General features: G+C 56.6%; 88 protein-coding genes (2 of these 88 running past the window's edge). 41 read left to right on the top strand and 47 right to left on the bottom strand.

What is annotated here, in order from left to right; genetic code table 11:
* Both VHE34_RS13860 and VHE34_RS13855 read right to left on the bottom strand, forming a co-directional pair.
* A protein-coding gene (locus VHE34_RS13860) for an OmpA family protein (RefSeq protein ID WP_325588861.1) crosses the window boundary here: on the bottom strand, positions 1-903 show its 5' portion. It extends 348 nt beyond the left edge of the window; 903 of the gene's 1,251 nt are visible here — the first part of the coding sequence; its start codon is at positions 901-903; its stop codon lies beyond the left edge, outside the window.
* Between the two features lie 13 nt (positions 904-916).
* Entirely contained in the window at positions 917-5,668 is a 4,752-nt protein-coding gene (locus VHE34_RS13855; RefSeq protein ID WP_325588859.1) for a beta strand repeat-containing protein, read from the bottom strand.
* Between the two features lie 420 nt (positions 5,669-6,088).
* On the opposite strand from VHE34_RS13855, the gene VHE34_RS13850 reads away from it, so the two are divergent.
* Positions 6,089-6,844 carry a metallophosphoesterase family protein gene (locus tag VHE34_RS13850; protein WP_325588857.1) on the top strand — a complete coding sequence of 252 codons (756 nt, stop codon included), beginning with the start codon at positions 6,089-6,091 and terminating at the stop codon, positions 6,842-6,844.
* Between the two features lie 2 nt (positions 6,845-6,846).
* Here the strand turns inward: VHE34_RS13850 and VHE34_RS13845 are convergent, their stop codons facing one another.
* The 7 genes from VHE34_RS13845 to VHE34_RS13815 all read right to left on the bottom strand — a co-directional run bounded on the left by VHE34_RS13845 (position 6,847) and on the right by VHE34_RS13815 (position 15,857).
* On the bottom strand, positions 6,847-7,641 hold the full coding sequence (locus tag VHE34_RS13845; protein ID WP_325588855.1) for an SMI1/KNR4 family protein: 795 nt from the start codon (positions 7,639-7,641) through the stop codon (positions 6,847-6,849).
* 91 nt (positions 7,642-7,732) lie between these two features.
* Positions 7,733-9,184, bottom strand: coding sequence for a bifunctional 2-methylcitrate dehydratase/aconitate hydratase (locus tag VHE34_RS13840; protein ID WP_325588853.1), 1,452 nt, complete (start codon positions 9,182-9,184; stop codon positions 7,733-7,735).
* 6 nt (positions 9,185-9,190) lie between these two features.
* Positions 9,191-10,342, bottom strand: a complete 1,152-nt coding sequence (gene prpC / locus VHE34_RS13835; RefSeq protein ID WP_325588851.1) for a bifunctional 2-methylcitrate synthase/citrate synthase — start codon at positions 10,340-10,342, stop codon at positions 9,191-9,193.
* A gap of 6 nt (positions 10,343-10,348) precedes the next feature.
* The gene (prpB, locus tag VHE34_RS13830; protein WP_325588850.1) at positions 10,349-11,239 is read right to left on the bottom strand and encodes a methylisocitrate lyase; all 891 of its coding nucleotides are present in this window, start codon (positions 11,237-11,239) and stop codon (positions 10,349-10,351) included.
* A gap of 17 nt (positions 11,240-11,256) precedes the next feature.
* Positions 11,257-11,412: a serine hydrolase gene (locus tag VHE34_RS31140; RefSeq protein WP_414709898.1), complete on the bottom strand. Its 156-nt coding sequence runs from the start codon at positions 11,410-11,412 to the stop codon at positions 11,257-11,259.
* 102 nt (positions 11,413-11,514) lie between these two features.
* A complete protein-coding gene (locus VHE34_RS13820; RefSeq protein WP_325588847.1) occupies positions 11,515-13,077 on the bottom strand; it encodes an LA_3751/LA_3752 family putative glycosyltransferase in 1,563 nt (520 codons plus the stop codon).
* A 17-nt stretch (positions 13,078-13,094) separates the two neighbouring features.
* The gene (locus tag VHE34_RS13815; protein WP_325588846.1) at positions 13,095-15,857 is read right to left on the bottom strand and encodes a trehalase family glycosidase; all 2,763 of its coding nucleotides are present in this window, start codon (positions 15,855-15,857) and stop codon (positions 13,095-13,097) included.
* Positions 15,858-15,893: 36 nt separating this feature from the next.
* Here VHE34_RS13815 and VHE34_RS13810 point away from each other — a divergent pair, with 36 nt between their 5' ends.
* Entirely contained in the window at positions 15,894-16,787 is an 894-nt protein-coding gene (locus VHE34_RS13810; RefSeq protein ID WP_325588845.1) for a dienelactone hydrolase family protein, read from the top strand.
* 191 nt (positions 16,788-16,978) lie between these two features.
* On the top strand, positions 16,979-17,638 hold the full coding sequence (locus tag VHE34_RS13805) for an epimerase (RefSeq protein WP_325588843.1): 660 nt from the start codon (positions 16,979-16,981) through the stop codon (positions 17,636-17,638).
* Here the strand turns inward: VHE34_RS13805 and VHE34_RS13800 are convergent.
* The 5 genes from VHE34_RS13800 to VHE34_RS13780 all read right to left on the bottom strand — a co-directional run bounded on the left by VHE34_RS13800 (position 17,619) and on the right by VHE34_RS13780 (position 21,275).
* Positions 17,619-18,140 carry a DinB family protein gene (locus VHE34_RS13800; protein ID WP_325588841.1) on the bottom strand — a complete coding sequence of 174 codons (522 nt, stop codon included), beginning with the start codon at positions 18,138-18,140 and terminating at the stop codon, positions 17,619-17,621. The two genes, VHE34_RS13805 and VHE34_RS13800, sit on opposite strands and share 20 nt — an antisense overlap.
* On the bottom strand, positions 18,130-18,792 hold the full coding sequence (locus tag VHE34_RS13795; protein ID WP_325588839.1) for a DUF1349 domain-containing protein: 663 nt from the start codon (positions 18,790-18,792) through the stop codon (positions 18,130-18,132). Before VHE34_RS13795 ends, VHE34_RS13800 begins: the two co-directional genes overlap by 11 nt.
* A 364-nt stretch (positions 18,793-19,156) precedes the next feature.
* Positions 19,157-19,933 carry an alpha/beta fold hydrolase gene (locus tag VHE34_RS13790; protein ID WP_325588837.1) on the bottom strand — a complete coding sequence of 259 codons (777 nt, stop codon included), beginning with the start codon at positions 19,931-19,933 and terminating at the stop codon, positions 19,157-19,159.
* Positions 19,934-19,947: 14 nt separating this feature from the next.
* Positions 19,948-20,922, bottom strand: a complete 975-nt coding sequence (locus VHE34_RS13785) for an SRPBCC family protein (RefSeq protein ID WP_325588835.1) — start codon at positions 20,920-20,922, stop codon at positions 19,948-19,950.
* A gap of 38 nt (positions 20,923-20,960) precedes the next feature.
* The gene (locus VHE34_RS13780; protein ID WP_325588833.1) at positions 20,961-21,275 is read right to left on the bottom strand and encodes a metalloregulator ArsR/SmtB family transcription factor; all 315 of its coding nucleotides are present in this window, start codon (positions 21,273-21,275) and stop codon (positions 20,961-20,963) included.
* Between the two features lie 221 nt (positions 21,276-21,496).
* On the opposite strand from VHE34_RS13780, the gene VHE34_RS13775 reads away from it, so the two are divergent.
* Positions 21,497-21,664 carry a hypothetical protein gene (locus tag VHE34_RS13775; RefSeq protein WP_325588831.1) on the top strand — a complete coding sequence of 56 codons (168 nt, stop codon included), beginning with the start codon at positions 21,497-21,499 and terminating at the stop codon, positions 21,662-21,664.
* Between the two features lie 55 nt (positions 21,665-21,719).
* Positions 21,720-22,022 (top strand): GldL-related protein, encoded by a 303-nt coding sequence (locus VHE34_RS13770; protein WP_325588829.1) that lies wholly within the window; start codon positions 21,720-21,722, stop codon positions 22,020-22,022.
* A 10-nt stretch (positions 22,023-22,032) separates the two neighbouring features.
* Here the strand turns inward: VHE34_RS13770 and VHE34_RS13765 are convergent, their stop codons facing one another.
* Positions 22,033-22,425, bottom strand: a complete 393-nt coding sequence (locus tag VHE34_RS13765) for a hypothetical protein (protein WP_325588827.1) — start codon at positions 22,423-22,425, stop codon at positions 22,033-22,035.
* A 68-nt stretch (positions 22,426-22,493) separates the two neighbouring features.
* Here VHE34_RS13765 and VHE34_RS13760 point away from each other — a divergent pair, with 68 nt between their 5' ends.
* Complete coding sequence (locus tag VHE34_RS13760) at positions 22,494-23,324, top strand: N-acetylmuramoyl-L-alanine amidase (RefSeq protein WP_325588825.1); 831 nt, start codon at positions 22,494-22,496, stop codon at positions 23,322-23,324.
* Positions 23,325-23,423: 99 nt separating this feature from the next.
* Here VHE34_RS13760 and VHE34_RS13755 read toward each other — a convergent pair whose 3' ends face one another.
* Both VHE34_RS13755 and VHE34_RS13750 read right to left on the bottom strand, forming a co-directional pair.
* A complete protein-coding gene (locus tag VHE34_RS13755) occupies positions 23,424-24,278 on the bottom strand; it encodes a prolyl oligopeptidase family serine peptidase (protein WP_325588823.1) in 855 nt (284 codons plus the stop codon).
* A 228-nt stretch (positions 24,279-24,506) separates the two neighbouring features.
* Positions 24,507-25,484: a GlxA family transcriptional regulator gene (locus tag VHE34_RS13750; protein ID WP_325588821.1), complete on the bottom strand. Its 978-nt coding sequence runs from the start codon at positions 25,482-25,484 to the stop codon at positions 24,507-24,509.
* A 144-nt stretch (positions 25,485-25,628) separates the two neighbouring features.
* Here VHE34_RS13750 and VHE34_RS13745 point away from each other — a divergent pair, with 144 nt between their 5' ends.
* A complete protein-coding gene (locus tag VHE34_RS13745; protein ID WP_325588819.1) occupies positions 25,629-25,949 on the top strand; it encodes a hypothetical protein in 321 nt (106 codons plus the stop codon).
* Positions 25,950-26,014: 65 nt separating this feature from the next.
* Here the strand turns inward: VHE34_RS13745 and VHE34_RS13740 are convergent, their stop codons facing one another.
* Both VHE34_RS13740 and VHE34_RS13735 read right to left on the bottom strand, forming a co-directional pair.
* Positions 26,015-27,286 (bottom strand): amidohydrolase/deacetylase family metallohydrolase, encoded by a 1,272-nt coding sequence (locus VHE34_RS13740; RefSeq protein ID WP_325588817.1) that lies wholly within the window; start codon positions 27,284-27,286, stop codon positions 26,015-26,017.
* The gene (locus VHE34_RS13735; protein ID WP_325588815.1) at positions 27,279-27,770 is read right to left on the bottom strand and encodes a RidA family protein; all 492 of its coding nucleotides are present in this window, start codon (positions 27,768-27,770) and stop codon (positions 27,279-27,281) included. Before VHE34_RS13735 ends, VHE34_RS13740 begins: the two co-directional genes overlap by 8 nt.
* Positions 27,771-27,890: 120 nt before the next feature.
* On the opposite strand from VHE34_RS13735, the gene VHE34_RS13730 reads away from it, so the two are divergent.
* Both VHE34_RS13730 and VHE34_RS13725 read left to right on the top strand, forming a co-directional pair.
* Positions 27,891-29,435: a M81 family metallopeptidase gene (locus VHE34_RS13730; protein WP_325588813.1), complete on the top strand. Its 1,545-nt coding sequence runs from the start codon at positions 27,891-27,893 to the stop codon at positions 29,433-29,435.
* A gap of 114 nt (positions 29,436-29,549) precedes the next feature.
* Positions 29,550-32,822 carry an AsmA family protein gene (locus tag VHE34_RS13725; protein ID WP_325588811.1) on the top strand — a complete coding sequence of 1,091 codons (3,273 nt, stop codon included), beginning with the start codon at positions 29,550-29,552 and terminating at the stop codon, positions 32,820-32,822.
* Here the strand turns inward: VHE34_RS13725 and VHE34_RS13720 are convergent.
* Genes VHE34_RS13720 through VHE34_RS13705 form a run of 4 tightly spaced genes read right to left on the bottom strand, consistent with a single transcriptional unit; the run spans position 32,809 to position 34,925 of the window.
* Complete coding sequence (locus tag VHE34_RS13720; RefSeq protein WP_325588809.1) at positions 32,809-33,474, bottom strand: hypothetical protein; 666 nt, start codon at positions 33,472-33,474, stop codon at positions 32,809-32,811. The genes VHE34_RS13725 and VHE34_RS13720 overlap by 14 nt on opposite strands.
* On the bottom strand, positions 33,461-33,994 hold the full coding sequence (locus tag VHE34_RS13715; protein ID WP_325588807.1) for a sigma-70 family RNA polymerase sigma factor: 534 nt from the start codon (positions 33,992-33,994) through the stop codon (positions 33,461-33,463). The genes VHE34_RS13720 and VHE34_RS13715 overlap by 14 nt, the downstream gene beginning before the upstream one ends.
* A gap of 55 nt (positions 33,995-34,049) precedes the next feature.
* The gene (locus VHE34_RS13710) at positions 34,050-34,583 is read right to left on the bottom strand and encodes a hypothetical protein (protein WP_325588805.1); all 534 of its coding nucleotides are present in this window, start codon (positions 34,581-34,583) and stop codon (positions 34,050-34,052) included.
* Entirely contained in the window at positions 34,584-34,925 is a 342-nt protein-coding gene (locus VHE34_RS13705) for a PadR family transcriptional regulator (RefSeq protein ID WP_325588803.1), read from the bottom strand. It abuts the gene before it with no gap.
* 156 nt (positions 34,926-35,081) lie between these two features.
* Here VHE34_RS13705 and VHE34_RS13700 point away from each other — a divergent pair, with 156 nt between their 5' ends.
* Positions 35,082-35,639 (top strand): TonB family protein, encoded by a 558-nt coding sequence (locus tag VHE34_RS13700; RefSeq protein WP_325588801.1) that lies wholly within the window; start codon positions 35,082-35,084, stop codon positions 35,637-35,639.
* Here the strand turns inward: VHE34_RS13700 and VHE34_RS13695 are convergent.
* The 3 genes from VHE34_RS13695 to VHE34_RS13685 are packed head-to-tail and all read right to left on the bottom strand — an operon-like array spanning position 35,636 to position 37,896.
* Positions 35,636-36,730 (bottom strand): Gfo/Idh/MocA family oxidoreductase, encoded by a 1,095-nt coding sequence (locus tag VHE34_RS13695; RefSeq protein ID WP_325588799.1) that lies wholly within the window; start codon positions 36,728-36,730, stop codon positions 35,636-35,638. The two genes, VHE34_RS13700 and VHE34_RS13695, sit on opposite strands and share 4 nt — an antisense overlap.
* A gap of 34 nt (positions 36,731-36,764) precedes the next feature.
* Positions 36,765-37,529 carry an oxygenase MpaB family protein gene (locus VHE34_RS13690; RefSeq protein WP_325588797.1) on the bottom strand — a complete coding sequence of 255 codons (765 nt, stop codon included), beginning with the start codon at positions 37,527-37,529 and terminating at the stop codon, positions 36,765-36,767.
* On the bottom strand, positions 37,507-37,896 hold the full coding sequence (locus tag VHE34_RS13685) for a DUF2809 domain-containing protein (RefSeq protein WP_325588795.1): 390 nt from the start codon (positions 37,894-37,896) through the stop codon (positions 37,507-37,509). Before VHE34_RS13685 ends, VHE34_RS13690 begins: the two co-directional genes overlap by 23 nt.
* A gap of 100 nt (positions 37,897-37,996) precedes the next feature.
* Between VHE34_RS13685 and VHE34_RS13680 the strand changes: the two genes are divergently transcribed.
* The 6 genes from VHE34_RS13680 to VHE34_RS13655 all read left to right on the top strand — a co-directional run bounded on the left by VHE34_RS13680 (position 37,997) and on the right by VHE34_RS13655 (position 48,611).
* Entirely contained in the window at positions 37,997-38,893 is an 897-nt protein-coding gene (locus VHE34_RS13680) for a PfkB family carbohydrate kinase (RefSeq protein ID WP_325588793.1), read from the top strand.
* Positions 38,894-38,916: 23 nt separating this feature from the next.
* On the top strand, positions 38,917-39,300 hold the full coding sequence (paaI, locus tag VHE34_RS13675; protein ID WP_325588791.1) for a hydroxyphenylacetyl-CoA thioesterase PaaI: 384 nt from the start codon (positions 38,917-38,919) through the stop codon (positions 39,298-39,300).
* 157 nt (positions 39,301-39,457) lie between these two features.
* Positions 39,458-40,816 (top strand): TolC family protein, encoded by a 1,359-nt coding sequence (locus tag VHE34_RS13670; RefSeq protein WP_325588789.1) that lies wholly within the window; start codon positions 39,458-39,460, stop codon positions 40,814-40,816.
* Positions 40,817-40,847: 31 nt separating this feature from the next.
* Positions 40,848-42,020: an efflux RND transporter periplasmic adaptor subunit gene (locus tag VHE34_RS13665; protein WP_325588787.1), complete on the top strand. Its 1,173-nt coding sequence runs from the start codon at positions 40,848-40,850 to the stop codon at positions 42,018-42,020.
* Positions 42,021-42,039: 19 nt separating this feature from the next.
* A complete protein-coding gene (locus VHE34_RS13660) occupies positions 42,040-45,300 on the top strand; it encodes an efflux RND transporter permease subunit (RefSeq protein WP_325588785.1) in 3,261 nt (1,086 codons plus the stop codon).
* 2 nt (positions 45,301-45,302) lie between these two features.
* Entirely contained in the window at positions 45,303-48,611 is a 3,309-nt protein-coding gene (locus VHE34_RS13655; RefSeq protein ID WP_325588783.1) for an efflux RND transporter permease subunit, read from the top strand.
* A gap of 96 nt (positions 48,612-48,707) precedes the next feature.
* Here VHE34_RS13655 and VHE34_RS13650 read toward each other — a convergent pair whose 3' ends face one another.
* Both VHE34_RS13650 and VHE34_RS13645 read right to left on the bottom strand, forming a co-directional pair.
* Positions 48,708-51,101: an ABC transporter permease gene (locus VHE34_RS13650; protein ID WP_325588781.1), complete on the bottom strand. Its 2,394-nt coding sequence runs from the start codon at positions 51,099-51,101 to the stop codon at positions 48,708-48,710.
* Positions 51,102-51,245: 144 nt separating this feature from the next.
* Complete coding sequence (locus tag VHE34_RS13645) at positions 51,246-52,013, bottom strand: NAD(P)-binding domain-containing protein (protein ID WP_325588779.1); 768 nt, start codon at positions 52,011-52,013, stop codon at positions 51,246-51,248.
* A 15-nt stretch (positions 52,014-52,028) separates the two neighbouring features.
* Between VHE34_RS13645 and VHE34_RS13640 the strand changes: the two genes are divergently transcribed.
* The 5 genes from VHE34_RS13640 (at position 52,029) to VHE34_RS13620 (ending at position 61,326) form a co-directional block, all read left to right on the top strand.
* Positions 52,029-52,154, top strand: a complete 126-nt coding sequence (locus VHE34_RS13640; protein ID WP_325588777.1) for a hypothetical protein — start codon at positions 52,029-52,031, stop codon at positions 52,152-52,154.
* A gap of 63 nt (positions 52,155-52,217) precedes the next feature.
* Positions 52,218-54,923, top strand: a complete 2,706-nt coding sequence (locus VHE34_RS13635; protein ID WP_325588775.1) for a glycoside hydrolase family 127 protein — start codon at positions 52,218-52,220, stop codon at positions 54,921-54,923.
* Positions 54,924-55,039: 116 nt separating this feature from the next.
* Positions 55,040-56,821, top strand: a complete 1,782-nt coding sequence (locus VHE34_RS13630) for a DUF885 family protein (RefSeq protein WP_325588773.1) — start codon at positions 55,040-55,042, stop codon at positions 56,819-56,821.
* A 44-nt stretch (positions 56,822-56,865) separates the two neighbouring features.
* Entirely contained in the window at positions 56,866-59,901 is a 3,036-nt protein-coding gene (locus VHE34_RS13625; protein WP_325588771.1) for a SusC/RagA family TonB-linked outer membrane protein, read from the top strand.
* A 6-nt stretch (positions 59,902-59,907) separates the two neighbouring features.
* Positions 59,908-61,326: a SusD/RagB family nutrient-binding outer membrane lipoprotein gene (locus VHE34_RS13620; protein WP_325588768.1), complete on the top strand. Its 1,419-nt coding sequence runs from the start codon at positions 59,908-59,910 to the stop codon at positions 61,324-61,326.
* Between the two features lie 3 nt (positions 61,327-61,329).
* On the opposite strand, the gene VHE34_RS13615 is transcribed toward VHE34_RS13620, so the two are convergent.
* The 3 genes from VHE34_RS13615 to dusB all read right to left on the bottom strand — a co-directional run bounded on the left by VHE34_RS13615 (position 61,330) and on the right by dusB (position 65,271).
* On the bottom strand, positions 61,330-62,742 hold the full coding sequence (locus tag VHE34_RS13615; protein ID WP_325588766.1) for a glycoside hydrolase family 30 protein: 1,413 nt from the start codon (positions 62,740-62,742) through the stop codon (positions 61,330-61,332).
* Entirely contained in the window at positions 62,742-64,172 is a 1,431-nt protein-coding gene (locus VHE34_RS13610; RefSeq protein ID WP_325588764.1) for a glycoside hydrolase family 30 protein, read from the bottom strand. Before VHE34_RS13610 ends, VHE34_RS13615 begins: the two co-directional genes overlap by 1 nt.
* A gap of 61 nt (positions 64,173-64,233) precedes the next feature.
* Positions 64,234-65,271, bottom strand: a complete 1,038-nt coding sequence (gene dusB, locus VHE34_RS13605) for a tRNA dihydrouridine synthase DusB (RefSeq protein WP_325588762.1) — start codon at positions 65,269-65,271, stop codon at positions 64,234-64,236.
* A 176-nt stretch (positions 65,272-65,447) separates the two neighbouring features.
* Here dusB and VHE34_RS13600 point away from each other — a divergent pair, with 176 nt between their 5' ends.
* Together VHE34_RS13600 and VHE34_RS13595 are read left to right on the top strand one after the other, a co-directional pair.
* Positions 65,448-65,933 carry a hypothetical protein gene (locus VHE34_RS13600; protein ID WP_325588760.1) on the top strand — a complete coding sequence of 162 codons (486 nt, stop codon included), beginning with the start codon at positions 65,448-65,450 and terminating at the stop codon, positions 65,931-65,933.
* Positions 65,934-65,993: 60 nt separating this feature from the next.
* The gene (locus VHE34_RS13595) at positions 65,994-66,467 is read left to right on the top strand and encodes a hypothetical protein (RefSeq protein ID WP_325588758.1); all 474 of its coding nucleotides are present in this window, start codon (positions 65,994-65,996) and stop codon (positions 66,465-66,467) included.
* Between the two features lie 287 nt (positions 66,468-66,754).
* Here the strand turns inward: VHE34_RS13595 and VHE34_RS13590 are convergent, their stop codons facing one another.
* Both VHE34_RS13590 and VHE34_RS13585 read right to left on the bottom strand, forming a co-directional pair.
* Positions 66,755-69,037: a GH92 family glycosyl hydrolase gene (locus VHE34_RS13590; protein WP_325588756.1), complete on the bottom strand. Its 2,283-nt coding sequence runs from the start codon at positions 69,035-69,037 to the stop codon at positions 66,755-66,757.
* The gene (locus VHE34_RS13585; protein ID WP_325588754.1) at positions 69,034-70,998 is read right to left on the bottom strand and encodes a glutaminase domain-containing protein; all 1,965 of its coding nucleotides are present in this window, start codon (positions 70,996-70,998) and stop codon (positions 69,034-69,036) included. The genes VHE34_RS13590 and VHE34_RS13585 overlap by 4 nt, the downstream gene beginning before the upstream one ends.
* A 112-nt stretch (positions 70,999-71,110) precedes the next feature.
* On the opposite strand from VHE34_RS13585, the gene VHE34_RS13580 reads away from it, so the two are divergent.
* The 11 genes from VHE34_RS13580 to preA are packed head-to-tail and all read left to right on the top strand — an operon-like array spanning position 71,111 to position 86,089.
* The gene (locus VHE34_RS13580) at positions 71,111-72,886 is read left to right on the top strand and encodes an ABC transporter ATP-binding protein (RefSeq protein WP_325588752.1); all 1,776 of its coding nucleotides are present in this window, start codon (positions 71,111-71,113) and stop codon (positions 72,884-72,886) included.
* Positions 72,822-74,723 (top strand): ABC transporter ATP-binding protein, encoded by a 1,902-nt coding sequence (locus VHE34_RS13575; protein WP_325588750.1) that lies wholly within the window; start codon positions 72,822-72,824, stop codon positions 74,721-74,723. The genes VHE34_RS13580 and VHE34_RS13575 overlap by 65 nt, the downstream gene beginning before the upstream one ends.
* Before the next feature lie 45 nt (positions 74,724-74,768).
* Positions 74,769-75,755: a YncE family protein gene (locus VHE34_RS13570; protein WP_325588748.1), complete on the top strand. Its 987-nt coding sequence runs from the start codon at positions 74,769-74,771 to the stop codon at positions 75,753-75,755.
* A 29-nt stretch (positions 75,756-75,784) separates the two neighbouring features.
* Positions 75,785-77,263, top strand: a complete 1,479-nt coding sequence (locus VHE34_RS13565; protein ID WP_325588746.1) for a CoA-acylating methylmalonate-semialdehyde dehydrogenase — start codon at positions 75,785-75,787, stop codon at positions 77,261-77,263.
* Positions 77,264-77,275: 12 nt separating this feature from the next.
* The gene (locus VHE34_RS13560) at positions 77,276-78,631 is read left to right on the top strand and encodes an aminotransferase class III-fold pyridoxal phosphate-dependent enzyme (protein WP_325588744.1); all 1,356 of its coding nucleotides are present in this window, start codon (positions 77,276-77,278) and stop codon (positions 78,629-78,631) included.
* Between the two features lies 1 nt (position 78,632).
* The gene (locus VHE34_RS13555) at positions 78,633-79,811 is read left to right on the top strand and encodes a P1 family peptidase (RefSeq protein ID WP_325588742.1); all 1,179 of its coding nucleotides are present in this window, start codon (positions 78,633-78,635) and stop codon (positions 79,809-79,811) included.
* A complete protein-coding gene (locus VHE34_RS13550; RefSeq protein ID WP_325588740.1) occupies positions 79,808-81,274 on the top strand; it encodes an NCS1 family nucleobase:cation symporter-1 in 1,467 nt (488 codons plus the stop codon). Before VHE34_RS13555 ends, VHE34_RS13550 begins: the two co-directional genes overlap by 4 nt.
* Entirely contained in the window at positions 81,258-82,661 is a 1,404-nt protein-coding gene (gene hydA, locus VHE34_RS13545) for a dihydropyrimidinase (RefSeq protein WP_325588738.1), read from the top strand. The genes VHE34_RS13550 and hydA overlap by 17 nt, the downstream gene beginning before the upstream one ends.
* Positions 82,625-83,491: a nitrilase-related carbon-nitrogen hydrolase gene (locus tag VHE34_RS13540; RefSeq protein WP_325588736.1), complete on the top strand. Its 867-nt coding sequence runs from the start codon at positions 82,625-82,627 to the stop codon at positions 83,489-83,491. The genes hydA and VHE34_RS13540 overlap by 37 nt, the downstream gene beginning before the upstream one ends.
* Complete coding sequence (locus VHE34_RS13535; RefSeq protein WP_325588734.1) at positions 83,488-84,828, top strand: NAD(P)-dependent oxidoreductase; 1,341 nt, start codon at positions 83,488-83,490, stop codon at positions 84,826-84,828. Before VHE34_RS13540 ends, VHE34_RS13535 begins: the two co-directional genes overlap by 4 nt.
* Positions 84,821-86,089 (top strand): NAD-dependent dihydropyrimidine dehydrogenase subunit PreA, encoded by a 1,269-nt coding sequence (preA, locus tag VHE34_RS13530; protein ID WP_325588732.1) that lies wholly within the window; start codon positions 84,821-84,823, stop codon positions 86,087-86,089. The genes VHE34_RS13535 and preA overlap by 8 nt, the downstream gene beginning before the upstream one ends.
* Before the next feature lie 8 nt (positions 86,090-86,097).
* Here preA and VHE34_RS13525 read toward each other — a convergent pair whose 3' ends face one another.
* From VHE34_RS13525 to VHE34_RS13490, 8 genes are all read right to left on the bottom strand, one after another.
* On the bottom strand, positions 86,098-87,258 hold the full coding sequence (locus VHE34_RS13525) for an aldose epimerase family protein (protein ID WP_325588730.1): 1,161 nt from the start codon (positions 87,256-87,258) through the stop codon (positions 86,098-86,100).
* A gap of 15 nt (positions 87,259-87,273) precedes the next feature.
* On the bottom strand, positions 87,274-88,428 hold the full coding sequence (gene galK / locus VHE34_RS13520) for a galactokinase (protein WP_325588728.1): 1,155 nt from the start codon (positions 88,426-88,428) through the stop codon (positions 87,274-87,276).
* Positions 88,429-88,467: 39 nt separating this feature from the next.
* Positions 88,468-91,788, bottom strand: a complete 3,321-nt coding sequence (locus tag VHE34_RS13515; protein ID WP_325588726.1) for a VCBS repeat-containing protein — start codon at positions 91,786-91,788, stop codon at positions 88,468-88,470.
* A gap of 4 nt (positions 91,789-91,792) precedes the next feature.
* The gene (locus VHE34_RS13510) at positions 91,793-93,679 is read right to left on the bottom strand and encodes a RagB/SusD family nutrient uptake outer membrane protein (RefSeq protein ID WP_325588724.1); all 1,887 of its coding nucleotides are present in this window, start codon (positions 93,677-93,679) and stop codon (positions 91,793-91,795) included.
* Positions 93,680-93,691: 12 nt separating this feature from the next.
* Positions 93,692-97,222, bottom strand: coding sequence for a SusC/RagA family TonB-linked outer membrane protein (locus tag VHE34_RS13505; RefSeq protein WP_325588722.1), 3,531 nt, complete (start codon positions 97,220-97,222; stop codon positions 93,692-93,694).
* A gap of 149 nt (positions 97,223-97,371) precedes the next feature.
* Positions 97,372-98,427: a FecR family protein gene (locus VHE34_RS13500; RefSeq protein ID WP_325588720.1), complete on the bottom strand. Its 1,056-nt coding sequence runs from the start codon at positions 98,425-98,427 to the stop codon at positions 97,372-97,374.
* A gap of 65 nt (positions 98,428-98,492) precedes the next feature.
* On the bottom strand, positions 98,493-99,086 hold the full coding sequence (locus tag VHE34_RS13495) for an RNA polymerase sigma-70 factor (protein WP_325588718.1): 594 nt from the start codon (positions 99,084-99,086) through the stop codon (positions 98,493-98,495).
* Between the two features lie 77 nt (positions 99,087-99,163).
* Complete coding sequence (locus VHE34_RS13490; protein WP_325588716.1) at positions 99,164-100,198, bottom strand: dipeptide epimerase; 1,035 nt, start codon at positions 100,196-100,198, stop codon at positions 99,164-99,166.
* 205 nt (positions 100,199-100,403) lie between these two features.
* On the opposite strand from VHE34_RS13490, the gene VHE34_RS13485 reads away from it, so the two are divergent.
* A complete protein-coding gene (locus VHE34_RS13485) occupies positions 100,404-101,072 on the top strand; it encodes a T9SS type A sorting domain-containing protein (RefSeq protein WP_325588714.1) in 669 nt (222 codons plus the stop codon).
* 96 nt (positions 101,073-101,168) lie between these two features.
* On the opposite strand, the gene VHE34_RS13480 is transcribed toward VHE34_RS13485, so the two are convergent.
* Complete coding sequence (locus VHE34_RS13480; protein WP_325588712.1) at positions 101,169-103,880, bottom strand: 4-alpha-glucanotransferase; 2,712 nt, start codon at positions 103,878-103,880, stop codon at positions 101,169-101,171.
* 77 nt (positions 103,881-103,957) lie between these two features.
* On the opposite strand from VHE34_RS13480, the gene VHE34_RS13475 reads away from it, so the two are divergent.
* Together VHE34_RS13475 and VHE34_RS13470 are read left to right on the top strand one after the other, a co-directional pair.
* A complete protein-coding gene (locus VHE34_RS13475) occupies positions 103,958-104,110 on the top strand; it encodes a hypothetical protein (protein ID WP_325588710.1) in 153 nt (50 codons plus the stop codon).
* Positions 104,111-104,119: 9 nt separating this feature from the next.
* Positions 104,120-105,898: a MutS-related protein gene (locus VHE34_RS13470; RefSeq protein ID WP_325588708.1), complete on the top strand. Its 1,779-nt coding sequence runs from the start codon at positions 104,120-104,122 to the stop codon at positions 105,896-105,898.
* 52 nt (positions 105,899-105,950) lie between these two features.
* On the opposite strand, the gene VHE34_RS13465 is transcribed toward VHE34_RS13470, so the two are convergent.
* The 3 genes from VHE34_RS13465 to VHE34_RS13455 form a co-directional block, all read right to left on the bottom strand.
* Entirely contained in the window at positions 105,951-106,166 is a 216-nt protein-coding gene (locus VHE34_RS13465; protein ID WP_325588706.1) for a hypothetical protein, read from the bottom strand.
* Between the two features lie 212 nt (positions 106,167-106,378).
* Complete coding sequence (gene dnaK / locus VHE34_RS13460) at positions 106,379-108,292, bottom strand: molecular chaperone DnaK (RefSeq protein ID WP_325588704.1); 1,914 nt, start codon at positions 108,290-108,292, stop codon at positions 106,379-106,381.
* A gap of 85 nt (positions 108,293-108,377) precedes the next feature.
* Entirely contained in the window at positions 108,378-109,751 is a 1,374-nt protein-coding gene (locus VHE34_RS13455; RefSeq protein ID WP_325588702.1) for an HAD-IB family phosphatase, read from the bottom strand.
* Positions 109,752-109,860: 109 nt separating this feature from the next.
* Here VHE34_RS13455 and VHE34_RS13450 point away from each other — a divergent pair, with 109 nt between their 5' ends.
* Both VHE34_RS13450 and VHE34_RS13445 read left to right on the top strand, forming a co-directional pair.
* Positions 109,861-110,319 (top strand): AraC family transcriptional regulator, encoded by a 459-nt coding sequence (locus VHE34_RS13450; RefSeq protein WP_325588700.1) that lies wholly within the window; start codon positions 109,861-109,863, stop codon positions 110,317-110,319.
* Between the two features lie 21 nt (positions 110,320-110,340).
* Positions 110,341-110,754, top strand: coding sequence for a VOC family protein (locus VHE34_RS13445; protein ID WP_325588698.1), 414 nt, complete (start codon positions 110,341-110,343; stop codon positions 110,752-110,754).
* Positions 110,755-110,761: 7 nt separating this feature from the next.
* Here the strand turns inward: VHE34_RS13445 and VHE34_RS13440 are convergent, their stop codons facing one another.
* Complete coding sequence (locus tag VHE34_RS13440) at positions 110,762-111,253, bottom strand: GtrA family protein (protein WP_325588696.1); 492 nt, start codon at positions 111,251-111,253, stop codon at positions 110,762-110,764.
* Positions 111,254-111,327: 74 nt separating this feature from the next.
* Here VHE34_RS13440 and argS point away from each other — a divergent pair, with 74 nt between their 5' ends.
* Positions 111,328-113,100 (top strand): arginine--tRNA ligase, encoded by a 1,773-nt coding sequence (gene argS, locus VHE34_RS13435; RefSeq protein ID WP_325588694.1) that lies wholly within the window; start codon positions 111,328-111,330, stop codon positions 113,098-113,100.
* 1 nt (position 113,101) lies between these two features.
* Here argS and glgB read toward each other — a convergent pair whose 3' ends face one another.
* The gene (gene glgB / locus VHE34_RS13430; protein WP_325588692.1) at positions 113,102-115,039 is read right to left on the bottom strand and encodes a 1,4-alpha-glucan branching protein GlgB; all 1,938 of its coding nucleotides are present in this window, start codon (positions 115,037-115,039) and stop codon (positions 113,102-113,104) included.
* A 90-nt stretch (positions 115,040-115,129) separates the two neighbouring features.
* Between glgB and VHE34_RS13425 the strand changes: the two genes are divergently transcribed.
* Positions 115,130-115,343 carry the start of a TonB-dependent receptor gene (locus VHE34_RS13425; RefSeq protein WP_325588690.1) on the top strand. The gene runs 2,579 nt beyond the window's last position, so 214 of the gene's 2,793 nt are visible here — the first part of the coding sequence; its start codon is at positions 115,130-115,132; its stop codon lies beyond the right edge, outside the window.

The following is a 115,343-nucleotide window of genomic DNA, read 5'->3' as shown; positions in this document are numbered from 1 at the left end:
AAGCGTGTCCAATACCGGCGCCACGGCCCCGGGCGCAGTCTTGCTCCCGCCGGCCGGGCGTTTGCCACCTAGCCCAAAGCTTAGTCTCACCTGCAGTCCGAAGGAGAGCAGGCTCGCGGTGCCGGTAGTGCCGCTATTCAGCACGCTGCCGGCTTGTGCACTATTCACGCCGTTAGAATTGTAGCCTACCAAGGGGAGACGGCTGCTGCTCTTTTTGACCACGCCGGTCAGGCCATAGTCGGCATATATGCCCACATAGAGCCTCGATTGGGGAGCCAGGCTAAAGCTTACCCCCGTGGCCGCGCTCAGGGCCGCCGACGGTTTCAGCTGGGTGCCGGTGGTCGTGGCCTTCCAGCCGTTGATCGTCCCAAAGCCATGTTGCGGAAGGTTCGAGACCTCTATATTGTAATCGGGATAGTACCCTGAAAGGACCAGCTGTCCCGCGGATGCCTGGGTGCTGCTGCCGAACGGAACAAATACCTTCCCGCCGGCATCGAGGTACCATTGTAAAAGGGGGTCCTGCGTATGATATTGCAACAGCAGCGGTACGCTGACCGCATAAAACCGCTGCATCTCCTGGTACCCCGTGGCCTTTACATTGTATTGAAAAGCCGAACCCGCATCGTCTACCTGGTAGGTCGAAGAAATGACCCCATTCTGTAAAGTGGCTTTTGTCCGGTAGATGCCGCCGGCGACACCGGTCAGCAGGTCCAGGGTGCCACCCAGCCGGATGCTGTAGCCCAGGCCCAGCGACCCGCCCGGCTGCGGCTGTATCTTTCCGTTGGGAAGGGTATAGTGAATCCCCTGCAATCCGCCGTCCAGCTGAATATTCAGCGCCTGGGCCGCAGCCGGGCGCGGCGCCGAAAGCGCAATAAGGAACACACCGATGAGGATTCTTGTCATGGAGAACATATAGTTATTGCTGAACGACGAGCACATTGACACTTGCCTTTTGTCCGCTGGCCAGCAGCAGGTTGATGATATAGGTACCGGTCTCTGACGGCATGGCCACCTGCAGGGTAGGTGTAACGGCGGTGACTTGTGTCCGCACCCTTCCGTTGAGATCGACGATCGTCAGAACGGCGCCCTGCAAGGCCGTGGAGGTGTAGTTGCTGGTGACCGTGACCATCGCGCCGGTGTTAGCGGGGTTGGGATAGACCTTGATGCCGCCGGGTATCGGTGCGCCGGCAGTAATGGACAGTACGCAACTTTGCACCCGCTGGCTGTCCTTATTGGTCGCGATGACATAATACTGCCCGTTCAACGGCGAGGTCTCGCTGTAATACGGGCTGGTGGCGCCTGGAACGGCATCGCCGTCCTTATACCATTGCCAGCCGACATAGTCGCCGCCGCTGTTATCGAAGAAGATGGCATCGTTCCAACGTTGCCGGATCAGCGATGCGGCCTGGTAGTACACCGTATCGTTAACGGGCGTGGCTGCGGTATGGTTGGCGTCCCCGGGTTGCGTGGCGGTTACGATCGTGCTACCCGGTTTGAGCAAGGTCAGTAGACTGCCCGATAAGGAGGCGATCGCCGGATCGGCCACCGAATACGTTACCGGCAGACCGCTGCTGGCCACGGCGGTGAGCTGCACCTGCGTCTGGTCACTGCATCCTACGATTAGGCTCTGCCCCCAGATGATCTGCTGCGTGGCTATAGTGATGATCAGATTATTGGCCGTGAAGTCGAGCGTATAATTCCCGCCCGCGCTCAGGCTGCCGGTGTTGATGGCGTAGGTGCCCACATTCTCACCCGGCGTCCGGCTCAGGCTGCCGGTGAAGACACTCGTGTTGTCGCCATTCAGGAGCCCGGTGACGGTATAGGTGAATAGGGGGTCCGGCTGGCCGAATGGTTTGGTCTGCGGCAATGCGGTGATATGCAACGCGGCGGGGCCGATGGTAAGGGTGCCTGGATTGTATACAAAGTCGTAGTTGGAGCTGGCGCCGCCTGAGGCCGTGATCGGATAAGCGCCCGCCGGCGAGGTGGCGGTGGCCGTCGTGACCAGCGTCGGCACGGCCGACAGATCGCCGGGCTTATCCCCGTTGGCAAACCCAATATAGGATGCCGTCAGGGCGGGCAGGTTCCCCCCATACACCATCGACGCCGGGTTGGGCGTCACCGTCAGGGTAGCCTTGCCGATCGTCATCGTGCCGGGATTATAGGCGATGGTATAGTTCGGATCGACCGCGCCGGAGGCCGTGATGGGATAGGTGCCCACCGGCGAGGAGACGGCCGCCGGGGTCGTCAGCGTAGGCGGGGTGGTCAGCCGCGAGGCGTTGTCGCCGTTGACAAAGCCGCTGTATAATACGGTCAGGGCGGGCACCGCCCCTCCATAGGTCATGGTCTGGTTGGCCGCGGTGATGGTCAGCGGCGCCGGGCTGATCGTATAGGTGCCGTTGACATAGGCGATGGCATAGTTGTCGCTCGAGGCGCCGGAGGGGATCAACGCATAAGTGCCTACGGGCGCGCCCGTCACCGCCGTATTGGTCACGGTCGGCTGGGTGGTGAGGTTGGCGGGTCCGTCGCCGTTGACAAAGCCACTATAGGTTACCGTTAGCAGGCTGCCGGGCGCCAGCGGAGCGCCATAGACGCTGCCGGCGGGGTTGGCGGTTATCGTCAGCAAGGCCTTCCCGACAGCCAGGATACCGGTGACATATACAAAGGTATAGTTGGAAGACACTGCGCCTGAGACGGAGATCGGGTACGCCCCTGCCGGCGAAGAAGCGCTGGCCGGAACCGAGAGGGAAGGTTGTTGGGCGAGGTTGCCGGGACCATCCCCGTTGACGAATCCTGAGTAACTTATCGTCAGCGTTGGCAGCGGCCCGCCCAATGGCATCGTCTTATTATCTGCCGTCACCGTCAGCGTCGCCTTGCCGATCGTCAGCGTGCCGGGCGTATAGCTGATGGTATAGTTGGGGTCCCTCGCACCGGAGGCCGTGATCGGATAGCCGCCCACCGGCGAGGAGGAACTGGCCGAAGTGGCGACGACAGGCGGCGTGGTCAGGCTGGCCGGGTTGTCACCGTTTACAAAACCGCTGTAGGTAACGGCAAGGGGAGGCACGGTACCGCCGTAGATCATGCTCTGGCTGATCGTCGCAATGTTCAGGGACGCCGGACTGATGGTGTAGGTGCCGTTCACATAATTGATCGTATAGTTGCTGCTGGAAGCACCGGAAGGCGTCAGCGTATAGGCGCCGGCTGGGGCGCCGGAGAAGGCGGTATTGGTGACCGTTGGCAGCGAGCTCAGGCTGCCCGGACCATCGCCGTTGACAAATCCACTATAGCTGACCGTAAGCGAGCTGCCTGCAGCCAGCGGAGCGCCATATACGCTGCCGGCGGGATTGGCGGTTATTGTGAGCACCGCCCTTCCGATGGTCAGGGTGCCGTTGACATAGTTGAAGGTATAGTTTGTCGCCGAGCCGCCCGCCGGGGTGATTGGATAAGTGCCTGCAGGCGAGGTAGCCGTCGCCGTCGTGGAGGCCGTGGCGGGGCTCGTCAGTTTGGTCGCATTGTCGCCGTTGACGAAACCGGCGTAGCTCACCGTGAGGGCCGGCAGCGGTCCACCCAGGGTCATGGATTTATCGTCCGCGGTTACCGTCAGCGTGGCCTTGCCAATGGTTATCGTGCCTTGCGTATAGGTGATGGTATAGTTCGGGTCTACCGCGCCGGAGATGGAAATGGGATACGTTCCCGCCGCCGTGGCGGAGTTCACCGCCGTGGTTATATTAGGTGGGGTGGTGAGCCTGGTGGCGTCGTCCCCGTTGACAAACCCGCTGTAGGAGGCTGTAAGGGTGGGTACAGTACCGCCATACGTCATGGTCTGATTGTTGGCGGTGATGCTGAGAGGCGCCTTGCTGACCGTATAGACACCGTTAACATACTTGAAGTCGTAGTTATTGCTCGAGGCGCCGGAAGGAGTCAGCACATAATTGCCTGCGGGAGATCCGGCAACGGCTGTATTGGAGACCGTCGGCTGCGTGGTCAGGCTGCCGGAGCCGTCGCCGTTGACAAAGCCGCTATAGCTGACCGTAAGCGAGCCATTGGGCACCAGGGGATCGCCATAGATGCTGCCGGCAGGGTTGGCCGTGATGGTCAGGGTCGCCTTGCCAATCGACAGGGTCCCGTTGACATAATTGAAGGTATAGTTGTTGCTGACCGCGCCTCCGGGCGTAATTGGGTAAGTATTGACCGGGGAAGCGGAGGTGGCGCTCGTTGTGGCGGTGGCGGGTGTCGACAGTTTGGTGGCGTCGTCCCCATTGACGAAGCCGCTATAGCTGACGGTCAACGGCGTAGGCACGGTCCCGCCGTAGGTCATGCTCTGGTTGTTCGCAGTGACGGTCAGCGTCGCCGGGGTGATCTTATACTGACCGGTCACATAGGTGAAGTTATAGTTGTTGCTCGATGCGCCGGAAGGGGTCAGGATATAGTTGCCCGCCGGGGAGCCGGCAACGGCCGAATTGGCGACCGTCGGCAGGGCGTCCAGGCTGCCGGGACCGTCGCCGTTGACAAATCCGCTATAGTTCACCGTAAGTGAGCCGTTGGACACCAGCGCGGCGCCATACACGCTGCTGGCGGGATTGGCTGTGATCGTCAGGTTCGCTTTCCCTATAGACAGGGTCCCATTGACGTAATTAAAGGTATAGTTGTTGTCTACCGCGCCCCCGGGTGTTATCGGGTAGCTGTTGACCGGGGAAGCGGAGGTGGCGCTCGTCGTGGCGGTAGCGGGCGTTGACATCTTGGATACATCGTCCCCGTTGACAAATCCGCTATAGCTTACCGTCAACGGCGTAGGCACCGCCCCGCCGTAGGTCATGGTTGCATTGTTGGCTGTGATGGTCAGGGTCACCTGATCGATCGTCAATGTGCCTTGGGTAAAGCTGATGTTATAGTTTGGGTCCGTCGCGCCCGAAGGCGTGATGGGATACTGTGCCACCGGCGAAGCCGCCGTGGCGGTGGTGCTGAACGAAACCGGCGTCGACAGCTTGGACGCATCATCCCCGTTGACAAAACCGGCGTAGTTGGCAGTAAAAGTGGGCAGTTGCGCACCATAGGCCTTGTGGACGCTGACGGCCGCGACGGTCAGGGGCACCTGATCGATCGTCAATGTCCCTGTGCCGTAAGAAATGGCATAGTTGGCGGATGCAGCGCCGGACGCTGTAATGTTATATGGTCCGACGGGCGATGCCGCCGTCGCCGTCGTATTGGCCGTAGGGGGACTGGTCAGATTATCGGGCCCTTCTCCACTCACGAACCCAATATACTCGAATGTAAAGGCAGGCATAGCGGCGCCGTAGGCTTTGTGGACGCTGACGGGCGTGATCGTCAGCGGCGCCGGGCTGACGGTCACGCTGTAATCCTGCGTTCCTGTATTCAGTGTCGAGGCGTCCAGCACCGAAACCGTAAAAGGATACGATCCGGGAGCAGTCGGAGTCCCGGCCAGCGTCCCATCGGCCGAAAGGGTGATCCCCTGTGGTAGTACGCCCGCGGAAAGGCTGAACAAAAAGGGCCCGGTGCCTCCACCGGAGGCCGATAGCGTCTGAGTGGGATAGACTGACCGGTACGTTCCGTCCGGAACGGTACCGGGTGAAATAGTCAGGGTTCCCTGGCCATAAAGCAGGTTGCCGATGATCGACAACAGGGTCAGAATGAGAAGGGCCTTCTTGGGCATAAGCGAACAGAGCGTTTTGGACTATTGAAAGGGGGTGCGGCGGAAAAGTCCAAAGGATACTAGAGAAGGAACCTTAAAGGTAGACAATACTGGCTAACTATGCCAGTCCGATTGCAATGGAATCAAAAAATACCACTTATAGGTATGATTTATAACACTATAGGCCTTTTTTTGGCCCCAGCAATCCAGAAGGCTGTACCGCAATAGGCCAGCGCCAGGAACAGCGAGGTTACCTCTACCCCGCCGTCCCCAAGACCCGCCGCCACCGCCTTGGGAATGTGAAGTATAAGGATCCAGGTGAATATCATGGTCCCCAAAAGTGTCGCGAACAACCGGACCCTGATCTTTAGGAGGATCGCCAACCCCGCGACCATAAATTTGGCTCATATTGGAAATTTGAAAATAGTATTAAATTGAACCATGAGAATCGCCCTGCTCGCCGACATCCACGGAAACACGATCGCCCTTGACGCAGTATTGACAGACATCCAAAACCGGGGCGGCGTCGACGGGTATTGGATCATGGGCGACTTCGTAGCGCTGGGCCCGGACCCCGTAGGTGTCCTCGAACGCATAAGCAAACTCAAGGACCTGAGAGTCATCCGGGGGAATACCGATCGCTATGTCGTTTCCGGCGACCGGCCTTCCCCAACACTGCAGGCCACCGCTGCAGACCCCAGCCTCCTTCCCGCACTCGTCGAAGTGGCCAACACCTTTGCCTGGACTCAGGGCATGATCACGGCCGCCGGTTATTGGCAATGGCTGAAAGATCTACCTTTGGAATTCACCCTCACCCTGCCCGACGGCACGCCCTTTCTCGGTGTCCACGCCTCCCCGGGTATGGACGATGGCTCGGGAATTTCCCCGGAAATGGCGGACGATGCCATCGAAAAATTGGTCGGCGCCACCAATGCGAAACTGATCGTCATGGGTCACACCCACCTGCCGCTGAACAACCGTTGGCGCGGGATCCATCTGGTCAATCCCGGAGCGGTAAGCCTGACCCTTACCCCGGACAAACAAGCGCACTACGCCCTGCTATCAGCAACGGCAAACGGATATGCTATCGAACACCACCAGGTCGGTTACAACCGGCAGGCGGTTATCCATCAATTGGGCCAGCTCCACCATCCCGGTCGCGCGTACCTCATCCGTCATCTCAGCGATCATTCCTGAGATCAACCCCAGAACTTCCACCACGGCCGGTCTCCCTTCGCCGCCGGCAAGCCGTTCTTTACCGCCGGCAAACCGTTCTTCGCCGTCCGCATCGCCTTCTTGCCCTTCGTCTCAAAACCCCAGATCAGCTGATCCGCATGCCGGACGGCATTATCAATAAGGGACCCATATTTTCCCCAGGCAAAACCCGTCTGGATCGGGGAGTTCCGCAGATCCACAATAACAAAATGATCAGGAAGTCCCGCTGCAAACTCCCGCAGCACCAGATCTGAAGAACTCCGCGCAGCGGCAATTTCCACATAGCCGTCGTCCTGGTTATAGACGCGCATCATCGTCCGCTCGCGGAAAAGCGAAAGCGTCGATTGCTCCGGTTTCTTGCCCAATTCATCGATCTGCTGGAGAAATTCCACCAGGTCCTCGGATTGTTTGATGACCACTGCCGGGTCGTGGCATGCGAAGAAAACAGACCCCCACCCCCCCATCGGGTTGATATCCACGATCCAAAAATTGCCGGCTCCGTCGCCCGCAAGTTGGACGGAGGCCGGGAAGATATTTTCAAATCCAAATTGATCGACCCCGTCAAAGCTGATCTCGCCGAGCCCCGCAAAGGAGAACCCGGATGAAAATTGCAATAACTCCCGTATCTCAGCCGGGATATGCGACGCAGGCAATCGCGCCGCCAGATGTTCGATCTGGTAGTCCGGCAAGCCTTCCTTCAGGATGATCCCAAACTCCCGCCCATCCGCGGTGACATAACGCTCGTCTTTAATCAATTTCAATTGTTCCAGTGCAGTCATGAAATTGGTTTTGCGCGCATGAAATACAAGGTATACTATATCCGCATGATTGCGCCGACGGCACCGTCACGACCATCGCCGGCACCGGTGGCTAGATCACCAGCCGATCCACGAACTCATGCACAGGCGTGCCCGCGAGCCGCCCATAATCCAGCGTATGCTCCAGCACCACACGCTGCTGTTTCTCCGGGAAGACCCTCGCCAGGTTGATCTTATATTTCTTGATCAGCTCGGGAATGCCTTCCTCCCGGCGCCGCTTATGCCCAATGGGATACTCCACCACCACTTCCTTCAACTTCGTTCCATCGGTCAGCTCCACCGTCAAGGCGTTGGCGATGCTTCGTTTTTCCGGATCGTGATAGTCCTTCGTAAACTGGACATCCTCCACACACTCCATCTTATCCCGAAGCACATCGATCCGCGGATCGGCCGCCACCCTATCCTCATAGTCCGCCGCCGTCAGCCGGCCAAAGATCAGCGGAACGGCGATCATATATTGGATGCAGTGATCCCGATCCGCCGGGTTGTTCAACGGCCCCTTCTTATCGATGATCCGGATCGCGGCTTCGTGCGTGCGGATCGTAATTTTCTTTATATCGTCAGTCGTCTTTCCGGCCGCCCTGAGCTGCCCATGCAAGGTCATCGCCGCTTCCACCGCCGTCTGGGAGTGAAATTCGGCAGGAAACGATATCTTGAACAACACATTCTCCATCACATACGATCCATAGTCCCGCTGGAATTTAAAGGCGTTGCCCTTGAAGGAGACGTCATAGAATCCCCAGGTCCTGGCGGTCAATACCGAAGGATAACCCATCTCTCCCGTCTGAGCGATCAGTGCGAGCCGGACCGCCCGGGAGGTGGCATCGCCCGCCGCCCAGGATTTCCGGCTGCCGGTGTTCGGCGCATGGCGATAGGTGCGTAAAGATTGGCCGTCGACGAAGGCCAGCGAGATGGCATTGATCAGCTCATCCCGCGTAAGTCCTAAAAGCCGCCCCACGACAGCCGTGGATGCGACCTTTACCAGGATGACATGGTCCAATCCCACTTTATTAAAAGAGTTCTCCAGCGCCAGCACTCCCTGGATCTCATGCGCCCGGATCATCGCATCCAGCACCGCCTTCATCGTCAGGGCCGGCTTACCCATCGCAACGGCCGTCCGCGAGAGCCAATCGGCAGTCGCCAGGATTCCGCCCAGGTTATCCGACGGATGCCCCCATTCGGCGGCCAGCCAGGTATCGTTGAAATCCAGCCAGCGGATGATCGCCCCGATATTGAACGCCGCCTGGATAGGGTCAAGCTGGAATTGAGTTCCCGGCACTTTTGCGCCGTTCGGGACAACGGTACCGCGTACGACCGGCCCCAGCAGCTTCGTACAGGCCGGATAGGTCAGCGCCTCGAACCCGCAGCCGAGCGTATCCAGCAGACAATAGTGTGCAGTGGTCCAGGCAAGTTCGTTCCTGATCTCATAGTTGAGGACATAGTCCGCAATATCCACCAGTACTTTATCGGGTTGCGGACGTTCGTTCGAAATGTGTGACGACATTATAGTTTATTTGCGTTGATCGATCGTGATGAATTCCTTGTTGTCCGGACCTATATAGTTCGCGCTCGGCCGGATGATCTTGCCGTCCTGCCGTTGTTCGATGACGTGTGCGCTCCAACCCGTCACGCGTGAGATGACGAACAGGGGCGTGAACATCAGCGTCGGCACACCCATCAAATGATAGGAGACTGCGGAGAACCAATCCAGGTTCGGGAACATCTTCTTCTCATTCCACATCACCGTCTCCAGCCGCGCCGCGATGTCGAACAGCAGCATATCTCCCGCTTCTTCCGAAAGTTCCTTCGCCACCTTCTTGATCACCGCATTCCGCGGATCGGAGATTGTATACACCGGGTGGCCGAACCCGATGATCACTTCCTTATTGGCCAGGCGCTGCCGGATATCCGCTTCGGCCTCGTCCGCCGAGTTATAGCGGCTCTGGATATCGAAGGCGACCTCGTTGGCGCCGCCATGCTTCGGTCCCCGCAACGCGCCGATCGCCCCGGTGACAGCCGAATAGATGTCCGAACCCGTTCCGGCGATGACCCGCCCGGTAAAGGTCGAGGCGTTGAACTCGTGTTCGGCGTAAAGATTCAAAGAGATCTGCATGGCTTTTACCCAGGACGCAGAGGGTTTCTGACCATGAAGGAGATGGAGGAAGTGTCCGCCGATCGAGTCGTCATCCGTCTCCACCTCTATCTCGCGGCCATTATGCGAGTAATGATACCAGTATAACAGCGCGGAACCAAAGGACGCCATCAGCTTATCGGCGATATCCCTTGCACCCGCCGCACTATGATCGTCTTTCTCGGGCTGCACCGTTCCCATGACCGAGGCCGCCGTCCGCAGCAAATCCATCGGGTGGGCCGTCGAAGGGATACTCTTCAGGACATTCTTCACCGCCTGGGGAAGGCCGCGATAGGACTTTAACTTGCTTTTATAGGCCTTCAGTTGCGACTGAGTGGGCAGTTGACCGTAGATAAGCAGGTAGGCCGTCTCCTCGAACTGCGCCTTTTCCGCGAGGTCGAGGATATCATAGCCCCGGTAATGCAGATCGTTCCCGCTTTTACCAACACTGCAAAGGGCCGTATTGCCTGCCGCGACGCCGGACAACGCTACGCTTTTCTTCGGTTTGAAAACACCTTCGTTTGTTGACATCTTTACTTATTTTTTAAACAGGTTATCCAATTTTTGTTCGTAAGCATAGTAGCCGATGCTCTCATACAACTCCTCCCGCGTTTGCATCGTGTCCAGCACATTCTTCTGCGTACCGTCGGTACGGATATGCGTGTACACATTCTGCGCGGCCTTGTTCGCGGCCCGGAAGGCGGACAGCGGGTACAGCGCGAGTCCGACACCCGCATCGCGCAATTCATCCACCGTATACATTTTGATCATCCCGAATTCCGTGATGTTGGCCAGCACGGGGATCCCCGTGGCGTCCACAAATTTTTGGTACAGGTTCAGTTCGGGAACGGCCTCGGCAAAGATGAAGTCGGCGCCGGCCTCCTTATATGCAACGGCCCGTTCGAGGGTCTTCTCCAGGCCTTCACTGGCAAAAGCGTCCGTACGGGCGCCGATCACAAAATTCTCATCGGTGCGGGCGTCGGCCGCCGCCTTCAGGCGATCCACCATCTCTTCCCGGCTGACCACTTCTTTTCCCGGCCGGTGACCGCAGCGTTTGGCGCCTACCTGGTCCTCGATATGCAGGGCGGCTGCGCCGGCCTTTATCAGCGACCGGACAGTGCGGGCCACGTTGAAGGCCGAGGGGCCGAAACCCGTGTCCACATCCACGAGCAGGGGCAGGTTGCAAACATTGGTGATGCGTTGAATGTCGACCAGTACGTCTTCCAGTGTGGTGATGCCCAGGTCGGGAATACCCAGCGAACCCGCGGCCACTCCGCCGCCCGAGAGATAGATCGCGTTAAATCCGGCCTGTTGCGCGAGCAAGGCGTGGTTGGCATTGATGGCTCCGACGATCTGCAAAGGTTTCTCCTTCTTCATGGCCTCCCGGAACAGGGCCCCGGGAGATCGCAAGCTTTCGATCTTATTCATTTTTATATTATTGCGCGCTAAAAGTAATTCATCAGCATCATATTCTGAAAAATATGGAAAAACCCCGGGGTAAGGCGGCTGGAATGGCTTTGGGCATTAAGCTTACCTTGTTCCACCAACTGCATGACAAGCGTGGAAGTGAACGTTTTGGTCAGGGAGGCTATTCGGAACACCGTTTGGGCCGTCGCCGGGATCTGCTTTTCCAGGTCGGCAAAACCAAGCCCTTCTCCTGACCACGGGAACCGCCAATTGGGCAAAAGCCGATCGAACCGGCGCTATTTCAACGCATACGTGTTCGACACCATCTCCTCTTTCAGGTTTTTCGCCTTCTTCGGATCCATCGTCCAATATTGCCGGGTCGAAGAATCCCTCAGCATCGGCGGCAACGAAGGCTTACGCGGATCGAAAATATAGGTGAACTGCCGCACGCCGTGATTCTTTAGCTGCGGCAGCAGGCGCCGAAGACTGTCATCCCCTGACTCAAAGAAGAAATAGTCCTTGTCGAAAAGCCAGGCCAGATCATACATTAAATAGGGGTTGGAAACGATCACCACATTTCCTTCACCGCGGTCCAGCTTTTGATATATCGGCCGGACCCTCGCATTATACCGCCACCGCAAGTTCTTATAGGCGCCATGCGTATTGTGAAAGAACGAATTCCACCCCCCCACCGCAATATACAGCGTGATCCACCAGGGAATCGTCCACCGGCCGAGGATATTCCATTGATTGATGACCAGTATCAGCAATACTACCGTCACCGGAACGATCGCCAGGAAATACCGCGGCCCCCATTGCACCACCCCGTCATTGGGTAACATGAAAGGAGTGATCAGGGAGAACAGCACAACAATCCCCGTAAGCAGCAGCGGCCGCAAATTGTTTTCGGGATCCTTTTTCCAGGTCCGCACCAGTCGCCAGAGGATCGGAGCAAGCAAAGCGATAAAGGAAAAGTTACGGCCCGAAAGGTAGTTGATACGGATAAGATTTTGGAATCCTTTGGAAAGGCTCATCCGGGTGTCCGCGTTCTTATCAAGCAGCAGTTGCTTTCCGTGAATACCGAGGATCCATCCATACTCGAGCTGGTTAAAGATCAGCCAGGAGATGGCAACCAGTCCAACCGCGGCGATAAAGGCCGGGTATACCCGTTTCCGCTCGCGAAGGAAAAGAATTCCCGCGGCAACGCAATACAGAAAATCCATCACGGCCGCCTCGGGGCGCAACCAGATGGCTAACCCGCTTACCGCTCCCAGCGCAATCCCGCCGATGATCTTCGACGGTGGACGTACTATCAGCGAGACTCCCGAAAACAAAAGGGTAGCAGCCGGAAGATGTTCCCAGAACATCGTGCCGTAGAGGATGAGGGGGGAGCAGAATACAAGCAAAAAGATACCCAGTGCAATGGCGACCGGCTTTATCCCGGAAACTTTTAACAGCCAGGCCGTCCATCCAAGCAGGACGAATGTGCATAGCAGCGGAAGCAGGTACAGACCGGCGCTGCCCATTTTGGAATAGAACCACGCGCTGACGATCTGGAAAAGGGGCGGATAGACGATCATGTATCCGTTCAGCGTGTGATAGAAGAAAGGCGGTACCAGCGGGGAATAACCGGCCTGCCAAAGCGAAAAGACCCAGTGCGGCTGGGCCAGGTGCAGGTACTTGAAACCGTAACCCGCGGCAATTTGCTTTACCTCCAGCGATTTGAGCGCCTGATCTCCGGCAAAGAATATGCCCTCATGGACGCAGGACGCAAGAAAGGCGATATACAATGTGGAAAGGATCAGGATCGCATAGACAACGGAGTAATTCCCATTTAGTTTTCGGATCAACGCTTGCATACACACATTTTTTGGGACTATTCGACACGCAGTCGCAAGTCACAAAAGGCATGCAAATAATAAGCCTCCAGCCGGAACCGAAGCTGTCCTTCCCCGTTGCTCTTGATCTTTTTTAACAATTTTCCATTTTGAAACAGCGAGTACTCCACACCAGGCTCCAGACCGCGGGCAATATATTCTACGGGCCCTGCGGCGGCCTGCTCCCACTCGCGCTCTTCTTTTTTCCACGCACCGATCTCCAGCTTCAAAGAGTCCTTCGAGATGGCCTGCAATTCCGGTGTCGCCTCCGTCCCGGCAAAAAATTGCAGCGTATCGCCCGTATGAAACGATCCAAAAGCCGTAGCAGCCGTGATCGAAGTAGTCCGGTCCGCAACCGTGTAACGTCCCATATCCAGCCGGACCTTCAGTTTCCGGCCTCTGAATCCGTAGTTCAGCTCCGTGCCCGCCAGCTCGGGGGTGATATGAGGCTCGAGATAAAATCGGTTATACATGGGGTTGATGCCATAGATGGCCTGGTATAACCCCACGACCGAGAGACTATTCCCCGAAAGGATATCATCCCCTCTCCCATCCTGCTTCTGCCGGCCATATCGCTGGAAGGCCAGGCCATCCTTGCCGTATTGATCCAGCACTTTGCGGATATAGCGGATCGCAACCTCGGGCCGGTAGTCCGCATACGCTTTGGCTGCTACGGAGCCCCAGCTGAGGAAAATATCTCCGTTCTCATAATTCGGGAACGGCCACTGCCAGTCATTGCCTTCACCCGGAGCATAGGAAGTCATACAGATCGGCCAGAAGAAGAGGTTCTCCCGTTGCATTTGCGTTTCGATGGTATCGAGGATATGATGGCTTCGCGCGGCATCGTCGCAGATGCCATAAGCGATCGCCATAAAGTTCACCGGCGTCACCATATTCCGACCATGCGCGGACCCATCCTTGTCGAGCCAATGCACATAGCAACGGTTCTCCTCGTCCCAGAATCCGCCTTCCCGCGTCGGCTTGTTGAAGCTTGCCCGGAGCTTTGCCGCAGCGGCCTCGTAGAAGCCGGCCTTTGCGGAATTGTTCAATTGCCGTTCGATAGCAGACCATTTGATCAGCGCATGATACAATTTTGCATTGACAAAGGCATTTTCATACGATGCCCAGATGATATCGATCCAATCGCTGCCTCTTTTTGAATGTTCGTTGTCCGTCATCATTTCCACCAGTCCGTCCCTATCGTCATCCCTTGCCAGGATCCAGTCGAGCGCCTTCTCGCACCCGCGCTGATGGGTCCTTACCCAGCCCAGGTCACCGGTGAGGTCATACAGCTCGCTGACATCGGTCACGAAATCAGGGTTGGAGTCCAGCAGAAATCCCCACTGGGCCTCATAGAATCCCTCCGGCGTATTTTGTCCCGACATCATATCTTCATCGGTATACGCCCAGCGGGCAATGACACGGCCATCGGGCCGGATGGCATGGTCCCGGTAAAAATCGAGACAGCTCTGGTATCCTTTCAGATAATGCGGATCATCGATTCCCAGCCCCAGCTGCGCAATGTACTGCTCGTGCAGACAGATCGGCCCGTAAGGCGTATGCCAGCTGTTGCCGCCGAAATGCAGCGAATCGATGACCCCGATCCTCGCGATGGTATTGAGGACGGCGCTGACCCGTGATCCGTCGATCCCTGCAAAATGGCCGCGACCATAGCGCTCATTCACACCGAAATAACCGAAAACGATCGTTTCCATGCTCTTGCCCGCGGGTTGATCGAAGGAGGCCCATACATCCGTCTTGCCCCGGATAAATCTTCTGCGGTTTGTACCGCTGTCATATCGGGGAAGCATAGGTACATCGGAGACGGTCACCCCAAATGCCAGGCGATCGTCATTGGTCCGGGTATATCGCATGGCCACCTGCTTGCCCGGCGCCTCCACGGTTACGTCTAATCCGTTACCCGTCTTGCCGTTCCAGAAGGAGGACAGCCGGGTGTGGACGCCATAGGTGCAAAGTTTCTCGTTGAACAGGTAGAACCAGGCCAGACCGCCGTAGCCCTGGTAGGCCCCGTCCCAGGTATCCAATCCATTGAACTGGAGGACCGGTGTTGACGATCCGTCGATCTTTGTCGCCGCAGGAAGCCTTCTTTCTATTTTCCAGCGGATGGCGGCGCCGGAGGTGATGAACACCCAACGCTCGCGGATCGGCGCCCGTCGATCCCCATACCGGATGCCGTCCACGATCACCGAGTCGGTTCGCCGGGCAACCGACGGCGACGCGAGCAGGTGAAGCGAGGAATAGGTATTGCCGCCCACGGTCACCGAAGTATATCCGCCGCCGGCCGCGTCCAGCACCTCTTGCCCGTTGACGGTCATTGACCGGATGCAGGCCCGATCGCCGGTTTCCAGCATCAGGGTGAGGTGCGCGTTACAGATCGTGATAGTCCGCGGAGGGTTGGGGTTGGCAAATAGCAGCAGCGGGAACAAGAACAGGAACAGCAGGAGCCGGATCCCTTTGATCAGCACGATCCGCTCGACGGACGCCTCTTTCAGATGCAGCGCCGCTGCCCTCTCCGGGTCTTTCCCAAAATTCGCGAAATCCTCCTCCGTCGGGAAGCTTACCAAATGGATCTCATACGGAGGCTCTGCCTCGCCCTCGATAAAGGCGGAAGCATCGGGCCGCACCCGCAGCAGTAAACGCCCGTTATACCGGGCGATCAGGGGGAGCGCTACCGACTCGAAGGCGTCGAATTCCGCTTCTTTTCCCGGCTCTATATAAATTAACTGAGTGAGGTGGATCATGATCAATATTACATAACTTTAGTTAAAACACTTCACATGAGCACACCCCCAATAAAGAAAGAGGACATCAGGCAGGAGGTCTTCGATCTCTACGACGCTTATGCCCATAGCCGTCTCAGCCGGCGCGACTTCATGGAACGACTCTCGCTTTACGCCGTTGGCGGTGTCACCGTCGGGGCATTGATGAGCTTCCTGATGCCCGATTATAAAAATACGGTGCAGATAAAGGCGGATGATCCCCGGCTGGTAACGGAGATGATCACCTACTCATCGCCCAAAGGCGCCGGGACCATGAAGGCTCAGCTCTCCAAGCCGGCCGATGCAAAAGGCAAACTCGGCGGGGTCGTCGTCGTTCATGAGAACCGCGGCCTGAACCCCTACATCGAAGACGTCGGCCGCCGGCTTGCCGTCGCCGGCTTCATCTCCATCGCGCCCGACGCGCTGACGCCACTCGGCGGCTACCCGGGCGATGATGACAAGGGCCGGGAGATGCAGAGCAAAAGGAACAGGGATGAAATGCTCGAAGACTTCATCGCCGCCTTTGAATACCTGAAAAAGCACCCGGATTGCAATGGAAAGGTGGGGGTTGTCGGCTTTTGTTTCGGCGGCGGTATCGTCAATCTGATGGCCGAGCGTTGCCCCGACCTCGCCGCAGGCGTGCCGTTCTACGGTTCTCAGCCACCGCTGGAACAGGTTCCCCAGATCAAGGCTCCGCTGCTGCTGCATTATGCAGGCCTGGATACCCGGATCACCGACGGCTGGCCGGCGTACGAGAAAGCGTTAAAAGACAACAACAAGGAATACACGGCCTATATCTATCCCAACGTGAACCATGGGTTTCACAACGATACGACCCCGCGTTATGATAAGGCGGCAGCCGAGCTGGCCTGGCAGCGGACGATCGATTTCTTTAAACAGAAGCTGGCCTGAGCACTTAATACGCGTGGACCCAATCGTTCCGACGCTGTTGACCGTACATGCAAAGAAATTACCTAAATAGTTATTGCGAGTCAGAAGGTAATACGGCCAGGTTATCGCCGGCGCCTGCTCCATATACGACCGCATTCTTATTTTTCAGCAGCATATCGTTTTTTTAGCAATATACCCATACATTCGGGGACATGAAAATAAAGGCAATCATCACCGGCGCGACCGGAATGGTCGGAGAAGGCGTCCTGCTGGAATGCCTGGAAAATCCCCAGGTGGAAGAAGTGCTGGTGATCAATCGCAAACCGCTCGGGCGATCGCATCCGAAACTAAAGGAGATCGTCCACGAAGACTTTTTGAATCTTGAGCCCATCGCAGCGCAACTGGTGGGATACAATGCCTGTTTCTTTTGCCTGGGAATCTCTTCCGTCGGCATCGGCAAGGACGAATACAAACACATCACCTATGACCTGACCCTGCACGTAGGCCAGATCCTGGCCCGGCAAAACCCGGCAATGACGTTCTGTTATGTTACCGGCAGCGGGACGGACAGCAGCGAAAAGGGCCGCATTGCCTGGGCCCGCGTAAAGGGCGCCACAGAGAACGCACTGTTAAAGCTCTTCCCCAACGGCTATATGTTTCGGCCGGGGATAATGAAGGCGATGCCCGGGCAGCGGAATCTAAAGGTCTGGTACCGCCGGCTCGCCTGGCTCTACCCCATCGTCCACGCAATCTGGCCATCCGGCTCCTGCACTCTCCGGGAGGTCGGCCAGGCGATGATCAACGTGACGCTCAAAGGGTATCCCAAGCATATTATGGAAGTGAAAGATATCGTTACCGCGGCAAAGTCTTAATCACCTCATCGATCCGTGCCTTCTGCCGCAGATGATGGCGCATATGCATCTCCGCAAACTGCAACCATTCTCCCGCGCTGAAATACAGCAGACCCGGATGCCTTGTCTTCCCAACACCGTGCGCCTCATTCCCAAACAGCGCGTTCACCGCCGTCTTAATGGCTTCCAAACGCCGCCGCAGCTGCTCTTTGGATTCCGGCTGGGGAATAAACACATTCGTCGCCGGCCCCTGGATGAGAACATCCGGAAAGGAATTGTCCGCAAACATCCGCTTCGCGTCGGCATGCATGGCCTTGTCGCCGTTCTCCCGCGTTGCCAGCGCCTCCCCCATCTGTCCGACGAACCATTCCGTATCGTCGAGGATATGCCGGTACACCTGCCCCAACGACCAACTCCCCTCCTGCGGCAGCTGCCGCAGCATCTCAAGGGAGTAATCGTCCACCGCATCGATCCACAGCTGGATCGTTTGATTGAATTGTGCTAACCGCTGCTTATTCTCCAAGGTAGGGATCGCCGATCTTTTTTGTGGAATAATGAATGTCCGAGAACGTCACCCGGCAATTTTTACCCGTCGGCGACTGCGCCAGGAACCCCAGCTTCAACGGGCCATTGCTGTCGAAGACCAGGTGCCGGACGAGATACCAGCTCTTTCCTTCTGCTGAAAAGTAAAGCGTGATCACATTTCCCGCCTTGGCGATCTTGTAGTAAATGCTATTGGCGGCGGACGCCGCGGAATTGCAGTCGTCCGAGATGCCCCTGGTGACTACGCTCACCACTCTGTGCTGCCCCGTATAGTCTTTTTCAAAACAGAATTTGATCCAGTTCAGGCTGTCCGCCTTCAACACGATCGCGCCGCCGTCCCATTTGCTGGCAAAGGCGTGATGGATCGCCGCCGTCAGCACGAAATTGCTGTCGGCGATAAATAGCAGTTTGGGGGCATTGTCGGTGTTGTACGTCACGTTGGGGTCGCGGAACATATCCGTTTTCTCCCCCGACTCGATCACCAGCCGGGCGCCGGAGGCCTCGAAATCCACGGGGATATTCTCCCAATACAGTGGCCGCGGCAGGGCTGCGAGGTGCACTGGTTGTTGCGCCTGTGCCCACAAACCAGCTAGTTGAAATGCGAGAACGGCCGGGTAAAAGAGGAACCTCATTGGACCATATTGAATAATTAAAGAATGGACAAGAATCGAGCCTTTGGGAATCAACTGTTGCCGGATATCTCAGACAAGAGTTCTTTAGCGGGAATATTTTTAACCTCGCCATTTATGGAGATGACCAGAGAGCGACCCTGAGCGGCACTCTCTTCAACCAATTTGCGGGAAGCCTTCTTCATTCCAGCAAGGATTCTGCTGAATAATTCTGTTGGCTGTGGCTTGTTAGACTCCATCTTGTTTTGCTTGGTCGTTAATTCGATTCCAAATATACGTATTAGTAATAATATCGTCAATAAACGGGTATATATAGACTTATCAGATTAGATAAACCCCGATAGTAGGGGCGTTTAATGACATTTTCTTATTTTTTCTCACTTGAAAAAAGAAACTCCCCGATCATCGCGCTCACCAATTTCGGCATCGGCCCGTTCTTTTCGGGACTGCAGATCTCTCCAATATAATCCCCATGCCCGCCCGGCAGGATGGCCAGCCGCGCATTCGGCAGCGTACGGAACAGCGCCAGCGCATGTTCCGCAAGGATGACCTCGCTGTCACCATTGATCACCAGCGCGGGCGCCGCAATCCCCCGGACAGCACTATCGGGAATATCGGTAAAAGCCTTCATCCGCGCCACATCGCGGTCGAACATCCGTTGCAGCCCCGCGGGATCGGGGTTGGCTTTCAGGTAGGCTTCGGCCAGCGGTCGCGGCATGTGCTCGAGCCGCGCATGGTCGAAGCCGTCGAAGAATCCCGGCGGCATCCCGTCCCGCCGGAACGTGGCTGCGATGAGCACCAACTTATGAACCAGTGCAGGATGACGGATCGCGATCTGCAATGCCGTCGTACCGCCATTACTGAAGCCCATTATGTCCGCCTGGGAAATGGCCAGATGCGTAAGCAACGCGGCCACATCGTCGGCGTCCTGCTCGAAGCTCAGAGGCCGGTCGATATCCGGCGTATGCCCATGAGCCTGTAATTCCACGGCAATCACCCGGTGCTCCCGGGCCAGTTCCGGCAGGATCGTCCCCCACGTCGATTCGAGCGTACTTCCGCCGCCATGGATCAACACTAACGGATAGCCGTCGCCGTGGATCTCATAGTAAAGTCGCAGGTTGCCGATAGGCGCATAGTTTCCCATGGCCTAAAATTAGGCTATTTCCTGCCGCCATAGAACCTGTCCCCCACCAGGTTCAGCCGCACGCCAAATTCCAGCCAGGCCTTTGCACCGGCCAATACCCACCCAAAACCTGTTGCCATATCCACTTCCATCTTTTGTATCGTGTCCTCGTCGCCGCTGAAGCCGTCACAGACGATATGGACAAAGGTGAACCCCGTTTCCACCACCTCGAAGTCAAATTCCACCCTCGTCCGCGGGTAGCCCTCGGCCCCCCACTCGATCCAGATCTTTTTGCCGGGTACCAGGTCTTTTACAACCACCCGCGAAGTGACCGCGTACATGTCCCAGATCCACTCCACGGTCTTGCCGTTCTCGAGCCGCCCCGTACTCCGCGTGAACCAGAATTGCGTGGTGATGTCCGGGTTGACAAAGGCCTCATAGACTTCCGCCGCCGGCTTGCGGATGAGCATCCCCGTCTCGGCACGAGGGTTCAGCCGGTTGCCGTAGCGCTCTTCCATCTGCGAGTCCAGGGTCCAGAAATTCGGCGGGGTCCTTCCTTCCAGGTTGGCCTGCAGGATATGAAGGTGCGTATGCCAGCCGCCAAGCACGCTGATCCTCGCTCCCGCGGTGACGGGCAGCTTCCGATGCGTGACGATCATCAGTACGTCGTCGCCGGTCTCTTCCAGCTCGAAAGTGACATAGGTGCCTCCCTCCCAGGTGAACGACAACAGCTTCGGCGGCTCGACCCGCAGGACGGTGCCCGTAAAGGAGTGACCGTTCTCCATGGCCTTGTATTTCTCCGGCGGCGACCCCGCCTCCGGGCTCAACTCGCTGTGCAGGAAATTCAGGGTGACCTTGCCGCCCTTCACCAACTCCATCTCCCCTTTGGCCAGCCATTTCCCGCGTTTTTCCGATTCTGTCAGATAACTCCATACCCGATCGATCGGGCCGCGAAGTATGCGCTCGAACCGAAGCGTGTCCGGCGCGATCATTTTTCCCAGGGATTCCATGATAACTGAATTTGAAGTGTTATTAAAAATAAGCGGTACTAATCCTCATCTTTCAATAAGTTCTGTAAGGTATCCAGGCGGTTGTTCCAGAACAGCCGGTATTGTTCCGCCCATCGCGCCACTTCCTCCAGTGCGCCGAGCCGGGCCTGGCAATGCCGCTCGCGTCCCAGCTTGACGATCTCCACCAGGCCGCATTCCGCCAGGATGCGCATGTGCTTGGACACCGCCGGCTGGCTCATTTGAAAGTTCTCGGCAACGGTGTTCAGCGTAAGGGTCTGGCTCGCTAAGAGCCCGATCATGGCCCGCCGTGTAGGGTCGGCAATGGCCTGGAAAACATCTCTTCTCGCTTTCATACGATGAATTTAAAATACAAAACCGAATGGTTAAGTAAAATTATGCTTAACCATTCGGTTTACCAAATTTTATTTGGCGGCCATTCGGTCAGCCCCACCGGCCGACCGCAAGGCCTCGATCATACACCTATTTAGCCGCCTGCGGCCGCGCATGCCTCGGCTCATAGACCCCGATCGTCCCGCCGCCCGGCAGGGTCAGCGAGGTCAGCAGTTCCCAGCGCATGTCGCGCACCTCGCTGCAGACCACATCCGCCTCTGCCATCTCTTTCACAAACCTGGATATTCCCGCACATCAGGTAGAGCTCATGTTTGCCGTTCTCCGCGGCCGGATGGAAGGCAAGCTCCGCTGGTGGAAGCCCAAAGATCAGCCAGCCGCGAAGAAATTTTAACAATATCGGTTATAAATGCATCTGAATCCTATGTATATTTGAGCAAAATGATCCTATGCTCGACAAGATACTCAACACCGCCTTCTCTTTTGGCGCCGCCATCGTCATCTTCGGCGCCTGGGCCAAGATCGAAACGCTTGAGTTCGGCAATATCGCTCTCACCGCAGGCCTCCTGACCGAAACGCTTATCTTCTGTTGCTACGGCCTGTTGGAATGGCGCCGGAAGCCCGGACGGACCGACGATGTTCCCACGTCGCCCGCGCACAACGGCACACCGGTGTATAAAGAGAATGTGGAGGCCCTGACGGATTCGATCCGCCAGACCGCGCGTCTGCTCAACAAGATTTTCAGAGTATAAAAAGCCGACCCTATTTCTTCGCGGGATCCGGCGCCCGCATCCATTTCGTCGCCGGCAACGCCCCGGCGCGGCCGTCGCAGGGATCGTCGATGAGTGTGAAGACCAATTGCTCGGCGGTTTGCGCGACCTTGTATCTTCCAACCATGCTCGGACAGGCAAACTGTCCGTCAACGTCATCCAGCGAAAGGGTATCGCCCTTGATCTTGCAGACGGAACGAACAACGGCCGCTCCGCTGCGATCCGTCACAAAGGAAGAATCGGTCTTGATATGCAGCACCAGCGTATCATTCACCGGTTCGCCGATATAGGCCTTCCAATTCGTATTGACAAGAGATTGGGCATCCGCCTGCGACAGCAGCGCCGTCGCCGGGAAAAAAAGAATGGTGACAAGTAGGTGTTTCATCCTGTAGGTTTTGGGATAGGAAAATACGGATAATCACTGCGATTTGTTACAATTTTTTACATTTGTTCATGTTCCTTCTCTATCGCATCCGCAAGACCCTGCTGTCCCTGGGCGGCATTCTCGTCCTCGCCGCCTGTACGCCCAACCCTTACAAGGCCGCAAACAAGTCCTACAGGCAACAGGTGAAAGGTTACGCCCGGACCATCCGTCAACGCCCCCTGCCCGCCGGGGTCGACTCTGTCCCGCCCGCCCCTTATTGGGTCGGCACCACTAATTTCAACCTCCGCAAGCCGAACTTCGTCATCATCCACCATACCGCGCAGAACAGCTGCCCACAGACGCTGCAGACCTTCACCGCTCCCCGCACCCAAGTGAGCGCACACTATGTCATCTGCCGCGACGGCACCGTCTACCATATGCTCAATGACTATCTCCGCGCCTGGCAGGCCGGCCTCAGCAAATGGGGAAACATCACCGATGTCAACTCCATCTCCATCGGCATCGAACTGGACAACAATGGCTTCGAACCCTTCCCACCCGAGCAGATCAACAGCCTGGTCCGCCTGCTGACTCGGCTCAAGACAACCTATAATATCCCGGCCGCGAATTTCATCGGCCATGGCGATATCGCCCCCACCCGCAAGAACGACCCCAGCAGTTTCTTTCCCTGGAAGGACCTTTCCGACAAAGGGTTCGGGCTCTGGTACAGCGATACCACCGGGATCTGCGTCCCCGGCGGCTTCAGCACCCTGACCGCCCTCCGCCTCATCGGCTATGATACAAAGGATAGCGCCGCCGCGGCCATGGCCTTCAAACGGCATTTTGAATCGGATACCACCAGGACCTGGGGGATGAACGACGAGAAGGTGCTCTATTCTCTTTATCGCCTTTACCAATAGGGGATCACTCCCTGAAATCGCACAGGATTGTCCGCAAGCGATAACCCGGTTGGTTCGTCTCTTTGCAGAGGGTAAGCAACTCCGCCCGGTTGCCGCAAATTATTTTGTTCCCTCTCTCCGGTGCCGGAACAACCAGACCGGCATCGCATCTCCCGTCAGCAATCCGGGATCGATCATATGGTCCATTCCCGCGATCTCCCAGAATTTGATCCGCCCACCCATCGCCGATAGCTCGTGGTAAAGGAGGGAATCCGTTGCCATGGGATTCTCCCTGTCCCCGTTTCCATGCACCAGCCAGATCGGGATCCGGCTCAGCGCCTCCAGCCGACTAAAATCCGGGATCCCCGAAAGGGCGATCCCTGCCGCAAACAGATCGGGACGCCGGTCGAGTGAATTGATCACGCCGGACCCACCCATCGAAAAGCCGACAACATACACCCGTCTGGGATCCACCGGCAGCGCTTTTATCAGCGAATCCACAAGCTCCAGCGCATCGTCGAGGCAGGGATCGGGTTGCGAGACCAATACTTTCCGATTGCTGTCGGCTGCATAGTTGGAACTCCGCCGGGGAAATTGCGGCGCTACCACAAAAGCGGGAAATCTCTTCCGGATGGAAGGCTGCGCCCAGTATTTTGCCAGCACTCCCAGCTGGCTGGTATTATCCGTGCCGATCGGTGTGCCCGAAGAATGCAGCACGAGCACCAGTGGATACCGCCGCTCCGGCGCAAACGCGGCCGGTGACAACAGCCGGTACGGGAGGGTAAAAGAACCGCCATATGAATGCGGCTCGAAAAACCCATTGTCGACCTGGAGGATGCGTCGCCTTATGGCCAATGCCGAATCATGAGGAAGGGTATCCCGGACGACGTAATGACCGGTATCTTTTAATGCATTCGAACAACCGGTACTTAAAATAATCAAAACACAATAGACCGAAGCGAACCTGGTGATCATACGCGAAACTAGGCAATCCGATGCAACATTCCCCTCCTGCGCCCCGACCTTCACGACAGCGGCCCGACAAAACCGGGCGGCCGGCGCCATGCTCAAGAATTCCCTCCTTATCGCCTGGCGCAACCTGCGTCGGCCCTACCCTGTTGCGTTGACCCCAAACCCGCTGCTGGCGCAACTGCGGTGATAAAAAGTCTGCGGGAGGACTAGCCCCAAGGCTGCGGGCAGTGGCTAGGCGTATTCGCGGTTGTACCGGTTCCGATACTGCAACGGCGAAAGCCCCGTCACCTTCTTGAACGTCATCCGAAAGGCCTTCGGATCCGTATACCCCACGCGATCCATCACCTCATTCACGCCCAACCGCGAAGTCTCGAGGCTCTTCTTCACCGCCTCCATCTTCACCCGCTGGATATATTCCATCACGGTATTGCCCGTCGCTTTTTTGAATCGCCGTTCCAAATTGCGACGCCCCAGGATCAGTCGCTCCGCCAGCTCGTCGACCGTGATCTTGCAATGACAGTTCTTTTCGATATACTCCTGTGCGGCCTGCACAGCCTCATCCTCATGATCCTTCTGGCCGCTGAAGATGATGAACGGTGACTGGCTAACCCGCTGAAAATCCACCTGGAAGCCTTTGGAACAGGTGACCGCCATGTCCCGGCCACAGTATTTTTCCACGAGGTAAAGGATCAGGTTGAGCCAGGAATAGGCGCCCCCGCTGGTGTAGATATTGTTCTCGTCGGTGATGATCTTGTCCTCCACCAGGTTTACCGCGGGAAACATCTGCCGGAACTCGTGCGCGAAATCCCAGTGCGTGGTACAGCTTCGCCCGTTGAGCAGGCCCGTCCCCGCCAGCAGGAAGGCCCCGATACACATCGAAGCCACCGCTGCGCCCCGCCGGTATTGATCCGCCACCCAGTCGAGCAACGGCCGGTTCTCTTCGTTGATGCGCGCCTTATCTCCATGCACCGAAGGGATGAGGATCAGCCCGGTCCGCGTCACGGCCGTAAAGCAAACGTCGGGGTGTATCCGAAAACGTCCGGCCTTCATCTGGACTTCGGTGCTCTGCCCTACCAACTGAACGTCGAACATCGGCTCCTCCCCTGCCTCTGTCAACCAGTCATTCACCCGCAACAGGATCTGGTACGTGCCTTCGATCGTCGTGATACTGCATTCCCCATCGGGGACCAATATGGATACGTGCTTCATAAAATATTACACAATTGACTATCAGCAAGATAATAAAAAAAGGGATAGGGGTAAGTGGGGTATTCGTTAAATAACAGGGCCTGCGACATACTAGATCGATGTCGCCGGCCGTTTTAAGCGCGCAAAAATGTAAAACAATACCTTATGAAAAAGTTCATTCTTCCTGTTCTCGTCTGCTTCGCCGTATCGACCGTTAAGGCCCACGCCGCAGAAGGAGGGATGCCCGCCCGCAAGAGCTCTCCCGTCATTCATAATATCCTCTCCGACAAATTGCCCGCCCGGCTCCAGAAGTCCATCAAAAAAGAATATGGCAACTACTGGATCACAGGGCTGTACAAAGCCGAACTGAACGGACGTACCTCGTATCATATCACCGTCGAGAACCCCGATCAGATCATCCGCCTGAGCGCAACGCCTTCTACCAAGTGGTCGGTCAACCGCGTGACTCCGAAGCTCGACTTCTAAAACTTATCGCGCCGGCCGCGCGCAGCATAGGTTCGCGCCTATCGCGCCGGCCGGACGCATCTAACTCAATGCGTCGCCCCGTTCGCCGTCATCGGCCTGGGCGCCACGATCGGCTGTGCGATCCCGTTGAGGTCGTATACGATCCTCCCGGCCCTGACCGTCATTTCGCAGGCGAACCGCTGCGCTGCTTCGATCCGGTAGCCGGTATAGTCGTAGAGTCCGAACCTGCCTTTTTCCAGGTTGAGGATAGCGATATCGGCGACCGATCCCACGGACAGGTTTCCCAGCTCTTCATGTTTGATCTCCTTCGCGGGATTCGATGTCACTGCCCGGATAACATCGGGCACGGGCATCCCCATCGCCACAAATTTCGACATGCAGTTGAGGATGTCCCGCATCGAATTGTTCATGCTGTGTGCATGGATATCGGTGCTGATCGAATTGGGATAGAAGCCGCTCTTCACGGCAGGGATGGCCTGTGAAAAGGCAAAGCTGATCTCGCCATAGCCCACGTCGAAGACGATTCCTTTCTGCTGCTGCGCCTCGCGCACAAAGGGCTTTACCGCATGCGTCAGCGTATCGACGATGAATTCCCGCGTGTCCAGTTGGCCGAAGCAATGGGTGAAGATGTCCCCGGGGCGCAAATGATCGAAGAAAAGCTCCTTTATCGACAACGGCGGCTTATGACCGCCAAAATCGATCATCACCGGGATATTCGCGATGTTCCCGGCCTTTACGGCCTCGTCTATCGGTGTCCACTCCGGACCGGTATAATGCGCGACCTTGATACCGACGATGAAGTCCTTGTATTGACGGGCCGTGATCCCGGCCATTTTCCCGTCCATCTCCCGCAGATCCTGTTCATACGGGCTCCCGCGCATCCCGGCGCCATTGATGTTCAGGAAGGCCAGCACCCTTGTCCTGACCACATCGATCACTTCCCGCTTGAAGGTCGGAAAATCCTTCCAGCCCGAACAGCCGGCGTCGACAACCGTCGTCACCCCTGTCCGGAAACTGAAGACGTCGGGCGGGATCGCGGCATTGCCGCCGTCATAGGCCCTCGACGGATCGGTACCAAAGAAGACATGGGTATGCAGATCGACAAGCCCCGGCACGACGAGCAGTCCACGGGCGTCCACGACCTGTAGGGCGCCATGCGCATCGATGTCCTTCGCGACCCGGACGATCTTGCCGTCGCTTACCGCGAGATCCATCACCGCGTTGATATTATTTTTGGGATCGATGACCGTTCCTCCCTTAATGACAAGGGTATAGCCCTGCGCCCGTACGGAGGAGACGGCGCAGAGCAGTATGAGCACCCGTAGAAACCTATACATAAGCGATACAATCCATTTCGACCAACGAATTTCCCGGAACCCCGCCCTTGGCAACGGCTACGGTTGTACGCACCGGCGGCTTGGCCCCAAACCTTCCTTTGAATACCTCGTTCATCCCCGCATAATCGGCGATGTCATTCAGGTACACATGCACCTTCAGCACTTTCTCCATCGAAGAGCCTGCTGCGATCAGCTGCTTCTCCAGGCCCTTCAGCACGATCTCGGTGTGCGCCTTGATCTCGAAGGGCTCGACGTGCGCGCCCTGGCCGGCGATAAATACCATTCCATTGAATTTCGTTATCTGCGAGAACAGCGGAACTTCCTGGTCCATAACGACATTTATAGCCTCTTTCTCCGCGGGAGCAGCGGGCTTCGCGGCCGGTGCGGCAGCAACGCTTTCTGCCTTTGCCAACGTGCCGATGCCAAGGGCGCCGCCCATCGCCAACAATAATTTCTTTAGTGCGCTTCTTCTTTGCTTTTCCATAGTTGCAATTAATTTGCATTAAATATAGCCCAATTCTCCAAAACGAGCGTGGGGTTTGCAAAATAATTGCAAAATGGTCCATGATGAATTCCGTTACTTTGTCAACCAAAAACTGTTGCATTGAAAGCCACCTTCCTCTTCCTGCTTGTTCTTTCAGTGGCCACCGAGGCCGCTCCCCTCCCCCGTATCGCCATCTGCGGCCTCGGGATCGAGTCCAGCACGTTTTCCCCCGCTCTGACTGAAGAACCCGCCTTCCACGCTCAATACGGCCCTGCCGTCTTCGATACCTATCCTTTTCTCGCTCCCGACTCCGTCTTGCGTCACAGCGCAATTTGGATACCCACGATCACCGGTCACTCCTTGCCGGGCGGCGCCGTCATGCGCGCGGCGTATGAATCACTCGTAAACAAGACGCTCGACGAGTTAAAAAAGCAGCTCCCCTACGACGGAATCTTCTTCGATATCCACGGCGCGATGAGCGTCGTCGGCCTCGACGATCCCGAAGGAGACTTCATTACCCGCATCCGCAAGCTGGTGGGCACAAAAACGCTGATCTCCACTTCCATGGACCTGCATGGCAACGTCTCCTGGCGGCTTGCACTGAATACCGATCTCATCACCTGCTATCGCATGGCGCCGCACGAAGACGCCATGGAAACCAAACGCCGCGCTGTGACCAACTTGCTCACCCGGCTCGAAACCGGCAAAGGTCGGCCGGCTTACAAGGCCTGGATCCCTATTCCCATCCTTCTTCCCGGGGAGAAGACGAGCACGCGGATAGAACCGGGTAAGTCTATCTATAAAGCCGTGGCGCCTGCCGCCGCGCAGCCGGGCATCGTCGACGCGGCGATCTGGATCGGGTATGCCTGGGCTGACGAACCCCGTAACCATGCGGTCGTGATGGTCACCGGCGACGACAAAGCCACCGTCACCAGGACGGCGGAACATCTGGCGCAGACCTTCTGGAAGGCACGGTCGCAATTCGTCTTCGTCGCGCCTACCGGTACGTTGAAAGAATGCCTCGACAGCGCCGCGAAAAGTCCGCTCCATCCGTTCTTTATCAGTGACTGCGGTGATAACCCCACGGCGGGCGGCGCCGGCGATGTCACCTGGACTCTTCAGCAGATCCTTGCCCGTCCTGAGTTTAAGCCGGCCAACGGTCTGACGCTGATCTATGCCTCCATCCCGGGGCCCGACGTGGTAAAGGCTGCGCTAAAAGCAGGAGTCGGCGCGACTATCGACGCTACCGCGGGCGCCGCAGTCGATCATCGCTATGCACCGCCTGTGAGACTCCATGGCGTCGTCGAATCCATCGTCAAGGGGGATAAGGATGCCGAAATCGAAACGGTCATCCGCGTCGGCAGCGTCCGAGTCATCGTTACGCAAAAACGAAAACCCTATCACAGGGAGGTGGACTTCACGCGGCTCGGCCTCCAGCCGCGTAAGGCGGCGATCGTCGTGGTCAAGATCGGCTACCTCGAGCCGGAGCTCTACGCCATGCGCGCAGCCTGGCTGATGGCCCTCACCCCCGGCGGCGTCGACCAGGACCTCTCCCGGCTGCCCTATAAGCGCATCCAACGGCCCATGTTCCCCCTCGACCCGATAAAAACGGCGCCCGACCTCCACGCGCGGTTGGTTCCGGCCGCGGACGCGCCGGCTAAGTAATCCAAAAGCCAACGGCCTGCCAAAACCATGCGGCTAAAGCGCTGCTAAAATCCATATTTCAAACGGATAATTTATCTTGCGTTCATTCGTTTTTACATCGTATCCAATCTACCTATGACTTCAAAAACGCGCAAACGGATTCTTCGCTGGACCTTAATCCCCATTTTTCTTCTGATCCTGCTGGTAGGGATCGCCGCAGGCATCCTCTATACCCAACAGGAACGGCTTGTCAGGTTAGCCGTCACCGAGCTGAATAAGAAACTTCCCGGCGAGCTGGTCGTCGGCGGCAGCGACCTCTCCCTCGTCCAGAACTTCCCCTACATCTCCATCGGCCTGAAGAACGTCAAGCTACTGCCCACCAAGATCTCGGGCGTGACCCCGATCTACGAGGCCGAGCGGATGTTCGTGGGCTTCAGCATAAAGGATATCCTCAACCAGCAATATCACGTTAAAGTGATCCTGCTCAAGAACGGCCACCTCGACCTCGTGCAGGACAGCACGGGCCAGCTCAATCTCGTCGAAGCCGTCGCCATCGCTCCCGACACCACGGCAAAGGCGGCTCCCGGCTCCCAACCGCTCGACCTCGATATCAAAAAGTTCGTCCTAAAGAACATGCGCATCACCTACCGCGACCCCAAAAGCGGCCAGCGTATCGAAGCCGATATTCCCCGCATCCAGACGGCCCTTCGCGACGACGGCAGCAAGATCGCCGCCGAAAGCAAAGGTAGCTTTGTCCTCGACTTTTTCCGGCCCGGCGACACCACGCTCTTCCGGCACAAACATATCGAGACCGACATCAATCTCTCCTTTGACGAAAAGAAGAAATTCCTGCGCCTGCCGCTCGGCAAATTAAAGCTCGAGGACGCGGCCTTCAATATCACGGGCACCGTCGACCTTCTTCACGACCCGGTCGTCGACCTGCGGATAAAGGGGGACAAACCCGACTTCCGCCAGCTCTTTGCCTTCGCGCCCGCATCCGTTGCCAAAGAGTTGAAACATTTCAAATACGATGGCGAGCTGAGCTTCGACGGCACCGTGAAAGGGGCCATCAAAGCGGGGCAGCAACCACTGATCGCCCTCAACTTCGCCTGTAAGAACGCCTGGCTGCACAATACGGAGGCGAAGAAGAAACTCGACTCGCTTTCCTTCAAGGGATTCTATACGAATGGCGCAGACAGATCGCTAAAGACGTCCGAGCTTCGGCTCATGGACATGAGCGCCCGACCCGAGAAAGGCATCTTCAAGGGCAATTTCGTGATGCGCGATTTCACCGACCCGAAGATCTTCATGCAGATCCGCAGCGAACTGGAACTCGGCTTTATCGGCGCCTTTCTCGGTATCAAAGACCTCGAACGCCTCTCGGGCCACGTCGATCTGAAAATGAATTTTAAGGAGCTGGTCGACCTCACCGACGACAAAACGATGAGCCAACTCACTGAAGGCATCCAGAGTGAGCTGAAGGTGACCAATCTCACCTTCCGCGTGCCCAATTATCCTTATCTCATCGAACACCTCAACCTCCACGCCGCGATGAAGAACGGCTTTGTCGACCTCGACACGCTGAGCTGCAACGTGGGCAATTCCGATCTCCATCTCGAAGGTTCGCTCACCGACCTGCCGGCCCTCTTCCATCACCAGGAGAAGCCCGTGGTGCTCAAGCTCCACGCCAATAGCAACAAGCTGGTCCTGCGGGAGCTGTTCAACGCCGACACGACAAAGAATCGCAAGGCCAGAGAAGAGATCTATGGCTTCAATATCGGGCTCACCCTCGAGACTTCCGTAAAGGAGCTGCAGCATCCCAATCCCCTGCCCAAGGGTAAGTTCAGCATCGCCGGCCTCTCAGCCGCCTTTAAGAACTACCCGCACGCCTTTAAGAATTTCGGCGCCGACCTCACCATCGGGGATACCTCAGTGCTGCTACGCAACTTTGCCGGCAGTATCGACAGCAGCGATATCCAGTTCCGTGGCCGGGTCAACAACTATGCTCTCTGGTTCGGGAAAGTGAAGAAGGGGAAGACCCTGCTGGCCTTCGATCTCAAGTCTCAACGCCTGGCCATGCGCGATCTCCTCGGCCGCAAGAGCCGGCAATTCGTGCCCCAGGACTACCGGCAGGAGGTCGGCTCCAATATCTGGCTGCGGAGTAAGACCGAGCTGCGTTATGATTCGGTCTTCAAATTTGCGAATATCCATATCGCCAATATCTCCGGCATGCTGCAAAAACACCATTACCGGTTGGACAGCGTGAATGGCAACATCAAGTTCGCCGATAATTTCATCAAACTCGACACCTTCAGGGGAAAGATCGGCAACACCGATTTCAATTGCAGCATGCGGCTCTACACCGGGAAAGACACCCTCCGCCGGAAGAAAGAGAACTTCCTCCAGTTCAGCTCCCGGCTGCTGGACGTCGACCAGTTGTCGAACTATGTCGCCACCGCGGGCCAGGATGCACCGGAGACCACCGCAACACCCGACACTGCCGCGGCGCCGATGGCCACGACCGTCGCGGCAAAGTCGACCCCCGCGGCGCATAACGCCGGGTTCAATCTCTTCAGCGTTCCCTTTATCGACTTCAACGCCCGTATCAATATCGGCCGCATCCGGTATCACAGGATCGGCATCAAGAACCTCTCCACCTCGGGTCGAATGCTGGCCACCCAACAGATTTATCTCGACACCTTCTATGCGGAGATGGCCGGTGGGCGGATGACCGCCAACGCGCATTTCGACGGCGCCAATGCCCAAAAGATCACGCTCGACAGCAAGCTCAGCGTGGAGGACATGAATATCGAGAAGCTGATGTTGAAGCTGGATAATTTCGGCGAGGACATCATGATCAACAAGAACATAAAAGGGATCATCAGCGGGCAGATCCGCAGCACGCTCCTGATCCATCCCGATCTGACGCCCATCGTCGATCAGTCCACGGCTCAGATGGACCTGGAGATACTCAATGGGGTCCTCATCAACTTCGCGCCCATGAAGGCCATGGCCTCCTACTTTACGGATAAGAACCTCATGATGGTGCGCTTCGATACCCTCCGCAATACCCTGGCCTTCCGCAACGGCGCCGTGATCATCCCCGATATGAACATCAATTCCTCGCTCGGTTTTATGGAGATCGCCGGCAAACAATCCCTCAACATGCAGATGGAATACTATATCCGCGTCCCCCTCAAGATGGTGACGTCGATCGGGTTCAAAAAGCTGTTCGGGAAGAAACAGGAGGAGGTGGATCCCAGCCAGGTGGATGCCATCGAGTACCGCGACAAGGACAAGCGGGTCCATTTTATCAACCTGAAGATCAGTGGAACGCCCGATGCCTATAAGGTCGGTCTGGGTAAGGCGAAGAGGGATCTGGCCGCGGCCACGGCTAGCGGTACTTGAACTCGTCGATCTCCTTCAGATATTCCATCGCCCGGAGGATCGGGGACCATTCGATCCCGCCGATCAGCCGCCGGAACCATTTCTTGTTCGCATTGGCCAGCGTGATATTCCGGTAGAGCCAGATTGCCACAAGAGTAAGCAACAGTGCGACGGGTACGGAGATGGCCCAGAATCCCACGGCGTTGCCGGTGATCATTCGCTGACTCCAAAACCAGGTTGAAAAGAACGGCGTCTGCAGGAACAGGATGCGCGTGGACCGCAAGGTCGAGGCTTGCAGGGCGGCCAGTTTCTCCTGGGTCTCTACGATGTGGTCGGTATAGTCGATCTGCCGGATAAGCGCTATCTGGCGCAGATAGGCAACGATAGCATAAACGTTGAAAAGGAAAATAATGCCGATCGACCCCGTGAACCACGGGTGTTTCCCATGATCACCCACGGCCAGCAGGCCCAGAAACAGCACCCAGATGACCCCCAGGAACACCGCCCAGCCCTTGAAGACGCCCATCGGCCGCAGCCTCGAGCGGACCTTTTGGGTTTGCAGCCATTCAAAGGTTTGGCGGTGAACAGCCCAGGTCTGCAGGTTCAACACCCGGCTTTCCTCCAGCCTCCGGTCATATTCCTTCCACAGCGTGTTGAGTTCAAGATCGTCCATAAACCAAATTTTTGTCGTTTAGAATGGCTTGTTTCAATTTCTCCTTGATGCGGCTCACCTTTGTGGCCACGTTCGTCTCCGTGATGCCCATGATCTCCGCGATCTCGCGATAGCTCTTTTCTTCGAAATAGAGCAGCATCAGCGCTTTCTCCAGTTCCTTCAGGGCGGCGACATGTTTTTGCAGCAGGATCATCGGCGAGTGTTGGTCCTCCAGGGGGTATTGTCGCGGGTGGGTTCCATCCGCCCCATCAGCCATCTCGCCATGCATGTCCATGAACGGGACCGTGCCGGAGTTTCTCTTTGCCTGTCGCTGCCAGGAGATCGCCACGTTCAACGCCACGCGGTACATCCACGTGGTGAAGGCAAAGGCCGGGTCGTAACGGGGCAGCCCCTTCCAAAGCCGGAGCAGCATTTCCTGGCGCAGGTCCTCCTGATCGGCCCTGCCGTGGCAGAACGATCGGCTGATCTTGAAAAGGATGCCTTTATTGGCTTCTATCTGTTGAAGGAATTGCTCCTGCATATCCGGGATAATGATACGCCGGACAGGGCAAAAAATCACACCCGCGGAACCTTTTTTATACCAACGACGCCTCGAACCGGAACACCCGGATCAGAGATCCGCCCCCGAGCATCACCTTGGAATGACGCGGGATCAGCGGATCGAGCCGTTCGGGCGTAAAATAGATCACTGCGAGACAAAGCAGTGGCCATAAGCAGCCGACCAGGGTCCAGCGGAAGATGACCATGGGTACCACGTCATACGCTGCCGGCAGCCAGTGCAACAACGCGAGCAGAAAATATAGGACATACGGGGCCAAAAGAACCCCAAAGACGAGACGGAAAAATTTGCCGCGGCTCAGCACCAGCCGGGGCCCTTTCACCGAAGACAGAAACAGCGCTTCTTCCTCCAGCTCGTACAATTCCTTCCGGTAGCAGCTTCGAAAAACCCTCGCCAACACCTCTTCGAAGCTCCCACCCTGCTGCAGCCCTTGTTCCACAAGGATGCAGATGTGGTCCAGCAGGTTGTCCTGCAGGTCCTGCAGCCGGATACCATGGTGCCGGATCACCCGCGCAATAAAGTCCACCTGCTCGTCGGTCAGCGTTGCCATTTAGATCGATTTTGGTTTAAGTTCGAGTAACAGCGTCATCGTCTGGATGAAGGACGTCAGCTCGTTGATCTTCTCTTTCGTCCTCACCTTCCCCGCCGGGCTGAGACTATAATATTTTCGCACCCGCTTGCCGATATACTCCACCTCGGTGGTCACCAGCTTGTCCGCTTCCAGCGCGTGTAGCGTTGGATATAGCGCCCCCTCGGTGATCTGGATCTTGTCGCCGGTGATCTCCTTCACTTTCTGCGTGATCTCATAGCCATACATCTTTTTATTGTCGGCCAGCAGCTTCAGCACGATAGTTTTCAGCGTCCCCTTTAATAATTCGGTTGAATAGACCATACCGCTAATATACATAAATATCCGATGTATCCAAAATCAAAGTGTATGAATAGGTCTGGGCAAAAAGCTCCCCAGCGGCGGCAACGCGCTCCTTTGCTTGTGCACTGGCATCTTCTTTGAATCCTTATTGGTATCCGATGACTAAAAAGGGACTTTATGCAAACGAAACAAAAACATCCGTTCTTCGCATTACCGGTGGCGGCAGCCCTCCTGGCGCTCACCTCGGTTGCTTGTAATAGCAACGATTATAGAACAAGCAATCCTTCTCCTTCCGATAGCAGCACGGCGGTAACGAATCCGGCCTCCGGCGCCACCCCCGCAGGTCAGCCCGTTACAACGACGCCCCCAAAAAAGGTCTCGACCAAGAAGGCAACGGCAAAGATCGTGGTGACCGAACCGATGGCCGGCGCCATCGCGCCGGAGTTTCCCGGCGGTCAGCAGGCGTTGGACAACTATGTGAACAATCATATCAAATACCCGCAGGACGCGATAGACAATGACGTCACGGGGATTGTCCGCGTTTCATTCATCGTCGATGAGAATGGGCATATTACAAAGGCAAAGCTGATCAACCCGCAACGCGTAGGAAACGGCCTCGACGAGGAAGCATTACGCGTGGTTAACAATATGCCGGAATGGAAACCCGGAACCCTGCACGGGAAGAAGGTAAAAACACGGTTGGAGTTGCCTATTTCCTTCCAGGTGGAGAGCTAAAGGTGCAGATCCACTTTCTGACCGCTCCTCACGGCTGCGTAGATGGCATCGATGATCTTGAGGTCCTTGACCGCTTCATGTCCATCGACCGCTACCACCGGCTGGTGTCCTTCGAGAAGGATGCCGGCCATCTCGTCCATCTGGACGGTTTGATGCGTGGTCACCGGCTGGTTGATCTCGCCCTTATGCGTCCGTCCGGCGATGGGCCCGTAGCCCGTAGCCGGTAGCAACTCCGCAAACCCCTGGGTGCCGTCGAGGAAAAAGCGATCCAGGTTGTTCAGGCTGTACGTCGACAGGCAGGACGCCGTCGCACCGCCGGGGAAGCCCAGTTGGAACTGGATAGTCTCGTCCACGCCGTCCTTGAATTTTACCGGGTTGGTCTTGGTCTCCTGTGCGGTGACCCAGATGGGGTCTTCCCCGATCATATAGCGGGAACCGTTGATCGAATAGATGCCGATGTCCATCATCGCTCCACCGCCCGATAGCGCCTTGTTCAACCGCCATTGGGTCGGATCTCCGATAATAAACCCCGACAATCCCTGGAAGAAGAGGACCTTACCGAACTCATTGGCCTTGCGCATCCGGATGATCTCCAGCGTATGCGGCTCGAAATGCATCCGGTAGCCCACCAGCAGCTTCACCCCTGCGCTCTGACAGGCATCGACCATCTCCTGTCCTTCTTTGGCGTTAACGGCCATCGGTTTTTCACAAATGACATGCTTCCTGGCCTGGGCGACGCGAATGACCTGGTTGTGATGCAGCCCATTGGGCGTGATGACGTAGACCGCGTCGATATCGGGATTGTCGCGGATGCGGTCGAAATTCTCGTAGTTATAGCAGTTGTTTTCCGGGATGCCGTATTTGGTCTGCCAGGCTTTTATTTTCGACGGCGTGCCGCTGATGACTCCGACCAGTTTCGCCTTGGTACAGGACTTCATGGCCTCCGCCACACGCGTCCCATAGCTGCCGAGGCCCATGATGGCTACGCGGAGGACCGGACCCTCGTATTTCTTTTCGGTGAAGGAGGACAAGGCAGAGAGCGCAAGGACCGAACCGGTCATTTTCTGAAGGAAGTCGCGGCGTGTTTGCATGGCAATGGAGATAATGAATGAATAGTCCACTAATTTAACCCATTTTCCGTTCCAGCCCAAACACCTGTTGCCGGTATCGCGGCGGCAGCAATATCGCCTTGATCCCCTTGTCCATTCGCAGCCACCGGCACAATTTATACACCTGTACCACGGGGTACAGCCAATGGATCGACGGCAGATCGAGGAGTCGCCGCACCCGGCCGGGGACGAGCAGCACCTGCGCATGGATCAGCAAGGCATAGCGGACGGGCCCAAGGCTCTTCCGGTAACGCCGGTAGAGGTCATGAGAGAACGAGCTGACCTCGAGGTTGTCCCGGACGGCCTGCCGCCGCATCCCTTCCCAGGCGGCAAAGTCGCCCGGTATACCGGTCAGCCCCATGCGCCGGCCGACCCGCTGGAACACGTCGAACACCTCTGCCTTCTCCGCGAAGTTGAGGCGTCGCTCCAGCAGCTCGTAGCCGGCGATCGAATAGTGGATCAGCATAAAGAGCACGTCGAGATAAGCGCCGGCCGGGATCCGGGCTCCCCGGTTCGCCTCCACTCCTTTATGTATCGCCGTGATATGGTCGATCGCCCCATTTGCGCGGTCTTCTTCGGCAAAGACGATCTGCTGGGCATAGCCCACCGTGCTGAACAGCCGTCCCAGCGGATCGGCCGGCAGTTTGCCCGTGAAATACAGCCAGTCCACCGACTTGTTCAGCGCGAACTCCGCCGAAGCGCCGGCGAAGATCAGCAGCACCGTGTCGCTGCGCCCCCAGATGGTACGCACGATAGAGTCAGGATGTACGAAGAGTGGCATTTTTATTGGTTAGTCGTTCGAGGATAAGTACTGTACTGATGCCCAGCGCATAACAACCGATATCCACCCAGGTAAAGGTATATCCCATCAGGGTCCGGATAAACGAGGGTTTGGTGAAGCCCAACCGATCGGCGAGATGAAAATACTGCGTCACTTCCACAAAACAGGCAAAAGCAAAGATCCAGAGCGCCAGCGGCCGCACGGGCAGGGCCCAAAAACTTCGAATAAGGGTATACAGGAAGATCACGCAGAGATAGTCCCCGCCGTACGGCCGGATAATTGCATCATGTGTACACTCGGCGATATAAAGCTCCAAGGCCAGGATCAATAGGGTCAGCAAAAAATAAACCCAATGGAATCGTTTCATGGTTAAAAAGTACTTTGAAATACAAAGTAACAAACAAATTTTAATACTGTCAAGCCCAATTTTAATCATCCGGGCCCCAAAAAAGTGGTAATTTCGCACGATGGACAGGAAAGAACTCATCTGCATCGGCCATATCACGCATGACAAGGTCGTTACCCCCCGCTCGGTCGTTCACATGGCCGGCGGCACCGCCTTCTATTTCTCTAATGCCGTATCCCGGCTTGACATCCGCTATAAGCTTATCACCGCGCTCGCGGAAGCGGATATGCCCTCGGTCTTCGAGCTCCGCGAACAAGGCATCGATGTCACCGTTCTGCCCAGCGCCCAAACCGTCTACTTCGAAAATATCTATTCCGGCAACCAGGATCACCGCACCCAGCGGGTCATCGGCCAGGCCGATCCCTTCACCGCCGACCGGCTGACAGACGCCGATGCGATGGTGTTCCACCTCGGCCCCCTGCTCGCCGGCGACATTCCCGTCGACGTCATCCGCACCCTCGCCGCAAAAGGCAAGGTCTCTCTCGACGCCCAGGGCTATCTCCGGGAAGTCAAAGACCAGAATGTGCTGCCGATAGACTGGTGTGATAAGATCGGGGGTCTTCAATACATTCATACCCTCAAGGTCAACGAATACGAAATGGCCGTGCTGACCGGCCAGGACGACATCGAGGAGGGAGCCCGGCTTCTCGCCGGCTGGGGTGTAAAGGAAGTGGTGATCACCCTTGGCAGCATGGGTTCGGTAATTTTCGACGGCCAGGACTTCCACACCATTCCCGCCTATATCCCGACAACCTCCGTGGTCGATGCTACCGGCTGCGGCGATACCTATATGGCCGGCTATCTCTATCAACGCATCAAAGGCGCTTCCATCCAGCAGGCCGGCGAATTCGCGGCCGCCATGGCCACCCTCAAGATCGAAGGCTCCGGACCCTTCACCGGCACCAGGGACGACGTCCTCGCCCTGCTGGCCAGCCGCAAAGACAAGGTATACCGATGAGCCCGGCCGAGATAACGGCCCTGATGATGGAAAAAGACCGCTTTTCCCAGTGGCTTGGACTCGTCGTTGACGAGTCCGGCCCGGGCTACTGCCGCCTCCATTATACGGTCACTGACCAAATGGTCAATGGCTTTAACGTCGCCCACGGCGGCGTCCTTTTCTCCGCCGCCGACTCTGCCTTCGCCTTCGCCTGCAACTCCCATGGAGCCGGTATTACGCTCGCCCTCGATGTCTCCATCTCCTTCACCCGCCCCGCAAACGCCGGCGATGTTCTGACCGTCGAAGCCCGCGAGATCCATCTCGGCAACCGTACCGGCCTTTATGAGATCCGCACCACCAATGCCGCCGGCGAACTGGTCGCCCTCTTCAAAGGCACCGCCTATCGCACATCCGCAGCCGTCAAATAATTGATGGTCAAGTGTTTTTCTTTAATATCATTTTAATTCAACAATCGCGCAAAATGCACAATCTTTGCGCCGTAGCAATCACTCCTCCACTGACCTTGACTCTTCCAGATCGCTAACCCTGGGAAACAATTTCATATTATAAATTTCCTCGATCGATATGTCTAAAAATGCCGACGTTCTTAAGCGCGTCTTTGTCTGTACCGGTTTGTTTTGTTTCCTATCGATTGCTGCTTTTTCACAGCCTGCCAGGGTCGTTGCCGATTCGGCGCTTACGCTGAACCAGTGTATCGACTATGCTCTCAAGCATCAGCCTTTTATCAACCAGGCGCAGATCAACGAATCCATCGTCCGGACCACCAACGCGATCAATCTGTCGACCTGGTATCCGCAAGTGAATATTTCGGGCAACCTGACCCATTACAACTCCCTGCCCACGGCCTTTATCAAGAACTCTGCCACCGGCACCGTGCAGCAACAGCGAACGGGCGTGATCAACACGTTCACTCCCGTTCTGGGGGTCACCCAGACGATCTTCAACCCCGCCCTGCTCTATGCCACCCGCAGCGCCTCGATCTATGTCCGCGAAGCACAGCAGATCACCGACAGCACGAAGATCGAAGTCGTGGCGGGGGTCAGCAAGAGCTTCTATGGTCTGCTCCTGACCCTGGAGCAGATCGGCGTTCTCCGCGAAGATACCGCCCGTCTCGGCAAGAACGTCAGCGACGCCTATCATCAATACATTGGCGGGATCGTCGACGAGACCGATTATGACGAGGCCGTCATCTCCCTCAATAATTCGAAGTTCCAGCTCAAGCAGGCCACGGAGAGTGTCGTTCCCCAATATGCCCTGCTCAAACAGATCATGGGTTATCCACCGCAGGCGCAATTCAACGTCCTTTACGACACCGTACAAATGATGAACGATATCGCCTTCGATACGACGCAACTGCTGCAATTCGAGCAACGCATCGAATACAAGGTGCTGCGCAGCCAGAAAGACCTCCAGCTGTCCAATATCAATTATTACCGCAACGCCTGGCTGCCTACGGTGGGCGCCTTCTTCAATTACGACTATACCTTCCAGAACAACAGGTTCGGCAATCTTTTCTCAAAGGCCTACCCCTACAGCTTTATGGGACTCTCGGTCTCGGTGCCGGTCTTTACCGGCTTCAACCGCACCAACAACCTCAAACGGGCCCGGCTGCAGGCCGATTGGCTCGACTGGAGCGAAGTATCGCTTAGAGCGCAGATATGGTCGGAGTACACCAGCGCCCTGGCGGCCTATAAAAGCAATCTCTATAACCTCGGCATCTCGAAGGAGAATGTTACGCTTGCCCGGAAGACCTATGACATTGTAGCGCTGCAATACCAGCAGGGGGTCGTTCCCTATCTCAATGTGATCACGGCCGAATCCAACCTGATCACTTCCGAGATCAGCTATCGCAATGCCCTGTACCAACTCCTGTCCAGCAAGATCGACCTGGAAAAATCCATGGGCATCATAACCGTTCACTAACTCCACAATCAAGCACAAAACCATCATACTCATGAACAGACTGGCATCGTTACTGGTTCTTATCCCTTCCCTGGCGATCTTCTCCTGCCAGCAGAAGCCGCCGGCCCCCAATCCCCCTACCCCGGTCAACCTTGCTACGGTGAAGTCGCAGCCCGTCCTGTACTACGACGAATTTCCGGCCACCACGCAGGCCCTGTCCCAGGTCGATCTGCATGCTCAGGTGACGGGTTATGTCACGGCCATCCTGTTCACGGAGGGGACCCATGTGCACAAAGGCCAGAAATTGTATGAGATAGACGAACGTCTCTTCAAGGCTGCCTACGACCAGGCGGCCGCCAATGTCAAGGTGGCCGAGGGGAACCAGCAGCAGGCTCAACAGGATGCCGATCGCTATCAATACCTCATCCAGCACAATGCCGTGGCCAAACAGACCCTCGACCATGCGATGATCGCGCTGCAAAACGCGAAGAATGAAACAGCCGCCGCCCAGCAGGCCCTGACCACCGCCGCCACCAACCTCACTTATTCGATCATCACCGCGCCCTTCGACGGGACCATCGGGTTCAGCCAGGTAAAGCTTGGTAATCTCGTTACGGCCAGCACGACGGTGCTCAACACCGTATCCACCGACAACCCGATGGCCGTGGACTTCCTCATCAACGAGTCGCAGCTGAATCATTACGAACAGCTCCAGCGGAGCAAACAACACGAACTGGATTCCCTGTTCACCATCGTCCTTCCCGACCATTCGATCTATCCCTATACCGGCAAGATCTCCGTCATCGACCGCGCCGTCGATCCGCAAACGGGCACCATCCGCGTCCGTCTCGAGTTCCCCAACCCGAAGCTGGACCTCCGCGCCGGGATGTCCTGCGTCGTCCGGGTGCATAATCTCGAGCAAACGCCGCAGATAGTCATCCCCGCCCGCGCCGTCGTAGAGCAGATGGGGGAATACTTTGTTTACATCGCAAAGGATACCGTGATACAAAGCAATGCGGACAGCACGGCGAAGGGCCCCAGGCTGCGCGCCGTACAGGTAAAGGTGGAGACGGGCCAGACCATCGGCTCCAATATCGTCATCCGGAGTGGGCTCCATGACAGCGACCGCCTTGTCGTCGATGGGGTCCAGGCCCTGCACGACGGCTCGCCGATCACCACGGCCAATATCGTAGGACCCGGCGCCGCCGGCGGCCGCCGCCGCTAATAATTGTTAGACTACATCTATGATCGCGAATACTTTCATAAAGAGGCCCGTCACCGCCATCGTCATCTCCATCGTCCTGGTGCTCACCGGCGCTATCTGCATCGTCGTCCTGCCGGTCGACCAGTACCCCGATATTACGCCGCCCATCGTCCAGGTGAGCGGCCAGTTTACCGGGGCCGACGCACAGACCGTCGAGCAAACGGTCGCCACGCCCATCGAACAGCAGGTCAACGGCACCCCCGGCATGGAATACATGCAGAGCAACAGCACCAACAACGGGCTGATGCAGATCAACGTCACCTTCAACATCGGAACGAACATCGATGTGGCGGCCCTCGACGTGCAGAACCGCGTGAGCATCGCCACTCCTCTCCTGCCCGCCGTAGCCAGCCGCCTCGGGATCACCGTCCGGGCGGTAAATCCCAGCATGCTGATGATGGTGGCGATCTACGCTCCAAAGGGAACGCATAACATCACCTTCCTCGACAACTACGCCAACATCTTCGTGCAGGACGCGTTGCTGCGCGTTCCCGGCGTCGGCACCATCCAGCGCTTCACCGATGACTTCTCGATGCGCGTCTGGATGAATCCGCAGAAGATGGCGGCCTACAGCCTCACGCCGCAGGACGTCATCAACGCCCTCAATTCCCAGAACGTGCAGGTGGCCGCGGGTTCCGCCGGCGTTCCACCCCAGAACAAGTCCCAGACCTTCGAGATCGGCATCCTGGTGAATGGCCGGCTCAGCAAACCGAAGGAATTCGAGAATATCATCGTCAAGACCCTGCCTGCTACCGGCGAGCTGGTGTATCTCAAGGATGTCGCCCGCGTGGAGCTGGGTAAGTTCACTTTCGCAAGCAACTCCTTCGTCGACGGGAAACGCGCTTCCTATCTCCAGATCTACCAGGCCCCCGGCAGCAACGCCCTCCGGACGGCCGAGGGTATCTATAAGGAGCTTGCGCAGCTGAAACAGTTCTTCCCGGCCGATGTGGAGTACTCGGTTCCCTTCGAATCGGTCACCGTCGTGAAGGTCTCCATGGCCGATGTGGTCGACACTCTCCTGCTGACGCTCGGTCTCGTGGCGCTGGTGGTCTATCTCTTTCTGCAGAATTTCCGTTCCACGCTGATCCCCGTGCTGGCCATCCCGGTATCGATATTCGGCACGTTTTGTTTCTTTATTCCTTTAGGGTTCACCATTAATACGCTGACGATGTTCGGCTTCGTGCTGGCCATCGGGATCGTGGTGGATGACGCCATCATCGTGGTCGAGGCGGTGCAGCATTATATCGATCATGAGAAGATGTCGCCGAAAGAAGCGACCTATTTCGCGATGAAGGATATTTCGGCGCCCGTCGTGGCCATCGCCCTGATCCTGGCGGCCGTGTTCGTCCCTGTCGGTTTTATCCCCGGCATCGTCGGCCGGCTTTACCAGCAGTTTGCGATCACCATCGCCATTTCGGTGCTCATTTCGGCCTTTATCGCCCTTTCTCTGACCCCGGCGCTCTGTACGCTGCTGCTGAAGCCATCCAGGCCAAAGGAAGAGGCCCGCGGGATGCAAAAGCTCTTCATCCGCTTCAACGGCTGGTTCGACCGGATCACCAACCGCTACCAACGGGGCGTAGATCGCTCCATCAAAGGGGCGAAATACATCATTATATTGTTGATCTGTCTTTGCATTGGCGCGGTGTTCCTCTTCCGCGACAAGCCCTCCGGATTCATCCCTTCCGAAGACGACGGCAATATCTATGTCACCTACCAGTTGCCGCCGGCCTCTTCGACCAGCCAGTCCGTGGCCCTGATGCAGCGGTTGATGAAGGTTATCGCGGAGACCCCCGGCGTGGCGCACTATGCGGCGTTGTCCGGCCTCAACGTGATGACCAACGCCAGCAATTCCAACTGCGGTACGATCTACTGTCAGCTGAAACCCTGGGACGAACGCGGCGAGGATGCCGAACGGGTGCCGGGTATTTTGAGCGAGATCCACCGGCGCATCGACGAGGCCGGTATCCGCAACGCGAACGTCGAAGTCATCCAACCCTCTCCTATCCCCGGTATCGGGGCGGGCGTGGGCTTCAGCCTGCAGATAGAACAACGCAGCACCAACGACGACCTGCATGGCTTCGAAAATGTCGTCCAGAAATTCATTGACGAGGCAAAGAAAGACCCGGCCATCGGCTCGGCTTATACGTTCTACTCGGCAAAGACCCCGGGATACAACCTGAATGTGGACCGCGACAAGTGTGAAAAGCTTGGCGTGAATGTCGCCGATGTGTTCACGACGATCCAGGCCTATATGGGAAGTCTGTACATCAACGATTTCACGACCTATAACCGAACCTTCCACGTCGTCGTGCAGGCCGATACGGCGTACCGGGCCATCATCTCCGACATGGATAAATACTACGTCCGCAACGCCGCAGGGAATATGCTGCCCCTTGGCACGTTGATCACCTACCAGCCAACCGAGACGGCCCCGCTGATCTCGCATTTCAATATCTTCCGGACGGCGGAGGTCGACGGCGCACCGGCCCCCGGCCATAGCAGCAACGATGCCCTGAAGGCCCTGCAGGCCATCGCCGCCCGGGTGCTCCCGGATGGATATACCTACGAGTTCTCGGGACTCAGTTATGAAGAAGTAAAGGCAGGGTCGACGACCATCTATATCTTCCTGTTCTCCATCACCTTCGTGTTCTTGTTTTTGGCCGCCCTGTACGAAAGCTGGTCGGTGCCTTTTTCGGTGTTATTAGCGGTCCCCATTGGGGCCTTCGGGGCGATCCTGACCCTGGTGATGGTCCCGAGCCTGACGAATAATGTCTATGCACAAATCGGCCTGATCACCCTTATCGGCCTGGCCGCGAAGAACGCCATCCTGATCGTCGAATTCGCGAAGGTCCGCGTCGACCGCGGTGAGGACCTGCTCCAATCGACCCTCGATGCCGTCAGCCTTCGATTACGCCCCATCGTGATGACCTCGATGGCCTTTATCCTTGGAGTGCTTCCGCTGGTGTTCGCCACCGGGGCCGGCGCCGTTGCGCGCCGGACCATCGGGTATACCGTTTTAGGCGGTATGTTGGCTGCGTCGACAATCGCTATCTTTGTAGTGCCCGTGCTCTTTGTCCTCATCACCCGGGCCTCCTACGGCAGGAAGAAACTGGATTACCTCCGCGCACACCATGCCGACCTCATGGAAAAAGCTAGAAAGGTAGAGGCTCAGAACATCGATCCTGAGCTCGAGTTCGAGATCCAAAAATCACGCGACCTGCACGGAATGGATAAACTATAAGAATGATCGCCAATACGTTCATAAAAAGACCCGTTACCGCGATCGTCATCTCGACGGTCCTGGTCATCTCGGGTATCATCTGCATCTTCAACCTGGCGGTAGACCAGTACCCGGACATCTCCCCGCCCTCGGTCTCGGTCAGCGGCAACTATACCGGCGCCGATGCGCAGACCACGGAGCAAACGGTGGCGATACCCATCGAAGAGCAGGTGAACGGCTCGCCCGGCATGGAGTACATGCAAAGCACCAGCACCAACTCAGGCAGCATGAACGTCCGCGTTACCTTCAACATCGGCACGAACGTGCATATCGCAGCGTTGAATGTCCAAAATCGCGTGGGCATCGCCAGCCCCCTCCTTCCCTCCGTCGTGAGCAAGCTGGGCCTTACCGTGCGTGCGCGGAACCCGGATATGTTGATGATGGTGGCGGTCTTCGCGCCGAAGAACTCCCATAACATCACTTTCCTCGATAACTATACCAATGTCTTTATCGAGGATGCGCTGCTTCGCGTGCCCGGCGTGGGTGACGTGAACGCCCGGACGGACCAGTTCGCGATGCGCATCTGGTTGGATCCCAATAAAATGGCGGCGTATGGCCTGATGCCGAAGGATGTCATCGCTTCGCTGAACGCCCAGAGCGCCTATGTGGCTGCCGGTGCGGTCGGCGCCCCGCCCCAGAACAGCAGCCAGGCCTATGAGCTGACGGTGATGCCAAACGGGCTGCTGACAAAACCCGCCGACTACGAACGCGTCGTCGTCAAGACGATCCCCGATTCGGCCGGCGTCACCGGTCATCTCGTCTATCTCAGGGACGTCGGCCGCGTAGAGCTGGGCAAGTTCACCTTCTCCAGCTACTCCTGGGTCGATGGCAAACGCGCCTCGATCCTCATGGTCTACCAGGCGCCGGGCAGCAACGCCCTCCAAACGGCCAGGAATGTCTATGCCGAGCTCGAACGGCTCAAGAAATACTTCCCGCCGGATGTGGACTATAAGGTCCCTTTCGAGTCGGTCACGATCATCAAGGTCTCGATCCACGAAGTGCTGCTGACCCTGCTCCAGGCCCTCGGGCTCGTCGCGCTGGTAGTGCTGCTGTTCCTGCAGAATCTCCGTTCCACCCTCATCCCCATCCTGGCGATCCCCGTCTCCATCCTCGGCACCTTCTGTTTCTTTATCCCCCTGGGATTCACCATCAATACCCTGACCCTCTTCGGGTTCGTTTTGGCCATCGGTATCGTCGTCGACGACGCCATTATCGTGGTAGAGGCGGTGCAGCATTATATCGATGAGCAGCACATGTCGCCGAAGGAGGCGACCTATCACGCGATGAAGGAGATCTCGGCGCCCGTGGTGGCCATCGCGCTGATCCTCTCGGCCGTATTCGTGCCCGTGGGGTTCATCCCCGGCATCGTCGGCCGCCTCTACCAGCAATTCGCGATCACCATCGCCATCTCCGTCATCATTTCGGCCTTTGTGGCGCTCTCGCTAACCCCGGCCTTGTGTACCTTGCTGCTCCGGCCTTCGCATCTGCAGAAGAAGAACCTCTTCGATCGCTTCTTTCTTTGGTTCAACAGGGGTTTCGATCGTTTTATCGGCGGGTATTCGCGATCCGTGCACAGTTGGATCCGCGGCTCGAAATGGACTGTCCTGTTGCTGGCGGGGATCTGTGCAGGAGCTTTTATCCTGTTCAAAAAGAAGCCTTCCGGTTTTATTCCTTCGGAGGATGAGGGTCGTATCTATGTCACCTACCAGCTGCCCGAAGCCTCTTCCGTCACCCAGTCGACGGCGCTGATGCAAAAGTTAATGGCGATCGTCGCGAAGGATTCCGCGGTGAACCATTATACGGCCATTTCGGGTTTCAATATCGTCAGCGGCGGCGCCAATTCCAACAACGGGAGCATGTTCGTGATGCTGAAACCCTGGGAGGATCGGGTAACGCCTAACACCCGGCTTCCAGGCCTTATCTTCAACCTGCAGAAGAAATTCGCGTCCGCGGGGATCAAGAACGCCAATGTGATCGTCATCCCGCCCCCACCCATCCGTGGTATCGGCACTGCCGCGGGTTTCAGCATGCAGATACAACAGGGGAATACGAATGACGATATCCACCAGTTCGAGAATGTCGTCAAGCGATTCGTCGCCGAATGTCATAAATATCCCGCGATCAGCACGGCCTTCAGCTATTACGGGGCGCATACCCCCAGCTACGACCTGACCGTCGACCGGGAGAAATGCCAGAAATTGGGGGTCAATATCTCCGATGTGTTCAATACGATGCAGGCCTATATGGGCAGCCTGTTCGTCAACAACTTCACGCGTTATAATCGCACCTACCACGTGGTCGTGCAGGCCGATACCAACTATCGCGCCCTCATTTCCAACATGGACAAGTACTACGTGCGCAACTCGGCGGGGCAGATGCTTCCTCTGAGCACGCTGATCCACTACGTGCCTATCGAGACAGCGCCGCTGATCACTCACTTCAACATTTTCCGGTCGGCGGAAGTCGATGGTTCGACGCCGCAGGGTTACAGCACGGGCGAGGGCATCGATGCGTTGAAGCAAGCCGCCGCCAAGGCCCTGCCCCAGGGCTATTCCTATGAATTCTCGGGACTTAGTTACGAGGAGATCCGGGCGGGGTCGACGACCGTTTACATTTTTGCGTTCTCGATCGTCTTTGTCTTTCTTTTTTTGGCTGCGCTTTATGAGAGCTGGTCGGTTCCCTTTGCCGTCATGCTGGCCGTGCCGATCAGCGCCTTCGGGGCCATTGCCACGCTGAGCCTGATCCCGCCGCTGACGAACAACGTCTATGCACAGATCGGTCTGATCACGCTGATCGGTCTATCCGCGAAAAATGCCATCCTGATCGTCGAATTTGCGAAGCTTCGCGTCGACCGTGGCGAAGAGTTGGTACAGTCCACGCTCGAGGCCGTTCGGTTACGGTTACGCCCCATCCTGATGACCTCGATGGCTTTTATCCTCGGCGTTATGCCCCTGGTGCTCGCCAGTGGCGCCGGCGCCGTCGCCCGCAAAACCATCGGTTTCGTCGTCCTGGGCGGGATGATCGCGTCCTCCTCGCTGGCGATCTTTATCGTGCCGGTGCTGTTCGTGTTGTTTACGCGCCTTTCCTATGGGAAGAAGCAGTTGCAGTGGTTGCAGGACCATCATGAGGAGTTGCTGGAGAAGCAGCGTCGGGTGGAGGAGCAGAACATCGATCCCGAATTGGAATACGATATCGCCCAGGCGCATGCGGAGAATCGTGCGAGCCGCGAGGCGGGTGGGCATGGTGGTCCGGCTTCGCCGAACCCGGCCTAAGGGCGGCGGCTTGCCGGCGCGGCGCAAAAACGGAAGACCTCACATAGAGATGCGAGGTCTTTGTTGTATATTCCAACCATTCAAAAAGTGAACCAATTATTCGCTCCGCAGCGATTGCACGGGATTATTCATCGCCGCCCGCACAGCCAGGATACTCACCGTCATCAGCGCGATCCCCAGCGCCGCCACTCCCGCGGCGAGGAACACCCAGCCGCTTAGCGATACGCGGTACGCATAGTCCTGCAACCACCGCCGCATGGCTAGCCAGGCAAGGGGCCATGCCAGCAGATTGGCCAGCAGGACCAGCCGGATAAAATGCCTTGACAGGAGGGCGACGATACTATTGACGCTCGCGCCCATCACCTTGCGGATACCGATCTCTTTGACGCGTTTTTCTGCCGCATAGGAGGCCAGCCCGAACAGTCCAAGGCAGGAGATAAAGATGGCCAACCCGGCCAGCACGCTCACGATACGGCTCACCTGCGTGTCCGCCCGGTACACCTCCGCGAAATGATCGTCGAGGAATTGGTATTCCAGCGGATGATCGGGAAACAGGCTCTTCCAGGTGGAACGAATAGCGGTGATCGCCTCGTCGGTGCGTCCACCCCGGATCTTTACGGAGACTGTATTGAAATAGCGATCGTCGTTCAATAGGAACAAGGTCTCGATCTTATAGTGCAGGGAATTGAAATTGAAGTTGCGGGCGATACCGACGATGGTCCCGGCGGAATCGAAGCCGAAATGCTTGCCCAGCAGGTGCTCGATGGATTTGTTCGGTTCGTTCTTTGCCAATTCCTGGGCCATGGATTCGTTGATGATATATTCCTTGCCGACAGCCGATTTTTCCCGGGAGAAATTCCGCCCGGCCACCAACGCGATCTTATACACTCTTAAATAGTCCGCGTCGACGATCAGCCGCGTTCCCGTCAGGTCCCGCGCCGGCCCATCACCATAGAACGTGATACCCGATTGATCGAGATGGCTTCCCAACTCGTCCTGCGCACCCGTTACCCCTGCGATGGCGGCATTTTGACTCAGCTGTTGTTTCAGCAGATCGAACTTTTTATAGGTGATCCCATCGAGGGTAATATTGACGACCTGGTCGCGGTCGAATCCCGGGTCCTTGCCTTGCATATAGGTCAGCTGGCGATAGACAAAAACGGTGGCGATGATCAGGAAGATCGCGCAGGTAAACTGGCTCACCACGAGTACGTTCCGTAACAGCCCCTTGTTCTTGCCGATCTGCGGCAATCCCTTCAACACCTTCACCGGCTGGAAGGAGGACAGGTAGGCCGCCGGGTAAAGCCCCGACAGGAGGCCGACGAAGATCGTCCCGGCAAGCACGACAAGCGGTATCCACCGGTTCTGGTCGAGGATGATCTCGAGATGACGCTGGCTGAGGTTATCGACATACGACACTGCCGGCCAGAGAAAAAGCAGGGCCAGCACCATCGCCAGCAAGGCCAGCAGCACCGTTTCGCTCAGAAATTGCACGCTCAGCTGCGACCGCAGCGCACCGATGGACTTCCGGATACCCACCTCCCGGGCGCGTTCCGCCGACCGAGCAGTGGACAGATTCATAAAATTGACGCAGGCGATGATCAGCACGATCAGCGCAATAACCGTGAAGATATTGGTGTAGTTGCTGTCGAACTTCTGATAGTTGATATAATCCAACCCGATATCTGCCGCATGCGCATGGACGGCCTGCAGCGGCAGCAGGAAAAGCTCGTAATACTTCCAGCCGTCGCCGTCGAGATGTCGTTTCAGGTAGGCCGGGAACTGCTTTTCCATTGCGGCCACATCGGTATTGGGCGCCAGCTCGAAGTAGGTGTTGAGCCAGTTGCCCCCCCACATCTTCGACCAGTCGGGTTTGATAAAGGTATTGAAGGAACCCAGGGCGTCGAATTGCAGCTGCGAGTTTTCCGGCGCGTCGGCCGCGACACCAGTCACTTTGTATAATACCGTGTCATTGGCAAAATGGGAGACCGTCTTCCCGATGGGGTCCTCACTGCCGAACAGTTTCCGTGCCGTCGACGCGGTCAGCACGATGCTGTTGGGCTGTAGCAGCGCTGTTCTGCGGTCTCCCTTCAGCAACGGGAAATCGAACATCTGTAAAAACGCCGTGTCCACAAAGAACACCTGTGGCAGGAAAACCCGCCTGTCGCCATTGGTCATCTGGTATTTGTCGTTCCACCGGACATGCGTGTAGTTGACGATCTGCGGAAACTCCGCTTTCATCGTCTCGCCCATCGGGAACATCGACAGCGCCACTTTTTGCGAAGCCACCATGCCAGGAAATTTCTGCACTTCGTTGAGGCGATAGATATTTTTGGTATGGAACCGGTCGAAGCTCTTTTCGTAGAACACAAAGAGCATGATCACCATGCAGGCGGCCATGCCGATGGCGAGGCCCGCGATGTTGACGATCGAGTAGACCTTATTCTTCCAGAGATTGCGCCAGGCGGTCTTGAAGTAATTCCTGAACATTGGCAGTGAAATGATTGTCAATGCCACTGCCAGTGCAGTGCCAAAATTTCCACTAACTACTAATCAATTAGTTGTATTATTTTTTGCGGTATCGGCTGTCCGGTTTCGATACAATCACTGTTCTGTTACGCGCGCGCGCCTTCTTCATCCCCCAAATCGCATCAACACCCCATCCGCCGCTGCCGCCCAGGCCTCGTGCGCACCCGCCGCGGCAATCTCGGCGCCGGCCTGCTCATTGATGCCTCCGGGCGTTGCCGCGTGACGCGACAGCTCGCCGAAATGGATGGGATGCGACTGCTGTGCTAAAAAGGAAAGAGATTGGAACATATTGGCCACATAGGCGTTGGCTGTCTCCGGCTGCACGCCATGCGCAATCGTCCACTCGCTCAGCCGCTTCAACAAGTCGTAGTACGGCGTGATCAGGCCGGTCAGGGTCCACAACGCATGCAGTCCTGCTTCATCGGAAACGGGCAGGGTTTCGCCGAGATAGCCGAACAGCCGCCCGACGCGTTCGTCGGCGCGATATAACGGGATGGGACAGTTGTGTTGTACGACCGTGGGCAACGGGATCGCGCGGCAGGCGACGGCCGCGGGCTGGGTGAGCTCGCGTAGCGACGCATAGGGCAATAGCGCCACCAGCGACACCACGGTCTGATCTTCGCGGAAACGCAATGCGCCCAACACTTCCTTTGCTACGGGCGGCCGGACGGCGATGATCACTATGTCGCTTCGATCGACAACGGCCTGGTTGCTCTCCAGCCGCGAAACGTTCGCATAGCGGGCGGCCAGCGACAAAGACAGCTCCTTGTTGCGGGGAGAAACAAAAATTTCCAATCCTTCTGCCTCCGAAGTGCACAACCCCTGGACGACCGCGCTCGTGATCTTGCCGATACCGATGAATCCGATTTTCATATATTCGTCAAATATATGGACACCCGTCGCGAATTCCTGAAAAAGACTGCTTCCGCCTCCTGGCTATTGACCACCGCGGGCCTTCCGGCCCTGACGGCGGCCGCATCCTCGACCACGAAGTCTTCGTCATCGACTAGTTAAGATCGGGGTGGTTAAAGTGAAATATGGATAATAGGATATCCTCCTACCGCAGTATTTTTAAATATGCTTATACACCGCTTCCTTACTGCTGCTTTGCTAACCGCCGTCCTGCTGCCGGCCGCCGCTCAGCAGCCTACCGCCGCGCAAATGGGCGCAGCCGCCAATGCGGAAGGTAACCTCGCCATCGTCGCCACCCCCACCGGTTCGGCCCGGCCCGGCGCCGTCCTCGACTTGTTAAATGACGGCGAAACACCGATGGAGCCCGGCGACCGGCGCGCGCGCCCTCTGGCCCGCCAGGCCAACCAGTGGGTACAGTATGAATGGAAGCAGCCTGTCAGTACCCGGCAGATCGGTGTCTTCTGGTGGGATCATACCGGAACGGTAAAGCTGCCGGGTAGCTATCATATCGAGTACTGGAACGGCTCCGCCTTCCTGCCGGTAAACAATGCAGCCGGGCTTGGGCTTTCCGCCGGGAAATTCAATTTCACCACCTTCGATGAAGTGACGACTACGCGGCTGCGGATCGTTATGGATTCGGCCGATCGCTGGAATGCCGCGCTGGCCGAATGGACCGTTACCGAATCCGAACATTCGAAGCCCATTCCCCCGATCGTCATGGCCGGCGCCGACCGCGACGTCATGCTCGACGGCAAGACCTATCTCGACGGCCGGACCAAAAGCGTCCATTCCATTACCAGGGTGGAATGGAAAAAGCTGGAAGGCCCCGGCACGGTGACCATCGCCAACCCCGCGGCCGCGCAATCCACCGCGACCTTCTCCGCGCCAGGGGTTTATCGATTGAAGTTCACGGCCTGGCAGGGCAAGCTGCCAACCAGTGGCGAAATAAGAATAAAAGTTGTCCCCCCACCCCCGTCCAAACGCCTCGACGTCGTCTATACCAAACACTACAGCATCGACAGCAAGTTGTGGAACGACCGCGCCAAGGTCATCATCACGAACTGGATCCCCTGGTGCATCCGGGAATGCGAGCGCACCGACCTCACCACCGGCGAGGGCGGACTGGATAACTTCATCGAGGCCGCCAAGGCGCTCAAAGGCGAGCCCCATGGCAAGCACAAAGGTTATGTCTTCTCCAACGCCTGGGTACACCAGACGGTAGAGGCGATGTGCGAGGCCCTGATGGTCGATCCGAAAGGCGATAAGGACATCATTGCCGCGCAGGATAAAATGAAGGGGACCCTCGAAAAATGGATCCCGATCATTCTCGCAGCGCAGGAACCCGATGGCTATCTCCAGACCGCCTGGACGCTCCGCGATACCAGCCGCTGGCATCATCGATGGTCCCCCGAAGGGAGGGGTAACCATGAGGGATATGTCTCCGGTTATTTCATCGAGTCGGCCATCAACCACTACACCCTTACGGAAGGAAGAGACAAACGCCTCTATAACGCTGCCAGGAAGCTGGCCGACTGCTGGGTGGCCAATATCGGTCCCGGCAAGATCGCGTGGTTCGACGGTCACCAGGAAATGGAACAGGCCCTCGTCCGATTCGGCAGGTTCGTCAACGATATGGAAGGCCAGGGACATGGCGACAAGTATATAAAACTCGCGAAGTTCCTGCTCGACAACCGCAAGGGCGGCAGCGAATACGACCAGAGCCACGTACCCGTTCAGGAGCAATATGAGGCCGTGGGGCATGCCGTCCGCGCGATGTACACGTATTCGGGCATGGCGGATGTGGCCGCCGAGACAAAGGACGTGGATTATCAAAGCGCCGTCTTTTCGCTCTGGGACAATTTGGTCAATCGCAAATACTATATCACCGGCGGCATCGGCAGCGGCGAGACCTCCGAAGGCTTCGGCCCCGATTATTCGCTGCGAAATAATGCCTACTGCGAGTCCTGTTCCAGCTGCGGGCTCATCTTCTTCGAATACAAGATGAACCTCGCCTACCACGACGGGAAATATGCCGATCTCTACGAGGAGACGATGTACAACGCCCTGCTGGGCTCGCTCTCCCTCGACGGCAAGGATTTTACGTATACAAATGCGCTGTCTACGGCTCAGCCCCGTTATGAATGGCATGTCTGTCCCTGTTGCGTCGGCAATATCCCGCGCACCCTGCTGATGATGCCCACCTGGACCTATGTCCGCGGTGAGGACGGGCTCTATGTCAACCTCTTTGTCGGCAGCAACATCAACATAGAGAAGATCGCCGGCACGAACGTTCAAATGGTGCAAAAAACGGACTACCCGTGGAACGGCAAAGTCGACCTCACCGTCAACCCGGAAACTCCGGCCACGTTCACCCTGTATGTCCGTGTTCCCAACCGCACCACCTCCGAACTGTACACCCCCACTCCGCAGGTCAGTGGATTAATTTCTCTCCGTGTGAATGGCCAGCGGATCACCCCGACCATCGAACATGGCTATGCGGCGATCCACCGGGCCTGGAAGAAAGGCGACAAAGTTGCGGTCGAGCTACCAATGCAGATCCAACGGGTCACGGCCGACGAGAAGATCGAGGCCGATCGCGGACGGGTCGCTTTGAGGTATGGACCGTTGTTGTATAATGTCGAAGCGGCAGATAATAAGGATATCACGCAGTCGATCGGCTCGGCGCCGCTGTCGCTTGAATGGGCGCCGGACCTGCTGCACGGTGTCATGGTGATCAAAGGAAAATGGGCCGACGGCTCGCCGCTGGTGGCCGTTCCGAACTATGCCCGGATGAATCGCGTGCCAACGACCGCGACACCCGACGAAAGCAGGAACAAGCCGCCTGTCTCTATCGTATGGATAAAAAGGTAAATCCACTGCAATTAAGTTAAAATCGGTAAAGGATCGATCAATCCGTAAAAAGGGGCGTAGCCCGACTAAGGTTACATTTGGCGGGACGCTGCTTTTAACCAATTTAAATTTTTGGTATGAGAAAATGTCTCCGGATTCTCTATGGTACCCTTTTGCTCTTTTGCCTCTCCTCAAGTCTAACCTTCGCCCAGATCTCCCCAAATGCCTATGTTCCCTGCCAGGAAATGCCCAACCTGATGGAGAACTACAATGCCGACCTCCGCGCCATCGTCCGGTTCTACACCAGCAGTTTCTTTGGCGGCAGGGGTGGCGGCTACTTCGTGCCCACCGAAGGCGGCTCGCCGGACAAGCGCGCCCGCCTCGACGCGCTGTATCATGAATACCTCGACAAACTGGGTCGCCTCGACTTCAACGGTCTCCAGCAGGAATGCAAGGTCGACTATATCTTATTCAAGCGCGATCTCAGGCAAAAGCTCGAACAATCGGCTATCGAAGCAAGGCAATACAATAAGGTAAAGGGGTACTTCCCCTTTGCCGACAGTATCTACGCCATCGAACGCCTGCGGCGCCGCGGCCACCAACTCAATTCCGAGCTGCTGGCAAAGGACTGGTTCGAATATAAAAAAACCATCGGCGATCTCCAGACGAAACTCCACGCCGACTCGAGCCTCGACCGGGATGCGATCTTCGAGGCCGGGCAGGTGATCAGCGATCTGAAGCGCGCCCTGTCGAGCATCTATGAGTTTTACAACGGCTATGACCCGCTGTTCACCTGGTGGATCCCCAGGACCTATAAGGAACTCGATGACGCGCTCTCCGCCTACGCCGCATCCTTCAAGGAAAAGAACGGCAAATTCGTCTCACCCGACAAGAGCGGCATCGTCGGCCAGCCCGTGGGCCGCGAAGAGCTGCTTCGCCAGCTGAAGTACGAGATGATCCCCTATACCCCCGAAGAACTGATCGACATCGCCAACAAGGAGTTCGCCTGGTGCGACAAAGAAATGCTCAAGGCCAGCCATGACATGGGTTTCGGAGACAACTGGAAGGCCGCGCTGGAAAAAGTGAAGAACAGCTACGTTCCGCCGGGTCAGCAACCCGAGATGATCCTTCGCCTTTTCAATGAGTCGGTCGATTTCCTGAAGAAGCACGACCTGGTGACCATCCCGCCGCTGGCGGAGGAGACCTGGGGGATGATCATGATGACCCCTGAACGGCAGCTCGTCAATCCCTTTTTCACCGGCGGCAACGAGATCAGCATCTCCTATCCGACCAATACGATGGAGGAGGACGACCGGCTCATGAGCATGCGCGGGAACAATCCCTACCTGTCCCGCGCGACGGTGCATCATGAGCTCATCGCCGGACATAATCTGCAAGCCTTCGCGAATGCCCGCCACCGTACCTATCGGAACTTCGGCTCGGGATTCTGGACCGAAGGCTGGTCCCTGTACTGGGAACTTCTGCTCTGGGATCTCGGCTTCCCCAAGACGCCGGAGGACCGCGTGGGCATGCTCTTCTGGCATATGCACCGTTGCGCCCGGATCATCTTCTCGCTCAACTACCATCTTGGCAAGTGGACGCCCCAGCAATGCATCGACTTTTTGGTCGACAGGGTGGGCCACGAGCGGGCCAACGCTGCCGGCGAGGTCCGCCGTTCCTTCGAGGACCGCTATCCCCCGCTCTACCAGCTGGCCTATCTAACGGGCGGCAGGCAGTTCTATGCGTTGAAGCAGGAGCTTGTCGACAAGGGCAAAATGACATACAGGCAATATCATGACGCAGTGATGAGCCTCAATGCGATGCCCATCGAGATGATCCGTGCGATCCTCACCAAACAACCGCTGGACAAAGACTATACCGCCAAGTGGCGATTCTATGATAACATGACTCTTAATTGACCTGTGAACGATTCTTTCACTTTCAAACACCAAACAAAAAAGGTATGCATCAACCAAAACAAACCAACCTCCGCCTTTCGGCTACCCGCCGGTGGCCGCTGCTGTTGGTCCTGCTCCTGTGCCTGGGCGCCCTGTCCACCTCCGCACAGACCAAGAAGATCACTGGCAAGGTCACCGACGAGGCGGGCAATCCCGTCTCCGGCGCCTCCGTCAGGGAAAAAGACAGCCGCCGGGGAACCGCGACCGATGCGGAAGGCCGCTTTAGTCTGACCGTTAAGGATGGTGCGACGATAATCATCACCTCCGTCGGCATCCAACCCCGCGAGGTCGCTACGGGGACCGCCGGGAATTATGATGTCCAGGTAAAGGCAAGGGACAATGCCCTTAATGAAGTAGTCGTGACGGCCCTGGGTATCAAACGCGAAAAGAGGGAACTAACGTACAGCACGCAGCAGGTGACCGGGGCTGCACTTTCAGCATCCAAAGAGACCGGCGTCCTGAATGCGCTTACCGGAAAGGTTTCCGGTGTGCAGATCACGGCGTCCAGTGGCCAGCCCGGCGCTTCGTCCCGGATCGTTATCCGCGGCAACAGCTCGCTGCTGGGGAACAACGAAGCCCTGATCATCCTCGACGGTATCCCCGTCAACAATGACCAGACCGGCAACCCCAGCGGTGGTGGGAATGGCACCAGCCGCCTGTCCGATATCGACCCCAATACCATCGAAAGCATCAACGTCCTGAAGGGTTCCGCGGCGTCCGCGCTCTATGGTTCGGCCGCAGCCCGCGGTGTGGTCCTCATCACAACCAAGGGCGGAGCCTTCAACAGCAAGCCGAAGGTGATGGTCAACTCGCAATACTCTTTTGAGAACCCCATCCTCCCGAAGATTCAGACCCGGTACGCCCAGGGCGATCGGGGCGTCTACTTTGACGGGGACACCAAGAAGACCAGCGCCGTCTGGGGGCCCTCCGTCGACAGCCTTCGCAGCGTCGGCCTGCTGAAATATTATAAGAATCCGATGGATGCCTTTTTCACTACGGGTAAGACCTGGACCAACACGGTCAGCGTCAGCGGCGGGAACGACAAGTCCAACTATTTCTTCTCCTATTCCAATCTCGATCAGTCGGGTACGGTACCAACGACCAAATATGGCCGTAATGCTATCTTCGCGAAGTTCGGCAACCGGCTGACGAACCAGATCACGGCGACCTTCCAGGCCAACTACAGCCTGGCAACGAATCACGCCATCCCGGAAGGCTATGACCTCACCGACCCGCTCTGGACGGTCTACACCTCTCCCTCCACCTGGAATCCACTGCCTTATCTCGATTCGGCCGGTAAACAGCGGGTTTTCCGGCTAAGCCGCAACAACCCGTATTGGGACCTGTATAACATCTATACCAACAACAAGATCAGCCGGTTTATCCCGGTGCTGACTGTTGTGTACAAGCCGTTGGACTGGCTGACGGTGACGGAACGCGGCGGCGCGGATACCTACACGGAGCAGCCGGATTATTACGAGGCGCCCAGTACGGCCCTGGTGACCACCGGCAAGATCATCCAGAACAGCTCGAATTTCCGTCAGTTCAACAACGACCTGATTGCCGAGGCCCGTCACGGCTTTGGCGGTTTCGACGTCAGCTTCCTGCTGGGAAACAACATTCAGTCCACCTATTCGCAAACGCATAGTATAACCGGGACCGGGACATCGCTGGCCAACTTCGACAATGTCACCAATGGCGCGGTGATCACCGGTTATGAAACCCATTCCCTCGTGCGTAAGATCGGTTTTTATGCGCAGGCGAATATTGACTACCGGAATTTCCTCAATCTCTCGCTCACAGGCCGCTATGACGGCACCTCGGTCCTGTCCACCGACAAGAATTTCTATCCTTACGGTTCGGCCAGCGCCGGCTTTATCTTCTCGGAGCTGTTAAAGGTTCCGGCGATCAGCTTTGGCAAGCTGCGGGTCTCTTATTCCAGTGTAGGGAATGACAACGTCGCACCCTATTCGCTGACCACGCCCTACACTATCGCCGGCGGTTTCCCCTATGGCGGCAACTCCGGGTTCCTGATCAGCCAGTCATTGGGCAATCCTTACCTGCGCAACGAGATCACCAAAGAGGCCGAGGTCGGTCTGGAAATGCAGTTCCTTAGAAACCGCCTGGGATTCGAGGTCAGCTATTTCAACCGCAATCACGACAACCTCCTCACGCAGGGAGTGCCTATTGCGCCTTCGACAGGATACAATTCGACTACGCTGAATGCGGCCTTTATGACCAATAAAGGCTTCGAGGCACTGGTGAATATCACTCCCGTCAAGTCCCGCAATTTCACCTGGGACATGACGCTGAACTACACTCGTATCCGCAATAAGGTGACGAAGATATTCGGCAACACGCCGCAGTTGCAAATCGGCCAGACCTGGGCCTTTGTCGGAAAACCCTATGGGGTGTTCTATAGCCCGGGTTATCTCCGGGACTCTTCTACCCATGAGATCATGGTCGACGCTTCCGGCTTGCCGATCACGACACCGAATAACGAGATCATCGGCAACCTGCAACCCGACTTCCTCGCCGGTGTCAACAACAATTTCACCATAAAGAACTGGACCGTCGGCTTCTTCCTGGATTACCGCAAGGGCGGAGATATCCTCAACTCGGACGACCGGTATGGCTATTTTTATGGGACGCCGCTGGTTACGCAAAATCGCCAGGACCTCGTCGTGAAAGGCCTGGTACAGGGGACAAAACAACAAAACACCAAGGTTGTCCACGCCGAGGATTATTTCCAGCGTATCAATACGAACTATGAAGCGGCGATGCAGAGCGGCACTTACCTGAAACTGCGGACGGCGTCCATCGGTTACAGGCTGCCTGCCCAGATGCTTGGTAAGACGCCATTCAATGCCGTCAGCCTCACGCTCACCGGCCGGAACCTGTTTATTTATAAACCGGGCTTTACCGGTAGCGATCCCGAGGTCAGCAGCTATGGCACGGGCAATGGTTCACAGGGAGTGTATGGCAACACTGTTCCAACCTCCCGTTCCTTTAACCTGACCCTAAATGTGGTCTTCAAATAAAACACCATGAAAAAAATAATAGCATATACAGCGATCCTCGCAGTCCTGGCGGGGACAGGATGTAAAAAGTTCGTGGACGTCAACCAGGACCCGAACAACCCTTTGTCGGTGCAGGAAAAGATCCTTTTGGCGCCCATCGAAGAAAATATCGCCCACGGCATCGACGCCGGCGGCAGCCAGGGCAATGACGGCGAAGGCGAGGCTGCCACCTTCACCAATCATTTCATGCAAACTATCTGTTATAACCAGGTGGCGCTGAATTACGGCACGTATTTCTTCGTTGGAACAGATATGAACCTAAGCTGGCAGCAGGTATACAATACCGTGTTGATCAATCTGAAGCAGCTGACCGATATCAGCCAGAAGAATGGCAACGCCAATTACACCGGGATCGCCGAGATACTCACTGCTTATACGCTCGGGTTCACGACCGATCTCTGGGGCGATATTCCCTATTCCAAAGCGCTGGGGGGCGCTTCGAATTTGCAGCCCACCTATGATAAACAGGAATCCATCTATGACAGTGTCCAGGCCTTGCTTGACCGGGGGATCGCGGATATCGGTAAAAGCGCGGGGTTAAAAGTAGGCGCCGACGATTATTTCTATGGCGGGAAGATGAGCCAGTGGGTGAAGCTGGCCTATAGCCTGAAGGCGAGATATTATATGCACCTGACGAAAGCGCCTGGGCATACGGCGGTGGCTCAGGCGCAGCTGGCGCTTACCGCTTTGCAAAACGGAATGACCTCCAATGATGATGACTGGAAATTCGCCTATCCCGGGGGCGCGACGTCACAGGCAGCCTGGTATACCATTATGCTGCCGTACTCGACACTTTGCGCTTCCTCGGCCATCGTGGATACATTGGTTGCCCGTAATGATCCACGCCTGCCGTTCGTGATCACCAAGTCCAGGAACACCGGTCTTTATACCGGCCGGCCAATCGGTACGCCGACCATCGGTGATCTGGGCAATTATTCCTCCTTTGGGGATTATTATTCCGCGGCAGACGCGACCCAGTACATCATGCCCTACACTGAAGTGCAGTTCATCCAGGCCGAAGCCAACTGGCTGGTCACCGGCGTCGGAGCCGCCCAGCCTTTCTACACAGCCGCGATCACGAATAATATGACAAAGATCGGGGTTGCCGCGGGCGATATCACGACCTACCTCGGCAGCCGGGGTACGCTCACGGCCGGGAATGCCCTGCAACGCATCATCGAGGAGAAACGCATCGCTCATATGCTGTCGCCGGAGAATTACAACGATTGGCGCCGCACGGGCTGGCCTGCGCTTACCATCGTTCCGAATGCGCAGACGGCCGGCATTCCCCGCCGCCTGATCTATCCGCAATCCGAGCTGAATACCAACCCTCAACCCCAACAGTCGGCTCAATTCACCGACCGGGTCTGGTGGGATGCGCAATGATCTTTATAGTTGAATAACATAGGTAGCGACTGCACCGGCATTTAGTGTTGTGTGCAGTCGTTTTCCTTTTAATTCTATCGTAAATCCCTTCTCTGCCGCGGTGTTGTTCAGCACGATCAGCACCGCCTGCCCTGTCGGCGTCCGGAACGCGACATTGGGCAACTGCTCGTCCGAATTGCTGGAGATGCGCGCCGATCCCGGCCGTACATATTTTGCGGCATGCGCGATGATGTAATAGGCGGGATTTCTTTTGACCGCATCCCCGTCGATCGTTACGGCCCCGAGACAACGGTCACAACCGCCGCGGTCGGTATGGGGCTGCCACTTCGAGTTGGCCGCAAGGTTCCATTCGATCACGGTCTTGCACCAGTTCCGCATCGCGCCGATGATCAGCTTGTCGACATGCTCGGGGATATCCTTTGTAAAGTCGCCCGGCGCTCCCACCCATTGTTCGGTGAAATAAAGGTTCTTGTCGGGGAAGGAATCATGCAGCGGCGTCAGGGCCTCGATCTTTCCGCCATAGAGGTGAAAGGCCGCTCCGTCCACCCATTTGGCCGCCTCGGGGTCCCGGTAGATGGAATCCGGGTAGTCGGGGCGATCCGCATTATGGTCATAGACGATGATCTTCGTGTCCAGCCGCTCCTCGGCGATCATCGGCCCAAGGACCTTTACAAAGGCCGCTTCGGCGATCGCCGGCATGAACATGCTGGGATTGTTGCCGGGATGCAGCGGTTCGTTCTGAACGGTAATGGCGCCCACGCCGATACCGTTCTGCTGCATGGCAAGAATATACTTCACCAGGTATTTTGCGTAGGTTCGGTAATATTGCGGCAGCAGGCTGCCCCCGCGGGTGTCGTGGTTATTCTTCATCCATGCCGGGGCCGACCAGGGCGAAGCGAGAATCCTGATCTCGGGATTGATGGCAATGATCTGCTGCAACACCGGGATCACCTCGTTCTTGTCCGGCCCAAGGTCGAAATGATCGAGCGCGGTATCCGTCTGCCCCGCGGGAAGATCGTCGTAGGAGAAGACATGATCGTTCAGATCGGAGGCGCCGACGCTCACCCGCAGATAGCTTCCACCGATATGGTTGCTGTCGGTTCCGAATAACTCCTGCAGCAGGGCTGTCCGCGCATCGGGACTCATCGCCATGATATGCTGTGCACTGCCGCCCGTCAGGGCCCATCCAAAACCGTCGACATGTTGAAAAGTTTTCTTTTCATCCATTGCGATCACCGGGTCTCCGCCGTTGACGCCGCCCTTATCCAGGAACAGTTCCGGCTGTCGTTGAAAGAATACGGAATGTGCCGGATCGGTCAGCCAGACCGTCACCGGCCGCTCTTTTTGCGCGGAAACGGGGCCGAGTACGCCGCTCAGCGCTATGCTCAATAGGGTCAGCCTGGAAAGAGAGGTCATTATTTGATGATTAACGTGACGATGGAATGCGGCATACTTTCGGTCATGGCCGACTGACCTTTCAGCAGCAGCCGGTAAGGGATCGACTCATCCGTCGAATTCATGACCAGGACGGCGATGCTGCCGTCTTTGTTCACGAAGGCCGTGGTTTGCAATTGTGCGCGATTGGACGAGACCGCGATCCGCCGCGCTCCCGGCCGGACGAATTTCGAGAAATGCCCGATGTAATAGAAGGCATTGGTATAGATCAGCTCACCCGTCCGCGTATCGGCGTGTACCGGGGCAAAGCAGAAATTGCCGACATGGTTGGGCCCGCCGTTCTCATCCAGCAGGATGTTCCAGTCGGTCCAGGCCGCCGTTCCGTCGTTGAAGTCATTGATCATCGAATACCCGTACCGTTCGCCCAGCGACCAGGCATGCAGGCTGTCGAAGGAGAATTTCTCCTTGCACCCTTCCGTAAAGATGAGGTTCTTCGAAGGGAACGCCGCATGGGTCAGCTGTACGTTGTTGAACTGCATCGGCCCGCCCGTCCAGGTCTCGTACCAGTGGAAGCCGATGCCCCAGACATATTTCGCCGCCGCCGGATCCCCGAGAATGGTGCTTGCTCTTTGAAAGACGAGGTCCCGGTTATGATCCCAGGCAATGAGCTTCTTCTCCCCCATCCCGGCTTTGGCCAGCGTAGGGCCGAGATGATTCTTGATGAAATCCCGCTCTTCCGCCGCCGTATAGATACAGGACTCCCATTTTTGTTTGGCCATGGGTTCGTTCTGCACCGACAAGCCCCAGATGGGGATCCCCTTCGCTTCATAGGTCTTGATGAATTTCACGTAAAATCTGGCCCAGGCCGCCGCGAATTCGGGTCTGAGATGACCGCCGTCTATCACGCTGTTATTGTCCTTCATAAAGGCGGGCGGGCTCCAGGGGGAGACGAACAGCTTCAGCTTTCCGCCGGCCGCGGCTATTGCCTGTTTGATCAGCGGGATCTTGTATTGTTCGTCATGGGCGACGCTGAAGGTCTTCAACGCGGAATCCCCTTCCTGCACATAGCTATAGGTGCCGCTGGAGAAGTCGCAGCTCTGGATATTCGTGCGGGCGAGCGTATAACCGATACCGGTACCCATGCCGTAGTAGGCGGCCAGCAGCTCCTGCTGTTTGTCCTTCGGCAGTTTGGCGAAGGTCTCCGCCGACGCATCGGTCAGCGCGCCGCCGATGCCGACAATGGATTGGAAGGTTACGGATGGGTCCACGAGTACGAAAGGCTCCGTCTCCAGCGGCTGACGTCCCGGCGAGAAGTTCAGCTTGCCGTTCTCCGACAACCGGAGTTGTGTGTTGGCGGCCGTTGTATAGACGGTGATGGATCTTTGCTGTGCCATAGTGGACGATCCCGCAAGGACCGCGCCGGCCAGCAGAAGGAGTTTAGTAGTGAACACGTGCGTAGATTTAAGTTTGGCAACTTTGGATTCGCGCCCGAAGTTAGGGTCTTTTGCGAACCTACAACGCGCAATTCGTATGATAGTTCACCAGCCGGATCGGCTCGGGGGACGTCACGTAGCCCCGGTATTCCGCCTCGATCTCGTCCAGCAGGGCGCCGACAGCATCGGCATCCGGCAGCCGCACCAGCCGCCGCGTATATTGCTGGATCGCCGGAAGCCCTTTCAGATAGTGGGCATAACGGCCCCGCATCTCGTTCAGCCCCTGTGCCGCGCCATTCCAGCGCAGGGCGCCCGCCAGGTGCATCCGGCAAACTTCGACGCGCTCTTCCACCGTCGGCGGCGGCGCGGGTGTCCCTTTTTGTCGAAGATGCTTTATCTCGCGGAAGATCCATGGGTAGCCGATCGCCGCCCTACCCACCATGATCCCGTCTACCCCATACCGGTCAGCATACTCCACCGCCTTTTCCGCACTGTCGATATCGCCATTCCCAAATATCGGTATCCGCATCCGCGGATTGTTCTTCACCGCCCCGATCAGCGCCCAGTCCGCTTCGCCTTTGTACAGCTGACAACGGGTCCGGCCGTGAATGGTCAGCGCCTCGATACCGGCGTCCTGAAGCCGTTCGGCCACCTCGACGATGTTTTTGGAACGCTCATCCCAGCCCAGCCGGGTCTTGACGGTCACCGGCAGCGATGTCGCCCGGACCGTGGCCCTGGTCAACCGAACCATCCGATCCGGGTCCCGCAGGACTCCCGCCCCCGCACCGCGGCCGACAACGCCCTTTATCGGGCATCCAAAGTTGATGTCCAGTAAAGAGGGATCGGTGACCCCCACGATCGCGGCCGCCATCGCCAGGCTCTCCTCGTCACCGCCGTATAGCTGGATACCCACCGGCCGCTCGGTCTCGAAGATGTCCAGCTTTCGCCGGGCGTGGATCGCCCCCTTTACCAGGCTCTGGCTTGAAATGAACTCGGAGTAGGTAAGATCAGCCCCGAAAGCCTTGCAGACAGCCCGAAAAGGCGGATCGCTCACATCTTCCATCGGCGCCAACAATAAGGGGGCATCCGGCAAAACGATATTTCCAATGGTTACCATTCGACCGGCAAATATCGGTCAAATTGCCCGTACATTTGTCATTGACTCAATAACTGAATATGTCCCCTTCTCGGGAACGTATTCGGTAGTGAATAACTTTTAGGGGAAATAAAAATAAACCCGGGCAAAAGCCGTTTTTAGCGGGTAATTCAATTCCTATATCAAAAAACCTGACTATGCGACCTACGCGTATCTGCTCCCTCTCCCTCATCGCTTCCGCTTTTGCCCTCGTTCTCGCCTCCAGCTGTAAGAAAAATAACAACAACGGCGGCGGGGATAACATTTCCGCCACGGTTGGCGCTACCAACGTGTCGGGTGCGCATACCCAGGCGGCTTATTCGACCTACCTGGACATGTTCCTCATCGCCAGCTACAATGTACAAGGCAAGGACACCACCGGCTTTTTCCTGACTATACCCAATGCCAAGGTCGGCAAGGCCATCTCCTCGGACACCACCTTCCTGGAAATGGACTACGTCGGCAGCAACGGGGCCGATTATGCAGCGTATTCCCAGAACGGCCACGTCACCCTGACCATCAACACGCTGGACTCCGTCGGTCACAAGATCAGCGGGACCTTCTCCGGGACGGCCTATGCCTCGGCTAACGACAGCGTCCTGATCACCAATGGGAAGTTCAGCTCCTCCTATACGAAACAATAAGATTTCTATAAATCACAGACCCGGGCCGGCTGACGCCGGCCTTTTTTTTATCTTTGCCCCATGAAATACCGTGTTGCCGCATTTTTGCTCTTTTTCTCCTTCGCCGGCTGTTCCAAGAGCAACAATAATTCTCCCTCCGGCAGTTTCTCGGCAACCATCGGCCCCACTTCCTACCAGGGCACCACCACCCTCGGCGCCTATTCCTATGGTCTCGGCGAACTGGCGATCGTAAGCTATTCGCAACGGACCAATGACACTTCGGCCTTCCAGGTCACCATGCCATGGCCCGCAAAAGCCTTCAACCAGGTTCTTCCCGCAGATACCCTCCTCACGCTCTCCTATACGGCCAAAGGCACTGAATATGACGCCTGGTCGACCGAAGACCAACTCCAGCTGACCATTACCTCCATCGACAGCATCGGCCATAAGATTGCAGGCTCTTTTACCGCCACCGGTCATTCGGCCGCCAACTTCAACGACAGCGTCGTGATCACCAACGGTAAGTTCAGCACGTCCTATAATGTCAATCCATAATATAATAATAAAGGCCAGCTCGCAGCGCTGGCCTTTTAGATTTATGGGTCAGGATTGGCCCTTAGCTATTGCCGGTAATAAACAAATACGATAAGAACATCACCAGCCCGAGAAACGCGACAGCCAGCAGGATCGTTTGAGCGGCTGCACCTACATGCATGGAGTGTGCGGTTTTTTTCATATGACGGCATTTTATATGATAATAATCAATTCCTCATATCTAATATATGAAAAAAACGGGATGTTTGCAATAGTAAAAAGACGCAGATTCGCGGTTGCGGTTTTCACTAATGGCTTGCGCTCATGTAAAAGACCAGGGTTCCCCCTTGCATAATCTGTTGATGAGTCAAAGTATGCCCGGCAAGCGGCTTGCCGTTCAAGGTGACCTTCTTTACATATACATTCTTATCGCTTTGATTCTCAGCTTGAATGGTAAATGTTTTGCCGCTCTCCAACCGGATCACCGCCCTATTGATCGCCGGGCTGCCCAGCGAGTAATCCCCGGAACCCGGCGCCACGGGATAGAATCCCAGCGCCGTAAAGATATACCATGCGCTCATCTGGCCGCAGTCATCGTTGCCGCCGAGCCCATCCGGGGCTGGTTTGTACTGTTTTTTCAGGATCATCCGCACCCTCTCCTGTGTCTTCCAGGGCTGGTCGGTCCAGTTGTACAGGTAGGCGACATGATGCGAAGGCTCGTTACCGTGAACGTAGTTGCCGATGATGCCATCGCGGGTGATGTCCTCCGTCTCGGCAAAGAACTTGTCGGGCAGCTCCATCGTAAATAATGAGTCCAGGTGGCGGACAAAGGGCTTGTTGCCGCCATACATCGCCACCAGCGCGGCGGGATCGTGCGGCACATAGAGGCTGTAGTTCCATGCATTGCCTTCGATAAAACCCTGGCCGTTGGTGCTCAGCACATCGAAATCCTTGCGGAAGCTGCCGTCGCTCAACCGCGGCCGCATATATTCGATCGAAGGATCCCAGACATTCTTATAGTTCTGCGCCCGCTTGCTGTAGGTGTCGTAGACGTCCATCCGGCCCAGCTTCTTTGCCGCCTGCGCGATACACCAGTCGTCATAGGCATATTCCAGCGTGGAAGAGACCGACACCCCGTCCCTTTCGGCGGGGATATATCCCTTGTCGATATAGTCGCCCAATCCCTCGAAGCTGCGCCGGGTCGACGTCGCGATACAGGCATCAAGGGCCTTGTTGGGGTCAAAAGGCGTATTGCCCTTGACGATGGCGTCTGCGATGACGGATACGGAATGATAGCCGCTCATGCACCAATTCTCGGTCGCATAATGCGACCAGATGGGTAACATATGTTCGGCGCTTTGCTGATAATGGGCCAGCATGCTGCGGATCATATCGGCATTGCGCGTCGGTTGCAGGATATTGAACAGCGGATGCAGCGCACGGTGCGTATCCCACAGGGAGAACGTCGTATAGTTCACAAAGCCCTCCGCGGTATGGTCCAGCTGATCGACCCCCCGGTACCTTCCGTCGACATCCATGTAGACTGTCGGGTTGATGAACGCGTGGTACATCGAGGTATAAAAATTCTCCTTTTCCTCCTGGCCCGCGTCGATGACTACTTTGCTCAGCTCGGTATTCCAGGCCTCCTGTTCCTGCCGTTTTACCGCCTCGAAATCCCATCCGGGGATCTCGGTCCGCAGGTTCAGCAGGGCGCCTTCGGTGCTTACCGGCGACAGCGCGAATTTGATCTTCACCTTCTCCCCTTCCTGGGTCTTGAAGTCGAAGTGCATCCGGATCTGCCGTCCTGCCTGCTCGGGGAAATTGTGGTTCTGGTCGAAATGGCCCCAGAATCCGTGATAGGCCTGTCGGCGATCGTATTTGCGGGCCCCGTATTGGTCGAATGGCTTGGAGAACACCATCGCAAAATACACCCGCCGCGTGCGCGCCCAGCCGTTGGTCTCCCGGTAGCCGGTGACAAGGGTGTCGTTGACGACACGCAGGTAGGTCCACACATTCTTGTCGTCGTAATTATAGATGCCGTGCATCAGGTCGAGGATGATATGCGCCTGGTTGGTTGCGGGGAAGGTATACTGGTGAAATCCGACCCGCGTCGTGGCGGTCAGCTCGGCGAGGATATTATAATCTTCGAGCTTCACTTTGTAATAGTCCGCCTCTGCCGTTTCCGCTTCATGGCGAAAGGCCGAACGATAACCGCTACGCGGCTGTGTTGCGACGCCCGGATTCAGTTTTAATTCGCCCGTCGTCGGCATGATCAAAAAGTCGCCGAGATCGGAGTGCCCCGTTCCGCTGAAGTGCGTATGGCTGAACCCTACGATCGTCTTGTCGTCGTATTGATAACCGGCGCAGTATTTATATACATCGGGGTTGTATTTCCCGTTCAGCTCATAGGGGATCGTGTCGGTGTCCGGGCTCAGCTGCACGGCCCCGAATGGCGCGGTGGCGCCGGGATACACATGCCCCATCCGTTGGGTGCCGAAGATGGGATGGACATATTGCACCAAATCCGGAGCGGTCTGCGCTTTTGTCAAAAGGGGTAAAGCCAGCAGGCAAAAAGGAAAAAGCTTTCTCATCGTTTGTTCCATTGGTAATCTAAAAGTTTCATAAAATATCCGCCCACCACGCTGCGGGCCTGGAATCCCACCTGGCGTCCATCGGTGGTTTCATGCCAGTCGCTCAGCGGCACGCGGCTCGGCGTTTCGGTCAGGTATTTGTGCACCGGGTCGATCAGGGCTTCGAAATCTTCGGGCTTCGAGGCCAGTGTAGCCGTCCAGCAGATCCAGTCGGACTTTGTGTAGGTCTTACGGCTGTCCAGGGGGAGGCCGAAGGGCTCCTGGTGGGTGAGATACCAGGCTATCTCCTTCTCATATACTTCGGCCGGGAATAATTTCAATCCCAGCAGCTTATCCCAAACCAGGTTGTATTTCTGGCTCCAGCTGTCCTTCCGGTCGAAGGTCAGTGAGTAGTGATCGCCTGCGTCCGCCATCCGCATCCATTTCTTTGCCATGTCCGCCGCGAGCTGCCGGTATTTTGCCGCCTCTGCGTCCTTGCCCAGCTGTTCGGCCATCCAGCCATAGGCGCCGATCGCGACGATCGCCTTTACCGAGAGATTGGCGTTGCGGGCAAGATGCCCTGCAAAATCGTCGGTACAAAGCTGGTTCACGGGATCGAAACCTTTGGTCTCCAGGTACCGCACCCAGGCGCCGAGGGTCGCCCAGTGCTGCCGGGCATAGTCGGGACTGTTCTCCGCCTTCGTGATGGCCGCGGTGAGCAGGATCATGTTGCCGCACTCTTCCACCGGCATATCTTCGCCATAGGTCTGTCCATTGGCGATCGGATAGGTGCCGAGATCATGTGCGGCAAAAGGTTTCTTCCAGCGATGGCTCTCGCTGTAATAAAAGATGCCGTTCAGCATCCCTTCCAGCAGCCGGGGATTATACAACAGGTACAAAGGAGCCGACGGATAGGTCACGTCGACCGTATTGATTGAACCGTTGCTGAAGTTCTCTTTGGAAAGGAACAGCAGTTCGCCCTTCCGGCTTTGCACCAGTGCGTGTGCGGAGATGCTTTGCCGGTAGGCCGCCACGCAGAGGTCTGCATAGTTCTGTCCCCCTGCGTTCATCGCGTTGGAGTACATGGTCTTGTTGAATGTATCGCAACGGGAGAGGACCTTGTCATAACCGGTATAGGCGTTTTGCAGCACCCCTTCGAGCGTCGCCTTCCTCGCATTGCCTTCCGGATGGCTGCGCCACCAGGGCATGAGGCGCCGGTGGAAGAATTTTACGGAGTAGCGTTCGTCGTATCCGATAAGGACCAGCTTCTCGACCGGGTCCTCGCCGATCTTGATCGTGGGAAAACCGGTATGCATAAAGCCCGATCCGATGGTCTGGATGAGCCCCGGCTCCGAGGGGGCCGCGACATATACATAGCCCCAGTCGATCCGCAGGTCGTCCCCTTTCCTGGCGAGCACCGGCTGTCCCCTGGTGCCTGCCCGGAGATAAACGAGATTTCCGGCAATCCCCTGGTCTATCTTCAGCTCCTGGTCAGGGGTATTGGCCGCGAGCGCTCCGGCGACACCGACATACAGCTGCGCGCTGTGAGGTACTCCGTCGTTGCTGCGCATCCGGAAGGAAAGATAGGTCACCGGTCGCGAGAGCAACGTGAGATCGTTCAACAGTAAGGGCGAAGTAAAGGTCAGAGTCAGATCGACGCCGCCACAGGCAAACTGGTACTTCGTCTGGGTGGCATTCACGCTTACCCATTGCTGCAAGGCCGGCCGGGTCGATGCCATGCTGCTGTCCTCGAGGGTAGGCTTTCCGAGAAAACGGCATCGCTGCCCATCGACCACGAGTACACCCAACAGCGGTTGTGGTTTCCCCGTCCAGTGTTTCGTCTCCTGGGTCGCCAGCGAGTCCGAAAAGGACCATACGCTAAAGTAAGTGGAATGCGTGATCAGCGGGTACGCAGGCATCTGCCGCAATTGTCCAAACACCGATTGTGTTAACAGCAGAAGACCCAAAAATGCTTTTCTCATTCGCCAAATATAAATCATCCACCGACATTTCACCCCCTTCCACCGCCCTTTTCCCGCGGCTTCCGGGAACTCCCTTTTCCCGAGAGGTATTTTAGCTACCTTTGAGCACGTTATGAGTAACCAGAAACCTTCCTTACCCACGGGTCCAAAAGGTAAACCACCCAAAGGTCCCAGCCTTTTGCCGCTGCTAAAACCTTATCGCCGGCTGATCCTCCTGCTGATCCTTTTGGCCCTGGTCATGAACACCGTCAACCTCGGCATCCCGAAGATCATCCAGCAAGGGATCGATTCTTTTATAGGCCAGCGTTCGAATGTCGGCCATGTCGTGACCCTGTTCATGCTGGCGGCGGTGGGCGTCTTTATTCTCACCTGGGGAATGACCTTCGTCCAGACCTATGCCTCCGAAAAGGTGGCCCGCGATCTGAGAACCCAATTGGCCGGCCGCATCTCCCGGCAGAACTACAGCTTCCTGAGCAAGACCTCTCCCGCGCAGTTGCTAACCAATCTCACGGCGGATGTCGATTCTATAAAGACGTTTATTTCGACGGCCATTCCGTCCATTTTTTCCTCCGTCTTCACGATCGTCGGCGCCAGCGTCTTTCTGATGACCATCAACTGGCGGCTGGCCCTTTGCGTCATCGCCATAATACCCATCATCGGTGTCACCTTCTTCGTCATCCTGAAGAAGGTACGGGCCCTGTTCATCGCCAGCCGGGAGGTCATCGATTGGTTGAACAAGGTCATTAATGAAAGCATCCTCGGCGCGGCCCTTATCCGGGTCATCCAGTCCCAGCAGCTGGAATATGCCAAATTCCTTGAAGCCAACGCAAAGGCGCTGCATCTCGGCCTTCGGATCCTGAAAACCTTCGCTACGCTGATCCCCGTGATCATCTTTACCGCCAATATGGCCACGCTCACCATTCTGGCGCTCGGGGGGCACTATGTCATCAACGGAACCATGAGCCTCGGCGATTTCGCCGCTTTCAACCTGTACCTTACCATGCTCATCTTCCCTATCCTGGTGATCGGGTTCATGAGCAACGTCATTGCCCAGGCGCAGGCCGCCTATGCCCGTATCAGCGGGGTGCTGAACTCGCCCGATCCGGTTGAGACCGGCACGCTTGTCAAACCCCTCGAAGGACAGATCGAACTCAGGGACGTCACGGTTGCCTTTGGTGAGAAAGAGGTACTGAAAGACATCTCCTTCAGCGTCGCCGGCGGCTCCAAGACGGCCGTTATCGGGCCGACCGCGGCGGGTAAGACGCAACTTCTATACCTGCTCACCGGACTCAATCAGCCAAACAGCGGGACCATCACCTTCGATGGTCAACCGCTTGAAAATTATAGGAAGGAGGAGTTTCACAGGCAGGTCGGCTTTGTGTTCCAGGATAGCATCATCTTCAATATGAGCATCCGCGAGAACATCGCGTTTGGCGACAGCGTTTCCGACGCGGCGCTCCAAAAGGCCATTGCCACCGCGGAGCTCGCCGACTTCATCGGCTCCCTGCCTGAAAGACTCGATACCGTCGTCTCCGAACGCGGGACGACCCTCTCCGGCGGTCAGAAACAACGGATCATGCTGGCCCGCGCGCTGGCGATCGAACCCCGCGTCCTGCTGCTGGACGATTTCACGGCCCGCGTAGATACCCAAACAGAACAGAAGATACTCGCCAATGTCCGGCAGAACTATCCCGGCATCACCCTGCTTTCCGTCACCCAGAAGATCGCCTCCATTGAAGATTACGAACAGATCGTCCTGTTGATGGAAGGAGAGTTGGTCGCCTCGGGCACTCATGAGCATTTGATGGCGACCTGCCCGGAATATGTCCAGATCTATCAATCACAAAGAAGCACCAGCCATTATGAGCAACCGCAATTACAATCTTAATAGCCTTACCGAAGGCCAACCGAAGAGCAAGACCTGGCCGGCGCTGGTCAAGCTGGTCAATCTCCTGCCCGATGAACGGGGCAAGCTCATCCTGGCCCTGGCAACCATGGTGCTCTATGCCGTCTTGAGCATGCTGCCACCGGTACTCATCGGTTTTACGATCAGTAAGGTGCTGTTGAGTAAGGAAGCCTCCACGACCCTCGATTTCTTCGGTTGGCACGTACTGCAAGGCAGCGGTTATGGATTGGTGCTGACGGTTTGCGGCGTTCTGATGGTCATTTACCTGCTCAACCTCGCCGCCGTCTATGTGCGGACGATACTTATGGGTGGGTTCGGCCAACAGTTGCTCTATACCCTGCGGAATGCGATATTCAACAAACTTCAGGAACTGCCGGTCGCCTTCTTCGCCAGCAACAAGGCCGGCGACCTCATCTCCCGGATCAATAACGACACCGATAAGATCAATCAGTTTTTTTCCCAGTCGCTGATGCAATTCGTTTCCACGATCTTTATCGTTTCCGGCGCGGGTGTCGCACTGATCTGGCTCAACTGGCGCCTCGGTCTGGCGACCCTCGCGCCGGCAGCCCTGATGTGGATCTATACGAAACTCATCTCCCCCTGGGTGAAGAAGAAGAACGCCGCCAGCCTCAAGGCCACGGGGGCAATGAGCGCCGAGATACAGGAAAGCCTGGGCAATTTTAAAGTGGTGCTGGCTTTCAACCGTCGCGATTATTTTCGCCAGCGATTCGACACAGCTAATGGAGTCAACTACAAGGCCGCCGTAGGAGCGGGCATCGCTAACAACGTGTTCACGCCGGTTTATGGGTTGTTTTCCAGCATGGGCCAGATGGTCGTTCTGCTCTACGGGGTCTACCTGGTGAACAACGGTTATCTCGCCATTGGCTTTATCGTCAGCTATTTCATGTACACGAGCAATTTCTACGATCCCCTCCGGCAGATCGCCGCCCTTTGGTCCAGCTTCCAGACAGCCATCGCCGGCTGGGACCGCATCTCGCATATCCTCTCTCTCGAGTCGGACCTCCCTACCCTGCCGGTAACGGCGGCCACGGCTTCGGCCAACGGGGGCCCGGCGCTGACCGGACCCTCCAACGGCACTACGCCGCTGCTGGAATTCAAGGACGTCACCTTCCGGTACACGGAAGGCAAGGACATCCTCCGGCACAACAGTTTTCGCATGGAAAAGGGGAAGACCTATGCCCTTGTCGGGCCCACCGGCGGCGGCAAGACGACGACGGCCTCGCTCATCGCCCGGCTGTACGATGCCAGCGAAGGCACGGTCTATCTCAATGGCCGCGATATCCGCAGCTATGCCCCGGCCGAACGTACAAAGAAGATCGGCTTTATCCTGCAGGAACCCTTCCTCTTCACCGGCACCGTCCGCGACAATATATTATATGGCAACGAGGAATACAGGGACTACACCAACGAACAGCTGACCGATGTCCTCCATCGATCCGGCCTGGAGACCCTGCTCACCCGCTTCGACGAAGGGCTGGAAACCAAGGTTACCTCGGCCGGCGAGGGTATCAGCCTGGGCCAGAAACAGCTGATCGCCTTTATCCGCGCGGTGCTCCGCAACCCCGAGCTGCTTATTCTCGACGAGGCCACCGCCAATATCGATACCGTCACCGAGAAGATGCTGGAGGATATCCTGCGGCGGCTGCCGGATACCACCACCCGCGTCATCATCGCGCACCGGCTGAATACCATTGAGAATGCCGATGAGATCTTCTTCGTCAATGGCGGTGAGATAACCCGCGCGGGAAGCCTCGACCAGGCGGTCAATATGCTGTTGGAGGGGAAGAGAGTGAGTTAAAACCAATTTGTCGCCAGAATTGGGTCATAAGTTGGCAAAAAAACCATGCGCCATTGTCTCACCACCCTTTTGCTTTGCCTGATCACCGCCTGGGCCGGAGCCCAGGGCTATACGGTATCAAAGACCTTCAAGATCGGCAGCCCCGGCGGCTGGGACTATATCGCCGTCGGACCGAACGGAAAACTATACGTCTCCCATGGCACCCAGGTGAACATCCTCGATGCGAAGACGGGGGACTCTGTCGGCGTCATCCCCAACACCACCGGCGTCCACGGCATCGCCTTCGTCGAATCCCTCGGCAAGGGCTATACCAGTAACGGCCGGCTGAACAACGTCACTGTGTTCGACCTGAAGACTGCCGCGGTACTGGGGCAGATCGCCACGGGCCAGAACCCGGACGCAATCCTATACGATCCTTTTTCCAAAACCATCATCACCTGTAATGGCCGCAGTCACGATCTGACCGTCATCGATCCCGCCAAAGGAACCGTGACGGCCACCATTGCCCTCGACGGTAAACCCGAGACTGCCGTGTCTGACAATGCCGGGCGCATCTATGTCAACATCGAAGACAAGAACAAAATAACCGTGGTGGATATCCGTGAGAATAAAGTGGTCACCAGCTGGCCGCTCGGCGCCGAGGGCCCCACCGGCCTGGAGATCGACCGGAAGACAAAACGTCTCTTCGCGGGTTGTGACAAGCAGCTGGTCGTTATGGACGCCACCAACGGCAACGTCGTCACAAAGCTTCCCATCGGCGACGGTTGCGACGGAGTCGGCTATGACGAAAGCAAGGGACTCATCTTCGCCTCCTGCGGCGAAGGCAAGCTTACCGTGATCAGGCAAAGCTCTGCGGCCGCTTACAACGTCGCCGAAAATGTTCCTACCAAACGCAGTGCCCGGACCATTGCGGTCGACGGACACACGCATAGGGTTTACCTACCCTTCGCTGACACCGAACCCGGCGCTGCAGGCGAGCGCCCCAAGGTGATCCCCGGTACTTTTGGGGTGTTGGTGGTCAGCCCAAAATAGGTTAAATTGTATTGCTTAACAGTAATACAATGCCAGCCGTCACAACCGAAAGTAAATACGGTATTCTAAAAAATTATATCAACGGAGGCTTCGTCACGAGCAGTTCGGGACGAAGCCTCCCTGTTCATTCACCCCTCGACGGCAGCCGCCTCGCCGAAATGCCTTGCGCCACCACTGCTGAGTTGGATGCCGCCGTCACCGCGGCAAGGGCCGCCTTTCCCCGCTGGAGCCGGACGCCGGTCAAGGAGCGTGTTCAGGTATTCTTTCGCTATAAATACCTGCTCGAGCAGCACCTCGACGAGCTGGCGGACCTCGTCAGCGAAGAGAACGGCAAGACCCGCGGCGAAGCCGTCGCCGAGATCGAGAAATGCATCGAGCTCACCGAGTTCGCTACGGCCCTGCCGCAGTTGATCGGCGGCGAAGTCCTCGAAGTCAGCAAAGGCGTCGAATGCCGGGTGGAACATGTCGCATTGGGGGTCGTGGCCTCGGTCGTTCCCTTCAATTTCCCCGCGATGGTGCCCAACTGGACGATCCCCAATGCCATCGCTCTTGGCAACTGCATGATCATCAAACCTTCCGAAAAAGTTCCCCTTAGCGTCGCGCGGCTTGCCCTTTTATTAAAGGAAGCGGGCCTTCCCGACGGGGTCTTCAATATCATCAATGGCGACAGCGCCATCGTGGAAGCCATCTGCGACCACCCGGGCATCGACGCTGTTTCCTTCGTGGGCTCGACCCGCGTTGCCAAACTGGTGTACCAGCGCGCCACCCATCATCTCAAACGCTGTCTGGCCCTTGGGGGCGCCAAGAACCACCTGTTGGTACTGCCCGACGCTCAGCCCGAGATGACGGCACAGAATGTCGCCGCCTCGATGAGCGGCTGTGCCGGCCAGCGCTGTATGGCCGCATCGGCGATGGTGGCCGTCGGACCCGTAGACCCGATCATCGACCGCATTTGCGCGGAAGCCCGCCGGATCGTCCCCGGCCAGAACCTCGGCGCCGTCATCGATAAGACTGCCAAAGACCGCATCGAACGCTATATCACCGAAGCCGAACGCCAGGGTGCAAAGATCCTCGTCGACGGCAGAGGCTATACCGTTCCCGGCAAGGAAGGCGGCACCTATGTCGGCCCTACAGTGATCGATTATGTGAAGCCCGATATGGCCGTTGCAAAAGAAGAGATCTTCGGTCCCGTCATCAGCATCCTTCGCGTCGACACCCTCGACGAGGCGATCGCCATCGAAAACGCCAGCCCATACGGCAATGCGGCTTCTGTCTTTACGCAAAACGGCGCTTTCGCCCGCTACGTCATCGATCGCGCCAGCGCCGGCATGGTTGGGGTTAATGTGGGGGTTCCCGTTCCCCGGGAGCCTTTTTCTTTCGGCGGCTGGAATGAAAGCAAGTTCGGCGTCGGGGACATTACCGGCAAGTCCTCTATTGAGTTTTGGACCCGGCTGAAAAAGAGCACCACGAAATGGAATCCCGAAGCGGGGATCAATTGGATGAGCTAAAAGACTAAAAATATGCCGCAACCAAGCACTCTGTCCGAAACCCAGGAGATTTTACAAGACAATTTGGATTACACCCTCTTCTCCTGGTCGAAACAAAAAGGCCTCAACCCTATCGCCGTCCAGCGTGCCGAAGGGGTCTATCTCTACGACTACGACGGGAAACGCTATCTCGACTTCTCCTCCGGCCTGATGAACGTCAACATCGGGCATGGCAACCAGCGGGTCACCGACGCCGTGGTGCGGCAGATGCAGGAAGTGAGCTATGTCACACCTTCCTGCGTGACAAAAGCCCGCGGCGAGCTCGGAAAGAAACTCGCGGAGATAACTCCGGGTAACCTGACAAAAACGCTCTTCACGGTTTGCGGCGCCACCGCCATCGAGAACGCGATAAAGCTCGCCCGCCTCTACACCGGCCGCCACAAGATCATCGCCCGCTACCGTGCCTTCCACGGCAGTTCCTATGGCGCGATGACGGCGGGTGGCGATCCGCGGAAGCTCCCTGCCGACAGCCAGCAAGCGCCCAACTTCATCCATGTCGAAGACCCCTACTGCTATCGTTGCCCCTGGAGCCAGGAGATCAGCACCTGCCACCGGGAATGCGTGTCCCATATCGAAAGGATCATCGAGTTCGAAGGACCCGATAGCATCGCCGCCATCCTCATGGAAGGGGAAAGCGGCACGTCGGGCTGTATAAAGTATCCGCCGGACTACCTGCAAAAGGTCCGCGCCCTCTGTGACAAATACGGCATATTGCTCATCGCCGACGAGGTCATGAGCGGCTTTGGCCGGACCGGAAAGTGGTTTGCCTGCGAGCTGCATGGCGTCGTCCCCGATATCATCGCCACCGCCAAGGGGATCACCGCCGGCTACCTGCCGCTGGGCGCGCTGATCGTCACCGACAAAATAGCCGATGCCTTCAACGACCGCGTTCTATGGCTGGGCCTCACCTATTCAGCCCACCCTGTCTCCTGTGCCGCCGGGCTGGAAGTGCTGAAGATCTATGAGGACGAGAACCTCATAGAGAATGCCGCCGCCATGGGCCGCTATGTGGACGAACGCGTCGCGCAACTGACAAAGAAACACCCCTGTATCGGCGACTGGCGCAACACCGGTCTTCTCGGCTGTCTCGAGATCGTAAAGAATCGGAAGACGAAAGAACCGATGGCGCCCTTCAACGCCAAACCCGATGAGATGACCGTGATGAACCAGGTGGCGGCCCGGCTGAAACAGCTCGGGATGTACACCTTTGTGCGCTGGAACTATGTGTTTATCGCGCCACCCCTTTGCATCACGCGTGAGCAGATCGACGAAGGGTTGGCGATGATCAGCGATGCGTTGACGATTGCAGATGCACACGTAACTGACTAGCATGAGAATAGCATTCCTTCTTCTCTTACTGCAGCTAGGCGCCGCTGCGCAGCAGCGGCGCGCAAGGGATTACGGCGTACCCTTTGACGGCAGCCCGGGACCCTACAACGCCATCACCGACGTCGCGGGCGTCACCGTCGGCCAGACAACCCTCATCAGCGGCGACGGCCCGTTAGTCAAGGGCAAGGGTCCGATCCGCACGGGCGTCACCGCCATCCTTCCCCGCGGAACCACCTTCGCCCCCTGCTTTGCCAACTGGTATACATTGAATGGCAATGGGGATATGACCGGCACCCATTGGATCACCGAATCGGGCTTCCTGGAAACGCCGATCCTCATCACCAACACCGGAAATGTAGGGACAGTCCGCGACGCGGCCTGGCAATGGATGGATCAGCACCATTACTATACCCCCTTCTATCACGATTACTGGTATGCGTATCCCGTCGTCGCCGAGACCTACGACGGCATCTTCAACGATATCAACGGCCAGCATGTACACAAGGATCATGTCTTCCGCGCCCTCGACAGCGCCCGCAGCGGCCCGGTCGACGAAGGCGGCGTCGGCGGCGGCACCGGCATGATGTGCTATGGCTTCAAAGGCGGCATCGGCACGGCCTCCCGGGTGCTCGACAAACGTGCGGGCGGCTATACGGTCGGCGTTCTCGTCCAATGCAATCACGGCAGCCGCAACCAGCTCACCATCGCCGGCGTTCCGGTCGGCAAAGCGCTGCAAGACACTCTGCCCTTCACGATGGACAAGCAACCCCTTGGCCTGGCCTCTACACCACCCCGCGAAGAAACGGGAAGCATCATCGTCGTCCTCGCCACCGACGCGCCCCTGCTCCCCGGCCAGCTGAAACGGCTCGCTCAACGCATACCCCTTGGGGTTACCCGCACCGGAGGCATCGGCGGCAACGGCTCGGGCGATATCTTCATTGTCTTCTCCACCGCCAATCCGCACGCCTTCAGCAATACCGATAACGAAAACGTGACGACGATCCCCAATGAACACATCAACGCGCTGTTCACCGCTACGATCGAAGCCACCGAAGAGGCGATCGTCAACGCCCTGTTCGCCGGCAAGACACTCACCGGTATCAATGGGAATACCGTCTATGGAATGCCGAAGGAAGCGGTCCTTCGTATCCTGAAACAATACAATCGTCTAAACAAATGAGCCGTTCCTCCTCCTTGTACAGCGAAGATCTGGCGCCGGTAGAGCCGAACCGCCGCACCTGGAAGACCTGGAACTATGCCGCCCTCTGGATCAGCATGAGCCTTTGCATCCCGACCTATATGCTGGCGAGCAGCCTGATCGGCGGTGGGATGAACTGGTGGCAGGCGATACTCACCATCTTCCTCGGCAACAGCATCGTGCTGGTCCCGATGATCCTCAATGGCCGTGCCGGCGCAAAATATGGCATCCCCTTCCCCGTCTTTGCCCGGGCCTCCTTCGGCACCCGGGGCGCCAACATCCCCGCCCTGCTCCGCGCCATCGTCGCCTGCGGCTGGTTCGGCATCCAGACCTGGATCGGCGGTTTTGCTCTCTACCAGATGCTGCATCTTTGGATACCCGCGCTCGACCAGTTGCCGGCATTGCCAAAAGCCCTCGGGCTCGCCACCGGCCCAGCCATCTGCTTCCTGCTCTTCTGGGGGCTCAATATGTGGGTGGTATACCTCGGTGTCGACAGCATCAGGAAACTCCTCGTCTTTAAAGCCTTCTTCCTGCCGCTCGCGGCTCTTGCCCTCCTCTTCTGGGCGATCGGCAGTGTTCATGGCGGCCTTGGCCCCATCCTCACCCAACCCTCGAAGCTTACATCCCCCGGGGCCTTCTGGGACTTCTTCATACCCGGTCTCACGGGCATGGTCGGCTTCTGGGCGACGCTAAGCCTCAATATCCCCGACTTCACCCGGTACGCCGTCAGCCAAAAAGCCCAGGTAAAAGGCCAGGCCCTCGGCTTGCCGCCTTCGATGACGCTCTTCGCCTTTATCGGCGTCGTCGTCACGAGCGCCACGACGATGATCTATGGAACGACGATCTGGGACCCGGTGGCGCTGGCAGGCCGCTTCGACAGCAAGCTCCTGGTCAGCATCGCCATGATCGCCGTCGCGATCTCCACCCTCGCGACCAATATCGCCGCCAATATCGTCAGCCCCGCCAACGACTTCGCCAACCTCGCACCGGCCCGGATCCGGTTCCGAACCGGCGGCCTTATCACGGGTATCCTCGGCATCCTCATCTTTCCCTGGAAGCTGGTGGCCGATCCCTCCGGGTATATCTTCACCTGGCTCGTCGGCTACAGCAGCCTGCTGGGACCCGTCGGCGGCATCCTGATCGTAGATTATTATTTCATCCGGCGCCAGCAGCTTTCCCTGAACGATCTCTACGATCCCCATGGCATCTATCGCTATAGCGGTGGCTTCAACAGGCGCGCGGTCATCAGCCTGGTCCTTGGCATCCTGCCCAACGTTCCGGGCTTCCTCGTCACCATCGGGGTGACCGGCGCCGGCAGCTTCCCCGCATGGCTCGTCGGGCTGTATAATTATGCGTGGTTTGTCGGTTTCGCCCTCGCCGGCGCCTGCTACGGGCTGCTGATGCGGCCTCATTTAAAAAAGGAATTCTATGTCAGTATTGATTAAAAACGGAAGGATCATCACGGCCACCGACGAGTTCACCGGCGATATCCTCATCGAAGGAGAACGGATCTCCGCCATCGGCACCAGCCTGCCGCCCATCGCCGGGACCACCATCGATGCCAAAGGCTTGCTGGTGATGCCCGGCGGCATCGACCCACACGTCCACCTCGACATGCCGTTCATGGGCACCTTCTCCAGCGATACCCACGAGACCGGCACCCGCGCGGCCCTCTTCGGCGGCACCACCACCGTCATCGACTTCGTCCTGCAAAAACAGGGTCATACCCTGCACGAAGCCCTCGCGGAATGGAACGGCCGGGCCCGGGGCACCGCCGTCGGCGACTACAGCTTCCACATGGCAGTGACCGACTATAACGACGAAACAAAGCAGGAGATCCGGCAGATGGTCGAAGAGGAAGGGATTACTTCGTTCAAAACATTCATGGCCTATAAGGGCGCCCTGATGATCGACGACCGCCAGATGACCGCTCTCATGCAGGAGGTGAAGAAGCATGGCGGTGTTGTCACCGTCCATGCTACCAATGGCGATATGATCGACTATCTCATCGCCAAACATCGCGCCGAAGGCAAGCTTTCTCCCCTCTATCACTATCTCTCCCAGCCCGAGGTCACCGAGGCGGAGGCCAGCGCCCGTTTTGCCGACATCGCCAATTACACCGGTTGCCCCGGCTATATCGTGCATCTGACCTGTGAGGGGGCGCTCAACGCCGTCCGCATGGCTACGCGCCGCAACCAGACCGTTTTCGTCGAGACCTGTATCCAATATCTGCTCCTCGACGCCGATCTCTATGAAAAAGATTTCGAAGGGGCCAAATGGGTGATGAGTCCGCCGCTGCGCAAGGCCAAGGACCGGGAGACCCTCTGGGCCGGCATCAACCAGGGGCTGGTCCGCGTCGTGGCCACCGACCACTGCCCCTTTCTCTGGAAACAAAAGCTGATGGGCGAAAAAGATTTCTCCAGGATACCCAATGGGCACCCGGCCATCGAGAACCGCATGGAGCTGTTGTTCACCGAAGGCGTGGGCAAGGGTCGCATCAGTCTCAATAAATATGTCGAGGTCGCTTCTACCAACGCGGCGAAGATATTCGGGATGTGGCCGCGCAAGGGCACCCTTGCTCCGGGCAGTGACGCCGATATAGTCCTTTTCGATCCCCATGAGAAGCATAGGATTTCCGCCAAGACCCATCATATGAATGTCGACTACTCGGCGTATGAGGGATGGGAACTCACCGGAAAAGTGAAGACAGTCCTCCTCCGTGGCCAGGTCGCGATCGACAACAATGAATGTCTCGTCGAAAAAGGGTATGGCCAATTCATCAAAAGAAATAAAATATGCCAAGAATCATCAAATCCGGTCTCATCCAAATGAGTCTTCCTAAAACGGAAGGCGAAGGCACCATCGAAGAGATAAAGGAAGCCATGCTCCAAAAACATATTCCTCTTATCGAGGAGGCCGGAAAAAAAGGCGTGCAGATACTCTGTTTGCAGGAAATTTTCAATACGCCCTATTTCTGTCCCGGTCAGAACAGCGATTGGTATGCTTCCGCCGAACCGGTACCCGGTCCGACGATCCAGCGGATGACGGAATATGCAAAGCGATACAGCATGGTGATGATCGTTCCGGTGTATGAGAAAGAGCAGGCCGGGGTGCTTTATAATACGGCTGCGGTGATAGATGCGGATGGAACGTTTTTGGGGAAGTATCGAAAGAACCATATCCCCCATACTTCCGGGTTCTGGGAGAAATTCTTCTTCAAGCCCGGCAATCTCGGCTACCCGGTGTTCCAGACGCGCTATGCCAAGGTCGGCGTGTATATCTGTTATGACCGCCACTTCCCGGACGGCGCCCGCGTCCTTGGCCTCAACGGCGCGGAGATCGTCTACAATCCTTCCGCCACGGTAGCAGGGCTGAGCCAATATCTCTGGAAGCTCGAGCAGCCGGCCCATGCCGCGGCCAACGGTTATTTCATGGGTTGCATCAACCGGGTGGGCGAAGAGAAACCCTGGAATCTCGGACGCTTTTATGGCAGCAGCTATTTCGTCGACCCACGCGGTCAGATATTTGCCCAGGCCTCCGAAGACAAGGACGAGCTGCTGATCGCTGATCTCGACCTCGCCAAGATCGACGAGGTGCGCAGCGTCTGGCAGTTCTTTCGCGATCGCCGGCCGGAAACCTATGGTAAATTGACTGAATTATGATCCAGAAAAACCGGCTTACCGAGGCCGAATATGCGGCGAATTTTTCCGACATCCATCCTCCTTTCGAGACGCCGGATTCGGCGTTGGTCGCTGCCAACCGCTGCCTGTATTGCTATGATGCACCTTGCACCAAAAGCTGTCCAACGGGTATCGATGTTCCGAAATTCATTAAACAAATAGTTTCCGGCAACCTAAAGGGTTCGGCGCATACGATCTTCGAGTCGAATATCATGGGCGGTGGCTGCTCCCGCGTCTGCCCGGTCGAAAAGCTTTGTGAAGGCGCCTGCGTCTACAATCTCATGGGAGAGACGCCTATCCCTATCGCCCGTCTGCAGCGCTATCCGACAGAAAAAGCGATCACGGAAAAATGGCATCTCTTCGAAAAGGCGGCTCCCACCGGAAAAAAGGTCGCCATCGTCGGCGCCGGCCCTTCGGGTCTTAGCGCCGCGCATGTGCTTGCGCGGGCGGGAGTCGAGGTGACGATCTTTGAAAAGGAGGCGAACGGTGGCGGGTTAATGACCTATGGCGTGGCCGCTTACAAGGTGACCCCCGAATTCTGCGCCGAAGAGCTCCAATACATTCTCTCCATTGGCGGCATCACCATCCAATACGAACAGGAACTGGGCCGGACCATCCATCTCACTCAGCTCAGGCAACAGTATGACGCCGTCTATCTCGCCTTTGGCGTCGGCCTTGCCCGTCGCCTGGATATCCCCGGCGAAGACCTCGACGGAGTGGTCGACGCATTGAAATTCATCTATTCGATCCGGTCCGATGGCTATCCCGCGGTACCCGTCGGCGACAAGGTCGCCGTCATCGGCATGGGCATGACCGCGATCGACGCCGCCACGCAGGCGCGAAGACTCGGCGCAAAAGAAGTAACGCTGGTGTATCGCCGTACGCAGGCCGAGATGCCCTGTACCGAAGCCGAGCTGAACCTTGCAAAGACGGACGGCTGTCGTATTCTCTGGCTCGCTGCGCCGAAAGCGATCACGGGCTACAACGGCTGCGTCACCCAACTCACCTGCAGCGAAATGGAGTTGGGATTACCTGACCCAAGCGGCCGCCGCAGCCCGATCGACACCGGCCGCACCCTCGAGCTCGAAGTCGACATGGTCATCAAGGCCGCGGGCCAGACCCCCTTCGAATCCCTCGTGGAGTCCGAAGGTCTCGAACACAAAAACGGCCGCCTAACGACGAATGCCGGGGCCAAAACCAATCTCCCCGGCGTCTTCGCCGGCGGCGACAATGTCAACGGCGGCAAAGAGGTCGTAGACGCCGTGCAAGCCGGCAAAGACGCCGCCGCCGCGATCCTAAACTTTATCTACCATGGCTAATTTACACACCGATTTCCTCGGTATCAAAAGCCCCAACCCCTTCTGGCTGGCCAGCGCGCCACCCACGGACAAACAGGTGAATGTCATTCGCGCCTTCGAAGCCGGCTGGGGAGGGGTCGTCTGGAAGACCCTTGGCAGCCAGGTAAAAAACGTCTCTTCCCGGTATTCGGCCGTCGATTACCACGGCAGCCGCGTCATGGGCCTGAACAATATCGAGCTCATCAGCGACCGGCCACTGGACATCAACCTCAGGGAAATAAAGGAATGCATCCGCCTCTTTCCCGATCGCGCCATGATCGTCTCCCTCATGGCGGACAACGATCGCAACAGCTGGCACGAGCTGATAAAGAAGGTACAGGACACAGGCGCCCACGGAATCGAGCTCAACTTCGGCTGCCCTCATGGGATGACAGAGCGCGGCATGGGGGCGGCGGTCGGCCAGGATCCGGACATCGCCCGGCTGGTCGTGGAATGGGTGATGGAAGCGGCCACGATCCCGGTGATCACCAAGCTCACGCCGAATGTGCATTCCGTCGTTCCTACCGGCCGGGCATCCGTAGAGGCAGGGAGCAACGCGCTTTCGTTGATCAATACCATCCAATCCGTCACCGGAGTCGATCTCGATACCTTTATTCCCAATCCCAATGTCGGGGGAAAGTCGACGTTCGGGGGGTATTGCGGGCCGGCCGTAAAACCCATCGCCCTCAAGATGCTCGCGACCATCGCCCAGGACCCGGTGACTTCGAAGGTCCCCGTCTCCGGCATCGGCGGCGTCAGCACCTGGCGCGATGCTGCGGAGTTCATGCTGCTGGGCTCTACCACGGTGCAGGTATGCACCGCCGTCATGAAGCACGGCTTCCGCATCATCGACGATCTCTGCGAAGGACTCAGTAACTGGATGGATGAAAAAGGATTCTCGGTTACGACCGACTTCATCGGCCGCTCCGTCCCGACCCTCACGCACTGGGAGGACCTCGATCTCAATTATCATATCGTCGCCCGCATCGATCCGGATAAATGTATCCACTGCGGTCTTTGCTATATCGCCTGCGAGGATGCCTCCCATCAATCGATAAGGCTGACCCGAGGTCAGCCTTATAATGAGTATACGATAAAAGAGGACGAATGCGTCGGTTGCAACCTCTGCAAGCTCGTCTGTCCCGTCGACGGCTGCATCTCCATGGTCGAGCAGCGTGTCGGCCCTGAATATCTCAACTGGAAGGAATTCCAGCGCCGCGGCCTTCCGCTGAACGATCACTAGGCTAATGCCTACCGCCCAAACGCATACACCGTCGTCGAATGCCAGGTCTGTCCGGGCTTCAGCTCGGTCGAAGGGAATGAAGGCTGGTTCGGGGAATCGGGATAATGCTGCGTCTCGAGGCAGAAGGCCCCGCGGTAATCATCTTTTTTGCCACCCTTCAGCGTATTGGCGCCTGTCATAAAGTTGCCGCCATAGAATTGGACTCCAGGCTGGTCGGTGGTCACTTTCATAACGATACCGCTTTGATCGCCGGAAATGGTAACGGCCGTTGCAGACTTATCCAGCACAAAGTTGTGATCATATCCCTTCCCATATTTCAACTGCTGATTGTCCTGGTTGATCCGCGAGCCAATAGCCGTCGGCTGCCGGAAGTCAAACGGTGTCCCGGCGACGGAATCCAGCTTCCCTGTGGGAATCAGCGTGGAATCTACCGGTGTATACCGGCTGGCGGAGATCTGTATAATATGGTTATTGATCGTCCCACTCCCCTGTCCGTTCAAATTAAAGTACGTATGATTGGTCAAATTGGCGACCGTCGCCTTATCCGTTGTCGCTGAATAGTCGATCCGCAGCCCATCGCCGGCCAGCGTGTAGGTCACCGAAACCTTCAGGTTCCCCGGATACCCCTCTTCCCCATCCTTCGACAGATACGTCAGTTCCACCGTCGAGTCATTCAGCTGCTTCCCATCCCACACCACGGCGCCAAAACCCTTCTTTCCGCCATGCAGGGAATTAGGTCCATTATTGGTGGCAAGTGTATATTCTTTCCCGTTCAATTTAAACTTCCCCTTTGCGATCCGGTTGCCGTAACGGCCGACGATCGCCCCGAAATAGGTCTCGGGTCCATGAACATAGGGCCCGATGCTGTCATAGCCCAGCGCCACATCCGTCAGCACCCCGTTCTTGTCCGGCACCAGCAGGCTCACCACGCGCGCGCCATAGTTGGTGATCGCCGCGGAAACCTTTCCTGTATTTTTCAGGACATACAGAGTCGTCGGTTTACCGTCCACCGTGGAGTTGAATGCCGCCACATCCGGCAGCGACGCCGGCACGGCCTTCGAAGCCGCGGCCGCCGTATCCGCACCCGCGGGTGCACCGTCACCATTACCACCGCAACCAGCCATTAGTCCGGCTGCCAACGCCAAAGGCGCGAGGAAGATCTTGTTCATATAGCAATAAATTGTTTACACAGCAGACGTTCCATCTTCGATCCGGCCGATATACCACTTCAGGTCGCGCTTCATCACCTCCCGGTATAATGGCGCCAGGCGCGTCACCAGTCCATCGATCAATTCCTCCTCCACCAGGTTGATCGTACACCCTCCGAATCCCCCGCCCATTTGCCGGGCGCCGATGACACCTTCGACCCCGCGAACCTGCCCGACCAGCCAGTCGGACTCGGCGCAGCTGACCTCGTATTTTTGGCTAAGCCCGTCATGCGAAGCATACATCTTCTCCCCAAAGGCGGCCAGGTCACCCCGTAACAGGTCTTCGGTACCCGACAATACCCGGGCATTTTCTTCCACGACAAAGCTGCACCGACGCCATATCAGCTCATCCACCGGCGCTACATGCGCCGACAACATCTCAAGCGTCACGTCCCGCAGGCTTTTCACCTCCGGGTGATGCCGCTGAACCAGCTTCACGCCGGCCTCGCACTGCTGCCGCCGCACATTGTATTCGGAAGAGGCCAGCGAGTGCTCCACCTGCGTGTCCAGCAGGAGAATGCGCAGCCCGGGGGCCTTGAATGGAAAATACGTGTATTCCAGCGACCGGCAGTCCAGCCGGATCACCTGGTCCTTGCGTCCGAACATGCTGGCGAACATATCCATGATGCCGCATTGCAAGCCCACAAATTCATTCTCGGCCTTCTGCGACAGCCTTACCATCGTCATCGGGTCCAGCCCCAACCCGAAAATCAGGTTCAACGCAAAGATCACCGCGTTCTCCAGCGCCGCGGAAGAGGACATCCCCGCCCCCAGTGGGATATCGCCGGCAAAGACACAGTTGAAGCCCCCGATCGTAAATCCCATCCCCTGCAGTTGCTCGACTATCCCGAGGATATAGTTGGGCCAGTGCAGCGCCGATGGGGTCAGCGGCGGCCGGATCGGGCCCCGGTAGGATTGGCCAAGGTCCATAGCGAACAGCTGGATCTCGTCGTCGGGACGCCGCGCTATCGCCAGGTAAATGGCCTTGTCGACGGCGGCGGGAAGCACAAAGCCGTTGTTGTAATCCGTATGTTCGCCGATGAGATTGACCCGACCGGGAGACCGGACCAGCAAAGCGCCGTTACTCGCGAAGATCTCCTGGAATTTCTGAGCTACCTGGGAAGTAAGCATAAGCGTCAAAATAACATCTATTTTGACGGAAAAAAAACTTTATTTTCGGGCATAACACCTTATCCCTTCCCCGTTTACACCGAAAAGCAGCATCCCCCCCCACTCCACTGCCGATCGTACGTCTCCCCGTAAATGAAAACCCGACACAGGCTGCTCCAGGTACCGGAATCCGCCCTTTCCATCCCCCTTCAGCAGCACTCCATAGTTGGCGTCATATTTTCCCAGCCGGAGCCGTGAATGGGTGACATTGCCACAGAGCAGCAGATCTTTATTTCCATCCCCGTCGGCATCCAGCGCCGTGATCGTATACACGGGCGAATACTGCGCCTCGACGGGTAGCGGCGCCTCATGAAACCGGCCATCCGCTCCGCGCCTGAGCGACACCGTTCTCAGGCAGTTGGCGCGCAAATGGCCCGCGCCTGCGACGGCCGCCGCCGGCCAGATATCCGTCAGCCGCGCATCTGCATAGCTCTTATAGTCGGGGAACTTCTGGCTCATCCCACTTACCTGTGCGATCAGCTCGTCGCGCGTCATAAAGGGATAGCTCGTATCGCCGATATAGGTGCACAGTACGGGATCGATCGCCCCGTTGCCGTCAAAGTCTTTATAATACAGCTCGGCCGGATGCTGATCATTCGCCCGGCATTGGGCATTCGCCCCCAGATTTCCTATGAAGATCTCCGGTTTCCCATCCTTGTCGACATCGTCGATCAAAAGCCGGTTCCACCAGCCGCTGTATTCGTGGTCGAGAAAGGCGCCGCTACGATCCACCAGCTTCCCCTGCTCTGCCCTGAACACCTTCACCGGCATCCATTCGCCGACAACCACCAGCTCGGGCTTTCCGTCGCCGTCCAGGTCGGCCCAGGCCGCATCGGTCACCATACCCAGGTTGCGCAGGGCCGGCGCCAGTTCGGCCGTCCTGTCGCTGAAATGTCCTTTGCCGTCGCCTACCAGCAGATAGCTTGCCGGCGACATCGGGTATTGTCCCGGGATGACCCGGCCCCCGACGAAGAGGTCCGTGACGCCATCCCCGTTCACGTCTGCGGTCCGCACGCAGCCTTTGGCTACGCGCATCGGCGGCAAGGCGCCGGCAGCCCGGACAAAATGGCCCTTGCCGTCGCCAAGATATAAGCGATCGTCCAACAGTGCATCGTCGGGCTGGTAATGATGATACCCGCCGCTGGCCACATAGAGGTCGATCTTGCCATCCCCATTCGCGTCGAAGAACAGCGCATCGGCGTCCACGCTGCCGCTGTCGGCCGCAAAAGCCGGGACCGCCAGGACCGTCATCCCCCCATCCTTCCGGCCAAGAAAGAGTTTACCCGTATTGCCGACGAAGAGGTCTTCGATCCCATCTCCGTTCACATCCGCCTTTGCCATACAGGGACCCGAATAGGATAAGGCGCTGACCAGCTGCGGCTGCCGTTTGAAATCGTTGATCCCCGCCGGCGTCAGCTTTACCGGTGCGGGCGACGCCACCTCGTGAAACAAGGCCGCCGGTATCGGTGGGGACCGCCATTCGGTCCCCCCTGACTCCTTCTCGTCAAGGGTCAACACCCGGTCTCCAGCGACTCCCCGCAACACCTGCACCCGGCCACTGGGCCAGACAACCCGCAAAGAATCCACCGTTGCCGACACCCCTAAGCCAAAATGCAGGATCGGACTCACGCAGGACTCATATCCCTGCGCCGGCTCCTGCTCCAAATATTGCAACCGTCCCTTATCGAACAACGTCAGCTTCGCCCCGACCCCCGCCGTATTCATCCCCGCGCCTTTCAACCGCACCTGCAGCCAGTGATTCTTCCCCAGTTGAGCGGCACGGTTCTCATAGACAAAGGCCTCCTTGTTCAGGTTATTCACCACCAGGTCCAGGTCGCCGTCATGATCCAGGTCCACCCATGCCGCCCCGTTGCTGTTGCTGGGCTGATGGATCCCCCAACGTGAACCCATACTCGAAAAATGCCGCCCGCTGTCGCTCCTGAATAAGTAGCTTGTCACATTGGAAGAAGGCATATGATCCACGATGTCGAGAACATCCTCTCGCCTTAGCCGGCCCCTGGCGCTGGTATACCCCTCCATGAATTTTATAAAATCCATATTGGTATAGTCCCGCACATAGCCGTTTGTCACGAAGAGGTCCTTCCACCCGTCATTGTCGTAATCGGCCCAGAGCGGCGCCCAGCTCCAATCCGTATTGGATACGCCCGCCAGTTGGCCTATCTCCGAGAAGCTCCCATCGCCATTGTTCAGCTGCAGCATATTGCGCATGTACTGGTAATAAAATCCGCTGCGTAAGTTCAGATCGAACTTCTCATAATTGTCCGGTGCAAAGAGCAGCTTCTGCCGGTGATTGTCCTCCGGCAGCATATCCAGCGTAAAGATGTCCGGGCGCGCGTCGTTATTGATATCCGCCACGGCGTTCCCCATGGAGAACTGCGAGGTATGTCCAATGCGTTCTGGCAACCGGTTGACGAAATGTCCGTCCCGCTGGTTGATATACAGATAATCCGGCACCGCATAGTCATTCGACAAATAAAAATCCGGCCAGCCGTCCCCGTCGATATCGGCGATGCCCGCACCCAGCCCATAGCTAAGATCGCTGCTGCTGATGCCCGCCGCTATCGTCACATCGGTGAAATGGCCGCCGTCATTGCGCAACAGTCGAACGCCGCAATCCGGGTTGTCCTTTTTTAAGATCGCCGCCGTGCTCACCTCGTTGAGCATCGGCAGGTTGTTCGGGTTATGGTTCAGCAGTAAAAGATCGAGATCCCCATCTCGGTCATAATCGAAAAAATACGCCTGCGTCGTATAAGCAGTATCCGCCAGGCCGTATTTGGCCGCTTGCTCGCTGAAGTGCGGAACGCCGGCGGTATCCGGTCCTTCGTTGATGAACAGTTGCTTGATCCGCCTGGCCCCGTGAACCTTCCCGGAATAACAGAGAAAGATATCCGGCCGGCCGTCGCCGTTGACATCGGCGATACAGGCCCCCGTCTTCCAGGGACCGGGCCGCCCCGCTACTCCCGCCGCATCGGTGACGTCCTCGAACTGCAAACCGCCCTTATTCAGATAAAGTTTGTTGTCCGTCATGTTCCCGGTGAAATAAAGATCCTCCCATCCGTCTCCGTTCACATCCGCCACGGCTACCCCTCCTCCGTTATAAAAGTATTCGTACAGCAGCACATTCGTGTTCAACCCCTCGGTGAGTTGGTTGTTGAAGGTGATGTGGCTCTTCTCGGAAGGCACCAGCGCAAACAATTCGGTCGAAGTATCGGGCGCTTTCGCCCCGCCGCAGCCGGTAAGGCAGCTGATCAGAAGAAAAATGCCTGCCCCGAAGGGCAGGCAGGATGAGGGAAGCTTCATGTGGTTAATATCCAGGATTTTGAATCAATTTACTGTTCTTATTCACCTCGTCGCGACTGATCGGCCGGAAATACATCTTGTCGATCCAGGTTCGGTTCTCCAGCGAATTGTCCGTATAAGGCGTATAGGTGTAGGTGTAAATGGTCTCGTCATGCCGGTAGGGCGATGGCGCAATGGCCGCAGGTTTCAGTTTGCCGACGACATTGATGAACCGCAGCTGTCTTCCGAGCGTGGTCGGGGCGATCATCCACCGGCGTGCGTCGTGATAACGGTGTTCCTCGAAGGCGAGCTCCACACGGCGTTCGTTCCGGTAACGCTGCCGCAGGGCATCGCCTGTTTCCGTAACGGCCGGCATCCCTGCCCGGAAACGGATCTTGTTCAGCCAGGTCTGTGCCTCGCCATCGTTACCCAGCTCGATGTTCGCTTCGACATAGTTGAGAACGGCTTCCGTATAGCGCAACGCCGGCCAGGGGATATATTGCCGGGTATTGTTGTCTACTACATTCGGGTCAGGATCGATGAACTTGCGCATATAATAACCCGTCCAGGTGCCGTTCCAATTCTCCACCGGGCTCTGCCGCGTGTCGAGACCGGCCTGCAGTGTACCGCCGGACGTGATTTCGTAGGCCCCGGTTTGGATCTGGTTGGCGGGGTCGGGATTCGAAGTGATCTTGTCCCGCGGCTTCCAGGGCGCGCCATCGTAAAGGATGGTGGCATAGAAACGAGGGTCACGGTTCTTGTAAGGGGCAGCCGCCTCGACGGGGTTGGACCAATCGAATTTCGATCCTGTAGCGTCCATCATCTCATAATCATCCACCAGCTGCTGGATCGGCGCATTTCCCGCCCAGTTGTGATAGCCGTTCGGCCCGTTGTCGAGACCCACCGAGGTCCCGTCTCCACCGGGACCGCCGGTATAGAGTTGGGAGGTAAAGTCCCGTTCGAAGATCAGTTCTATGGAAGCGGCCTTGTCGAGGCCGGGCGCGTTGCTTCCTCCGCCCATGGCGATCGAGGTATAGTAGTTCTGCGCATCGGCGGCCGAAGCCGGAGCAGTGAGGTCCAGTTTATAGCCTTTACCGGCATTCAGCACGGCAAGCGCGGCATCTTTTGCTGCCTGCCAGCGTGTTGCCTGGTCACCGCTGGTATAAACCAAAAGGTCGGGTTCCTTAAAACCGTTGACCAACGATGCTGCCTTGGTGGCATCATGAAGATCGCTCGCCGCATACAAAAGGATTCGGGCCTTCAGGGCCAGCGCTGCCAGTGCGCTTGCACGGCCCCTGTCCATGGTCTTTCCGGACAGTAGCGTATTGGCGCTATCGCAATCCTTGACGATAAAGTTCACGCAATCGGCGAAGGGGCTCCTGGCAATGCTGTAGTCCTGGTTCAACCCATAGGTGTGATCGATCAGCGGAACACCGCCGTAATAGCGCACCAGCTGGTGATAGAAATAAGCCCGCATGAAATGCGCTTCACCCTGCAGCCGCTGGACGAGTGATGCATCGGCGATGGTGGTCGACCTCAGGTTCTCCAGCGCGACATTGCAGGCCCGGATCTCGTCGTACATATTATCCCAGTAGTACGTCGGGTCGATCCACCCGAGGTTGGAAGGACTCAGCGTCCCTTCATTGATGGTATTGATGCCCCGGCCGGGGTGAACGAATACCGCCTCATCGGACAGGGAGGCCAGCTCCTGTTCCTGGAACCCGCCGTTTGACAGCCCGTTGTAGATATTGGTGACGAAGGCATTGGCCAGCCCCCCATCCTTCCAGGTGTCCGGGCCGGAGATCTGGTTCAAAGGCTGGGTGTTCAGGAATTTCTTGCTGCAGGCAGCAAAAAAGACCAACGCCGCGAGAAAGGGCACCGCCCTCATGAATAATTTTATGTTTCGTTGCATACTGTTTCTTTTTTAGAAGGTGACTCTTAACCCCGCATTGATGATCCGCGCCTGGGGATAGTACTGACCGCTGCCTGAAGTGGATTCCGGGTCCCAGATCTTCATCTTGTCCCAGGTCACGAGGTTGAGGCCATTGACATAGAGGCGAAGGTTGTTGATATACGCCTTTTGCAACAGCTTTGGCGTGAAATTATATCCTATCTCCACATTCTTGAGCCGCAGGTAATCGCTGTTTCTCAGGAAGTAGGTATTGAACTGCGCGCCAGATGTAAAATAGGTGTTGTTCCGGTTGGCCAACCGGGGGTCTGTGCTGCTCGGATGGTCGATCGTCCACTGATGATCGTAGGACCATTGCAGGTAGTTGCCAATATCGCCGGACTCGGTGCCGATCCACAGCAAGCCGCCGGTCGCACCCTGGAAAAGGACTGACAGGTCGAAGCCCTTCCAACCTACCTTGAAGTTAACGCCTCCGGTAAAAGTCGGGTCCTGGGTTTTGTTCAGCCGTACCTGGTCGTCGCCGTTTATCTTCCCATCGTGATTGACGTCCTTGAATTTCATATCGCCGGGCTTGAGCTTTGGAGTGACGCCGGTATAGTCGATGGTAGAGGCGTCGATCTCCTTCTGATCCTTGAAGACTCCGTCATACTGATAGGCCAGGAATGCCGCTCCATTGTTGGGGCTGCCGCTGGCGCCAAAGGGATGACCGGTGGCATACTGCCATTTCGGAGCGCCGGGCGCCTCGTCGTAGAACAGGATCTTGTTCTTGGCATAGCCGCCGTTGACGCTCACCGAATAGGTGAAGTCACCGCTGCGCCCCGTATAACCGATCGTGAACTCGTATCCCTTGTTCTCCGTCTTGCCGATGTTCTCGGGCGGCAGGATGGCGGCGATGCCGCTGGATGCCGGGGTCGAACCCTGCGGCTGCCAGAGAATATGGGTCCGTTTGTTATAGAAATAATCCAATTCGAAATTGATCCTGTTATCCCATACGGAACCTTCCAGGCCGACGTCCGAGTTATTGGCCACCTCCCAGGTGAAGTTCGGATTGGGAACGACGGTTTCCTGCAAGGTCGTGGCAGCCGCGTTATTGATGGTGTACGAGTTAAAGCCATAGGTCGCCAGGTACTGATACTCCTGCAATTTGTTGCCATAGTAGACCTGGTCATTCCCCATCTGGCCCCAGGATGCCCGCAACTTGAGGTAGGGAACCGTTTTCACCATCGATCGCCAGAAATTCTCTTCCGAGATCCGCCAGCCGGCCAGTACGCCGGGGAAGAACCCGAAACGGTGCTTCGCGGGAAAGAGATAAGAACCATCATACCGCCACAGGAATTCCGCAAGGTACTTCTCTTTGTAGTTATAGGCAGCGCGCCCGAAATAGCTCAATCTGGCCCGTTCATAAGCTGATCCACCGATGTTCTGCTGAGCCGTACCGCCGGCAAAAAGCTGGTCGACACTGGCGGAAATGAAATTTGTCCGGTAGGCATTGAAATCGTCTTCCTTATCCGTTTCCTTGGTCACGGCGGCCATCAGGTTAACGGTATGATCGCCAAAGGTCTTGTCATAGTTGACGAAACCGGACAGCAGAACGTTCAGATAGTTATAATTGGTCTCGCTCAGCTGCGGACTGGTAAAGGTGCTCCTTACGCTCTTGGTCAGCACCGGCGTCTTGCCATCCGCCTGGTAGGTCGCATGATCCCAGAAATACAGGGACCAGGGGGTCTGCCATACCCTCTCCAGCCGATTCTCTTTGTCGACGGTCGCCGTTCCGGTTATTTTCAAACCGTTGACCCAGGGGATCAGGACCTCTACCTTTCCATTCACCTGGAAATAATCTCTTTTGTCCTTGTCATACCCGGTTTGGTTAGTGGTGATGACGATCGGGTTCTGGCCGTTTTCAATGTCCGGGCCCGGCAAACCGTTGGGCCATACCTCCGGATCCGTCGGCCGGCCACGCATCAGCATCCGGAAAATGGAACCCGCCGACTGTGTCGGGAAGAAACGGAATTCTTCGCGGGCTGTCAGATTGACTCCCGTGTTGATCCATTTGTTGATCCGGGCGTCCACGTTCAACCGCATGTCATATTGCTTGTAGCCCGTTGCGGAATTCTTGTAGTAGCCGTCCTGGTCTTCGTAACCGACCGAACCCAGGTAGCGGATATTCTCGCTGCCGCCATTGATCTGAAGGGTATGTTGTACCTGCGGCGACCAGGTCTTCAGCGTAGTCTTGAACCAGTCGGTATTCGGGTGCCCCCAGGGGTCGGAGTGATCTTTGTATTTCTGGATATCGGCGGGCTGGAAGGGCGCCGTTACTTCTGCTCCGCCCTGCGTCGTGTATTTGCCCGTCGAAGCAAATGCCGCCTGTGCTGCGGCCCATTCGGAGGGGTCTACTTTGTCATAGATGGTGGTCTCGTTATTGATCGCCGCATACTCCGTGGCCGTCGCCATTTTTGGGATGCGGTCCGGCTGCGCCCAGCCATGATTGAAGGTGTAGGCTACCTGCGGCTTTCCGCTCTTCCCGTGCTTGGTGGTCACCAGGATGACCCCGTTGGCGGCCCTGGCCCCATAGATCGCCGCGGAGGCGTCTTTCAGGACGGACATGCTTTCGATGTCGGCAGGGTTAAGCCGCTCGAGGCCCCCGGCAATATCCGGCACCCCGTCGACAACGACCAGCGCCGAGGTGTTCCCCAGGGTGTTGGTACCGCGGATGCGGATGGTGGAACCATCATACCCCGGTTCACCGCTGGATTGAACGGCATAGACCCCCGGCAGGCGGCCGACAAGGGCGTTGGAAAGGTTGACGGTAGGCGTCTTTTCCAGCTCACTTCCTTTTACCTGGGCAACGGCTCCCGTCACGGTGACCTTTTTCTGGCTGGCGTAACCAACCACGACGACGTCCTTCAGGGGATTGTCGCCGGCCAGCAGCCGCACGTCGACGGTGGTCTTGCCCTTGATGGCAAACTCCTGCGGAGCGTATCCCACGAAACTGAATATCAGCGTCGCATTGGGATTGGTTACGTCCAGCGTATAGGTGCCATCCTCTTTGGTCGTGGTTCCGTTATTGGTGCCCTTTTCCTGTACGGTCACGTCTTTCAGCGGTTCGCCCTTTTCATTTTGTACCCTTCCGGTCACCCGGACGGCGGCGAGAGTTGCTTCCGGTTTGCCGCCGACATTGACCGTCGGCCGTACAATGACGATCAGGTTGTCCGTGAGCCGGTGATAGGAAAGCCCGGTCCGTTCCAGGATCTTGTCCAGCACTTCCTCGACGGAGGCCTGCTGGGCCACAATCGTGACGCTCTTGTCTTTGGGAAGTATGTCATCCTTGTATACAAATCGGAAGAATCCTTGATCCTCAATTGCTTTGAATACCTTTTTAAGTTGGGTTCGCTCGAGCCGGAGATTGATATTGCCCTGACCATATCCCGTAGCAAAGGACTGGACGGAAAAGGCAAGACTGAGTAAAATGGCAAGTTTCGTCATCAGCAGGTATTTGATGAGTAGGCGCACCCTTTCCGGAGAAGGGCCGCTTCCGGTTTTTTTCATATCTTGAGATTGAAATGATGATAATGACCTGTCCGCTCAGCGGCAGGAATTGTCTCGGGCGGAGGATGCTGCAATCATTCTCCGCTTCTTTTTTTAGGCATGTTTTAGGTGTTTTTTTGCATATGGCTATATTGGTTTTGGTTTGTCGATCAAGGTCGTATCGTCACCACCCGCCGGCGGATCGTGTAATGGAAATTCCCCGTCAGTCGCAGGGCCTCCATTACCTGGGGTAAGGCCTCTTCCTCGAAAACGCCGCTGAATTCCATCTGCTTCAGGGAATCGTCGGTGATGATCACTTTTACGTTGAACCAGCGTTCCATCTTCAGCGCAACCGTTTCCAGCGTCTCCTTGTCGAAGGCCAGCTTGTTCTTCACCCAAAGGACCTCCACCGCCGAACTGTCCCGCGCCATGAAATGTACCTTGCCCAGGTTCAGCGTGCGGCCGGAATCCGCATCTGCTTTCGCGGTCTTTGTCGAGGCGAGATTCGCATTCGATACAATCAGCTTATCGTTTGGCTTTAGGATGATCTTTTTTTCGGGATCGCTATGCAGTATCACCTCCACCGAACCACGGATCAGCACGGCTTCCGTGTTCTTTTCGTTGGAATACGACCGGACATTGAGCGTGGTGCCCAGCACCCTTACATCGATGGTGTTGGTATGAATGACAAAGGGGTGAATGGGGTCCTTGGCCACGTCGAAATAAGCTTCGCCGCAAAGCTGTACTTCGCGCTCGTTCCCGGTAAAGGTCTCGCTGTAGATCAGGCGGCTGTCGGAGTTGAGCCATACCTGCGAGCCATCGGGCAATTGTATCTTGGATTTGGAACCGGATTTGGTGCTGATGCTGTTGTGCGCGACGGTCGGTGTGGGATGTTTCGGCGTCCAGTGATAGATAAAGAAGGAGAAACCGGCCAGCGAAGCGGCGACGCCTGCGATAAAAAGGAAGAGCCGTCTTCCGCCCCCACGGCGGGGAGGAAGCTTCTCCCGCTCGTTCAGCCGCTGGAGATGCCGCTGCAGTGCGCCCTTTTTCAACCCGGGATTGCGCGGGGCCGCATGGATCCACCAGTCGCTGGTCGCTTCCAGCCGGGCGGCCATCTCCGGACGTTCTTCCAGCAGGCGGTCGAGCATCGCCGACTCTTCAGGAGTGGCTTCGCCAGAAAACCGGAGACTCACTAACAGCCAGAATTGATCTTCCCTTGGGTGCATAAGCAGGCATCGTATACCCCCTTAGACACGGGTTTGTAGTGTGATGTACCAAAGGTTTGGAAAAATTATTTTTCGGCCACGCCTTTAAAAAGGATGCCTTTCAGTAATGACGCTTCGCCAAGTTTCTGTATGGCGATGGCCAATTGATTGCGGACGGTATAGGGCGAGACGTCGAGGATCGCGGCCACCTCTTTATAGCGGAGGCCTTCTTCCCGCACCAGCTGGAAAATGAGCCTGCACTGCGGTGGTAGCTGTTGGACGATCCGCCGCATCTGGTTGGCCAGGTCGGCCGAGATACAGAGATCGGCGGGATTGGCGCCTTCGGCAAAAGCCCCGCTGTCGAGATTCTCCAGGCCAATGACCCGGCTGTCCGCATTCCGCTCGAGATAGTTCAGCGAACAATTACGCGCAATCGTATAAAGGTAGACCCTTAGATTGTCGATCTCCGACAACCGGGCCCGCATCTGCCATAATTTAATAAAGACGTCGGAAACGATCTCTTCGGCCACCTCGGCCGAACGGACCATGGAGTAGGAAAAACGATAAAGCCCGTCGGAAAGCAACTCGTACAATTGCTTATACGCCTTCATATCTTCGTATAAGGCGATCCGCATTTGCAGTCCCGATATAACAGTTAGTTGGTCCAAATGGTCAAGCATCCTCACGTTGTAGTCTGACAAGTAAGTTAGTGACCTTTTGTGAGATTACGCTACATTCATCACGGTATTTTTTTCCACTATGTGTTATTAATACGCTTTATACCTGTAAAATTGACACCTAATCCGGGGCCGCGGGGGATCGTAACTTTACCATAGTCGAATGATAGACCTGTCGCCACGTCTTCCGTCAACAGCAGCGGCCCATCCATGTCCACAAAATCGATCGCCGGCAATAAATGGGCAATCGCCGCGCTGCCCACCGTGCTCTCGTTCATGCTGCCCACCATCACCTGCATTCCCAGCCTCCGCGCATGGTCGATCATCCGCCGCGCCGGTGTCAGCCCGCTGCATTTGGTCAGCTTGATATTGATGCCATGGAAATGCCCGTGACAACGTTCGACATCCTCTTCCTTCACGCAAGATTCGTCTGCGAATAACGGCAGCGGCGATTGTCCATAAAGCACTTTCATTCCCTCCCAGTTATCTTTTGCTAAAGGTTGCTCAACAAACTCTACTCCCAATTCAGCCAGCCTTGGAATTTTTTGGAGCGCCTCCTCCACTTCCCATCCTGCATTGGCATCCACCCGGAACTTCGCATCGGTATGCTGCCGCAGGGCTTCCATGATGGCGATGTCATCGGGTACCCCGAGCTTTATCTTGTAGATAGGCCAGGGCTTCTCCTTCATCTTCGCTACCATCTTTTCCACCGTATCGATGCCGATCGTGAAATCCGTCTGCGGTCCCTTCGCCGGGTCCAGTCCCCATAATGCGAACAGGGGCTTACCCATCTGCTGCCCATACAGGTCCCAGGCGGCAATATCCAGTGCGCAGACGAGGAACGGGTTCTCCGGCAGCAGATGGTGCAGGTAGTGCCAGTACCGTTGCGGATCGGTCAACGCAAAACGGCCGATCATCGTTTGATGGGCCTGCAGGTCGGCGATCATCTTTTCCACGGGGATATGATAGTAAGTAATGGCGGGGGCTTCCCCATAGCCCTTCAGACCTTTGTGTTCGAGCTCCACGATCAGGGTCGGCTGATGGGTCTTGGTGCCTTTGGAGATGGTGAAGGGATGCCGGAAAGGAAGTTGATAGGAATAATATGTACAGTTCATGGGGGGCAAATGTACAGTATAGAACAATATGCGGAAAATACGCGCAAACACGGGCTTCTACGCGAATTATTGCAGAATTGAGAAAATTTTTCCCGTCCTGGGAAGGATATACAGTTTGGCGCCCTTGCAAATAGTTCAATATCAAATTTTTGCGTTTTGGCACCGTTTTGCGATAGTTAGGGTACAACACGCAATCGTACCCAAAATGAAACAGACCACAACGATCCTCCGCTTTGCCTTCGCCGTTGCCGCTTTGTTTGCCGGTTTCAATTCGGCCGTTGCCCAAACCACTTCCAACAAGAATGGTGTCACCCCCGCCCTGCTGCTGAGCTTCGACGGCCAGGTGAATAACAGCACTGCCCGGCTCAACTGGGTCATGGAGAACGAGACCAACTGTAAATGGTTTGTGATCGAACGCGCCGGTGAAACGGGCGGTTATGATTCCATCAGTGTTGTAGACGGTATCAACAATAATAATATGACCACTTATAGCTTCGCCGATGGTCATATGCTGAGCGGTAACAACTATTACCGCCTTCGCCAGGTCGATCTCGATGGTGCGGTTCGTTATTCCAAAGTAGTTACCCTCAGCAATAATATCGACGAGAATGCTTCCGTGAAAATGTCGGTATACCCGAACCCCGCAGCCGCTACGCTTAACTATAGTGTTTCTTCCGCTGCCCCGCAGCAAGTAATCGTACAGGTCTATAACCTTGCGGGTGTGGTTTGTTACACCGGTCAGCAGCAGCTGTACGCCGGTACCAACCAGCAGTCCATCACCCTCAGCGGGCTGAAGAACGGTAACTATTTCCTGAAGGTTACCAACCGCGAAGGCTCTGCCCAGTTGGTACAGCCTTTCGTAAAGATGATGTAGTAGAAGAACAAGCCTGAGAAATAAATAGAACCCCTTACCCCCGCAGCCGGTTGTCACAATGGTGAGCCGGCTGCACCAATTGTAAGCCCGCTCAGTTTATCTTCCCGCCGCCGCAATCTCCTTCTTCAACTCCGAATTGAAAGTCTTTTCCGCCAGCAGCTCTTCGAGCGTCAGATGCATCCGGTACCGCCAGTAATGATGCGGGTTCGCCGGCACATTGATCCGCTCGTCATGCGGGTTCTCCCGCCGGAAATGCTCGCTCATCCCCATCAGGTCCTGCAGCTGGAAGATCGCCCATTGCGCGGGGGAATGCAGATGTTGCAACACGACCGCCTTATTGATCCACGGTTCGCAGAAGGCCGGAGCCTCGCCCCATTGTCCCAGTTCCTGGTTGAAGAAGCGCTGGGTCAGCTCGCGGTCCTCTTCCCACCAGCCGCGAATCGTGCTCATATCATGGGTAGAAGGAGTCACCACCGACAGATAAGGCGCCTCTGCCGGCCGCGCGAAAAGCCGGCTGGTATTCTTCGGCATCCGCTGTACCTCGAGGCTGAGGATACCCAGCTGCCGCATCACGTCGGGCACGCTCCGCGGGACCATCCCGAGGTCTTCGCCAAAGACCAGCATATCGGTGGCGCGCTTCAGGGCGGGCAGCTTACGCATGGCCTCGCGCCGCCAGAAATCGTCCTGCCGCTGGTAGAAATAATTCACATAAAGATCTTTTAACTGCTGTTGCGTATGCCACTCCAGGTAGCGGAACGACGAAGTCTGCTCCATCGAAATGCGGAAATGGTATTGCTGCCCGTCCGAGCCCGGCTCCTCCAACAGGATCACATTCGAGACCAGGTCATACAGGCCGTTGCGCATCTTCTCATTGAACGGCGTAGCGTCCAGCTGTTCGAAGATGCCGGCTATCTTCCGTTGCGTAGCATATCCTTCCTTCAGCGTGTAAAAACCGTTGCCCTGGGCATCCAGGTAATGGGCCTTGACAAAGTCGTTATCGGGCCCGAACGCCTCCCAAAGCACCGCCTCGTTGATAAAGGGCCGCGTATACCGGTCGTGGTCAAACCCAATATTTCGCTGCTGGAACTCTGACCGGTGAACAGGAATGGCCTTTACGAAATACCCCAGGATCCCTTCTACCACCTCCATCGGGATACTCCAGATACGAAAGAACCCCAGGATGTGATCGATCCGGAACCCGTCGAAATAATTTTGCATGTGGCTGAAGCGCTGGCGCCACCAGCAATAGCCGTCCTGCGCCATTTCCTCCCAGTTATAGGTCGGAAAACCCCAATTCTGCCCCTTCACCGCAAAATTGTCCGGGGGCGCTCCGGCCTGGAAATCCATGTGGTAAAGCCGGGGGTTCTGCCAGGCATCGCAGCTGTACCGGCCGATACCGATTGGGATATCCCCTTTCACCACAACTCCATGTTCATGAGCGTAGTCAACGGAGTTTCTCAATTGAAGATGGAGATGATATTGTATAAAATATTGAAGCGCAATAGAATCGTAATGCGGCTTCTCCGGCGACACATATTTGAGAATAGCGTCCGCATCGTACTGACTATGAATCGTCCATTGGGAAAAATCCGGGGTTCCGTGTTTGTCCCGCAGATAGCAGAAGGCGGCATAAGGCACCAGCCAGTCCTTGTTCCTGTCGAAGAATTCACGGAAACCCGGGTCTTTCTTGAATTCTTCTTTCTGTAACTCGTATAATTCTTTTGCAGTTAATAACTTAAGTTTCATGACCTGCTCGTAATCCAGCTCAGTCAGCGCATTCAGTTCTTTCTTCTTTTTGTTCAGCGGCTTGATCAGCCCATGGTTCTTTTTCCCGGCACAGTCGTCGAGGTTGAGGTAGATAGGATGCAGGGCAAAGGCCGAGATCGCGGCATAGGGATAAGAATCCAGCCAGTTGTGGTTGGCGGAGGTATCCTGTACCGGCAGCAGCTGGATAAGCCTCAAACCGCACTTAACGGCCCAATCAACCAGCAGTTTCAGATCGGTGAACTCCCCCACCCCCATCGAATCTTTACTCCGGAGACTGAACACGGGGATCGACACCCCTGCGCCGTGCCAGCCGGTGTTGGGCAAATGGACGAATCCATCGTGCAGGATGGTCACTTTGTCCGGGCGGGCGTCACCCGGCACATAGCGGTTCGGTCCCGTTTCCCACCGGGTCAGCTTCTTTTCTTTCTTGTCGTAGACGCCGTACTTGTACTCCAGCGGAAAGGACTCGGGTGTCAATGGAAGCTCGAGGGTCCACCAGTCTTGGCCCGGCGCGAGGAACAACGGATGGTCCTCATTCCAGTCGTTCAATCCCGTCGAATTGCCCAGTAAGCAAACTACCTCGTTGGCATTGACATCAACGGCCGGCGCCTTGACCCGGAAAATAGTGGTTGGCGTCCCCTTGGGCCTCGCCTTTCGTACCGCCTTATGGCGGGGCAGCAACACCTCCCTGAACGGCGAGGTGTAGAAGACGTTCTCGAATTCCCCCGCAAAGTTCCAGGTGTCGATCACCTGGATCTCCGCGGCGGTGATCGCCTGGGCATCGATGGACCGGTCATCTCCCCATTCTTCGGTGAGCGTGCCGTCCGTATTGCGAAGGATATAATGATAGTGTATCGGTTCGGGAGGCGTCCCGGTTAACACAATGCTTACATGCCAGAACTCGCCGTTAACATAGCCTAGTTCCGTCGCCGCGGCCGGCTGACCGTTGCCTAATTCGGGCACATTGCCCACGAGCAGGATCGACTGGCCGGGATGGGTATAAAATCGCAGGTAGAAATCCAACTTCAAATTGTGTCTCATCACTCTCGAAGATATCGAATTTTTTGACTTTGGTTCAATGGACGTTTTCGCTTACTTTTGCGTAAATTCTTGATCTCATGGCACAAAAGAAGAATACCTCTGCTTACTGGCTCCTGTTTTTCATTTCCACCGCCGGCTTCATTTTCGCCTGGTACTCTCACTTCGAGTATCTGACCCTCATCCTGCCTTTTGTCGCCACCTCCTTTGTAAAGGCGATGGACATCATGTAGTCGCTCCCCTTGCCTACAACGCAATATTATCAGCAAAAGATCGATGCGGGTAACGCGGAGATCCGGCGCATCCAGGAGAGATTGAACGGTATGGCTCTCCTGAGGCTGCTGACTTTTGCCGGGATTATCGCCTGTATCTATTTCCTTGCCAACCAATACAGTCCAATCTTACTCGCAGGCGCCATCGGCTGTATAGCTGCCTTTATCATCTGTATCAACATCTACTATCGCTGGAAGGACGACCGGCGTCTGCAGGAGAAGCTGGTCTTTGTCTACTCCAATGAGCTAGGGCTGCTCTCCGGTACGCTGAATCGGTTTCCCGACGGCGCGGCATTTCTCAGCTCGGAAAATTATCTCGACGACCTGGACATCTTTGGCCGGGGTTCCCTCTTCCATCTCTTCAACCGCACCACCACGGTCAAAGGCCGGAATGCGCTGGCGTCCCTGCTGTGCAGGTCCCTGACCGAACCTGCCGCGATCGTCCGCGAACAGGCCGCCATCCGAGTCCTCGCTGCCCAGGACGGGCTTCGCCAGCTGCTCACCGCACATGGCCTGTTGAATGACGACAAGGAAACGGATATCGATCCCGGCAATTTTCGCTTGTGGCTGACCACCCCGCCCATTCTTTATAGGCATACGCTGCGCCTCATCGGCATCTACCTGCTGATCGCGTTCAATACGTTTGCCATTGGCTATTGGATCGCCCGCAACAATTATACCTTCGCCCTGGCCGGCGCTTTGATCTCGCGGTTGATCCTGGCCGCCTGCGGGAAATATGTCATCCGGCAACACGAGCAGATCGATGATAAAAAAGCGCTGCTGGATCAATATGCGGGGATCCTGGCCGCGTTCGAAGCGGTCGATCCGCAGGATTCGGCCGTGCTTGCCGACCTCCGGGCGCGGACGGTCGATGCCAGGGTCGCCTTCGAGCGGCTCTCCGGCATCTCCAACTTTTTCAACTATCGGACCAATGGCATGGTCAACCTCCTCCTGAACACGTTCTTTTTATTCGATCTCCACGCCGTGCTCCGGCTCGAACGCTGGAAGGCAGCCTCCCATGCCGCCTTTCCCGGTTGGCTCGAAGCCATCGCCGCAATCGAGCGGCTCAATTCACTGGCCACTTTCGCCTTCAATAACCCCAGTTACAGCTATCCGTCCCCGGTAGCCTCTCCCACGTCGTTTATCGAAGCCGCACAAATCGCCCATCCGCTGATCTCCGCCGAACGGCGAGTGGCCAACGATTGTACCATTGGCCGTGACGAAAAACTCATTCTTATTACCGGCTCGAACATGTCCGGCAAGACCACTTTTCTCCGCACCCTGGGGGTCAATTGCCTTATGGCGCAATGCGGCCTCCCCGTCTGTGCGGCGAGCTTCACCTTCACGCCGCTGGAGCTTCTCACCTCTCTGCGCATCGACGACTCCCTGCTCGACCAGACCTCTTATTTCATGGCCGAGCTCAAAAAGCTCCAACGCATCATCCACTGCCTGCAAACCGGCGCAAAGGCCCTCGTGCTCATTGACGAGATCCTCCGCGGCACCAACTCCGAGGACAAGACCTTCGGCAGCGAACATTTCATCCGCCGTCTCCTGCAATACCATTGCCTGGCGCTCTTCGCCACGCACGATCTGGCGCTGGGCACACTCGAACAGCCGGGAAGCATCACGAACTACTGCTTCGAAAGCGTCATCGAGAATGGCGAGCTGCACTTCAACTACCAATTGCAGCGCGGCATCGCCCGCAACCGCAATGCGAGCTTCCTGATGAAGAAAATGGACATTATCTAATAGGAAAAAAGCCCGCCTTTATGGGGCGGGCTTTGCTACATAACCATATCCTTTAGTAACCGAGTCCGGTAATGATCCCGGGCTTCCTGCGCCCATTGGACGCATAGCGGGCGGTTCTCCGCATAGCCCAGAGGTTTAGCGATAGAGAGCTCTTGCGCTCATCGCGTGTTGCGACACCGGTCGCCACGGTTTCCTTTACTTCGGTCATCCATTGTTTAAGGATAGCAGGTTCCATTTGCACAATAGAGTGCGTTACATTACTGTTCATAAATGCTCTGTTTAATAGTTTAAATCAGAACAACCACGGGGACAAAAAACACTTGAGAATCGTTGAAAGAAGTGTCGGTCGACTGAGTACTCCTGGAGATGGCAAACTCGCTTAGACGCGCGTTTGGTTGTTCAATTGCGATGCAAAATTACGAAAAAAAAAGAAAAAACCAAGCACTAGGCTTGTTTTTTTCTTTTATGCTTGAGCATCAGTTACTTAACTTCTTCGAACTCGGCGTCGGTCACATTCTCGCCACCGGTATTGGCCTGCTGGCCACCGCTATTGCCCGGGCCCGCACCCGCACCGGGCTGGCCTCCGCCTTGCTGCGTAGCCTTGTACATCTCTTCCGAAGCGGCCGTCCAGGCGTTGTTCATCTCCGCCATGGCGGCGTCGATGGCGGCAATATCCTGGGACTTGTGCGCATCCTTCAGCTTGTTCAGCGCAGATTCGATCGGCGCCTTCTTATCGGCAGGCAGCTTGTCGCCAAATTCCTTCAGCTGCTTTTCGGTCTGGAAGATCAGGCTGTCGGCCTGGTTGACCTTGTCGACCTTTTCACGGGCTGCCTTGTCGGTAGCCTCATTGGCCCTGGCTTCCGCCTTCATCCTTTCGACCTCATCCTTGTTCAAACCGCTACCGGCTTCGATACGGATCTTCTGTTCCTTACCGGTCCCCTTATCCTTTGCCGTTACATGCAGGATACCGTTGGCATCGATATCGAAGATGACTTCGATCTGCGGAACGCCACGCGGGGCCGGCGGGATACCGTCGAGGTTGAAGGTACCCAGGCTCTTGTTCTGCGAAGCCATGGGACGTTCGCCCTGCAGCACATGGATCTGAACGCCGGGCTGGTTATCGCTGGCCGTAGAAAAGGTTTCGGACTTCTTGGTCGGGATCGTCGTATTGCTGTCGATGAGCCTCGTCATTACACCGCCCATCGTCTCGATACCGAGCGAAAGCGGGGTTACGTCGAGCAGCAGCACGTCCTTCACCTCACCGGTGAGTACGGCGCCCTGGATGGCAGCTCCAACCGCAACTACTTCATCGGGGTTAACCCCCTTGTTCGGTTTCTTGCCAAAGAACTTTTCGACGATCTCCTGTACCTTGGGGATACGGGTAGAACCGCCCACGAGGATCACTTCGTCGATCTGGGAAGCCGATACGCCGGCGTCCTTCAGCGCCTGCTCACAGGGCTTCAGACATCTTTCGAACAGGGTATCCGCCAGCTGTTCGAACTTCGCACGGGTCAGCTTCTTCACGAGGTGCTTGGGCACACCGTCCACCGCCGTGATATAGGGCAGGTTCACTTCCGTTTCGCTGGACGAGGAGAGCTCGATCTTGGCCTTTTCGGCGGCTTCCTTCAGACGTTGAAGCGCCATCGGGTCCTTGCGCAGATCGACGTTCTCTTCCTTCTTGAATTCGTCGGCCAGCCAGTCCATGATGATCTTATCGAAGTCATCCCCGCCGAGGTGCGTGTCGCCATTGGTGGATTTTACCTCGAATACGCCATCGCCCAATTCGAGGATGGAGATATCGAAGGTACCGCCGCCAAGGTCGAATACGGCGATCTTCTCATCCTTACCGGCCTTGTCCAGGCCATAGGCCAGGGCGGCAGCGGTAGGCTCGTTCACGATCCGGCGAACGTTCAGACCGGCGATCTCGCCGGCCTCCTTGGTCGCCTGGCGCTGGGCGTCATTGAAATAGGCGGGAACCGTGATAACGGCTTCCGTTACTTCCTGGCCAAGATAATCCTCGGCCGTCTTCTTCATCTTCTGCAGGATCATCGCCGATATCTCCTGCGGCGTATACAGCCGGCCGTCGATATCGATCCTGACGGTATTATTGTCACCCTTGACGACTTTATAGCTCCAATGGGTGATCTCGTTGGTCACTTCGTCATATCGCCGGCCCATGAACCGTTTCACCGACATGATGGTGTTGATCGGATTGGTAATGGCCTGGCGCTTCGCAGGATCCCCGACCTTCCGTTCCCCATTCTTCAGGAAACCCACGATCGACGGGGTCGTACGACGGCCTTCATCGTTGGCGATCACTACGGGCTCATTTCCCTCCATAACGGCCACGCAACTATTCGTCGTGCCGAGGTCAATTCCTATGATTTTTCCCATATAGTATATATTAATTTGACTATGATAGTCAATGATTATGCCACTGCAGGCAATGCTGCCACAGTGACAGGCAAACCGGCAGGTCTCATCTAACTACTTCCAGGACAGGCTTCAGTGAATCTCCGCGGAATACGTAATCGGCGACTTCATCCAGTGTGGGCGTCTGGGAATTGAAGGAAATGCCGGTACCCGCCATTTTGACCATGCAGATGTCGCTTTCGGCGTCGCCGACTGCCACGGAATCTGCCAGGCTGATCCCAAACCGGTGTAAGATATACTGGAACATGTTGGACTTGCAATGGTCGTGCTCGCACTGGCTGAACCGATCCTTCAACAGCTGGCTGGGTATCTTTACCTCCCCCGTGGACACGCTTTTCTGGAACTCCAGTTCGTTGCCCAGGGTGAAATCGAGTCCGAGCAGGTTCTTGACATGGTTGGCGATGGCGTGATAGCTGTCGCTGATGATGCCGCAGACATAGCCCCGCACCTGCAGCTCGCGGATGACCTGCACGGCATCGCCGATCAGCGGGATCGACTCGACCACATGGATCAGCTCCGCAAAGGTCCGCCCCTCGAGCAGGCGCGCGATCTTCTGGGTCTTGATATAATTGCTCTTTGGTTGCGCCAGGATATCGTTCAGTTCCCGGGTGAACCCGAAGCGCTGCGCCGCCGCCCGGATAAAACTCCCCTGCAGGAGAATATAGTCCATATCGAAGACGATCATCTTTTTGGGATGCCGGGACATCTCCTTCAGGGCATACTCCACCTGCTCGCGCATCAGGTGCGGCGTCTGTTCCTCCTCCTGCCGCCCGCCGTCGAAGATGTTGACGCGCTTGAAGATCGCCCCCGCGATCTGCCTGGCCATCCGGCCCAGCATATGCAGGGGCTGGTGATCGTTCTCCATTTCGCCGATACAGACCTCGGCGATGCGGGCCCGCACCTGGTGAAGATCGATCAGCAAGCCGATATCGACCCCATAATCGTTGTCGAACTCCACCTTCTGAAAGATGGACTTCTTGCCGGCGATCATCCCGCTCAGCGGCTGCTTGTACTTTAAAAGATGGGGAAAGAACGTTTCCAGCAGGGGCTTTCCGAGGATCTCGGCGATGCGCCCGCTCTGGCGTTCGAAATAGGATTTGACGAAATCCGCCTGGTCGGCGATCAGCGGGGCGGTCAGCATCCCGACGATGTCCTTCTCGTAATCGGGAATATCCGCGTCCAGGAATACCAGTATCTCATTCCCGGCCATCAGCATCCCCTCCCGCATCGAATCTCCTTTGCCTACATGCGTGCTGGTGATCACCCGGGCGCCCTCCTTCCGGGCCTCCGCAATGGTATTGTCCGTGGACATGTCATCCACGACTATGATCTCATTCACCAGCTCGTTCCGTCTGGCCTGCCGAATCACCTGGCCGATCGTTTTCTCTTCATTCAGAGCGGGAATGATGACTGTTACCATAGGCGTGTTATTGTTTTAGCGGTCCAAGTAACCCTTTCGTAGGAGCAAGGTGCGAAATTACTAAATTTGTACCGGGTCACGGCCAAAAGCGTGCCATTAAAATTGATTAATGCCCATTGCCATCGACGTCTATAAGAAGATCATCACGGCGAAATTGTATATCGATGAGAATTTCAACGAATCCATCGACCTGGATCGCCTGTCCCGGGAGGCCTGTCTTTCCCGGTTTCATTTCCACCGGTTATTTACCCGGATATACCGGCTTACTCCGCACCAGTACCTTACCCGCAAGCGGATCGAACAGGCCCGGAAATGCCTTGCCGGGAATGAGCTTACCATTACCGAGATCTGCAACGAGATAGGCTTCGAAAGCATCGGCTCCTTCAGCACGCTCTTCAAAAAAGAGATCGGCCACGCCCCCACTCATTACCGCGTCCAGGCCCATGAACGCCGCCAGCAGACCCTGGAGCAACCCCGGTCGTTTATTCCTCATTGCTTTATCGAAAATTGCACCGGCGATCCGCCGGAAAGCAATAATCGAGAAACCGGGCCCGGCGAGTTACCTTAGCTTTAGATCAAATAACAAAATATGATCACTAAAGTTTCCCACGTCACCTTTTTCGTGCTCGACCAGGACAAAGCCTACGATTTCTATGTCAACAAATTAGGGTTTAAAGTCAACACAGATGCGAAAATGGAGAATGGCTTCCGTTGGCTGACCATTACACCGCCCGATCAGCCCGGCCTCGAGATCGCCCTGCTCAACCCTCTTTCCGGGATGATGAAGTATGACGAAGAGACAACCAATGCCTTCCGGGTGCTGCTGGAAAAAGGCGCGCTCGGCGCAGGCGTACTGCATACTCCCGACTGCCGCGCCACCTATGAGGAGCTGAAAGGAAAAGGGGTGTCTTTCAAAGGGGAACCCAAAGAACAATTCTATGGCACGGAGGTCATCCTCAGTGACGGTTTGGGCAACTGGTTCAGCATGACCCAGCCAAAATAGTCCGACATTATTTCGGCTGCTCGATCTTGAACGTAAAATTCTTCTGCGTCACATAGCTGAAGCACACCACGATGATGGTCGTCAGGATCTTGGCGATAGTGGGATAGATATGGAACTGCTCCACGAATAGCTTGATGAAAACGATATTCAGCGCGATACAGATGATCACCAGCACAAAGTAGCGGAACAACTGGATCCGTCCGTGGAGCGTGCTGCCGGGAAAGGCAATATACCGGTTCAGGATAAAACCCGTGGGAAAACTGATGCAAAAGGCGATGAAAATGGAAGCAACATGAGGAGAGATCGTCCAGAGGCCCAGATGCACATTTTCTTTGTGAAGGATATAATTGAAGCTGAACCAATACATCACAATATCCAGCATCGTGCTGGTCCCACCGCAGGCCGCATAACGGAAAGTTTGCAGCGGCATCAGCCGGCAGAACGGAGGATAAAAGAAATCGATAATTGCAACGATGCGATTTTTTACAAGCCGTAACATCTCGAAGCGCAAAGATACTTACAAAACGCTAAAAACGGGCAACATGTCTTACTTTTGCAGCCAATTAACGGAAAATGGAACTTATCAGCCAGATCAGAACGGCCGCCAGTGAGGCACTGCAACAGGAATATCAATATGCCTTACCCGCAGCGGATGTTCTTGTCAACGAGACCAAACCGGAGTTCGAGGGCGACTATACGGTGGTGTTGTTCTCTTTTGTCAAGCAATTGAAAAAAAAGCCCGAAGAGTTGGGCGATCGATTGGGCAAGGCCATGATGAGCGCTAGCCCGGGCCTTTTTTCCGGCTATAATGTCATCAAAGGATTCCTCAACCTGACCATCGCCGACGGCTACTGGCTGAACTTCCTCCAGGTGTCTTACGACAATCCCGACTACGGCCGCCAACCCAGAAAAGGCCAAAAGGTCATGGTGGAATATTCCTCCCCCAACACCAACAAGCCCCTGCATCTCGGCCACCTCCGCAACAACTTCCTCGGCTGGAGCATCGCCGAGATCTATAAGGCCAATGGCTACGACATTGTAAAGACCTGCATCGCCAACGATCGCGGCATCCATATCTGCAAAAGCATGATCGCCTGGCAGCTGTTCGCCAACGGCGCCACACCCGAGAGCACCGGTATCAAAGGCGACCATCTGGTCGGAGACTACTATGTGCTCTTCGGCGCCGAACACAAGAAGCAAATGGCTGAGTTGATCGCCGGCGGCATGGATGAGAAGACGGCCGAACGCGAGGCGCCCATCATGAAGGCGGCGCAGCAAATGCTCGTCGACTGGGAAGCCGGCAAACCCGAAGTCATCGATCTTTGGAAGAAAATGAACGGCTGGGTCTACAAAGGCTTCGACGAAACCTACCATCGCATCGGCAGCGACTTCGATAAAATATACTACGAGAGCAACACCTATCTTCTCGGCAAAGAGCTGGTCGGGCAGGGCCTGCAAAAAGGCGTATTCCAAAAACAGGAGGACGGCAGCGTTATTATCGATCTGACCGCCGACGGCCTCGACCAGAAAATTGTCCAGCGCCGCGACGGCACGGCCGTTTATATGACCCAGGACATCGGCCTGGCCGTAAAAAAATACGAGGAGTTCCACAGCGACCTGAGCATCTATGTGGTCGGTGATGAACAGAACTACCATTTCAAAGTCCTGAAGCTGATCTGCCAGAAGCTTGGCATCCCCGCCGCCGACGGTATTTTCCATCTGAGCTATGGAATGGTGGAGCTGCCCACGGGCCGGATGAAGACCAGGGAGGGTACCGTCGTGGACGCCGACGATATCCTCGATGAGATGATAAAAGAAGCGGAACGCAAGACAAAAGAATTGGGGAAGACCGAAGACTTCAGGCTCGACGAACTCGAGGACCTGTACGACATCATCGGTATTGGCGGTCTGAAATTCTTCCTGTTGCGGGTCGATCCCAAAAAGAAGATGGTTTTCAACCCCGAGGAATCCATCGATCTGCATGGCTATACCGCCACTTTTATCCAGTACGCCTATGCGCGCATCAAAAGTATCCTGCGCAAGGAAACGCTTACCGGTCAGCCGGGGACTGCCCCCCTCCTCCCCCTCGAAAAGACCCTGATCATTACACTGGAAAAATTCCCCGCCGTCATCCAACAGGCCGGCCAGGAGATGAGTCCTTCGGTGATCGCCGGCTTTGCTTACCAGCTCGCACAGACCTTCAATTCCTTTTACGCGGAACACAGCATCGCAAACGCGGAAACCCCGGAGAAAAAAGCCCTTCGCCTGCGGCTCTGCCGGCTAACGGCCAACACCCTCCGCAACGCGATGAATGTCCTCGGCATCCGCGTCCCGGAGCGAATGTAGATCAGCGCAGCACGATTCCGCCCAGCGGTGGCAAATGGACGGTCAATTCATACACCCCATCCGTCTCATCTACCATCTGTACGGGAATAGCAGGATTATTCGTATCCCCCGTCCCCCAGTATTTCCGGTCATCGCTATTGAAGATCTCTTTCCACTCCTCTTTCCCGCGCGCATACACCCGCCAATCGCGTCGCACCACCGGCGTCATATTCAGGATCACCAATAAGTCGTTGGCCGCATCCTTACCCTTGCGGCGATAGACCATCACGCTCTCGTCCCGGTGCCGGAGGTCCACCCATTCGAACCCATACATATTGAACTGGTTCTCGTACATCGCCGGCTCTCCCCGCAACAGGCCGTTGAGATCGCGCACACAGTCCTTCAGCAGGCGATGCGAATCGTATTGCAGCAGGTACCAGGGCAGCTCCGTCTTGTAGTTCCATTCCGTCGTCGCCCCGAACTCATTACCCATGAACAGCAGCTTTCCCCCCGGATGCGTCAGCATATAGGTATATAAAAGCCGCAGGTTGGCAAATTTCTGCCAGTCGTCCCCCGGCATCTTATAGATCATCGGCGACTTGCCATGCACCACCTCGTCATGGCTCAGCGGAAGCACGAAGTTCTCATCATAATAATACATCATGCTGAAGCTGAACTTGTCCTGGTGATGCCGCCGGTGGACGGGATCGAGCTTGAAATAATCCAGCGTATCGTGCATCCAGCCCATCATCCATTTCATGCCAAAACCAAGCCCGCCCGCATAGGTCGGCCGGCTGACACCCGGCCAGTCCGTTGCTTCCTCGGCAATGGTCTGGACATCGGGAAAATCGCGGAATATGGTCTGGTTAAGATCTTTGATAAACGCGATCGCTTCGAGGTTGCCGTCCCCGCCATATTCATTGGGCTCCCAGCCCCCCGCCTGCCGGGAATAGTTCAGCTTGAGCATCGAGCTCACGGCATCGACCCGGATTCCGTCGACATGGAATTTATCCAGCCAGAAGCGGGCATTGCTGATCAGGAACGACTTCACCTCGCCCCGGCTGTAATTGAAGATGTAGCTGTTCCAGTCGGGATGAAAACCCTTACGCATGTCCGCGTATTCGTAGGTGTTTGCCCCGTCGAAGAGGTACAGCCCATGGTAATCGTATGGAAAGTGCGAGGGTACCCAGTCGAGAATGACCCCGATGCCTTCCTGGTGAAAGGCGTCCACCAGCGCCATAAAACCCTGGGGATCGCCGAACCGGCTCGTCGGGGCGTAATATCCGGTCCCCTGGTATCCCCAGCTGCCGTCGAAAGGATGTTCCATCACCGGCATCAGCTCCACATGCGTAAATCCCATCTGTTTGACATAGGGCACCAGCAGCTCCCGGATCTGGTCGTAGGTGTTATATCGCTCCTCGTCAAAGGGGTCGGGACGCATCCAACTGGCGAGATGGACCTCGTAGATGCTCCAGGGGGCGTCCAGCGAGTTGTGGTTTTTACGGGTTTGCATCCACTCCGCATCTTTCCAGGGAAAATCCAGTTCCCAGGTTATGGAAGCGGTCTTTGGCCGCATCTCCCAGAAATGACAATAAGGGTCGCCCTTATCCAGGGTCGCCCCATTAAAACCTTTAATATGATACTTATAAGATTCGCCCGCGGGGACATCCGGAATGAAACCTTCCCAAATACCCGAGCGTTCCAGCCGGACAAAGAGAGGATGCGCTTCGGGCGTCCAGTCGTTGAAGTTGCCGATTACCGACACGGCCGTTGCATTGGGCGCCCAGACGGCAAAGTAATAGCCTTTCCTGCCCAACACCGTTAGACCATGGCTGCCGAACAATTCATAAGCCCTGTAATGTGTGCCCTGCTGGAAGTTGCGGATATCCTCATCCGAAAAAAGAGAATAGTTCCAAACCGGCAGGGTCGAGTCGACGAAATGCACTTCTTCATATCTCATCTTGGAGTCTTTAACGTAAATTTAAGGGTTCGTTGTTGCATATCCTTGATTTTGAATTTAATTTCAGCCGGCTAAACCTGGTACCATCCTATGCCCAGACTAACTGTCCTCCTACTGTCTTTCCTCCTGTTCTCCGTGGCCGTAATGGCTCAATCCTCCCGCGTCTCCGGCACTATCGCCGATACCACCGAAAAAAAGTCCCTGATAAATGGTTCCGTTCTCCTGCTCCGGCCTACGGACAGCATCCTCGTCCGTCACACCCGGACCACGGCCGGCGGTCATTTCCAGCTTACCGCACCGCCCG

The sequence above is a fragment of the Puia sp. genome (assembly GCF_035546395.1).
In the GTDB taxonomy this organism is placed as follows: Bacteria; Bacteroidota; Bacteroidia; order Chitinophagales; family Chitinophagaceae; genus Puia.
The sequence above is the reverse complement of the archived record's forward strand: the minus strand, read 5'-3'. Positions and strand labels throughout refer to the sequence as shown.

Bases quoted from the DNA above. Each gene is read 5' to 3' on its own strand.
- VHE34_RS13855 (WP_325588859.1), bottom strand. From the start codon at position 5,668: ATGCCCAAGAAGGCCCTTCTCATTCTGACCCTGTTGTCGATCATCGGC.
- VHE34_RS13850 (WP_325588857.1), top strand. From the start codon at position 6,089: ATGAGAATCGCCCTGCTCGCCGACATCCACGGAAACACGATCGCCCTT.
- VHE34_RS13845 (WP_325588855.1), bottom strand. From the start codon at position 7,641: ATGACTGCACTGGAACAATTGAAATTGATTAAAGACGAGCGTTATGTC.
- VHE34_RS13840 (WP_325588853.1), bottom strand. From the start codon at position 9,184: ATGTCGTCACACATTTCGAACGAACGTCCGCAACCCGATAAAGTACTG.
- prpC (WP_325588851.1), bottom strand. From the start codon at position 10,342: ATGTCAACAAACGAAGGTGTTTTCAAACCGAAGAAAAGCGTAGCGTTG.
- prpB (WP_325588850.1), bottom strand. From the start codon at position 11,239: ATGAATAAGATCGAAAGCTTGCGATCTCCCGGGGCCCTGTTCCGGGAG.
- VHE34_RS13820 (WP_325588847.1), bottom strand. From the start codon at position 13,077: ATGCAAGCGTTGATCCGAAAACTAAATGGGAATTACTCCGTTGTCTAT.
- VHE34_RS13815 (WP_325588846.1), bottom strand. From the start codon at position 15,857: ATGATCCACCTCACTCAGTTAATTTATATAGAGCCGGGAAAAGAAGCG.
- VHE34_RS13810 (WP_325588845.1), top strand. From the start codon at position 15,894: ATGAGCACACCCCCAATAAAGAAAGAGGACATCAGGCAGGAGGTCTTC.
- VHE34_RS13805 (WP_325588843.1), top strand. From the start codon at position 16,979: ATGAAAATAAAGGCAATCATCACCGGCGCGACCGGAATGGTCGGAGAA.
- VHE34_RS13795 (WP_325588839.1), bottom strand. From the start codon at position 18,792: ATGAGGTTCCTCTTTTACCCGGCCGTTCTCGCATTTCAACTAGCTGGT.
- VHE34_RS13790 (WP_325588837.1), bottom strand. From the start codon at position 19,933: ATGGGAAACTATGCGCCTATCGGCAACCTGCGACTTTACTATGAGATC.
- VHE34_RS13785 (WP_325588835.1), bottom strand. From the start codon at position 20,922: ATGGAATCCCTGGGAAAAATGATCGCGCCGGACACGCTTCGGTTCGAG.
- VHE34_RS13780 (WP_325588833.1), bottom strand. From the start codon at position 21,275: ATGAAAGCGAGAAGAGATGTTTTCCAGGCCATTGCCGACCCTACACGG.
- VHE34_RS13775 (WP_325588831.1), top strand. From the start codon at position 21,497: ATGTCGCGCACCTCGCTGCAGACCACATCCGCCTCTGCCATCTCTTTC.
- VHE34_RS13770 (WP_325588829.1), top strand. From the start codon at position 21,720: ATGCTCGACAAGATACTCAACACCGCCTTCTCTTTTGGCGCCGCCATC.
- VHE34_RS13765 (WP_325588827.1), bottom strand. From the start codon at position 22,425: ATGAAACACCTACTTGTCACCATTCTTTTTTTCCCGGCGACGGCGCTG.
- VHE34_RS13760 (WP_325588825.1), top strand. From the start codon at position 22,494: ATGTTCCTTCTCTATCGCATCCGCAAGACCCTGCTGTCCCTGGGCGGC.
- VHE34_RS13755 (WP_325588823.1), bottom strand. From the start codon at position 24,278: ATGATCACCAGGTTCGCTTCGGTCTATTGTGTTTTGATTATTTTAAGT.
- VHE34_RS13750 (WP_325588821.1), bottom strand. From the start codon at position 25,484: ATGAAGCACGTATCCATATTGGTCCCCGATGGGGAATGCAGTATCACG.
- VHE34_RS13745 (WP_325588819.1), top strand. From the start codon at position 25,629: ATGAAAAAGTTCATTCTTCCTGTTCTCGTCTGCTTCGCCGTATCGACC.
- VHE34_RS13740 (WP_325588817.1), bottom strand. From the start codon at position 27,286: ATGTATAGGTTTCTACGGGTGCTCATACTGCTCTGCGCCGTCTCCTCC.
- VHE34_RS13735 (WP_325588815.1), bottom strand. From the start codon at position 27,770: ATGGAAAAGCAAAGAAGAAGCGCACTAAAGAAATTATTGTTGGCGATG.
- VHE34_RS13725 (WP_325588811.1), top strand. From the start codon at position 29,550: ATGACTTCAAAAACGCGCAAACGGATTCTTCGCTGGACCTTAATCCCC.
- VHE34_RS13720 (WP_325588809.1), bottom strand. From the start codon at position 33,474: ATGGACGATCTTGAACTCAACACGCTGTGGAAGGAATATGACCGGAGG.
- VHE34_RS13715 (WP_325588807.1), bottom strand. From the start codon at position 33,994: ATGCAGGAGCAATTCCTTCAACAGATAGAAGCCAATAAAGGCATCCTT.
- VHE34_RS13710 (WP_325588805.1), bottom strand. From the start codon at position 34,583: ATGGCAACGCTGACCGACGAGCAGGTGGACTTTATTGCGCGGGTGATC.
- VHE34_RS13705 (WP_325588803.1), bottom strand. From the start codon at position 34,925: ATGGTCTATTCAACCGAATTATTAAAGGGGACGCTGAAAACTATCGTG.
- VHE34_RS13700 (WP_325588801.1), top strand. From the start codon at position 35,082: ATGCAAACGAAACAAAAACATCCGTTCTTCGCATTACCGGTGGCGGCA.
- VHE34_RS13695 (WP_325588799.1), bottom strand. From the start codon at position 36,730: ATGCAAACACGCCGCGACTTCCTTCAGAAAATGACCGGTTCGGTCCTT.
- VHE34_RS13690 (WP_325588797.1), bottom strand. From the start codon at position 37,529: ATGCCACTCTTCGTACATCCTGACTCTATCGTGCGTACCATCTGGGGG.
- VHE34_RS13685 (WP_325588795.1), bottom strand. From the start codon at position 37,896: ATGAAACGATTCCATTGGGTTTATTTTTTGCTGACCCTATTGATCCTG.
- VHE34_RS13680 (WP_325588793.1), top strand. From the start codon at position 37,997: ATGGACAGGAAAGAACTCATCTGCATCGGCCATATCACGCATGACAAG.
- paaI (WP_325588791.1), top strand. From the start codon at position 38,917: ATGATGGAAAAAGACCGCTTTTCCCAGTGGCTTGGACTCGTCGTTGAC.
- VHE34_RS13670 (WP_325588789.1), top strand. From the start codon at position 39,458: ATGTCTAAAAATGCCGACGTTCTTAAGCGCGTCTTTGTCTGTACCGGT.
- VHE34_RS13665 (WP_325588787.1), top strand. From the start codon at position 40,848: ATGAACAGACTGGCATCGTTACTGGTTCTTATCCCTTCCCTGGCGATC.
- VHE34_RS13660 (WP_325588785.1), top strand. From the start codon at position 42,040: ATGATCGCGAATACTTTCATAAAGAGGCCCGTCACCGCCATCGTCATC.
- VHE34_RS13655 (WP_325588783.1), top strand. From the start codon at position 45,303: ATGATCGCCAATACGTTCATAAAAAGACCCGTTACCGCGATCGTCATC.
- VHE34_RS13650 (WP_325588781.1), bottom strand. From the start codon at position 51,101: ATGTTCAGGAATTACTTCAAGACCGCCTGGCGCAATCTCTGGAAGAAT.
- VHE34_RS13645 (WP_325588779.1), bottom strand. From the start codon at position 52,013: ATGAAAATCGGATTCATCGGTATCGGCAAGATCACGAGCGCGGTCGTC.
- VHE34_RS13640 (WP_325588777.1), top strand. From the start codon at position 52,029: ATGGACACCCGTCGCGAATTCCTGAAAAAGACTGCTTCCGCCTCCTGG.
- VHE34_RS13635 (WP_325588775.1), top strand. From the start codon at position 52,218: ATGCTTATACACCGCTTCCTTACTGCTGCTTTGCTAACCGCCGTCCTG.
- VHE34_RS13630 (WP_325588773.1), top strand. From the start codon at position 55,040: ATGAGAAAATGTCTCCGGATTCTCTATGGTACCCTTTTGCTCTTTTGC.
- VHE34_RS13625 (WP_325588771.1), top strand. From the start codon at position 56,866: ATGCATCAACCAAAACAAACCAACCTCCGCCTTTCGGCTACCCGCCGG.
- VHE34_RS13620 (WP_325588768.1), top strand. From the start codon at position 59,908: ATGAAAAAAATAATAGCATATACAGCGATCCTCGCAGTCCTGGCGGGG.
- VHE34_RS13615 (WP_325588766.1), bottom strand. From the start codon at position 62,742: ATGACCTCTCTTTCCAGGCTGACCCTATTGAGCATAGCGCTGAGCGGC.
- dusB (WP_325588762.1), bottom strand. From the start codon at position 65,271: ATGGTAACCATTGGAAATATCGTTTTGCCGGATGCCCCCTTATTGTTG.
- VHE34_RS13600 (WP_325588760.1), top strand. From the start codon at position 65,448: ATGCGACCTACGCGTATCTGCTCCCTCTCCCTCATCGCTTCCGCTTTT.
- VHE34_RS13595 (WP_325588758.1), top strand. From the start codon at position 65,994: ATGAAATACCGTGTTGCCGCATTTTTGCTCTTTTTCTCCTTCGCCGGC.
- VHE34_RS13590 (WP_325588756.1), bottom strand. From the start codon at position 69,037: ATGAGAAAGCTTTTTCCTTTTTGCCTGCTGGCTTTACCCCTTTTGACA.
- VHE34_RS13585 (WP_325588754.1), bottom strand. From the start codon at position 70,998: ATGAGAAAAGCATTTTTGGGTCTTCTGCTGTTAACACAATCGGTGTTT.
- VHE34_RS13580 (WP_325588752.1), top strand. From the start codon at position 71,111: ATGAGTAACCAGAAACCTTCCTTACCCACGGGTCCAAAAGGTAAACCA.
- VHE34_RS13575 (WP_325588750.1), top strand. From the start codon at position 72,822: ATGTCCAGATCTATCAATCACAAAGAAGCACCAGCCATTATGAGCAAC.
- VHE34_RS13570 (WP_325588748.1), top strand. From the start codon at position 74,769: ATGCGCCATTGTCTCACCACCCTTTTGCTTTGCCTGATCACCGCCTGG.
- VHE34_RS13565 (WP_325588746.1), top strand. From the start codon at position 75,785: ATGCCAGCCGTCACAACCGAAAGTAAATACGGTATTCTAAAAAATTAT.
- VHE34_RS13560 (WP_325588744.1), top strand. From the start codon at position 77,276: ATGCCGCAACCAAGCACTCTGTCCGAAACCCAGGAGATTTTACAAGAC.
- VHE34_RS13555 (WP_325588742.1), top strand. From the start codon at position 78,633: ATGAGAATAGCATTCCTTCTTCTCTTACTGCAGCTAGGCGCCGCTGCG.
- VHE34_RS13550 (WP_325588740.1), top strand. From the start codon at position 79,808: ATGAGCCGTTCCTCCTCCTTGTACAGCGAAGATCTGGCGCCGGTAGAG.
- hydA (WP_325588738.1), top strand. From the start codon at position 81,258: ATGTCAGTATTGATTAAAAACGGAAGGATCATCACGGCCACCGACGAG.
- VHE34_RS13540 (WP_325588736.1), top strand. From the start codon at position 82,625: ATGCCAAGAATCATCAAATCCGGTCTCATCCAAATGAGTCTTCCTAAA.
- VHE34_RS13535 (WP_325588734.1), top strand. From the start codon at position 83,488: ATGATCCAGAAAAACCGGCTTACCGAGGCCGAATATGCGGCGAATTTT.
- preA (WP_325588732.1), top strand. From the start codon at position 84,821: ATGGCTAATTTACACACCGATTTCCTCGGTATCAAAAGCCCCAACCCC.
- VHE34_RS13525 (WP_325588730.1), bottom strand. From the start codon at position 87,258: ATGAACAAGATCTTCCTCGCGCCTTTGGCGTTGGCAGCCGGACTAATG.
- galK (WP_325588728.1), bottom strand. From the start codon at position 88,428: ATGCTTACTTCCCAGGTAGCTCAGAAATTCCAGGAGATCTTCGCGAGT.
- VHE34_RS13515 (WP_325588726.1), bottom strand. From the start codon at position 91,788: ATGAAGCTTCCCTCATCCTGCCTGCCCTTCGGGGCAGGCATTTTTCTT.
- VHE34_RS13510 (WP_325588724.1), bottom strand. From the start codon at position 93,679: ATGCAACGAAACATAAAATTATTCATGAGGGCGGTGCCCTTTCTCGCG.
- VHE34_RS13505 (WP_325588722.1), bottom strand. From the start codon at position 97,222: ATGAAAAAAACCGGAAGCGGCCCTTCTCCGGAAAGGGTGCGCCTACTC.
- VHE34_RS13500 (WP_325588720.1), bottom strand. From the start codon at position 98,427: ATGCACCCAAGGGAAGATCAATTCTGGCTGTTAGTGAGTCTCCGGTTT.
- VHE34_RS13495 (WP_325588718.1), bottom strand. From the start codon at position 99,086: ATGCTTGACCATTTGGACCAACTAACTGTTATATCGGGACTGCAAATG.
- VHE34_RS13490 (WP_325588716.1), bottom strand. From the start codon at position 100,198: ATGAACTGTACATATTATTCCTATCAACTTCCTTTCCGGCATCCCTTC.
- VHE34_RS13485 (WP_325588714.1), top strand. From the start codon at position 100,404: ATGAAACAGACCACAACGATCCTCCGCTTTGCCTTCGCCGTTGCCGCT.
- VHE34_RS13480 (WP_325588712.1), bottom strand. From the start codon at position 103,880: ATGAGACACAATTTGAAGTTGGATTTCTACCTGCGATTTTATACCCAT.
- VHE34_RS13475 (WP_325588710.1), top strand. From the start codon at position 103,958: ATGGCACAAAAGAAGAATACCTCTGCTTACTGGCTCCTGTTTTTCATT.
- VHE34_RS13465 (WP_325588706.1), bottom strand. From the start codon at position 106,166: ATGAACAGTAATGTAACGCACTCTATTGTGCAAATGGAACCTGCTATC.
- dnaK (WP_325588704.1), bottom strand. From the start codon at position 108,292: ATGGGAAAAATCATAGGAATTGACCTCGGCACGACGAATAGTTGCGTG.
- VHE34_RS13455 (WP_325588702.1), bottom strand. From the start codon at position 109,751: ATGGTAACAGTCATCATTCCCGCTCTGAATGAAGAGAAAACGATCGGC.
- VHE34_RS13450 (WP_325588700.1), top strand. From the start codon at position 109,861: ATGCCCATTGCCATCGACGTCTATAAGAAGATCATCACGGCGAAATTG.
- VHE34_RS13445 (WP_325588698.1), top strand. From the start codon at position 110,341: ATGATCACTAAAGTTTCCCACGTCACCTTTTTCGTGCTCGACCAGGAC.
- VHE34_RS13440 (WP_325588696.1), bottom strand. From the start codon at position 111,253: ATGTTACGGCTTGTAAAAAATCGCATCGTTGCAATTATCGATTTCTTT.
- argS (WP_325588694.1), top strand. From the start codon at position 111,328: ATGGAACTTATCAGCCAGATCAGAACGGCCGCCAGTGAGGCACTGCAA.
- glgB (WP_325588692.1), bottom strand. From the start codon at position 115,039: ATGAGATATGAAGAAGTGCATTTCGTCGACTCGACCCTGCCGGTTTGG.